Source organism: Sinorhizobium sp. RAC02 (assembly GCF_001713395.1).
Classification (GTDB): Bacteria; Pseudomonadota; Alphaproteobacteria; order Rhizobiales; family Rhizobiaceae; genus Shinella.
Genome location: NZ_CP016450.1, coordinates 2830851 through 2941481, shown reverse-complemented (window position 1 = coordinate 2941481; position 110631 = coordinate 2830851). Strand labels below are relative to the sequence as shown.

General features: G+C 63.6%; 111 protein-coding genes, 1 tRNA gene, 1 pseudogene and 1 riboswitch (1 of these 114 cut by a window edge). Of the genes and pseudogenes, 64 read left to right on the top strand and 49 right to left on the bottom strand.

Features of this window, described 5'->3' with window-relative positions:
- Nucleotides 1-73: 73 nt before the first annotated feature.
- A complete protein-coding gene (locus BSY16_RS32450; RefSeq protein WP_171902419.1) occupies nt 74-292 on the top strand; it encodes a hypothetical protein in 219 nt (72 codons plus the stop codon).
- 126 nt (nt 293-418) lie between these two features.
- Here BSY16_RS32450 and BSY16_RS14145 read toward each other — a convergent pair whose 3' ends face one another.
- The 6 genes from BSY16_RS14145 to dnaN all read right to left on the bottom strand — a co-directional run bounded on the left by BSY16_RS14145 (nt 419) and on the right by dnaN (nt 5216).
- The gene (locus BSY16_RS14145) at nt 419-1399 is read right to left on the bottom strand and encodes a complex I NDUFA9 subunit family protein (protein ID WP_069060251.1); all 981 of its coding nucleotides are present in this window, start codon (nt 1397-1399) and stop codon (nt 419-421) included.
- Nucleotides 1400-1519: 120 nt separating this feature from the next.
- The gene (locus tag BSY16_RS14140; protein WP_069060250.1) at nt 1520-1807 is read right to left on the bottom strand and encodes a DUF1330 domain-containing protein; all 288 of its coding nucleotides are present in this window, start codon (nt 1805-1807) and stop codon (nt 1520-1522) included.
- 177 nt (nt 1808-1984) lie between these two features.
- Nucleotides 1985-2683 (bottom strand): orotidine-5'-phosphate decarboxylase, encoded by a 699-nt coding sequence (gene pyrF, locus BSY16_RS14135; RefSeq protein ID WP_069060249.1) that lies wholly within the window; start codon nt 2681-2683, stop codon nt 1985-1987.
- A 2-nt stretch (nt 2684-2685) separates the two neighbouring features.
- Nucleotides 2686-3267: a histidine phosphatase family protein gene (locus BSY16_RS14130; protein ID WP_069060248.1), complete on the bottom strand. Its 582-nt coding sequence runs from the start codon at nt 3265-3267 to the stop codon at nt 2686-2688.
- A 9-nt stretch (nt 3268-3276) separates the two neighbouring features.
- Complete coding sequence (pmtA, locus tag BSY16_RS14125) at nt 3277-3879, bottom strand: phospholipid N-methyltransferase PmtA (RefSeq protein ID WP_069060247.1); 603 nt, start codon at nt 3877-3879, stop codon at nt 3277-3279.
- Nucleotides 3880-4097: 218 nt separating this feature from the next.
- The gene (dnaN, locus tag BSY16_RS14120) at nt 4098-5216 is read right to left on the bottom strand and encodes a DNA polymerase III subunit beta (RefSeq protein WP_069060246.1); all 1119 of its coding nucleotides are present in this window, start codon (nt 5214-5216) and stop codon (nt 4098-4100) included.
- A gap of 232 nt (nt 5217-5448) precedes the next feature.
- Between dnaN and rsmI the strand changes: the two genes are divergently transcribed.
- The 10 genes from rsmI to BSY16_RS14070 all read left to right on the top strand — a co-directional run bounded on the left by rsmI (nt 5449) and on the right by BSY16_RS14070 (nt 15542).
- The gene (gene rsmI / locus BSY16_RS14115) at nt 5449-6375 is read left to right on the top strand and encodes a 16S rRNA (cytidine(1402)-2'-O)-methyltransferase (RefSeq protein WP_069060245.1); all 927 of its coding nucleotides are present in this window, start codon (nt 5449-5451) and stop codon (nt 6373-6375) included.
- Nucleotides 6365-6733 carry a YraN family protein gene (locus tag BSY16_RS14110; RefSeq protein ID WP_069060244.1) on the top strand — a complete coding sequence of 123 codons (369 nt, stop codon included), beginning with the start codon at nt 6365-6367 and terminating at the stop codon, nt 6731-6733. The genes rsmI and BSY16_RS14110 overlap by 11 nt, the downstream gene beginning before the upstream one ends.
- 103 nt (nt 6734-6836) lie before the next feature.
- Nucleotides 6837-8135, top strand: a complete 1299-nt coding sequence (locus BSY16_RS14105) for an extracellular solute-binding protein (RefSeq protein WP_069060243.1) — start codon at nt 6837-6839, stop codon at nt 8133-8135.
- Between the two features lie 17 nt (nt 8136-8152).
- Complete coding sequence (locus BSY16_RS14100) at nt 8153-9085, top strand: ABC transporter permease subunit (protein ID WP_493102941.1); 933 nt, start codon at nt 8153-8155, stop codon at nt 9083-9085.
- Between the two features lie 13 nt (nt 9086-9098).
- Nucleotides 9099-9941, top strand: coding sequence for a sn-glycerol-3-phosphate ABC transporter permease UgpE (gene ugpE / locus BSY16_RS14095; protein ID WP_069060241.1), 843 nt, complete (start codon nt 9099-9101; stop codon nt 9939-9941).
- Between the two features lie 11 nt (nt 9942-9952).
- The gene (locus BSY16_RS14090) at nt 9953-11062 is read left to right on the top strand and encodes a sn-glycerol-3-phosphate import ATP-binding protein UgpC (RefSeq protein ID WP_069060240.1); all 1110 of its coding nucleotides are present in this window, start codon (nt 9953-9955) and stop codon (nt 11060-11062) included.
- Entirely contained in the window at nt 11059-12051 is a 993-nt protein-coding gene (locus tag BSY16_RS14085; RefSeq protein WP_069060239.1) for an endonuclease/exonuclease/phosphatase family protein, read from the top strand. The genes BSY16_RS14090 and BSY16_RS14085 overlap by 4 nt, the downstream gene beginning before the upstream one ends.
- 100 nt (nt 12052-12151) lie before the next feature.
- The gene (locus tag BSY16_RS14080) at nt 12152-12655 is read left to right on the top strand and encodes a cupin domain-containing protein (protein ID WP_069060238.1); all 504 of its coding nucleotides are present in this window, start codon (nt 12152-12154) and stop codon (nt 12653-12655) included.
- Nucleotides 12656-12762: 107 nt separating this feature from the next.
- Nucleotides 12763-13707 (top strand): glutathione synthase, encoded by a 945-nt coding sequence (gshB, locus tag BSY16_RS14075; protein ID WP_069060237.1) that lies wholly within the window; start codon nt 12763-12765, stop codon nt 13705-13707.
- Nucleotides 13708-14009: 302 nt separating this feature from the next.
- Complete coding sequence (locus BSY16_RS14070) at nt 14010-15542, top strand: YifB family Mg chelatase-like AAA ATPase (RefSeq protein WP_069060236.1); 1533 nt, start codon at nt 14010-14012, stop codon at nt 15540-15542.
- A 144-nt stretch (nt 15543-15686) separates the two neighbouring features.
- Here the strand turns inward: BSY16_RS14070 and BSY16_RS32745 are convergent.
- From BSY16_RS32745 to BSY16_RS14055, 3 genes and pseudogenes are all read right to left on the bottom strand, one after another.
- A pseudogene (locus BSY16_RS32745) lies at nt 15687-16085 on the bottom strand (VOC family protein).
- Nucleotides 16086-16244: 159 nt separating this feature from the next.
- Nucleotides 16245-17213, bottom strand: coding sequence for a cysteine synthase A (gene cysK, locus BSY16_RS14060; RefSeq protein ID WP_069060234.1), 969 nt, complete (start codon nt 17211-17213; stop codon nt 16245-16247).
- 188 nt (nt 17214-17401) lie between these two features.
- Nucleotides 17402-18019, bottom strand: a complete 618-nt coding sequence (locus tag BSY16_RS14055; protein WP_069060233.1) for a LysE family translocator — start codon at nt 18017-18019, stop codon at nt 17402-17404.
- 663 nt (nt 18020-18682) lie between these two features.
- Here BSY16_RS14055 and BSY16_RS14050 point away from each other — a divergent pair.
- Entirely contained in the window at nt 18683-19267 is a 585-nt protein-coding gene (locus tag BSY16_RS14050; protein ID WP_502696008.1) for a LysE family translocator, read from the top strand.
- Nucleotides 19268-19356: 89 nt separating this feature from the next.
- Here BSY16_RS14050 and BSY16_RS14045 read toward each other — a convergent pair whose 3' ends face one another.
- Both BSY16_RS14045 and dut read right to left on the bottom strand, forming a co-directional pair.
- Nucleotides 19357-20247, bottom strand: coding sequence for a GNAT family N-acetyltransferase (locus BSY16_RS14045; protein ID WP_069060231.1), 891 nt, complete (start codon nt 20245-20247; stop codon nt 19357-19359).
- 4 nt (nt 20248-20251) lie between these two features.
- Complete coding sequence (dut, locus tag BSY16_RS14040; protein WP_069061549.1) at nt 20252-20725, bottom strand: dUTP diphosphatase; 474 nt, start codon at nt 20723-20725, stop codon at nt 20252-20254.
- Between the two features lie 94 nt (nt 20726-20819).
- Here dut and BSY16_RS14035 point away from each other — a divergent pair, with 94 nt between their 5' ends.
- The gene (locus BSY16_RS14035; protein WP_069060230.1) at nt 20820-22400 is read left to right on the top strand and encodes a peptide chain release factor 3; all 1581 of its coding nucleotides are present in this window, start codon (nt 20820-20822) and stop codon (nt 22398-22400) included.
- Nucleotides 22401-22472: 72 nt separating this feature from the next.
- Nucleotides 22473-22569: riboswitch (TPP riboswitch) on the top strand.
- A gap of 30 nt (nt 22570-22599) precedes the next feature.
- On the top strand, nt 22600-23409 hold the full coding sequence (thiD, locus tag BSY16_RS14030; RefSeq protein ID WP_286157137.1) for a bifunctional hydroxymethylpyrimidine kinase/phosphomethylpyrimidine kinase: 810 nt from the start codon (nt 22600-22602) through the stop codon (nt 23407-23409).
- Between the two features lie 3 nt (nt 23410-23412).
- Here the strand turns inward: thiD and BSY16_RS14025 are convergent, their stop codons facing one another.
- The 3 genes from BSY16_RS14025 to BSY16_RS14015 form a co-directional block, all read right to left on the bottom strand.
- Complete coding sequence (locus BSY16_RS14025; protein WP_069060229.1) at nt 23413-24027, bottom strand: LysE family translocator; 615 nt, start codon at nt 24025-24027, stop codon at nt 23413-23415.
- Between the two features lie 75 nt (nt 24028-24102).
- The gene (locus BSY16_RS14020; protein ID WP_069060228.1) at nt 24103-24903 is read right to left on the bottom strand and encodes an AraC family transcriptional regulator; all 801 of its coding nucleotides are present in this window, start codon (nt 24901-24903) and stop codon (nt 24103-24105) included.
- Between the two features lie 3 nt (nt 24904-24906).
- A complete protein-coding gene (locus BSY16_RS14015; protein ID WP_069060227.1) occupies nt 24907-25311 on the bottom strand; it encodes a GFA family protein in 405 nt (134 codons plus the stop codon).
- A 246-nt stretch (nt 25312-25557) separates the two neighbouring features.
- Between BSY16_RS14015 and BSY16_RS14010 the strand changes: the two genes are divergently transcribed.
- Entirely contained in the window at nt 25558-26379 is an 822-nt protein-coding gene (locus tag BSY16_RS14010; protein WP_069060226.1) for a class II glutamine amidotransferase, read from the top strand.
- Here BSY16_RS14010 and coaBC read toward each other — a convergent pair.
- The 4 genes from coaBC to ubiE form a co-directional block, all read right to left on the bottom strand.
- Nucleotides 26372-27577: a bifunctional phosphopantothenoylcysteine decarboxylase/phosphopantothenate--cysteine ligase CoaBC gene (gene coaBC, locus BSY16_RS14005; protein ID WP_069060225.1), complete on the bottom strand. Its 1206-nt coding sequence runs from the start codon at nt 27575-27577 to the stop codon at nt 26372-26374. The two genes, BSY16_RS14010 and coaBC, sit on opposite strands and share 8 nt — an antisense overlap.
- Nucleotides 27578-28044: 467 nt before the next feature.
- A complete protein-coding gene (locus tag BSY16_RS14000; RefSeq protein WP_069060224.1) occupies nt 28045-28848 on the bottom strand; it encodes an ion channel in 804 nt (267 codons plus the stop codon).
- A 49-nt stretch (nt 28849-28897) separates the two neighbouring features.
- A complete protein-coding gene (gene ubiB / locus BSY16_RS13995; protein WP_069060223.1) occupies nt 28898-30472 on the bottom strand; it encodes a 2-polyprenylphenol 6-hydroxylase in 1575 nt (524 codons plus the stop codon).
- 37 nt (nt 30473-30509) lie between these two features.
- On the bottom strand, nt 30510-31286 hold the full coding sequence (gene ubiE / locus BSY16_RS13990) for a bifunctional demethylmenaquinone methyltransferase/2-methoxy-6-polyprenyl-1,4-benzoquinol methylase UbiE (RefSeq protein WP_069060222.1): 777 nt from the start codon (nt 31284-31286) through the stop codon (nt 30510-30512).
- A gap of 199 nt (nt 31287-31485) precedes the next feature.
- Between ubiE and mutM the strand changes: the two genes are divergently transcribed.
- The 5 genes from mutM to BSY16_RS13965 all read left to right on the top strand — a co-directional run bounded on the left by mutM (nt 31486) and on the right by BSY16_RS13965 (nt 36683).
- Entirely contained in the window at nt 31486-32379 is an 894-nt protein-coding gene (gene mutM, locus BSY16_RS13985) for a bifunctional DNA-formamidopyrimidine glycosylase/DNA-(apurinic or apyrimidinic site) lyase (protein ID WP_069060221.1), read from the top strand.
- Between the two features lie 48 nt (nt 32380-32427).
- Complete coding sequence (locus tag BSY16_RS13980; RefSeq protein ID WP_069060220.1) at nt 32428-33201, top strand: enoyl-CoA hydratase; 774 nt, start codon at nt 32428-32430, stop codon at nt 33199-33201.
- 201 nt (nt 33202-33402) lie between these two features.
- Nucleotides 33403-33669, top strand: a complete 267-nt coding sequence (rpsT, locus tag BSY16_RS13975; protein WP_069060219.1) for a 30S ribosomal protein S20 — start codon at nt 33403-33405, stop codon at nt 33667-33669.
- A gap of 973 nt (nt 33670-34642) precedes the next feature.
- Nucleotides 34643-36091, top strand: a complete 1449-nt coding sequence (gene dnaA, locus BSY16_RS13970; RefSeq protein ID WP_069061547.1) for a chromosomal replication initiator protein DnaA — start codon at nt 34643-34645, stop codon at nt 36089-36091.
- A 91-nt stretch (nt 36092-36182) separates the two neighbouring features.
- Nucleotides 36183-36683 (top strand): GNAT family N-acetyltransferase, encoded by a 501-nt coding sequence (locus tag BSY16_RS13965; RefSeq protein ID WP_069060218.1) that lies wholly within the window; start codon nt 36183-36185, stop codon nt 36681-36683.
- 19 nt (nt 36684-36702) lie between these two features.
- On the opposite strand, the gene gcvA is transcribed toward BSY16_RS13965, so the two are convergent.
- On the bottom strand, nt 36703-37596 hold the full coding sequence (gcvA, locus tag BSY16_RS13960; protein ID WP_069060217.1) for a transcriptional regulator GcvA: 894 nt from the start codon (nt 37594-37596) through the stop codon (nt 36703-36705).
- 137 nt (nt 37597-37733) lie between these two features.
- Between gcvA and BSY16_RS13955 the strand changes: the two genes are divergently transcribed.
- Nucleotides 37734-38675 carry a DMT family transporter gene (locus tag BSY16_RS13955; RefSeq protein WP_069060216.1) on the top strand — a complete coding sequence of 314 codons (942 nt, stop codon included), beginning with the start codon at nt 37734-37736 and terminating at the stop codon, nt 38673-38675.
- 6 nt (nt 38676-38681) lie between these two features.
- Here BSY16_RS13955 and hemW read toward each other — a convergent pair whose 3' ends face one another.
- From hemW to rph, 4 genes are read right to left on the bottom strand one after another with little or no spacing between them, the layout of a single operon-like run.
- The gene (gene hemW, locus BSY16_RS13950) at nt 38682-39875 is read right to left on the bottom strand and encodes a radical SAM family heme chaperone HemW (RefSeq protein ID WP_069060215.1); all 1194 of its coding nucleotides are present in this window, start codon (nt 39873-39875) and stop codon (nt 38682-38684) included.
- 6 nt (nt 39876-39881) lie between these two features.
- A complete protein-coding gene (gene rdgB / locus BSY16_RS13945; RefSeq protein WP_069060214.1) occupies nt 39882-40526 on the bottom strand; it encodes an RdgB/HAM1 family non-canonical purine NTP pyrophosphatase in 645 nt (214 codons plus the stop codon).
- An 8-nt stretch (nt 40527-40534) separates the two neighbouring features.
- Nucleotides 40535-40951 carry a VOC family protein gene (locus BSY16_RS13940; RefSeq protein WP_069060213.1) on the bottom strand — a complete coding sequence of 139 codons (417 nt, stop codon included), beginning with the start codon at nt 40949-40951 and terminating at the stop codon, nt 40535-40537.
- A gap of 11 nt (nt 40952-40962) precedes the next feature.
- Complete coding sequence (gene rph, locus BSY16_RS13935; protein WP_069060212.1) at nt 40963-41679, bottom strand: ribonuclease PH; 717 nt, start codon at nt 41677-41679, stop codon at nt 40963-40965.
- A gap of 175 nt (nt 41680-41854) precedes the next feature.
- Between rph and hrcA the strand changes: the two genes are divergently transcribed.
- Both hrcA and grpE read left to right on the top strand, forming a co-directional pair.
- Entirely contained in the window at nt 41855-42934 is a 1080-nt protein-coding gene (hrcA, locus tag BSY16_RS13930) for a heat-inducible transcriptional repressor HrcA (protein WP_069060211.1), read from the top strand.
- Nucleotides 42935-43025: 91 nt separating this feature from the next.
- Nucleotides 43026-43649 carry a nucleotide exchange factor GrpE gene (gene grpE, locus BSY16_RS13925; RefSeq protein ID WP_069060210.1) on the top strand — a complete coding sequence of 208 codons (624 nt, stop codon included), beginning with the start codon at nt 43026-43028 and terminating at the stop codon, nt 43647-43649.
- Nucleotides 43650-43720: 71 nt separating this feature from the next.
- On the opposite strand, the gene ptsN is transcribed toward grpE, so the two are convergent.
- From ptsN to lptC, 6 genes are all read right to left on the bottom strand, one after another.
- Complete coding sequence (gene ptsN / locus BSY16_RS13920) at nt 43721-44185, bottom strand: PTS IIA-like nitrogen regulatory protein PtsN (protein ID WP_069060209.1); 465 nt, start codon at nt 44183-44185, stop codon at nt 43721-43723.
- Between the two features lie 74 nt (nt 44186-44259).
- Nucleotides 44260-44835, bottom strand: a complete 576-nt coding sequence (gene hpf / locus BSY16_RS13915; RefSeq protein ID WP_069060208.1) for a ribosome hibernation-promoting factor, HPF/YfiA family — start codon at nt 44833-44835, stop codon at nt 44260-44262.
- A 250-nt stretch (nt 44836-45085) separates the two neighbouring features.
- Nucleotides 45086-46642, bottom strand: a complete 1557-nt coding sequence (gene rpoN, locus BSY16_RS13910; protein WP_069060207.1) for an RNA polymerase factor sigma-54 — start codon at nt 46640-46642, stop codon at nt 45086-45088.
- Nucleotides 46643-46793: 151 nt separating this feature from the next.
- Nucleotides 46794-47588, bottom strand: a complete 795-nt coding sequence (lptB, locus tag BSY16_RS13905; protein ID WP_493102934.1) for an LPS export ABC transporter ATP-binding protein — start codon at nt 47586-47588, stop codon at nt 46794-46796.
- A 30-nt stretch (nt 47589-47618) separates the two neighbouring features.
- The gene (locus tag BSY16_RS13900) at nt 47619-48182 is read right to left on the bottom strand and encodes an LptA/OstA family protein (RefSeq protein WP_069060206.1); all 564 of its coding nucleotides are present in this window, start codon (nt 48180-48182) and stop codon (nt 47619-47621) included.
- 7 nt (nt 48183-48189) lie between these two features.
- Entirely contained in the window at nt 48190-48861 is a 672-nt protein-coding gene (gene lptC, locus BSY16_RS13895; RefSeq protein ID WP_069060205.1) for an LPS export ABC transporter periplasmic protein LptC, read from the bottom strand.
- A 212-nt stretch (nt 48862-49073) separates the two neighbouring features.
- Here lptC and sppA point away from each other — a divergent pair, with 212 nt between their 5' ends.
- From sppA to BSY16_RS13880, 3 genes are read left to right on the top strand one after another with little or no spacing between them, the layout of a single operon-like run.
- A complete protein-coding gene (gene sppA, locus BSY16_RS13890) occupies nt 49074-50024 on the top strand; it encodes a signal peptide peptidase SppA (protein WP_069060204.1) in 951 nt (316 codons plus the stop codon).
- A 9-nt stretch (nt 50025-50033) separates the two neighbouring features.
- Nucleotides 50034-50351 (top strand): integration host factor subunit beta, encoded by a 318-nt coding sequence (locus BSY16_RS13885; protein ID WP_160858077.1) that lies wholly within the window; start codon nt 50034-50036, stop codon nt 50349-50351.
- Nucleotides 50352-50396: 45 nt separating this feature from the next.
- Nucleotides 50397-50741 carry a LapA family protein gene (locus BSY16_RS13880; protein ID WP_069060203.1) on the top strand — a complete coding sequence of 115 codons (345 nt, stop codon included), beginning with the start codon at nt 50397-50399 and terminating at the stop codon, nt 50739-50741.
- 1 nt (nt 50742) lies between these two features.
- On the opposite strand, the gene BSY16_RS13875 is transcribed toward BSY16_RS13880, so the two are convergent.
- Nucleotides 50743-51192 (bottom strand): SRPBCC family protein, encoded by a 450-nt coding sequence (locus BSY16_RS13875; protein ID WP_069060202.1) that lies wholly within the window; start codon nt 51190-51192, stop codon nt 50743-50745.
- Between the two features lie 134 nt (nt 51193-51326).
- Here BSY16_RS13875 and BSY16_RS13870 point away from each other — a divergent pair, with 134 nt between their 5' ends.
- From BSY16_RS13870 to olsB, 5 genes are all read left to right on the top strand, one after another.
- Complete coding sequence (locus tag BSY16_RS13870; RefSeq protein ID WP_150129964.1) at nt 51327-52394, top strand: class I SAM-dependent methyltransferase; 1068 nt, start codon at nt 51327-51329, stop codon at nt 52392-52394.
- Entirely contained in the window at nt 52391-53245 is an 855-nt protein-coding gene (locus BSY16_RS13865; RefSeq protein ID WP_069060200.1) for a TrmH family RNA methyltransferase, read from the top strand. The genes BSY16_RS13870 and BSY16_RS13865 overlap by 4 nt, the downstream gene beginning before the upstream one ends.
- Nucleotides 53242-53733 (top strand): signal peptidase II, encoded by a 492-nt coding sequence (gene lspA / locus BSY16_RS13860; protein ID WP_069060199.1) that lies wholly within the window; start codon nt 53242-53244, stop codon nt 53731-53733. Before BSY16_RS13865 ends, lspA begins: the two co-directional genes overlap by 4 nt.
- A 56-nt stretch (nt 53734-53789) precedes the next feature.
- Nucleotides 53790-56075 (top strand): hybrid sensor histidine kinase/response regulator, encoded by a 2286-nt coding sequence (locus BSY16_RS13855; RefSeq protein WP_069060198.1) that lies wholly within the window; start codon nt 53790-53792, stop codon nt 56073-56075.
- A 105-nt stretch (nt 56076-56180) separates the two neighbouring features.
- Nucleotides 56181-57059 (top strand): l-ornithine N(alpha)-acyltransferase, encoded by an 879-nt coding sequence (gene olsB / locus BSY16_RS13850; protein ID WP_069060197.1) that lies wholly within the window; start codon nt 56181-56183, stop codon nt 57057-57059.
- 132 nt (nt 57060-57191) lie between these two features.
- On the opposite strand, the gene BSY16_RS13845 is transcribed toward olsB, so the two are convergent.
- A complete protein-coding gene (locus BSY16_RS13845; RefSeq protein WP_069060196.1) occupies nt 57192-59474 on the bottom strand; it encodes an NADP-dependent malic enzyme in 2283 nt (760 codons plus the stop codon).
- Nucleotides 59475-59587: 113 nt separating this feature from the next.
- Between BSY16_RS13845 and mutS the strand changes: the two genes are divergently transcribed.
- The 3 genes from mutS to murJ all read left to right on the top strand — a co-directional run bounded on the left by mutS (nt 59588) and on the right by murJ (nt 66860).
- Nucleotides 59588-62326: a DNA mismatch repair protein MutS gene (mutS, locus tag BSY16_RS13840; protein ID WP_069060195.1), complete on the top strand. Its 2739-nt coding sequence runs from the start codon at nt 59588-59590 to the stop codon at nt 62324-62326.
- Between the two features lie 95 nt (nt 62327-62421).
- Nucleotides 62422-65265, top strand: coding sequence for a [protein-PII] uridylyltransferase (locus BSY16_RS13835; RefSeq protein WP_286157225.1), 2844 nt, complete (start codon nt 62422-62424; stop codon nt 65263-65265).
- Nucleotides 65262-66860 (top strand): murein biosynthesis integral membrane protein MurJ, encoded by a 1599-nt coding sequence (gene murJ, locus BSY16_RS13830; protein ID WP_069060193.1) that lies wholly within the window; start codon nt 65262-65264, stop codon nt 66858-66860. Before BSY16_RS13835 ends, murJ begins: the two co-directional genes overlap by 4 nt.
- Nucleotides 66861-66864: 4 nt before the next feature.
- On the opposite strand, the gene BSY16_RS13825 is transcribed toward murJ, so the two are convergent.
- Nucleotides 66865-67341, bottom strand: a complete 477-nt coding sequence (locus BSY16_RS13825; protein ID WP_069060192.1) for a YcbK family protein — start codon at nt 67339-67341, stop codon at nt 66865-66867.
- 289 nt (nt 67342-67630) lie between these two features.
- Between BSY16_RS13825 and trpS the strand changes: the two genes are divergently transcribed.
- From trpS to trmB, 15 genes are all read left to right on the top strand, one after another.
- Nucleotides 67631-68698, top strand: a complete 1068-nt coding sequence (gene trpS / locus BSY16_RS13820; protein ID WP_069060191.1) for a tryptophan--tRNA ligase — start codon at nt 67631-67633, stop codon at nt 68696-68698.
- Nucleotides 68699-68734: 36 nt separating this feature from the next.
- Nucleotides 68735-69226, top strand: a complete 492-nt coding sequence (locus BSY16_RS13815; RefSeq protein ID WP_069060190.1) for a universal stress protein — start codon at nt 68735-68737, stop codon at nt 69224-69226.
- 159 nt (nt 69227-69385) lie between these two features.
- Nucleotides 69386-69958: a NifU family protein gene (locus tag BSY16_RS13810; RefSeq protein ID WP_069060189.1), complete on the top strand. Its 573-nt coding sequence runs from the start codon at nt 69386-69388 to the stop codon at nt 69956-69958.
- 30 nt (nt 69959-69988) lie between these two features.
- Nucleotides 69989-70636 (top strand): tRNA (adenosine(37)-N6)-threonylcarbamoyltransferase complex dimerization subunit type 1 TsaB, encoded by a 648-nt coding sequence (gene tsaB / locus BSY16_RS13805; RefSeq protein ID WP_069060188.1) that lies wholly within the window; start codon nt 69989-69991, stop codon nt 70634-70636.
- A 4-nt stretch (nt 70637-70640) separates the two neighbouring features.
- Nucleotides 70641-71135 carry a GNAT family N-acetyltransferase gene (locus BSY16_RS13800; protein WP_069060187.1) on the top strand — a complete coding sequence of 165 codons (495 nt, stop codon included), beginning with the start codon at nt 70641-70643 and terminating at the stop codon, nt 71133-71135.
- Nucleotides 71136-71176: 41 nt separating this feature from the next.
- Nucleotides 71177-71602 (top strand): Fur family transcriptional regulator, encoded by a 426-nt coding sequence (locus BSY16_RS13795; protein WP_069060186.1) that lies wholly within the window; start codon nt 71177-71179, stop codon nt 71600-71602.
- A gap of 40 nt (nt 71603-71642) precedes the next feature.
- Entirely contained in the window at nt 71643-72431 is a 789-nt protein-coding gene (olsA, locus tag BSY16_RS13790) for a lyso-ornithine lipid O-acyltransferase (RefSeq protein WP_083242914.1), read from the top strand.
- Between the two features lie 54 nt (nt 72432-72485).
- Complete coding sequence (gene miaB, locus BSY16_RS13785) at nt 72486-73874, top strand: tRNA (N6-isopentenyl adenosine(37)-C2)-methylthiotransferase MiaB (protein WP_069060185.1); 1389 nt, start codon at nt 72486-72488, stop codon at nt 73872-73874.
- Between the two features lie 26 nt (nt 73875-73900).
- Nucleotides 73901-74953, top strand: coding sequence for a PhoH family protein (locus BSY16_RS13780; protein ID WP_069061544.1), 1053 nt, complete (start codon nt 73901-73903; stop codon nt 74951-74953).
- Nucleotides 74954-74971: 18 nt separating this feature from the next.
- The gene (gene ybeY / locus BSY16_RS13775) at nt 74972-75481 is read left to right on the top strand and encodes an rRNA maturation RNase YbeY (protein WP_069060184.1); all 510 of its coding nucleotides are present in this window, start codon (nt 74972-74974) and stop codon (nt 75479-75481) included.
- 9 nt (nt 75482-75490) lie between these two features.
- Complete coding sequence (locus BSY16_RS13770) at nt 75491-76657, top strand: hemolysin family protein (protein ID WP_069060183.1); 1167 nt, start codon at nt 75491-75493, stop codon at nt 76655-76657.
- A 210-nt stretch (nt 76658-76867) separates the two neighbouring features.
- On the top strand, nt 76868-78451 hold the full coding sequence (gene lnt / locus BSY16_RS13765; protein WP_069060182.1) for an apolipoprotein N-acyltransferase: 1584 nt from the start codon (nt 76868-76870) through the stop codon (nt 78449-78451).
- Nucleotides 78452-78600: 149 nt separating this feature from the next.
- Nucleotides 78601-79020, top strand: coding sequence for a helix-turn-helix domain-containing protein (locus tag BSY16_RS13760; RefSeq protein WP_069060181.1), 420 nt, complete (start codon nt 78601-78603; stop codon nt 79018-79020).
- 205 nt (nt 79021-79225) lie between these two features.
- On the top strand, nt 79226-80464 hold the full coding sequence (gene metK / locus BSY16_RS13755) for a methionine adenosyltransferase (RefSeq protein WP_069060180.1): 1239 nt from the start codon (nt 79226-79228) through the stop codon (nt 80462-80464).
- A 7-nt stretch (nt 80465-80471) separates the two neighbouring features.
- Complete coding sequence (gene trmB / locus BSY16_RS13750) at nt 80472-81173, top strand: tRNA (guanosine(46)-N7)-methyltransferase TrmB (RefSeq protein ID WP_069060179.1); 702 nt, start codon at nt 80472-80474, stop codon at nt 81171-81173.
- 20 nt (nt 81174-81193) lie between these two features.
- Here trmB and BSY16_RS13745 read toward each other — a convergent pair whose 3' ends face one another.
- Nucleotides 81194-81451: a BQ00720 family protein gene (locus BSY16_RS13745; RefSeq protein WP_069061543.1), complete on the bottom strand. Its 258-nt coding sequence runs from the start codon at nt 81449-81451 to the stop codon at nt 81194-81196.
- 132 nt (nt 81452-81583) lie between these two features.
- Nucleotides 81584-82015 carry an Hsp20 family protein gene (locus BSY16_RS13740; protein ID WP_069060178.1) on the bottom strand — a complete coding sequence of 144 codons (432 nt, stop codon included), beginning with the start codon at nt 82013-82015 and terminating at the stop codon, nt 81584-81586.
- Between the two features lie 181 nt (nt 82016-82196).
- Between BSY16_RS13740 and BSY16_RS13735 the strand changes: the two genes are divergently transcribed.
- Nucleotides 82197-83138, top strand: a complete 942-nt coding sequence (locus BSY16_RS13735; RefSeq protein WP_069060177.1) for a nucleoside hydrolase — start codon at nt 82197-82199, stop codon at nt 83136-83138.
- Nucleotides 83138-83497: a hypothetical protein gene (locus tag BSY16_RS13730; protein ID WP_069060176.1), complete on the top strand. Its 360-nt coding sequence runs from the start codon at nt 83138-83140 to the stop codon at nt 83495-83497. Before BSY16_RS13735 ends, BSY16_RS13730 begins: the two co-directional genes overlap by 1 nt.
- A 59-nt stretch (nt 83498-83556) precedes the next feature.
- Here BSY16_RS13730 and BSY16_RS13725 read toward each other — a convergent pair whose 3' ends face one another.
- The 3 genes from BSY16_RS13725 to BSY16_RS13715 form a co-directional block, all read right to left on the bottom strand.
- Nucleotides 83557-85887: a methyl-accepting chemotaxis protein gene (locus BSY16_RS13725; RefSeq protein WP_069060175.1), complete on the bottom strand. Its 2331-nt coding sequence runs from the start codon at nt 85885-85887 to the stop codon at nt 83557-83559.
- A 283-nt stretch (nt 85888-86170) separates the two neighbouring features.
- On the bottom strand, nt 86171-87070 hold the full coding sequence (locus tag BSY16_RS13720) for a ribokinase (protein ID WP_069060174.1): 900 nt from the start codon (nt 87068-87070) through the stop codon (nt 86171-86173).
- Nucleotides 87071-87113: 43 nt separating this feature from the next.
- Nucleotides 87114-88307, bottom strand: coding sequence for a DNA recombination protein RmuC (locus tag BSY16_RS13715; RefSeq protein WP_069060173.1), 1194 nt, complete (start codon nt 88305-88307; stop codon nt 87114-87116).
- Between the two features lie 123 nt (nt 88308-88430).
- Between BSY16_RS13715 and def the strand changes: the two genes are divergently transcribed.
- Genes def through truA form a run of 3 tightly spaced genes read left to right on the top strand, consistent with a single transcriptional unit; the run spans nt 88431 to nt 90685 of the window.
- Nucleotides 88431-88955, top strand: coding sequence for a peptide deformylase (gene def / locus BSY16_RS13710; protein ID WP_069060172.1), 525 nt, complete (start codon nt 88431-88433; stop codon nt 88953-88955).
- Nucleotides 88956-88997: 42 nt separating this feature from the next.
- Nucleotides 88998-89942 carry a methionyl-tRNA formyltransferase gene (gene fmt, locus BSY16_RS13705; protein WP_069060171.1) on the top strand — a complete coding sequence of 315 codons (945 nt, stop codon included), beginning with the start codon at nt 88998-89000 and terminating at the stop codon, nt 89940-89942.
- Nucleotides 89942-90685, top strand: a complete 744-nt coding sequence (gene truA / locus BSY16_RS13700; protein WP_069060170.1) for a tRNA pseudouridine(38-40) synthase TruA — start codon at nt 89942-89944, stop codon at nt 90683-90685. Before fmt ends, truA begins: the two co-directional genes overlap by 1 nt.
- 134 nt (nt 90686-90819) lie before the next feature.
- Here truA and BSY16_RS13695 read toward each other — a convergent pair whose 3' ends face one another.
- The 4 genes from BSY16_RS13695 to dapD all read right to left on the bottom strand — a co-directional run bounded on the left by BSY16_RS13695 (nt 90820) and on the right by dapD (nt 93936).
- On the bottom strand, nt 90820-91416 hold the full coding sequence (locus BSY16_RS13695; RefSeq protein WP_069060169.1) for a hypothetical protein: 597 nt from the start codon (nt 91414-91416) through the stop codon (nt 90820-90822).
- Nucleotides 91403-92596 carry a succinyl-diaminopimelate desuccinylase gene (dapE, locus tag BSY16_RS13690; protein WP_069061542.1) on the bottom strand — a complete coding sequence of 398 codons (1194 nt, stop codon included), beginning with the start codon at nt 92594-92596 and terminating at the stop codon, nt 91403-91405. The genes BSY16_RS13695 and dapE overlap by 14 nt, the downstream gene beginning before the upstream one ends.
- A 92-nt stretch (nt 92597-92688) precedes the next feature.
- Entirely contained in the window at nt 92689-93075 is a 387-nt protein-coding gene (locus BSY16_RS13685; protein WP_069060168.1) for a DUF805 domain-containing protein, read from the bottom strand.
- Nucleotides 93076-93078: 3 nt separating this feature from the next.
- Nucleotides 93079-93936, bottom strand: a complete 858-nt coding sequence (dapD, locus tag BSY16_RS13680; protein WP_069060167.1) for a 2,3,4,5-tetrahydropyridine-2,6-dicarboxylate N-succinyltransferase — start codon at nt 93934-93936, stop codon at nt 93079-93081.
- A gap of 174 nt (nt 93937-94110) precedes the next feature.
- Between dapD and BSY16_RS13675 the strand changes: the two genes are divergently transcribed.
- Nucleotides 94111-95010, top strand: coding sequence for an LOG family protein (locus BSY16_RS13675; protein ID WP_069060166.1), 900 nt, complete (start codon nt 94111-94113; stop codon nt 95008-95010).
- 85 nt (nt 95011-95095) lie between these two features.
- On the opposite strand, the gene BSY16_RS13670 is transcribed toward BSY16_RS13675, so the two are convergent.
- Nucleotides 95096-96049 carry an EF-hand domain-containing protein gene (locus BSY16_RS13670; protein ID WP_069060165.1) on the bottom strand — a complete coding sequence of 318 codons (954 nt, stop codon included), beginning with the start codon at nt 96047-96049 and terminating at the stop codon, nt 95096-95098.
- A gap of 128 nt (nt 96050-96177) precedes the next feature.
- Nucleotides 96178-96873, bottom strand: coding sequence for a pyrimidine 5'-nucleotidase (locus BSY16_RS13665; protein WP_069060164.1), 696 nt, complete (start codon nt 96871-96873; stop codon nt 96178-96180).
- A 102-nt stretch (nt 96874-96975) separates the two neighbouring features.
- Between BSY16_RS13665 and BSY16_RS13660 the strand changes: the two genes are divergently transcribed.
- On the top strand, nt 96976-97878 hold the full coding sequence (locus BSY16_RS13660; RefSeq protein ID WP_069060163.1) for a DMT family transporter: 903 nt from the start codon (nt 96976-96978) through the stop codon (nt 97876-97878).
- 33 nt (nt 97879-97911) lie between these two features.
- Here the strand turns inward: BSY16_RS13660 and argB are convergent, their stop codons facing one another.
- The gene (gene argB / locus BSY16_RS13655) at nt 97912-98799 is read right to left on the bottom strand and encodes an acetylglutamate kinase (RefSeq protein ID WP_069060162.1); all 888 of its coding nucleotides are present in this window, start codon (nt 98797-98799) and stop codon (nt 97912-97914) included.
- 131 nt (nt 98800-98930) lie between these two features.
- On the opposite strand from argB, the gene BSY16_RS13650 reads away from it, so the two are divergent.
- The 3 genes from BSY16_RS13650 to BSY16_RS13640 all read left to right on the top strand — a co-directional run bounded on the left by BSY16_RS13650 (nt 98931) and on the right by BSY16_RS13640 (nt 100947).
- Nucleotides 98931-99470, top strand: coding sequence for a sigma-70 family RNA polymerase sigma factor (locus tag BSY16_RS13650; RefSeq protein WP_069060161.1), 540 nt, complete (start codon nt 98931-98933; stop codon nt 99468-99470).
- Complete coding sequence (locus tag BSY16_RS13645) at nt 99467-100201, top strand: anti-sigma factor (RefSeq protein WP_069060160.1); 735 nt, start codon at nt 99467-99469, stop codon at nt 100199-100201. Before BSY16_RS13650 ends, BSY16_RS13645 begins: the two co-directional genes overlap by 4 nt.
- Before the next feature lie 188 nt (nt 100202-100389).
- Entirely contained in the window at nt 100390-100947 is a 558-nt protein-coding gene (locus BSY16_RS13640) for a fasciclin domain-containing protein (RefSeq protein WP_069060159.1), read from the top strand.
- A gap of 82 nt (nt 100948-101029) precedes the next feature.
- On the opposite strand, the gene yihA is transcribed toward BSY16_RS13640, so the two are convergent.
- The 5 genes from yihA to rpmH form a co-directional block, all read right to left on the bottom strand.
- Nucleotides 101030-101683 carry a ribosome biogenesis GTP-binding protein YihA/YsxC gene (gene yihA, locus BSY16_RS13635; protein WP_069060158.1) on the bottom strand — a complete coding sequence of 218 codons (654 nt, stop codon included), beginning with the start codon at nt 101681-101683 and terminating at the stop codon, nt 101030-101032.
- A 52-nt stretch (nt 101684-101735) separates the two neighbouring features.
- Nucleotides 101736-102647, bottom strand: coding sequence for a DMT family transporter (locus BSY16_RS13630; protein ID WP_069060157.1), 912 nt, complete (start codon nt 102645-102647; stop codon nt 101736-101738).
- A 219-nt stretch (nt 102648-102866) separates the two neighbouring features.
- Complete coding sequence (gene yidC, locus BSY16_RS13625) at nt 102867-104660, bottom strand: membrane protein insertase YidC (protein ID WP_069060156.1); 1794 nt, start codon at nt 104658-104660, stop codon at nt 102867-102869.
- Nucleotides 104660-105052 carry a ribonuclease P protein component gene (gene rnpA / locus BSY16_RS13620; RefSeq protein ID WP_069060155.1) on the bottom strand — a complete coding sequence of 131 codons (393 nt, stop codon included), beginning with the start codon at nt 105050-105052 and terminating at the stop codon, nt 104660-104662. Before rnpA ends, yidC begins: the two co-directional genes overlap by 1 nt.
- Nucleotides 105053-105085: 33 nt before the next feature.
- Complete coding sequence (rpmH, locus tag BSY16_RS31410) at nt 105086-105223, bottom strand: 50S ribosomal protein L34 (protein ID WP_083242913.1); 138 nt, start codon at nt 105221-105223, stop codon at nt 105086-105088.
- Nucleotides 105224-105644: 421 nt separating this feature from the next.
- Here rpmH and BSY16_RS13615 point away from each other — a divergent pair, with 421 nt between their 5' ends.
- The 5 genes from BSY16_RS13615 to BSY16_RS13595 all read left to right on the top strand — a co-directional run.
- The gene (locus tag BSY16_RS13615; RefSeq protein ID WP_069061541.1) at nt 105645-107651 is read left to right on the top strand and encodes a methyl-accepting chemotaxis protein; all 2007 of its coding nucleotides are present in this window, start codon (nt 105645-105647) and stop codon (nt 107649-107651) included.
- 187 nt (nt 107652-107838) lie between these two features.
- On the top strand, nt 107839-109308 hold the full coding sequence (locus tag BSY16_RS13610) for a sensor histidine kinase (protein ID WP_069060154.1): 1470 nt from the start codon (nt 107839-107841) through the stop codon (nt 109306-109308).
- A gap of 133 nt (nt 109309-109441) precedes the next feature.
- A tRNA-Arg gene (locus BSY16_RS13605) sits at nt 109442-109518 on the top strand.
- A gap of 86 nt (nt 109519-109604) precedes the next feature.
- A complete protein-coding gene (locus BSY16_RS13600; RefSeq protein WP_069060153.1) occupies nt 109605-110087 on the top strand; it encodes an SRPBCC family protein in 483 nt (160 codons plus the stop codon).
- Between the two features lie 164 nt (nt 110088-110251).
- Nucleotides 110252-110631: the start of an alpha/beta hydrolase gene (locus tag BSY16_RS13595; protein ID WP_069060152.1), read on the top strand. 868 nt of this gene lie beyond the right edge of the window; 380 of the gene's 1248 nt are visible here — the first part of the coding sequence; it begins with the start codon at nt 110252-110254; the stop codon falls past the right edge of the window.

Genomic DNA, 110631 nt, shown 5'->3' with positions numbered 1-110631 from the left:
AGGACCGGCCGGCGCTTACTTGACCGATGCGGTCGTGCACGGGTCGACGCCGTAGGCCGGCGAGCAGCCGTGCTTGCCGGCGGAGACCGTCGAGGGCGCGGCAAAGGATCCGGCCACGATGATCAGAGCCGAAAATCCGAAGAAGATTGCAATTGCCTTGCCCATGGGCGGGAAGCCTCTCAAAGTCCTGAAAATACGCCGCAGAACTGTCATTCAGTACAACGCGACGGGGGCGGTGTTTATTCGCTGGCCCGAAGACAAGCAATATCGCGACATGCTGAATCTCGGGTAAATGCCGCAACGCATTTTTTAACCGCTGCATAAGTGCAACAGAGCGCTTAAAGCGCTTTCAGAAAACAAAGCGGCCGCCGCGGGAAATACCCCTGCGGCGGCCGTTCCGATTCCCGAAAAACGCCTATTAGGCCGTCTTGTCGATGCGGGTGAACTGGCCCTGCTGGCGGTAGCGCACGAGGTAGCTCGGCAGGATCGCTTCAACGAGGATCGGTTCGATGCCGATGGCTTCGAGCGTGCGGCCTTCGCTGCGGGCAGCATCGGAAACCACATTGTCCGAGCGCAGCAGCGTCACCTGATCGGAGGTGAGCGGCGGCGCGATGAACGGCACCAGCGAGGCGATGGAGCCGATCAGCGAAGCAATGCCGAATGGCAGGGACACAAGCGGCTTCTTGCGGTCGACCACGCGCAGCATCAGCTCGAGACACTGGCGGAAGGTCAGCACTTCCGGGCCGCCGAGTTCGTAGATGCGGCCGCGTTCGATGGTGCCATCCACAGAACGGGCAACCGCTTCCGCGACGTCGGCGACATAGACCGGCTGGAACTTGGTGTGGCCGCCGCCGATCAGCGGCAAAGCCGGCGCATAGCGGGCCATGGTGGCGAACTTGTTGAAGAAGCCGTCCTCTGGACCGAAGACGATGGAGGGGCGCAGGATGACGGCGTCCGGCACCGTGCGCAGCACGGCGGCCTCACCGCGGCCCTTGGTGCGGGCGTAGGAGGACTGCGACTTTTCGTCGGCGCCGATCGCGGAAATGTGGGTCAGCTTGGCACCGGCCGCACGGGCAGCCTCGGCGACTGCGCGGGCGCCAAAATCCTGAACCGCATCAAAGCTGTTGCGACCGCTCTCGAAGAGCACGCCGACACAGTTGATGACATGGTCGGAGCCTTCGACGGCGCGGTCGACCGACTGGCGGTAGCGCAGGTTCGCCTGGACGAAGGAAATCTGGCCGACGCCGCCGATCGGCTGGAGGAAGCCGGCGAGATCCGGGCGCCGCACGGCAACGCGGATGCGATAGCCGCGGCGCGCCAGCGCGCGCACCACATGACGCCCGACGAAGCCCGAGCCGCCGAAGACGGTGACGAGCGGCGGAAGGTTGGACAAGGTCATGTGGCTGCTCCTGGAGAGTAGGAAAGGTAGGTAGGGCCTACATAGCCCAAAGTGCTGACAAGGTGAAGCGCGGCGAAGCGTCTCTCCGGCCGGGTTTTATGAAGGTTTTGAGCCCGGCGATCAGAGGCCTTCGACGACCACCATTTCCGCATCCGCCACTTCCTGGCGGATGGCGGCGGCGATCTGGTATTCCGGCGAGTTGTAACAGTCGACGGCGGCCTGCAAGGAGGGGAATTCGATGATCACGTTGCGGGCGCGCACGCGGCCTTCCAGCTGCGCATAGGCGCCGCCGCGGGCGACGAAGCTTGCGCCGAACTTCTCGAAGGCCGGCTTGGCGGCGGCGACATAGTCCTTATAGCGCTCGGGGTCGCGCACGTCGACCTGTGCAATCCAGTAGCCCTTCGGCATGTCTCTCTCCGTCTTTTGTTGTCAAAGCGCCGCCGGGATTCCCCCTCATCCGCCTGCCGGCCCCTTCTCCCCGCTGGGGAGAAGGGGACATCGCAGACGTCTCGTTTCCCTTCTCCCCAGCGGGGAGAAGGTGGCCCAAGGCCGGATGAGGGGGGTAACCCGTATCTCTCCGTTATTTCACGCCGTCAGCGCGCCGTCCATCTCGGCGAGGATGGCCTTGGTCGCCGCAAGCGGATCGGCGGCGTTCACGATGGGGCGGGCGACGACGAGGTGGCTGGAGCCGGCCTTCAAGGCGTCGGCCGGCGTCATCACGCGCTTCTGGTCGCCGAGTTCCGCGCCGGCGGGGCGGATGCCGGGGGTGACGATTGCCATGTCCGCACCGACGATCTTCCGCACGGCCTTGGCTTCTTCGGCGGAGCAGACGACGCCGCCCATGCCGGCGATGCGCGCCTGTTCGGCGCGGCGCAACACCAGTGTATGCGGGTCATATTCGTAGCCGGCGTCGATGACGTCCTTGGCATCCATGGAGGTGAGAACCGTCACGCCGAGCAGACAGAGGTCGGAGCCCTTGGCAGCGGACACGGCGGCGGCCATGGCCTTGGGGTAAGCGTGCAGGGTCAGCATGGACATGCCCATCTTGACGATGTTTTCCACGCCCTTCGCCACCGTGTTGTCGATGTCGAGCAGCTTCATGTCGAGGAAGACTTTCTTGCCGTCTTTGGCAAGGTCGCGGGCGAACTCCAGGCCGCCGGCGAAGACCAGCTGGTAGCCGATCTTGTAGAAAAGGGCGGTACTGCCGAGCGTCCGGACCACCTTTTCCGCCTCCGCGATGGTTGGAACATCGAGGCCAACGATCAGGCGGTCGCGCGCGGACATGGTCAAATCCCTTTCCAAAACTCCATTGGCGTCCAGTCGCATGTGACGGCACGGTCTGCAAGCCGGAAAGCGAAAAGATTACCGCCCCCCGCCGGCTGGTCGCCATCCCTGTGGATCGGTTTGCCCTTGAGGTGGCATTTCAGCAATGTGCCGACGCCGCCATGGCCGACAAAGGCGACGGGGATTTTGGGATCGTGGTCGGCCAATGCCCGCTCGACGGCCGAGATGATGCGCGCCTGCGCATCCACCGCCCGCTCCCAGCCGCGAAAACTCTGTTCCGGATGGGCGAAAAACCAGTCGGCCGCCTCCTCGAAGGCGTCGGGCCGCAGGAAGCCGGTGGCGGAGCGGTCGTTTTCGCCCATGGCATGGTCGGTTTCGATGGCGAGACGGCCGGCGGCCAGGATGTCCGCCGTCTCGATCGCCTTGCGCTCGGTGCTCGCCACGAAACGGCCGATCTGGCGGGACCAGTCGGATGAAGCGGCAAGCAGGGCGCGCTCGCGCCCGCGCTCTGACAGGCCCCAGTCGGGCACGGGAACGGCCGGGTCGATCAGCACCTGCGGATGGGTGATGTAGAGCGCGAACATGGCCGTGCCTCAGTGGGTGCGGCGGTAGGTCCAGAGCTGCGCCGGCGGAATGTTGCGCACGACGAAGTCGAGATGCGTGATCTGGTAGCGATCCGGCATGGCGACGACGGGGGAAAGCGGGCCGTAGGAGATTTGCACGACCGGGCGGCCGACGGGAATGCGCGACAGCAGGTCCTCGATCAGCGACACGCGCCTGTGCATCGGGAAATTGAGGAGCGGCACGGCGGAAACAACGCTGTCGAACGTCGCATCGCGCATCGCGCCAAGCGTCTTGTCGAGGTCGAAGGCATCGCCATTGATGAAGTTCACGCCATCGAAGCGCTCGACGAGGTGGTTATAAAAGTCCGTCGAGAATTCGATCGAGGTCAGTTTTTCCGGGGCAAGGCCGGTCGCGAGGATCGCCTTGGTGATGACGCCGGTGCCCGGGCCGAGTTCCAGCACCGGAAGGCCGGAGTTGGGGTTGACGACGCTCGCCATGCGGCGCGCGGTGATCGAGGACGTGGGAATGATCGAGCCGACGGCCCGCGTGTTGCTCATCCAGCCCTTGAAGAAGCGGATTTCGTCGTCGAACTTTTTGCCCAGCCGTTCCTTGACCTTCACACGCAACGTCATGCCATTCCCCTTCATGGTGCATTCGCTAGGTCGGCAGCGGGGTTCATTCCCGTCCAGTTCGTCCGGCCATGGGCAAATATGTGACGCGGTTTGCGTCAAAAGCAAGTCTGATTGCGCCGTCGCCCCAAGTTTCCTCGGGCGGCGGCGCTTACGCAAAAAAGAACCCGCCGGATGGCCGGCGGGTTCCACAACGGTTTCCCGATGTCGAGACCGCAGGCCTAGACGCGCATCGGCATGAGCACGTAGAGGGCGTCGTCGCCGGCGAGATCGCGCACCAGCGTCGGCGAACCCGGATCGGCCAGCATGAAGACGGCTTCCGTGCCGGAGAGCTGCGAGGTGATGTCGAGCAGGTATTTGGCGTTAAAGCCGATTTCCAGCGGATCGCTGTCGTAGCCGACGGCCAGTTCTTCCGTGGCGCTGCCCGAATCCGGGTTGTTGACGGTCAGCGTCAGCTGGCCTTCGCCCAGCGCCAGCTTCACGGCACGGCCGCGTTCGGAGGAAATGGTGGAAACGCGGTCGACGGCCTGTGCGAAGGACTGGCAATCGATCTTCAGTTCCTTGTCGTTGCCGGTCGGGATCACGCGCTGGTAATCCGGGAAGGTACCGTCGATCAGCTTGGAGGTCAGAACGATCGAGCCGATGGTGAAACGGATCTTGGCGTCCGACACTTCGACGGTGACGACGAGGTCCGGATTGTCGACCAGCTTCTGGAGCTCGCCGACCGTCTTGCGCGGAATGATGATGCCCGGCATGCCCTCGGAGCCCGACGGGGCCTCGACATCGGCGCGCGCGAGGCGGTGGCCATCGGTGGCGACGGCGCGCAGCTTGAGCTGGCCGTTGCTCTCGATCGTGTGGATGAAGATGCCGTTGAGGTAATAGCGGGTCTCTTCCGTCGAGATCGCGAACTGCGTGCGATCGATCAGCATTTTCAGATCCGTCGCCTTGAGGCGGAACGTGTGCGAAAAACTGCCGGCGGTGAGGTCCGGGAAGTCGGACTGCGGCAGGCATTGCAGCGAGAATTTCGAGCGGCCGGACGTCACCGTCATGGCCGAGCCGTCTGCATTGGTGGCCAGCGCCACCTCCGAGCCGTCGGAAAGCTTGCGGACGATGTCGTAGAGGAGATGCGCCGGAACGGTGGTCGCACCGGCCTGCTCGACCTGTGCGGGCGTCGCTTCCGTGATCTCGAGGTCGAGGTCGGTCGCCTTCATGTCGAGGCTCGCGCCATCCGAGCGCAGCAGCACGTTCGAGAGGATCGGGATCGTGTTGCGCCGTTCGACCACGCGATGAACGTGGTTCAGCGACTTCAGAAGATTGGACCGCTCGAGAGTAATGCGCATGAACTGTACCGCTTTCGACCGCTAGTGCGCCGGAGACCGGCGCGGCATTGCCTTGGAATTCCGGTTGTGCCGGAAGGATGTGGACGGGCAAAATGGCAGAAACTGGTCGAACATTGCAAGTGCTAACGGCGCTGGACACGCGATACTCACCGGTCGCACCTTGCGAGGGCATGCCTGCTCGCCCATAAGGAGAGAAAAGTGCTGCCCTTCAACGGCCGGAAAGGTGACGGATATGCGGGACGAGGCTGTGGCGAGCGGAGCGGGCGAAAACGCGAAAAGCTTTCGCCTGCACAATGCCGTGATCCCGGCCCGCCCGATGGAGCCGGCGCTCTATCTGGTCGCCACCCCCATCGGCAATCTCTCCGACATCACGCTGCGCGCGCTGGAAACGCTGGCCGGCGCCGATGTGCTTGCCTGCGAGGATACCCGCGTCACCCGCGTGCTGCTCGACCGCTACGGCATCGTCAACCGGCCCTATGCCTATCATGAGCACAATGCTGACGAGGCCGGTCCCCGCCTCATCGCGGCGCTCGAAGCGGGGAAATCCGTGGCGCTCGTGTCGGATGCCGGCACGCCGCTCGTCTCCGACCCCGGTTATCGCCTCGCGCTGCTCGCCATCGCGGCCGGCCACCGCGTGGTGCCGATCCCCGGCGCCTCCGCGCCGCTTGCCGCCCTCGTCGGCTCCGGCCTGCCGAACGACGCCTTCTTTTTCGCCGGCTTCCTGCCGACCAAGGACAAGGCGAAGCGCGACCGCCTCGCCGAACTTGCGAGTGTTCCGGCAACGCTGCTGTTCTTTGAATCGCCACATCGCATTGCGGCAACGGTCGCTGCGGCGGCCGATGTATTGGGCGAGGCGCGCGTCGCCTGCGTCTGCCGCGAACTGACCAAGACATTCGAGGAATTCCGCCGCGGCCCGCTCGGTGATCTCGCCGTCTTTTATGGTGACGGTCACACGGTGAAGGGCGAGATCGTCTTTGTCATCGCCCCGCCGGGCGAGGCGGCAGCCCCCGAGGCGGCGGATGTCGACCGGCTGCTTTCGGCGCTCGTCAAGGACATGTCGGCCGGCAAGGCCGCGACGGAAGCGGCGCGCCAGACCGGCCTGCCGCGTCGGGATCTCTACCAGCGCCTGATCGACCTGAAGGGCGGCGATGCGGGATAGGGCGGCGGATCCGAACCGGCTCAAGGCCTTCCGCCGCGGACACGTTTCCGAATACATCGCTGCACTGTATCTGATGGCCAAGGGCTACCGCATCCGCGCCATCCGCTATCGCACCAAGCTTGGCGAGATCGACATCATCGCCCGGCGCGGTGATCTCATCGTCTGCGTGGAAGTGAAAGCGCGCCGCGATGTCGACAGCGCCGTTTTCGCCGTTACCGGAACGACCCAGAACCGCATTCGCGCGGCGAGCGAACTCTGGCTTTCGCGCCAGCCGGACGGTCATCGCCTGTCGTTACGGTATGATATTGTCGCGGTGCGGCCCTGGCGGCTTCCAAAACACCTTGTGGATGCGTTTTGATCAAAAAGAAAATGTAACGAAACTGACATGAAAGCGTAACGCGCCCGTCATGGTCGCCCCTTAGTGCACCCCTCACACCAAATCCGGTGAAGAGGAGCAACCCATGTTCAAGCCGCTTTCCCTCGCAGGTTTCGCACTCGCCATCTCCGCCACGACGTCGATGGCCGCCACCAACATCACCTGGTGGCACGGCATGGCCGGCCGCAACGGCGAAGTGATCAACGAAGTCGCGCAGAAGTTCAACGCCGCCCAGTCGACCTGCGCCATCACGCCGGTTTCCAAGGGCACCTACGAGGAAGCGCTGGCTTCGGGCATCGCGGCTTTCCGTTCGGGCGAGCAGCCGAACATCCTGCAGGTGTTCGACGCCGGTGCGGCGACGATCATCAACGCGCCGGGCGCCGTCATCCCCGCTGAAGACCTGATCACCCAGGCCGGCTACACCTTCGACCGCGAAGCCTTCATCGAGGGCGTGCGCTACTTCTACGCCGCCCCGGATGGCAAGTTCGTCGGCATGCCGTTCAACTCCTCGGCCCCGATCATGTACGTGAACACCGAAGCCCTCGAAAAAGCCGGCGTCGAAGCCCCGAAGACCTGGGAAGAGTTCGAGGCTGTCGCGCCGAAGCTCAAGGAAGCCGGCTACCTGCCGCTCGTCCAGTCGCAGCTGACCTGGCAGTTCACCGAAAACTTCTTCTCGCGCCACAACATCCAGTTCGCGACGAACAACAACGGTTACGACTCGGTCGTCGACACCAAGATCAACATGACGGACCCGAACCTCGTCATGATGTTCACCAAGCTCAAGGCCTGGGCTGACGAAGGCTACTTCGGCTACTACGGCGCCGGCTGGAACGACAACCAGAAGCTCTTCGAAGAAGGCAAGGCCGCCTTCTGGATCGGCTCCTCGGGTTCGTTCGGCGGCCTCCAGAAGACCGCGCAGAAGCCGTTCTCGGCAACCTTCCTGCCCTACTGGAACAGCATCGAGGGTGCCGGCACCAACACCTTCATCGGCGGCGCTGCTCTCTTCGCCATGTCCGGCAAGCCGGAAGCTGAAAACAAGTGCACGGCCGACTTCTTCCAGTTCCTGACCTCGCCGGAAATCCAGAAGTTCTACCACCAGGCAACCGGCTACGTCGCCATCACCAAGGCTGCCTATGAACTCGCGAAGTCCGAAGGCTACTACAAGGAGAAGCCGGCAGCCGAAGTCGGCATCCAGCAGCTCATGCTGAAGTCGGGCGACTGGTCGAAGGGTTACCGCCTCGGCTTCTACCCGCAGATCCGCGAAATCATGGAACGCGAATACGGCCGCATCTTCGCCGGTGAAACGACTGTCGAAGAAGCCCTGAAGACGATCGAGACCGAAGCGAACGAACTGCTCGCCCGCTTTGCCAAGACCGCCGGCTGATACTGCCATCCGCTGAAATTCGTGCCGGGGGCGTCCTGCTCCCGGCACGCCGCTATGAAGGTGGCTCCATGAAGCGCGTGCAATTCTCCTCGCCCTATCTGCCCTATCTCTTTATCGCGCCGCAGATGGCGATCATCTTCGTGTTCTTCTACTGGCCCTCCGTGCAGGCGATCCAGTCGTCCTTCTATCTCGAAGACCCGTTCGGTTTCGGCTCCACCTTCGTGGGCCTTTCCAACTATGCCGATGCGCTGGGCTCCGTGCAGTACCAGGCAATCGCCCGTTTTACGGTGGTCTTCACGGTGCTGGTGACCTTCCTGTCGCTGGGCATCGGCATGCTGCTCGCCGTCAAGGCTGACGCGGTGCTGAAGGGAAGTTCGACCTACAAGACACTGCTGATCTGGGTCTACGCCATCGCCCCGCCGGTCGCCGGCTTGATGGGCATGATGTTCTTCGACCAGCATATCGGCCCGCTGGTGAAGCTCGCCGGCTTCTTCGGCTGGGACATGAAGGTCGGCCTCAACTACAACGACACCGCGATCGCCATGATCATCGTGTCGGTCTGGAAGCAGATCCCCTACAATTTCATTTTCATTCTCTCAGGGCTCCAGAGCATCCCCGTCTCCGTGCGCGAAGCCGCCGCCATCGACTGCCGCTCCGGCGTCCGCCGCTTCTGGACGATGACGCTGCCGCTGCTTGCCCCCACCGCCTTCTTCCTGCTCATCATCAACATGACCTATTCGCTGTTCGACACGTTCGGCGTCATCGACGTGATGGTGAAGGACAAGGCGGCCAACAACCCGATCACGCTCGTCTACAAGGTCTATATGGACGGCTTCCGCGGCAACGACCTCGGTGGCTCCTCGGCCCAGTCCGTCATCCTGATGATCGTCGTCTTCGTGCTCACCATCTTCCAGTTCCGCTTCATCGAGCGGCGCGTCCATTACAATTGAGAGGGCGCCCGCCATGAACCGCATCCGTTTCTTCGATCACTTCGTCCTCATGCTCGGCGTCTTCATCATGGTGGCGCCGGTCGTGGTCGCCTTCATGACCTCGACCCACGACGCGGTCGACATCCACCGCAACGGCGTCTTCCTCTCCTGGGGCGACCATTTCACCGAGACCTACAACACCGTGTTGACGCGCAAGGGTGGCTTCACCGGCGAAATCACTGGCACCCGCATGATCCTCAATTCGCTGATCCTTGGCATCGGTTTTGCCGCGGGCAAGATCGTGCTGTCGATGCTGGCGGCCTATGCGATCGTCTATTTCCGCTTCAAGTTCGGCACGCTGTTCTTCTGGATGATTTTTACGACGCTGCTCCTGCCGCTCGAAGTGCGCATCGTGCCGTCTTACGAGGTGATGACCAAGCTTGGGCTGACCAACACCTATACCGGTCTCATCGTCCCGCTGCTCGCATCCGCCACCGGCACCTTCTTCTTCCGCCAGTTCTTCAAGTCGGTACCCGAGGAACTGCTGGAGGCTGCGCGCATCGATGGCGCCGGGCCGATCAAGTTCTTCTTCGACATTCTGGTGCCGCTCTCGCGCACCATGATCGCGGCGATCTTCATCATCATGTTCGTCTATGGCTGGAACCAGTATCTCTGGCCGACGCTGATGACCACAGATGAGCGCTTCTTCACGCTGGTGCGCGGCATCAAGCAGATCCTGCTCGTCTGGGTCGGCTCCAACATCCCCGATTACAACGAGGCCTTTGCGCTGGCGATCCTCGCCATGCTGCCGCCCGTGATGATCGTGCTGATCTTCCAGCGCTGGTTCATCAAGGGCCTCACCGAAAGCGACAAGTAAGGAACCTCCCCATGGCATCGATCGGCATCAAGGACGTATCGAAGATCTACAATGGCGGGGTGACCGCGGTCAGCGCCGTCAACATCGACATCGCCGACGGCGAGTTCATCGTGCTCGTCGGCCCGTCGGGCTGCGGAAAGTCGACGCTGCTGCGCATGATCGCCGGGCTGGAGACGATCAGCGAGGGCAGCGTGACGATCGGCGACCGCGTGGTCAACGCCGTTGATCCGGCCGACCGCGATATCGCCATGGTCTTCCAGAACTACGCGCTCTACCCGCACATGTCGGTTTACGAAAACCTTGCCTATGGCCTGAAGAACCGTCGCACGCCGAAGGCGGAGATCGATGCACGCGTGGCGGAGGCCGCCCGCATGCTGGAACTCCAGCCCTATCTGGAACGCAAGCCCCGCGCGCTGTCCGGCGGCCAGCGGCAGCGTGTCGCCATGGGCCGTGCCATCGTGCGCAAGCCGTCGGCCTTCCTGTTCGATGAGCCGCTGTCCAATCTCGATGCGAAGCTACGCGTCTCCATGCGCGGCGAGATCAAGCGCCTGCAACGCCGCGTCGGCACCACGTCGATCTACGTCACCCACGACCAACTGGAAGCCATGACGCTCGCCGACCGGCTCGTCGTCCTGTCAGGCGGCAAGATCGAGCAGATCGGCCGTCCGTTGGAGGTCTATCACCGCCCGGCCACCACCTTCGTCGCAAGCTTCATCGGCTCGCCGGCCATGAACCTCGTCAGCGGTGAAGTGCATGGCACGAAGCTGGCGCTTGGCCCGGCGCTCATCGACCTCGGTTCGACGGTGCCGGCACAGGGCGCGGTCACCGTGGGTCTGCGCGCGGAGGACCTGCGCCTGCATCAGGGACTGGATGGCAGCATGCCGTTCCACATCGACTATGTCGAGGAACTGGGTGCCCAGCGCCTCGTGCACGGGCTCGTCGGCGACCAGCCGATGGTCGCGGCGCTCTCGGCGGAAATCCCGCTTCCGGAAACCGCCTCGCTGTCGATTTCGCCCTCCCGGCTACATTTCTTCGACACGGCCAGCGGTCGCCGCATCGACTGGGCGGGTGAAAGAACGGTTACGGCAAGCGCTTCCACGGTGGAGTTCGTGATATCATGATCCGCACGACCGTCGGCAGGCTGTCCGCCCCCTCCCCGGAGGAGCGCGCCGCCATTGCAGGTCTCGAAAAGTCCATCGCCGCGCACGACGCCCATATGGCGGACCTCGCCTGCATGAACGCGGTGGAGGCCGGTGGCCGGGCCGAACGCGCCGAGCCGCTGCCCTTTCCCTTCACCGTCGCCGCCTGGAACCTGGAGCGCTGCCTGTTTCCGCTGCAAAGCGCCGAACATCTGGGTGCCACCGGTGCCGAAATCGTGCTGCTCTCCGAGATGGACGACGGCATGGCCCGCACGCGCCAGCGCCATACCACGGCAGAGGTCGCCGACGAGCTCGGCATGGCCTATCTTTACGGTGTCGAATTCATCGAGCTCGGCCTCGGCTCGGAGACGGAACTCGAATTCTGCAAGGACAAATTCAACCGTCGCGGCCTGCATGGCAACGGCCTGATGTCGACCGTGCCATTGCACGAGCCCTTCCTGCTGCGCCTCGAAGGTGAACGCCTTTGGTTCATGGACGCGGTCGACCAGCCGCGTCTTGGCGAACGCATGGCGATCGGCGCCGTCATCAACACGGAATCCGGTCCCCTCGTGCTGGCCTCCACGCATTTCGAAAGCGCGACGACGGCGGTCTATCGCGAGCGCCAGATGGTCGGCCTGATGGATGCGCTGGATGCCGCCTTTCCGGGCCGCCCGCTCATCATCGGCGGCGATCTCAACACCGGCAACCATGCCGATGGTGATTTCGAAGCGGAGGGCCTTTTCGCCCGCGCTGCCGAGCGTGGCTTCACGCGCCACGGCGGCCCGCTCGACACGATGACGACACGTCCGAGCCTCATCACGCGCTGGCCCGAGCGGGCGATGAAGCTCGACTGGTTCCTGACCCGCGGCCTTGCCGTCTCGCAGACCCGCATCGTCTCGTCGCTCTGCCCCTCCGGCCGACCGCTGTCTGACCACGATCTCATCACCTGCCGGATCGACGGTTTCGCCTGAAGCGGGAATTGTTACGGATGTTTAAAATGCAACCGATTGTTTGAACGGCACCGTTACCGCTATCGCCTATTCTCCCGGCACGACTTCCAAGGGGGATGAAATGGTACTGAAACTGATGCTTGCCGCCATGGTCGGTGTCGCCGTGCGCAATCGGCAGGCTGAAATGAACGCGCCGAGGCCTTTGATCGCGTCTTCGCTCGACAAGCTCGAAATGGAGCCGAAGCCGATCGAGCCCTCCTGGGTGATCGCAGGCGACCCACAAGCGCGGCTTTCGCTGCATTCGCGCGCCTATGACGAGCAGGCGACGACGGCGATCTGGGATTGCACGGCCGGCACCTTCCGCTGGTATTTCGGCTGGGACGAGACCGTCATGATCCTCGACGGCGAAGTCCACATCACCGGCGAAGACGGCAGCGAACGCACGCTGAAGGCCGGCGACATCGCCTATTTCCCCGGCAAGAGCTGGGCGACCTGGCACATCGACACCTACGTGCGCAAGATCGCCTTCTGCCGCAAGGAATTCCCGGCTCCGATCAATCTCGCCCTGAAGCTGCGTGATCGCCTGCGCGGTGGCCGGCAGGCCTCCGGCGGACTGGCCGCTTAAAAAACACCCCGAATGATCGACGGGCGTCGTGCTGGGAAAGTGCTACGCCCGTTGCCATTGTGCCTGCCGCATCCTACATGTGTCGGGCATTCCTGAGGGGACTTTTCATGGCAAAGATCACGAACGTCGCGGTCCAGATGGACCACGTTTCGACCATCAACATCGCCGGCGATTCCACCTTCGCCATGAGCCTCGAGGCGCAAAGCCGCGGCTACAAGCTTTTCCACTACACACCGGATCGTCTCTCGCTGCGCGACGGCACGGTCTATGCCACCGTCGAGCCGATGGAGCTGCGCGACGTCAAGGGCGACCATTATACGCTGGGCACGCCCGAGCGCGTCGATCTCTCTACGATGGACGTGGTGCTGTTGCGCCAGGATCCGCCCTTCGACATGTCCTACATCACGTCCACGCACCTTCTGGAGCGCATCCACCCGAAGACGCTGGTCGTCAACGATCCAGCCTGGGTGCGCAATTCGCCGGAAAAGATTTTTGTCACCGAATTCGCCGACCTGATGCCGGCAACGCTGATCACCCGCGACGCCGGCGAAATCCGCCGCTTCCGGGACGAAATGGGCGACATGATCCTGAAGCCGCTCTACGGCAATGGCGGCGCCGGCGTCTTCCATTCGACCAAGGACGACCGCAACCTCTCGTCGCTGCTCGAAATGTTCGGCCAGATGTTCCGCGAGCCCTTCATCGCCCAGCAATACCTGCCGGACGTGCGCAAGGGCGACAAGCGCATCATCCTCGTCGACGGCGAGCCGGTCGGTGCGATCAACCGTGTGCCGGCCGAGCATGATGCCCGGTCCAACATGCATGCCGGTGGCCGCCCGGAGCCGACGGAACTGACGGCGCGCGAAAAGGAAATCTGCGCCCGCATCGGCTCGTCGCTGCGCGAACGCGGCTTCCTGCTCGTTGGCATCGACGTCATCGGTGACTATATGACCGAGATCAACGTGACGTCGCCCACCGGCATCCGCGAGGTCAAGAAATTCGGCGGCGCCGACATTGCAGCCCTGCTCTGGGATGCTATCGAGAAGAAGCGCTAAGGCCTCTTCCCCGCGGGAGCGCGGCGGGAAATCCGCCGCGTTTTCCGGGTAGAACGGCCTCTCCGGGACGGTCCGTTCGCGAACGTCCCGCCTTCGTTCCGCAAAGGCAACCGGCCACAACCGGCACGCGGAAAATCCTCCCGCAAGTTCTACGATTGTTCTTGTTTCATTCCGCATTTCATGTCAGATTTACACCTGCAACCCAGGGGCGGTTGCAGGGATCGTTTTCGGCAAAAACGTGTTGCGGTGCTCTTTGCGCGTCATGACCGGCGCGCAGCGCTGCGGGACGAGCGGGGGCAGTCATGGTCGCACGGGTCAGTACGATTGCGTTTCAGGGCATCGAGGGCGTGCCCGTCGATGTGCAGGTCATGGTGGCGCCCGGCAAGGTGGGCATGCAGATCGTCGGCTTGGCCGACAAGGCGGTCGCCGAAAGCCGCGAGCGGGTGCAGGCCGCCCTGCACGCCTCCGGTCTGTCGCTGCCGCCGAAGCGGGTGACTGTCAATCTCGCGCCCGCCGATCTTCCCAAGGAAGGCAGCCACTACGATCTCGCCATTGCGCTCGGCCTGATGATGGCGCTCGGCGCTGTGCCGGGCGATGCGGTGGAAGGCTATGTCGTCATCGGTGAACTCAATCTCGACGGCACGATCGCACCGGTTGCCGGTGCCTTGCCCGCTGCGATGGGGGCGAATGCGCTCGGCAAGGGGCTGATCTGCCCGGCGGAAAACGGTGCGGAAGCTGCCTGGGCCGGCGGTGGGCTCGACATCCTGGCGCCAAGGAGCCTCATTGCGCTCGCCAACCATTTCAAGGGCACCCAGGTCCTGTCGCGCCCCACGCCGGCGATCCGCGCGTCGGCGACGGACCTGCCTGATCTCGCGGATATCCGGGGCCAGGAAAGCGCCAAGCGGGCCTTGGAGGTCGCCGCGGCTGGCAGCCACAATCTCCTGATGGTCGGCCCGCCGGGCTCGGGAAAATCCATGCTGGCTTCTCGCCTTGCCGCCATCCTGCCGCCGCTCACGCCGACCGAGCTGCTTGAAGTTTCGATGATCCACTCCATTGCCGGCCAGCTGTCCGGCGGCCGGCTGTCGGATCGCCGCCCGTTCCGCACGCCGCACCATTCGGCCACCATGGCGGCGCTTGTCGGTGGTGGCGCGCGTGCCCGGCCCGGCGAGGTTTCCCTCGCCCACAATGGCGTGCTCTTCCTTGACGAACTGCCCGAATTCTCGCCGCAGGCGCTCGATGCGCTGCGCCAGCCGCTCGAGACCGGGGAATGCATCATCGCGCGCGCCAATCACCGGGTGAGCTACCCGGCTGCCGTCCAGCTCGTCGCGGCTATGAACCCGTGCCGCTGCGGCATGGCGGGCGAGCCGGGCCGCAGCTGTGTTCGCGGACCGCGCTGCATGAGCGATTATCAGGCGCGCGTCTCCGGCCCGCTGATGGACCGCATCGACATCCGCATCGACGTGCCGGCCGTCTCCGCCTCGGATCTCATCCGCCCGATGGCCGCCGAGCCCAGCGAGACCGTCGCCCGCCGCGTCGCCCATGCCCGGGCCTTGCAGGTCGATCGTTTCGCCCGTCTCGGCATGGCCTCGGTAACGAGCAATGCCCGCGCCTCGACGTCACTCGTCGAAAAGGTTGCGGAGCCCGATCCCGCCGGCCTCCAGCTGCTCCGCGACGCCGCGGAGAAAATGCGGTTTTCCGCCCGCGGCTACCATCGCGTTCTGAAGGTCGCCCGCACGCTTGCCGATCTCGACCAGGCGGCCATCGTCGGGCGCATCCATCTGGCGGAAGCGATTTCCTATCGCATCGCAGGCGAGCGGCTGGTGGCTGCGGCGTGAGCCTGCGATGCGGTGACGTTGGGGGCAACGGAAAGCGCCCGGATGGTCGTTGCGCGGGTGGCTGCCCAGGTTCGGCTGGTAGGGTTTGAGCGAGGCCTGCTCAGGGCCAACGAAGCATATCGGTCCCCCTATAGAGGCATGCGACTATGCCGGTGCCTTGAAAACCGCTTCGATCCGGTGTCCGTCCGGGTCGATGACGAAGGCGGCATAATAGGTCGGGCCATAGTGCAGCCGCAGGCCGGGCGCGCCGTTGTCGATCCCACCGGCGGCGAGGGCCGCTTGATGGAAGGCGTCGACGGCCGGCCGGTCCGGCGCGGCAAAGGCGATGTGGAAGCCGGGGCCGGGTGCGCGGGCGCCGTTGCCATGGTGCTTGAGCGCGAGCTTGTCACCGCCGCCGGGCAGCCCGTAGCCGACGGCCTAGTCCGGTTCGCCGGGCCGCATATCCGACCAGACACGGACATAGCCGAGCGGCGCCAGGGCCGCGTCATAGAAGGTCGCCGCTCGCGCTATGTCGGCCACGCCAAGGGAAAGGTGGTGCAGCATGGTTGAATACCGGAGCAATGGCAGCGGGCGTGCGAGGCGGATTGCAGCCCGATTGCTGCGAAGCAAAGCGTTGGAGTGTTTCCGCAAGTCGCGGAAAAACGAAAATGCGCCCAGCGAGGACGCCCGCCACATGATCTTTCATGCGACGGGCAATCTGTGTCAGCCGCCGAGGCCTTCGAAGAGCACCGTCGAAAGATAACGCTCGGCAAAGGAGGGGATGATGACGATGATGGTCTTGCCGGCATTTTCCGGGCGGCTGCCGACCTTGACGGCGGCGGCGAGCGCGGCACCCGAGGAGATGCCGACCGGAACGCCTTCGAGGCGTGCGACGAGGCGGGCATTTTCGAAGGCTTCGTCATTGCTGACCGTCACGACTTCGTCATAGATCGACTTGTCGAGGATCGCCGGTGCGAAACCGGCGCCGATGCCCTGGATCTTATGCGGGCCGGGATTGCCGCCGGAAAGCACCGGGCTGTCGGCCGGCTCGACCGCCACGACCTGCAGGCCGGGTTTCCTGGCCTTCAGTACTTGGCCGACGCCGGTGATCGTGCCGCCGGTGCCGATGCCCGAAACGAGGATGTCGACGGCACCTTCGGTGTCGTTCCAGATTTCTTCCGCGGTCGTCTTGCGGTGGATTTCCGGGTTGGCCGGGTTTTCGAACTGCTGGGGAATGACGGCGCCGGGAATGGTGGCAGCCAGTTCTTCCGCCATGGCGATCGCGCCCTTCATGCCCTTCGGGCCTTCGGTCAGCACCAGTTCCGCGCCGAGCAGCGCCAGCATCTTGCGCCGCTCGACCGACATGGTTTCCGGCATGGTGAGGATGAGGCGGTATCCCTTCGCGGCGGCGGCGAAGGCAAGCGCAATGCCGGTATTGCCCGAGGTGGGCTCGACCAGCGTCGACTGGCCGGGCGTGATCTTGCCCTGCGCTTCGAGCGCTTCGATCATCGCCACGCCGATACGGTCCTTGACCGAGGCGATCGGATTGAAGAATTCGAGCTTGGCGAGGAGATTGGCGACGACGCCCTTTTCCTTGGCGAACTTGTCGAGCCGCACGATCGGCGTATCGCCGATCGTCTCGGTGATGGAGGTGTAGATGCGGCCGCGGCCGGGCTTGCGGGTGTCGGTCATCGGGTACTCCCTCGGTTCTCGTTGGAGTGAAGATAGGGGCGAACGCGGCGAGAAACGAGTCTGAATTTCGCGACAAAAGGGCCGAAGACGGAATAATCGGGCGCCGATCCCGCAAAAGCCGGGTCGGGTCGCTCAACCCGCGCTCAACATGTCAGTTTGCGGGCACCGGCTTGCGGAGACAGGTCGCCTCAGGCGGCGCGGGTCGCGATATAGGCGGCGGTTCCGGCGAGAATGCCGGCCGCGACGCGATTGAGCCGTTGCAGCGCCTTCGGCTGTTTCAAGAGAAGCCGGGCGCGCGATGCGAGCGCAATATAGGGCACGAGCACGACGAGCAGCACGATGAAGGTCGCGGCGAGCAGCAGGCCGTAGTCCCGGAGGCCGATGGCTTCGAGATCGACAAGCGTCGGCACCAGCGCCACATAGAACAGCATGGTCTTGGGATTGCCGAGCGTCACGAACAGGCCGGACAGGAAGGATGCGGTCATGCTGGTCGAGCGCTGCGCTTCTATATTCTGCGGCAGCAGACCGCTCGTCCAGAGTTTCCAGGCGATATAGCCGAGATAGAGCGCGCCGGCGATCTTGATTAGCATGAAGGTCGTGGTGAAAGTCTGCGCGATGAAGGCAAGGCCGAGAATGACCGCCGTCAGATAGGCCATGTCGCCGAGGATCAGGCCGAGCCCCATGAAGAAGGTCGGCCGGAAGCCGGAGCCGAGCGCACGGGCGACGATCGCCGTGATGCCGGGACCGGGAATGATGGCGGCAATGAACAGTGCACCACTATAGGTGAGAAGGACGGCGAGGGTCATGGCAGGCTCCCTGGAACGGCTCCTTTTATGCGTATCGACGCGTCCCGGCAATGGTTGTGGCGGCGTGCCGGCTGGTTCGTTAGGCGATCCGCTGACTGATGAAAATGACGTGCGTTCGGCCGAAGCGAAAATGCCCGACAACGCTGGGGCATCCGCGCTGAGCGCCGAAGAACGGCCAGTGGGGAAAGAGAGCTGCAAAGCGGTTGCGGCGGGCTGGCCGTGCTGGTGGAATGCCGATCGGCCAATCCGGTGGCCCATCACAAGCCCTCGACGGGACTGTACCGCCGGGCAATCGCCGACGCGGATAGGCAGATTGCCAAGCGATTGGCGACGGTCGGTGTCAGGCGATGAACCACACCGCTCGGGACCGGGGATGGCAACAGGCGTCCGCTACAGCGGCGCGTCAAATAGATATGAAACGGGTTTGACGGATACGACCACAGCCTTCGCCACTTGCATGCCGGGTGGCAGACGTGGGCAAACGCAGCGAAACGATGGTGAAGATGAGCCGTGCGGGGATTGGGCGGACCGCTCCAAATGGCTTGCCGAACACGCACTTGCCGCGAGACGCACTGCCCGGTAATCCTATGCGGTATATCTTCCCGGAGAACCGTCGTGCCCGAACCGGCCAGCCTCGTTGCCTTTGCCCTCATTGCCCTCGGCATGGTGCTGACGCCAGGCCCGAACATGGTCTATCTCGTGTCCCGCTCGCTCTGCCAGGGGCCGGCGGCGGGCCTTGTCTCGCTCGGCGGCGTGGCGCTCGGCTTCGTCTTCTACATGTTCTCTGCGGCCCTCGGCATCACCGCACTCCTGATGGCGGTGCCCTATGCCTATGATGCCTTGCGCTTTGCCGGTGCACTTTATCTGGCGTGGCTTGCGTGGCAGGCGCTGCGTCCCGGCGGGCGCTCGGCGTTCGAGGTGCGGGCGCTGCCGCGCGACAGCAACCGCAAACTGTTCTTCATGGGGTTTTTGACCAACCTCCTGAATCCGAAGATCGCGGTGCTCTATCTCTCGCTGCTGCCGCAGTTCATCGATCCGTCGAAAGGCAGCGTCTTCCTGCAATCGCTCGTGCTCGGCGGCATTCAGGTCGTGATCAGTGTCAGCGTCAATCCGCTGATCGCCGTATCGGCCGGCTCTATCGCCCGGCTGCTCGCCGCTCGCCCGCGCTGGCTGCTGATACAGCGCTGGTTGATGGGCACGGTGCTGGCCGGCCTTGCCCTGCGCATGGCAACGGAAGCCCGGCGCTGATTCGAGCCATTCCAGCAAAAGCGGGCAGCGGCTTTGCACGTACCAAAGAGATGGAGCGTTTCCGCGATTCGAAGACGCGCGGAAAGCCTCTAAAATTCCGCCATCGGCGGCAGAGCGAAGGGTTTTTCCGGCCGCAGGTTTTCTGCACCACGCAGCATGAGCACCATGTCGCCCTCATCCTGCACGGCCGCACCGTCCCACGCCAACCGGTCGGGTGCGAAGCGGACGATCACGCGCGAGGGGGAAATCCCCAGGCTTGCGAGAATGTCCGCAAGGCTTGGAATGGACGCGCCGACGATGTCCAACAGCTCAAAGCGACCATGCTCGTCTAGTCGCCAGGCAACCACCACATCGCCCTCCTCGAGCAAGTCGAGCTTCACATCCGGCATCAGCAGGGCGTTGAAAAGGAACATTTCACGCTGGCGCATCGGTGAAAAACGGTCGGAAACCGGCTTGCGCCCGTCCAACAGGCGGCAAAGCAGCGTGACGTCGTCGTCACTTTGGATATGGAGCCGCCGGACGGGGCAAGCGTGTCCATCCTCCGGCGGCGGGCCGGAAAAGCGGTGCTGCGGCAGCGTTCGAAAACCGTGGCGTTCGTAAAGCCCCGGCGATTCCGTCAAGAGCGCGACGGCCTCAAAACCCTTGGCGTCGCAATGATCGAGCGCCGCCTGCATGACGTCGCGGTAGAGACCGCGGCCGCGATGGCTCGGCCGCACCGCGCCGGATTGCAGTCCGGCGGCGTGCAGGAAAACGCCGTCGACGACGAGGGGCAGGGCGAAGGCGCTGAGATTGGCGACGCAGGCACCGGCATCGTCGAACCAGGCAAAGGCCGTGCAGGTCGGATCCGGTCCTCCGAACCGGTCGAGCGCCGTCACGTCGATACCAAAAGTGTCGTCGAGCAGATCGGCGACCGCCTGCCAGGCGGCCGCATCATCCAAATAGTCCGTGCGGAAGGTAAGGCCCGGCCGGTCGACAGGCATGGTCTCAGCGAACGCCGGTCGAGCCGAAGCCGCCAGCGCCGCGGGTGGTTTCGCTCGTTTCCGCCGCCTCGCGGACAACAACCTGCGTGACAGGGGCGATCACCATCTGGGCAATGCGCATGCCGCGTTCGATGACGAACGGCTCCTCGCCAAGATTGGCCAGCAGCACCTTCACTTCGCCGCGATAGTCGCTGTCGACGGTGCCGGGTGTGTTAAGGCAGGTGATGCCGTTCTTGAAGGCGAGGCCGGAGCGGGGGCGGATCTGGCCCTCGTAGCCGAGCGGGATTTCGAACACGAAGCCGGTTGGCACGAGCGCGCGCTTTCCAGGCGCCAACGTCAGCGGCGCGTCGGTCTCGACAGCGGCGCGCAGGTCCATGCCGGCAGCACCTGCGGTCTCGTAGGCGGGGAGCTCGATTTCCGCGCCATGCGGCAGGCGGACGAGGGAAAGGGTGGGCTTCGAAGGGGCGTGCGCGTTCATGGCGCCCATAAGCCGTGCCGTCGCTTGCACCGTCAATTGCATCTTCCCGGCGGAGACTGTAAAGACCGCGGCAACTCACAGGATATTGCAGAAAATGGCCGAAACCCTTGCCGAGGCGGTCTCCCGCCGCCGCACCTTCGCGATCATCGCGCACCCGGATGCTGGTAAAACCACTCTCACCGAAAAGCTGCTTCTGTTCGGCGGCGCCATCCAGCTCGCCGGCGAAGTGAAGGCGAAGAAGGACCGCATCCAGACCCGTTCGGACTGGATGAAGATCGAGCGCGAGCGCGGCATCTCGGTCGTGACCTCGGTGATGACCTTCGAATATGACGGCAACGTCTTCAACATTCTCGATACGCCCGGCCACGAAGACTTCGCCGACGACACCTACCGCACGCTGACGGCGGTGGATGCAGCCGTCATGGTCATCGACGCGGCAAAAGGTATCGAGCCGCGCACGCTAAAACTGTTCGAGGTCTGCCGCCTGCGCGACATCCCGATCATTACGTTCGTCAACAAGATGGACCGCGAGAGCCGCGATCCCTTCGAGATCCTCGACGAGGTCGAGGAGAAGCTGGCGCTCGATACCGCGCCGATCACGTGGCCCGTCGGCCGCTCGAAGACCTTCTGCGGCTCCTTCCATCTCGCCGAAGGCACGTTCCGCGGCTCTGACAAGCAGGTGCAGCCGACGAAGATCGACGACCCCGCGATCGTCGCCAAGAACCTGCCGGAAAACGAGCGCGAGACCTTCATCGAGGAACTCGAGCTTGCCCAAGGGGTTTGCCGGCCGTTCGATCGCGAGGCCTTCCTCGAGGGCCACATGACGCCTGTCTTCTTTGGCTCGGCGCTGCGCAATTTCGGCGTGCGCGATCTGATCAACGCGCTCGGCGCCATCGCCCCGCCGCCGCGTGACCAGGTTGCCGACGTGCGCAAGGTGCATGCGGCCGAAAACAAGATGACCGCCTTCGTCTTCAAGATCCAGGCGAACATGGACCCGAACCACCGCGACCGCATCGCCTTTGCCCGCGTCTGCTCCGGCATGCTGGAACGCGGCATGAAGGTGCGCCTTGCCCGCACGGGCAAGCAGATCGGCCTGTCGGCGCCGCAGTTCTTCTTCGCTTCGCAGCGCCAGCTGGCCGACACGGCCTATGCCGGCGACGTGGTGGGTATTCCGAACCACGGCACCTTGCGCATCGGCGATACGCTGACCGAAGGCGAGGCGCTGGTCTTCGAAGGCGTGCCGAACTTCGCGCCGGAAATTCTCCGTCGCGTGCGGCTGGAAGACGCGATGAAGGCGAAGAAGCTGAAGGAAGCGCTCCAGCAGATGGCGGAAGAGGGCGTTGTGCAGCTCTTCTCGCCGGAAGACGGCTCGCCCGCCATTGTCGGCGTCGTCGGTGCACTGCAGCTCGACGTCTTGAAGGAGCGGCTTCAGGGGGAATACGGCCTGCCAGTCTCCTTCGAAATGTCGCGCTTCTCCGTCTGCCGCTGGATTTCGTCCGACAGTCCGGCCGAACTCGACAAATTCGTCACCCAGCGCCGCGGCGATATCGCCCGCGACCTCGATGGCGATCCGGTGTTCCTGGCGCAGGATGCCTTCTCGCTGCGCTACGAGGCAGAGCGCTATCCGGCGATCAAGATGGTGGCCATCAAGGAATATCACGTCACCAAGGCGTGATTGGCCAATGTGTGATCGAATAGCGCATCTGTCACTTTCGGCGTGACAGGTGCGGCGGCATTTGCGAAAACCCGTCCCTGACAGGGGCGTCCGCCGGAAGGCGGGCTGAGAAGCACCCTTTGAACCTGAACCGGATCATGCCGGCGGAGGGAGTCGACTGGGTGCTGCCCGTCTGCTGCCTTCGTCGCGAGGAGGCGCGTTGACTGAGGCGATTGCAAACATTCTCTCGATTGCGGGATCCGACCCGTCAGGCGGCGCCGGCATCCAGGCCGACCTCAAGACCTTCGCCGCCCGCGGCACCTATGGCATGGCCGTTCTGACCGCGTTGACGGCACAGAACACGCAGGGCGTCTCCGGCGTGCATCTCGTGCCCCCTACCTTCGTTGCGGCGCAGATTGCGGATATTTTTGGCGACATTCGCGTGCATGCGGTGAAGATCGGCATGATCGCCTCGGCGGAAATCGCCGAGGCTGTCGCCAGGGCACTTTCGTCGCGTCGCGGGCTGCCGATCGTGGTGGATCCGGTGATGGTTGCGAAGGGCGGGGCATCCCTGCTGGAGAGCCAGGCCGTCGAGGCGCTGACGCGGCGCCTGCTGCCGCTTGCGACCGTGCTGACGCCCAACCTGCCGGAAGCGGCCGCGTTGCTCGGTGAACCGGAGGCGATCGACCGCGCGGGAATGGAAGATCAGGCTATGCGCTTGCTGGCGCTCGGCCCGAAGGCCGTGCTTTTGAAGGGTGGCCACCTGCCGGGTGGGCAAAGCCCCGATGTGCTTGCGACGACCGACGGGCAACGCTGGTTCGAGGGTGTGCGCGTACTGACGCGCAACACCCACGGCACCGGTTGCTCGCTGTCGAGCGCGATCGCGGCGGAACTTGGCAAGGGCAAGCCGCTTGCGGATGCCGTTGCCGCAGCGAAGAGCTTCATCGCCGGCGCGGTGCGCACCTCGGATGCCCTTGCTGTTGGCTCCGGCCACGGACCGCTTCATCACTTCCACGCGCTCTGGACCTGATCGTCAGCGGTCTGCCAGTGCGAGCCGCAGGCCCATGAGGCCAAGGGCGGCGGCAAAGCTGCGCTGCGTCCAGACCATGATCCTTGGCCGGCTAAGGACCTGGTGTCGAAACCCTGCGGCAAGCGCGCCGTAGAGGGCGAAGACCAGGAAAGTGAGCAGCATGAAGACGCCGCCGAGAAAGAGCATCTGCGCCGTGGCGTCCGCCGCGTCCGCCGGCACGAATTGCGGCAGGAACGCCAGGAAGAACAGCGAAAGCTTCGGGTTGAAGATGTTGGTGAGAATGCCCTTTCGCACGATGCGAAGCGCGCGTTCGGCGGGTGCCTTTTCATCTCTGATATCCAGCGCATTGCTATCCTTCAGCAAGCTCCACGCGATGAACAGCAGATAGGCGACGCCGATATAGCGCAGCACCTCGAAGGCAAGCGCGCTGGCATGCAGAACCGCGGCAAGGCCGACGACGCTGGCGAGGATATGCGGAATGATGCCGAGCGTGCAGCCGAAGGCGGCGAGCAACCCGGCGCGAAATCCGCCGCTGATGCCGAGCGCCAGCGTGTAGATGACGCCGGTGCCCGGTAGCAGGATGACGACGAGCGAGGTGATGAGGAATTCGGTGGTCATGGCAGGTCCCGTGCAGAAGAGGAGGCTGCAGGGGACACCGGAAGGGTATGATTGGTCTTGAACGAAATTGCAGGTTCAGGCGCTGGCGGTGAGATAGGCGCCGGGCGTGTAGCCGTAGCGGCGCGTAAAGTTGCGCGTCATATGGCTCTGGTCGGCAAAACCCGCGGCAATCGCCACCTCGGCAAGCGCGGTGCCGCGTGAAATCATCCGCCGGGCGAGTTCGGTGCGGCGCTGGAGCAGATAGGCATGCGGCGTGAGGCCGGTGATGCGGGCGAAGTCGCGCACCAGCCGGAAGCGGCCGAGCCCGCTTTCTGCGGCAAGCTCTTCGAGGGTGATCACGGAGGCGGGGTCGCTATCGAGGCGGTCGCGGGCGCGGCTGACGCGCGATGCGGCAGCGCTGCTGCTCTTCGGCGCCCGTTCCCGCAACACGGCTGCGAGCAGCATTAACAGGCGTTCGTCACGGCCGATGGAGGTGGTGTGACGATCCAGCAGCGCGGTGAGGGCGGCGGCGGCGAGGCCCGCAATACGGCCATCCTCCAGCACGGGCGCATAAAACTCCTCGCGCGGCCGGCCTTCAAAAATGTCCTCTGCAGCGGCGGCAACGACAGCCGGCTGTATATAGAGCATGCGCCAGGCGCGTGAGGCGTCGCCAAGCGGCGCGCCGTCATGCACCTCGCCGGGATTGACGGTGATGGTGTTGCCGGCTTCGGCCTCCACAATGCCGCGCCCGCTTGCCGATTTCTGCGCGCCGCGCTCGATCATGCCGACGCCATAGGCGTCATGGCTATGGCGTGCAAAGACGTGACTGCTGTCTGCAATCACCGCCTCGATGCCGTCTATACCCGTCCGCAAGATCTGGAAGGACCCGGTCGCCATGGTTCAGTCCCGCTGCTCGGGCGGCAGGGCCGCCGTTTCGCCGAACCAGTCCATGGCGGACGCACACCAGCTCTGGCGTTTCGGCTTCAGGGCGGCCCGCTGATTGATGCTGCCCCAGCGGATGCCCCACATGTCAGCATCCTCGTCCGTGCCGGTGACGAAAAGCGGCGAGCCGCATTGGGCGCAGAAATATTGTAGGCGCTTGCGGCCGCTTTCCGCCGTCTTGACGTAGAGTTTCGGCGGGTTGCCGGTGAGGGCCACCGCCTCGCGCGGCGTGCTGACGGTCACGCGATAGGGCGAGCCGGTCAGCCGCTGGCAATCCGTGCAATGGCAGATCGAAACGGCGTCCGGGTCGATCTCGGCCGTATAGGTCACGTCGCCACAATGGCATTGCCCGTCGATGCGCATGGTGCGTCCTTCCCTTGTCGTGAGAGGATAGGCCCTCACGTCGCACCGTCAACAGGATGACCACGCTGTTCCGCCGGAAACTGCCGGCAGGCCGCATTGTCATCAGAATGACACGCATGGTTTCGGCCCGTTTACATTCGTTAACGCATTTTTACCCATTTGCGTTGAAAATCAGGCCAGTGCCATGGTTAATGCGTCTGGTCAAACACCGGTTCGTCGCCGGTCTTCGAAAGCGAGAATAGCGTCATGTGCCGTTGGGCAGCCTATCGCGGAGAGCCGCTTTATCTCGAGGAACTGGTGTCCTCGCCGGCTCACTCGCTGATCGAACAATCCCATTGCGCCACGCGCGCCAAGACGTCCACCAATGGCGACGGCTTCGGCATTGCCTGGTATGGCGAGCGCCCGGAGCCCGGCCGCTACCGCGATATCCTGCCGGCCTGGTCCGACTGCAATCTCAGAAGCATCGCGCGCCAGGTCCGCTCGCCGCTTTTCCTCGCCCATGTTCGCGCCGCAACAGGCGGCGGCACGCGGCGCGACAATTGCCATCCCTTCGTCAACGGCATCTGGTCCTTCATGCACAACGGCCAGATCGCCGATTTCGAGCACCTGCGCCGGCCGCTCGAAACCATGCTCGACAACGACCTCTACAATGCCCGCACCGGCTCGACGGATTCGGAACTGCTCTTCCTGCTGGCGCTGCAATTCGGCCTGGCTCGCGATCCGCTCGGCGCGATGGCGGAGACCATCGCTTTCGTCGAGCGCCTTGCCGCCCATCTGGAACGCCGCGTGCTCGTGCGTTTCACTGCTGCCTTCACCGATGGCGACCAGCTTTATGCCGTGCGCTATGCGACGGACTACGCCGCCCCGACGCTCTATGCGGCCCCGATGGGGGAGACCGGCGGCTACTGCCTCGTTTCCGAACCGCTGAACGACGACACGGAAGCCTGGGTGGAAATTCCCGATGGCAGCGCCGTGGTGCTTGGCGAAAACGGCGTCGACGTGCGCATCTTCACGCCCGCCGGCCGGCCGGCGAGCACGATGGACGCGAAGCTCGCCCTCGTCAAATAAGCCGCTCGGCGATCCAGCCGGCAAGGCGGCCGGCAACGTCTTCCTTCGACAGGTCCGGCCATTGCTCGACGCCGGCGGCGGTGATCAGCTTCACGCTGTTTCGCGTGCCACCCATGATGCCGGTTTCCGGCGAAACGTCGTTGGCGACGATAAGATCGGCACCTTTCTTCTGAAGCTTTACGCGCCCATTGTTTTCGACATCCTGCGTCTCGGCAGCAAAGCCGACGACGACCTTCGGGCGCTTCGCGTGGTGGCCGACGGTCTTCAGGATGTCAGGGTTTTCCGCCAGCATCAGCGGCGGCGGACCTTCGCCCGGCTGCTTCTTGATCTTTTCTGCGTTCGGCGTCGCGACGCGCCAGTCGGCGACGGCCGCGACCATCACCGCGATGTCCGCCGGCAATGCGCCAAGCACGGCCTGCAGCATCTCGTCCGCCCGTTCCACCTTGATGACGGTGACACCCGGCGGATCGGCGAGTGTGACAGGCCCGGAGACGAGCGTCACCTGCGCACCAAGCCGGGCAAGGGCGGCGGCGATGGCATGGCCCTGCCGGCCGGAAGAACGGTTGGCGATGTAGCGCACCGGGTCGATCGGCTCATGCGTCGGGCCTGAGGTGACGATGGCGGTGCGGCCGGTGAGCGGCTTGGCTCCACCGTCGAGAAGGCCTTCGGCGGCGGCAACGATTTCCAAGGGTTCGGCCATGCGGCCGAGGCCAGCCTCGCCGCCTTCCGCCATTTCGCCGGCATTGGGGCCGACGAAGGCGAGGCCATCCTTGCGCAGCGTCGCGACATTGCGGCGTGTCGCGGGGTGCGACCACATTTTCGGGTTCATGGCCGGCGCCAGCAGCACCGGGCGATCGGTGGCGAGCAGCAGGGTCGAGGCGAGGTCGTCGGCAAGGCCGTTCGCCATCTTGGCCATCAGGTCGGCGGTGGCGGGGGCGACGATGATGAGATCGCAGTCGCGTGCCAGCCTTATATGCCCGACATCCTGCTCGTCCTCGCGTGAAAAAAGGTCCGTATAGACATGGCCGGCGGAAAGCGCGCCGACGGCAAGCGGCGTGACGAACTGCTGCGCGCCTGCGGTCATGACGGGCCGCACCTCCGCGCCCCGTTCCCGTAGACGCCGGATCAGGTCGAGACTCTTATAGGCGGCGATGCCGCCGGAGATGACGAGGAGGATGCGTTTTCCTGCAAGCGGCATGGCGGGTCCTGAACGCGTGAGGCACATGGATGCCCTCCGGGAGGGCGGTCATTCCGTCCTACCCCGTTGCAATGGCATTTCCTAGTCTGCGCCGGCCGCGAACGCCTCAGTGGCAGACCTTGATCTTCTTGATGATGACATTGCCGTAGTAGTCGTACCTCTTGACCTTCTTCCAGAAACACGTCGGCTTATGGCCGTAGTAGTGGTGGCGAGGTCAACGAGGCCGGCTGGCCGGATCGTCGCGGCGTCCGGCATCCTGCCGGCAAAGGCCGGTGCGGCGAAGGCGACGAGGGACAAGGCTGCGATGGCGGCGGATATCATGGTCTTGCGCATGGACGGCTCCCCTTTGGCCCTTGGAGAATACGGTCTTGCAGTACAATGCGCCGGTTGTTCCGGCTTTTCTAAAATACCACGATCACGAGCCGACGGGAACCGCCGGCGCGGGCCAACAAGGGGGTGTTCTTCCGTCAGGCGCCTTCGTCGGGAATGTTCAGCACATGGCCGCAGGCCTTGCAGTGAACCGCGTCGGCATCATGGCGCGACAGGCCGCATTGCGGGCAGGGGAATGTCACCTTGTAGGGCCGCACGATCGCCTGGGCGAGCCGCACGAAAAGCGAAATGCCGACGATCATGGTGATGATGGAGGTGAGCTTGCCGAGCGTGCCCGGCAACACGATGTCGCCGAAGCCGGTGGTCGTGACCGTCGCGACGGAGAAATAGAGTGCATCGACGAAGCCTGCAAAACCGTCTTCGCCGTAGAAGAAGTTGCTGTAGACGAAGCCGGTAACGAGGAAGAGGAAGACCAGAAAATTCACGCAGGCCTGGATGACGTCTTCCTTGTCGCCATGCCCCAGCCGACGCAGCGTCAGCGTGACGAGCTTGCTCTGGCTGATCGCCCAGATCCGCAGCACGCGCAGGAACGCGAAATTGTGCAGCTGGTTGGGAAACAGCAGCGTGCCGAGCACGACGATGTCCACCCAGGTCATCGGCCGCATCGCCCAGTAGCGCAGGTTCGGCGCGATCAGCGCGCGTGCGCCGAGCTCGAAGGCGATGACGAGCGCAATGGCGTAGTCGACGATGATGTAGGCGGGACCTTTGCGCAGATACGGCCCCAGAATGAAGAAACAAAGGATCGCGATATCGACAAGGAGCATCGCGACCTGGAAACGAACAGCCTCGCGGTCCCGCCCGAAATAGAGCCCGCGCAATTGCCGGCGCAACCGTTCGATGAAGGGTGGCGGTTCGGTTATGCTGAGCGGTTCGTCGGTCATGCGGGAGAGACTAGCGCCCGCCCGGTGCCGGTCAAGCATCCGCTGTCCTTTAGCTGATCTGCCAGGCGATGTAGGCGAGTATCGCGGCGATCACCCAGAGCGCCAGCCGGCCGGAGCGGCTGTGGCGGGCTTCCGAGCGGCCGATGGCTTCGGCGGTCTCAGGGTCGAAACGCAGGCCTTTTTCGGCCATGGAGGAGAATTCCTGCGACAGCATCTCCGCCTTGGCGGCAATCTCCGGGGCGGCTTCGGCGAGCCGGAGTGCGGCATGCGCGCCGTCGCGCAGGTCCGTCAGAAGACGTTTCGGCCCGAGATTGTCACGGATCCAGTCGCCGACGACCCCTTCGGAAGCCTTCCACATGTTGAAGCGCGGGTTGAGCGTGCGCGACACGCCTTCGACCACCACCATCGTCTTCTGCAGCATGACGAGTTCGGTGCGGGTCTCCATGTCGAAGAGTTCCGTCACCTCGAACAGCAGCGTCAAAAGCTTCGCCATGGAGATGGTCTCGGCCGGCTGGCCGTGGATCGGTTCGCCGATGGCGCGGATCGCCTGGGCAAAGCTCGCCGTATTGTGGTGGGAGGGCACGTAGCCCGCCTCGAAATGCACATTGGCAACGCGCTGGTAGTCGCGGGTAATGAAGCCGAAGAGGATTTCGGCGAGGAAGCGGCGTTCCTTCTTGCCGAGCCGTCCGACGATGCCCATGTCGACGGCGACGATCACGCCTTGCGGATCGACGAAGAGATTACCCTGGTGCATGTCGGCATGGAAGAAGCCGTCGCGCAGCGTGTGACGCAGGAAGGACTGGATCAGCGTGTCGGCGAGCGTGTCGAGGTCGAAGCCCGCGGCGCGCAGGCCCTCGACATCCGACATCTTGATGCCGTCGATCCATTCCATGGTAACGACATCGCGACCCGTACGCTCCCAATCGACCTTTGGCACACGAAAGCCGGGGTCGTCCTTGGTGTTTTCGCCAAGCTCGGAAAGGGCTGCGGCTTCCAGGCGAAGATCCATTTCGATCTTCGTCGTCTGCTCCAGCGTGCGCGTCACCTCGACCGGCTTCAGCCGTCGCGTGTTGGGCAGGATCTTTTCCTGCAGCCGGGCGGCGGCATACATCGCCTCCAAGTCATGGCCGAAACGCTGGCGCACGCCGGGACGGATGACTTTGACGGCGACGCGGCGTTCGCCATTCGTGTCGCGCACGATTGCGGGATGGACCTGCGCGATGGAGGCGGCGGCGACAGGATCGCCGAATTCGACATAGAGGTCATCGAGCGTCCGGCCGAGCGAGCCCTCCACCGTGGCAACCGCCGCCTCGCGCGGAAAGGTCGCCATGCGGTCCTGAAGGGCGGACAGTTCCACGGCGATCTCGGCGCCGACAACGTCCGGCCGGGTCGCCAGGAACTGGCCCATCTTCACATAGGAGGGGCCGAGGCGCTCGATGGCGCGGGCGAGGCGATCGCCGCGGTCTTCACGCGAGGCCCTGCGACGGGCGAAGAGGCCGGCAACGCCGTGTGCCATGCGCGCAAGCGGCGGCATGCCTTCGGTCGGAAACGCCGAGACGACGCCTTCGCGCACGAGGACCCAGCCCACGCGGGCGAGGCGAAGATAGGCGCCGAAAACGCTCATGCGGGACGATTATCCATGCGAGGGGGAACGGCCATGCTCAGAGCTTCCAGCCCGAATGCAAGGCCGCGATGCCGCCTGTGTAATTGGTGAAGTTGACGCGCGAGAAGCCGGCCGTGCGGATCATCGCGGCAAAATCCTGCTGGTTCGGGAACTTGCGGATCGATTCCACGAGATACTGATAGGGCTCCGCTTCGCCGGTGATCATCTTGCCGAATTGCGGGATCGCCTTGAACGACCAGGTTTCGTAAAACTTGTCGAGCAGCGGCATCTCCACTTCGGAGAACTCCAGCACGAGCAGCCGGCCGCCGCGCTTCAGCACGCGGTAGGCTTCCGACAGGGCCACGTCAATGCGCGGCACGTTGCGGATGCCGAACGCGATCGTATAGGCGTCGAACGTGCCGTTTTCGAAGGGCAGTTCCTCCGCATTGGCCTCGACGAAATCGAGATTGGCCGTAAGGCCTTTCTTGGCGGCGCGGTCGGCGCCGACACCGAGCATCGAGCCATTGATGTCGAGCACGGTGGCGTGCGCCAGGCGGTCGGAGGCCTCCACGATGCGGAAGGCGATGTCGCCGGTGCCGCCGGCGACGTCCAGCACCTTGTAGGACGGATCCTTGCGCGGGTTGAGGCTGGCGATCATCGCGTCCTTCCAGGCCCGGTGCAGGCCGGCGGACATGACGTCGTTCATGATGTCGTAGCGCTTGGCGACCTTGTGGAAGACGTCGTTGACGAGCGCCTGCTTTTCGCCCTCGGCCACCTGGCGAAAGCCGTAGGAGGTTTCCATGCCGCCGTCCGCGGATGTGCGCTGTTCCGTCATCATCGTCTCCATGGGCCGGTCTGTCGCAGCCGAATTGCCGCAAAGACCATAGCGAATTGGCATTGGCCGCGCTATCTGAGCACCGAACCCGGCATTCGCGTGTCGATACGCTCGCGTATATAGGACATAGATTGCCGGGAGGGAAATGCCCGGCCGCGGCAAATGCGCCCAAGGTTAAAGCGACTTCAAGGAGTGGAACATGCCGGAATTGCCGGAAGTGGAAACGGTGAAGCGTGGCCTCGCCCCCGTCATGGAAGGGTCACGGATCCGTCGCGCGGAACTGCGCCGCCCGGATCTGCGCTTTCCCTTCCCGCCGGCCTTTTCCGAAGCGCTAGAAGGCCGCCATGTGGTCTCGCTCGGCCGGCGCGCCAAGTACTTGCTGATCGACCTCGAAGGCGGCGACGTGGTGATCGCCCATCTCGGCATGTCCGGTTCGTTCAGGGTCGAGGGGAACGAGGTTCCCGCCGAGACCCCCGGTGATTTCCAGATGCCGCGCAGCAAGGACCAGCGCCACGATCACGTCGTCTTCCATCTGGAGACACCGGACGGTGAGCGCCGCGTCGTCTACAACGATCCACGTCGTTTCGGTTTCATGGATCTCGCCCGCCGCGAGGATCTCGCCGGCCACGCCTTCTTCCGCGATCTCGGCGCCGAGCCAACCGGCAACACGCTCGATGCCGATTACATCGCGGCAAAGTTCCGCGGGCGCCAGACGCCGCTGAAGGCCGCGCTGCTCGACCAGAAGAACATTGCCGGCCTCGGCAATATCTATGTCTGCGAGGCGCTGTGGCGGTCGCACCTGTCGCCGGAGCGGCTGGCCGGCTCGCTGGTGACGGCGACGGGCAAGCCGAAGAAGGAGCTGGTGGCCCTGACGCAGTCGATCCGCGAGGTGATTGCCGATGCCATCGAGGCCGGCGGCTCGACCTTGCGCGACCATATCCGCGCCGACGGATCGCTCGGCTACTTCCAGCATTCCTTTTCCGCCTATGACCGCGAAAAGCAGCCTTGCCGCACGCCCGGCTGCACGGGCACGATCGGCCGCATCGTGCAGAGCGGCCGGTCGACCTTTTACTGTGCTGCCTGCCAGACGTAGAACGATGCCGGAAAGTGCGCATTGCCCGGCAAAACTGAGGAGAGAGACATGACCTATGAAACCCTGCTGGTGGAGACGCGCGGACGCGTCGGTCTCATCACGCTGAACCGGCCACAGGCGCTGAACGCGCTGAACCGCCAGCTGCTGGAAGAATTGAAGGGCGTGCTTGCCGGCTTCGAGGCCGACGCCGGCATCGGCGCCATCGTCATCACCGGTTCGGAAAAGGCGTTTGCCGCCGGGGCCGACATCAAGGAGATGCAGCCCTTCGGCTTTGCGCAGGCCATGCTGGAGGACCTCGCCGCCGGCTGGGACGACGTGGCGGGCTGCCGCAAGCCGATGATCGCCGCCGTCAGCGGTTTTGCGCTGGGTGGCGGCTGCGAACTCGCCATGATGTGCGATTTCATCATCGCGTCCGAGACTGCGAAATTCGGCCAGCCGGAAATCACGCTCGGCGTCATTCCCGGCATGGGCGGCACGCAGCGGCTGACGCGCGCGATCGGCAAGTCGAAGGCGATGGATCTTTGCCTGACGGGCCGGCTGATGGACGCGGCGGAAGCCGAGCGCTCCGGTCTCGTGGCCCGCGTGGTGGCGCCTGAGACGCTGCTCGACGAGACGCTGGCCGCCGCGGAGAAGATCGCCGGCTTCTCGCTCACCGCCGCCATGATGGCCAAGGAGGCCGTTGGGCGCGCGTATGAGACCGTGTTGTCGGAAGGCATGCGGGCCGAGCGCCGGCTGTTCCACGCCCTGTTTGCGACCGAGGACCAGAAGGAGGGCATGGCGGCCTTCATCGAGAAGCGCAAGCCCGCCTTCCGCCACCGCTGAGAGTCTTCGAGGCAGCCGGGCGGCGTTTCTTGCAGAATCCGCGTTGACGACCCCGCGGTTTCCAGCTATACGCCGCCCACAGTTTGGAAAGCCGAATTCTGAGGTTTTCCGATATTGCTCCCGAATTGCTTTGATGACAGGTCGCAGTGACCCGGCACGGCGAGGGTGGAGTTTGTGTCAGATTTCTGAAGAGAGGCATACATGGCCAATACAACCTCGGCAAAGAAGGCGACCCGCAAGATCGCCGCGCGTACCGCAGTCAACAAGTCGCGCCGCTCGCGCGTCCGCAACTTCATCCGCAAGGTCGAAGAGGCCATCGCCTCTGGCGACCAGACGCAGGCCGCGGCCGCTCTGAAGGCTGCCCAGCCGGAACTGATGCGCGCTGCCACCCGCGGTGTGCTCCATTCCAATACAGCGTCCCGCAAGGTCTCGCGCCTGGCGAACCGCGTTAAGACGATGACGGCCTGATCTGATCAGACCCATCGAGCTATGCAATATTAGAAAAAGCCCGGTGCTTGCACCGGGCTTTTCTTTGTTTTTTCGACCCTGCTATGGTTAATGTGCAAGGCTCGATCGTGTCAAAAGCGTGACGAGAAAAATCCTTTAAATTCAGTTAGTTGCCGGAGGTTATCCCGTTCTGGTGACCTTTCGTTACGGGAGTTTGACGGCAATTTGAGTCAAGCGAATTTTTATTTTTTTCGTTTTCCGGGCGTTCCGAAACCCACCCGAAAACAAAGCCATTGATTCCTAACAGATTCTCCTGCGGGGGCCTGATTCCGAGTCAGGAAGCACCTTGCGAGTCAACGCCCGGCCCTTAATTTTGCGTAAAATTCGCGATTGATCTTGGGGCATGATCCTGCCTAAATGCTTTCCACAGGGGGCGCGGACACAGCCTTAAAATGATCGCCGACAAGACTGTCTTTCGAGGCAGCGGTGATTGTTTTGTCCCTTGTAACGGAGCGGCTCCGCTTCGTAAAATCATCAAACCGGCAATGCTTGCCCCAGATGCCTTCTGGCATTCTGGCGAGAGCATTTGTGATTTTTGGTTGCGGCCGTGAGGACGGCCGGATGATTGAGGGCAAGACTTGCCGGGCGCTCGACGAGGGAGCGGACGGCAGGGATCACAGACGGGACTGTGCGACCGGGTATGACACCGGGCCGTGCTGCACCGAAATGTGTTTGGCAAACAGGATTGCGTTGGATGTAGGGGGCCAACGTGATCGGGGCACCAGATTCCGGACCGGGCGATGGCTCGGCACGGCCGGGAGATGGCAAACATGAAAGGCGCCGGCAGGAATGCCGACGTGGCGAAGGAAGCATGAAAGGCGGCAAGATGCAGATGAATACGGCCACAAAGGCTGGTGCATTCACGAACGGGGAAAATGCACTGAAGGCACTCCCGCCAGAAGGAGTGCAGATGGCGGCGGGGGTACCATCCGATATGAAACAAGACGCGATTTTCGAACGGGTCAGTGCGCGCCTGAAGGCGCAGGTCGGCCCAGACGTCTTCGCGAGCTGGTTCGGTCGGCTGAAGCTTCATTCGGTTTCCAAGAGCCTCGTGCGCCTTTCGGTGCCCACGACGTTCCTGAAGTCCTGGATCAACAACCGTTATCTCGATCTCATCACCAACCTGTTCCAGCAGGAGGATGCGGAAATCCTCAAGGTGGAAATCCTGGTGCGCACCGCGACCCGCGGCATTCGTCCGGGCTCTGTCGATGAGGCCATTGTCGAGCAGCCCGCTCCGCAGGCCCAGCCGCGCCGTTCGGCCGGTGGCCCGCAGCCGGTGGCAACCGCCATCGCATCGGTCACGGCCTCGGCCCAGCCGCGCGTCCAGCATTCCGGTCCGCTCTTCGGCTCGCCGCTCGACCAGCGTTACACGTTCGATGCCTTCGTCGAAGGCACGTCGAACCGCGTGGCCCTTGCCGCGGCCCGCACCATTGCGGAAGCCGGCGCCGGCGCCGTGCGCTTCAACCCGCTGTTCGTCCATTCAAATGTCGGCCTCGGCAAGACGCACCTTCTGCAAGCGATCGCGCTCGGGGCTCTTTCGAGCGCCCGCAACCCGCGCGTCGTCTATCTGACGGCCGAATATTTCATGTGGCGTTTCGCAACCGCGATCCGCGACAATGATGCGCTCTCCCTCAAGGAGACGCTGCGCAACATCGATCTCCTGATCATCGACGACATGCAGTTCCTGCAGGGCAACTCGATCCAGAACGAGTTCTGCCATCTGCTCAACATGCTGCTCGATTCCGCCAAGCAGGTCGTGGTCGCCGCCGACCGTGCGCCGTGGGAGCTGGAATCGCTTGATCCACGTGTGCGCTCCCGCCTCCAGGGCGGCGTCGCCATCGAGATGGAAGCGCCGGACTACGAGATGCGCCTGGAAATCCTCAAGCGCCGCCTCGCGGTTGCCCAGCAGGAAGACCATTCGCTCGATATCTCGCCCGAGATCCTGAGCCATGTTGCCCGCAACATCACGGCGAGCGGCCGCGAACTGGAAGGCGCCTTCAACCAGCTGCTCTTCCGTCGCTCCTTCGAGCCGAACCTGACGATCGAGCGCGTCGATGAACTGCTCGGCCATCTCGTCGCCGCCGGCGAGCCGCGCCGCGTGCGCATCGAGGACATCCAGCGCGTCGTTGCGAAACATTACAACGTGTCGCGCCAGGAGCTGGTCTCGAACCGCCGCACGCGCGTCATCGTCAAGCCGCGCCAGATCGCCATGTATCTGTCGAAGACGCTGACGCCGCGTTCCTTCCCGGAAATCGGCCGCCGCTTCGGCGGACGCGATCACACGACCGTGCTGCACGCCGTGCGCAAGATCGAGGACCTGATCTCGGGCGACACCAAGCTCAGCCACGAGATCGAGCTGCTGAAGCGCCTGATCAACGAATAGGCGCTTCGATCGCCATAGGATGCATGAACGCTGTGCACGGTCTTAGGACGGGCACAGCGTTCTGCTTTTGGCAGGCACATGAGGCCGCGGCATGAATCTCCTCGTCACCTACATGGAATTGTGTACGCAGCCGTCGAGTGCGGCGGTTCACCCGGCGCCCTCCGCCAATCTGGAAATCCGTGCCGAGCATCCGTCGGTGGAAGACTATCTGTCGCTCTATCGCACCATCGGCGAGCCGCTCACCTGGGACCTGCGTCTTCGCATGCCGGCGGAGGAGGTCGCGCAGTTCCTGTCAGCCCCATCCACGCGCACCTTCATCCTGAGAGAGGAGGGGCAGCCGGTCGGCCTTTGTGAATTCGACGCCGCCGAGGCCGAGGATATCGAGCTTACGCATTTCGGCCTGGTTCCGGCGGCCTATGGCCGACGGCTCGGGCCTTTCCTGCTCGCAAATGCCCTGAACGCGGTCTGGCGCGCGGGGACACGGCGCATCTGGCTTCACACCGACACGAATGATCATCCGAAGGCGCAGGCGGTTTATTCCCGGGCGGGGTTCCAGACCTACATGCAGCGGATGGAAGACTTTCCGGATTGAGCCGACTTCCTGTCCTCGGTCAGCTTCCGCGCACGGCGCGGGCCTCGTCCGTCAGCCATTGCCGCAGCGCCGTGACCGCCGGCCGGTCAAGCGCACCTGGCGGGTAGACGATGTAATAGGCAAGACCCGTCGAGACGCCGCGTGAAAATGGTGCCACGAGCCGGCGTTCCTGAATTTCACGCGCCACCAGCGACAGCCGTACCAGCCCGACCCCATCGCCCGCCTTCACCGCCTCGATTGCGCCGTTGCTGTCGTTGAACACAGGCCCGCGCATGGCGTCGATCTCGGTCACGCCCATCGCCTCCAGCCAGAGCCGCCAGTCCTGCCGGTGCACGTCGTGGATCAGGACATGGTTCACGAGATCGTCCGGCGTGTCGAGCGGCCTGGTCTCGCGCAATGCCGGCGCGATGACGGGCACGAGATCGTCGTCAAGCAGGCGCTCACTGACGAGGCCCTGGTAGCGGCCGAAGCCATGGCGGATCGCAATATCGACGCCGTCCCGCACGAAATCGACCAGGCGGTTCGAGGCACTGATCCGGATGTCGACGCCAGGCATGCGCTCCTCGAAATTCGGCAGTCGCGGCACGAGCCATTGCGCCGCGAAGGTCGGCGTGCAGCTGATCGAGAGCGGCGCCGGCCGGGCACGGGCCAGCAACTCGTCCGTCGCCTCCCGCATCAGCCGGAAGGCCGAACGCATGGCCTTGAAATAGCCCTCACCATCCTCCTTCAGCCTGAGCTGGCGCGGTAGCCGGTCGAACAGGCGCACGCCAAGCGCCTGCTCCAGGTCGCGGATCTGCAGGCTCACCGCACCGGGCGTGACGTTGAGTTCGCCGGCAGCGAGCGTGACGCTCAAATGGCGCGCCGTCGCCTCGAAGGCGCGCAGGCCGGACAGGGAAGGAAGGCGGTTGCTCATGATTTAGTTTTCCTCGCTGTTTCCCCGAAATATGATCGTTTGTGCGAAGCGAAAAGACGGCGAATTATAGCGCCAACGCCGGGTTTTGACACTCGGATATCCCGCTTGATTTAGAAAAAATCGCTTAGGAGGCCGTTATGGCGAACCGCTACATGACCACCACCGAATGGGGCCTGCTCATCGCCTTGTCGATCCTCTGGGGCGGCTCGTTCCTGTTCAACGGCATCCTCGTGCGTGAGCTGCCGACACTCACCATTGTCGCGGCGCGCGTGGCGCTGGCGGCCATCGCCCTCTGGACCATTGTTCGTCTCTCCGGCCACGCCATTCCGCGCAGCAAGGAGGTCTGGCTCGCTTTCCTCGGCATGGGGGTGCTCAACAACATCATCCCCTTTTCGCTGATCGTCTGGGGGCAGACGCATATTGCAAGCGGCCTCGCGTCGATCCTCAACGCGACCACGCCACTCTTCGCCGTGATCGCCGCCCATCTGCTGACGCAGGACGAGAAGATGACGGGAGGCAGGTTGGTCGGCGTGCTCGTCGGCTTTGCCGGTGTCGCGCTGATGATCGGTCCCTCGGTGCTCTCCGATCTTGGCACGAACGTGCTGGCGCAGCTCGCCGTGCTCGGCGGCGCCGTCTCCTATTCGATCGCCGGCATCTTCGGCCGTCGCTTCCGCAGCATGGGCCTGCCGCCGCTGCTGCCGGCCGCAGGGCAGGTGACGACGTCGGCGCTGCTGATGCTGCCTGTGGCCCTGGTGGTCGATCGGCCGTGGACACTCGCCATGCCGTCGGCGGAAGCCTGGGCGGCGCTCTTCGGCCTCGCCTTCCTCGCCACCGCACTCGCCTATGTCATCTTCTTCCGCATTCTTGCGACAGCGGGGGCAACGAACCTGATGCTCGTCACCTTCCTCATTCCGGTCAGCGCCATCCTGCTCGGCGCGCTGGTGCTGGGCGAGATGCTGGCGCCAAAACATTTTGCCGGCATGGCACTGATCGCCGTCGGGCTCGCAGCGATCGACGGGCGGCTCGTGCGGATGTTTCTGGAGAAGCGTCGGCCGATCGGCTCTGACGCCAAGAGCTGAGGCGGCTCAGCAGGCGAGATCGGCAACGACCGCGTCGAGGATCAGCATGCCGGCCGGTGTACAGCGCAGCCGCGAATTGCCGAGCCGCTCGATGAAGCCGTGATCGATAAGAAACTGTTCGCGATCCGGATCCAGGTCGCGACCAGACAGCATCTGCCAGCGGACGAGATCGATGCCCTCCTTGAGGCGCAGCCCCATCAGCAGCAACTCGTCCGACTGCGCCTCGCGCTCCAGCAGTTCTTGCTCGACCATGCCGTGGCCCTCTGCCTCAACCAGTTCAAGCCAGCCTTCCGGCCGCCGTTCCGTGGCGGTCGCGATCTTCGCGCCACCGGTCGTCAACCGGCCATGCGCGCCGGGGCCGATGCCGACATAGTCGCCATAGCGCCAGTAGGTGAGGTTGTGGCGGCTTTCGGAGCCAGGGCGGGCATGGTTGGAGACCTCGTAGGCCGGCATGCCCTCGCGCTCGGTAATCTCCTGCGTCGCCTCATAGAGCACGGCAGAGTGTTCGCCGTCCGGCACGATCAGCTTGCCCGCCTTGTGCAGGCCATAGAAGGGCGTGCCCTCCTCGATGGTGAGCTGGTAGAGCGAGAGATGGTCGACGGCGTAGGAGACGGCTTCTTTTAGCTCGCGATCCCACTCTTCGACCGTCTGGTTCGGGCGGGCATAGATCAGGTCGAAGGACATGCGTGGAAAGATGTCACGTGCCAGCCGTATCGCCTTCAAGGCATCGGCGACGTCATGCAGCCGGCCGAGGAATTTCAGGTCCCGGTCGTTCAGCGCCTGCACGCCGAGCGAGACGCGGTTGACGCCCGCCGCGCGATAACCGCGAAACCGCTCGGCCTCGACGCTCGACGGATTGGCCTCCATGGTGATCTCGATGCCGTCAGGCACGTGCCAGTGGCGCGCAATACCGTTCAGGATCGCATCGACCGTCTCCGGTGCCATCAGCGAGGGCGTGCCGCCGCCCATGAAGATGCTGGTGACGCTGCGCGAGCCGGTGAGGCGGCGCATCGTCGCCATTTCCTTCAGAAACGCCTGTACGAAGCGCGGCTGGTCCACCGGCTGATGGCGCACATGGCTGTTGAAGTCGCAATAGGGGCATTTGGCGGCACAGAACGGCCAGTGCACATAGATGCCGAAGCCCGGATCGGAAAGATCCACGGCGGAATTCGGCCGGATATCGAAGGGCGCCGCCGTCATTGAACCTCAAGCCTTCAGGCAGGTTTCGACGAAGAGCTTGAACGCGCGGGCGCGGTGCGACAGCGCTGCCGCGTCACCCGGCTTCCAGCCATGCTTCTGCTCCGCACTCATTTCGCCGAAGGCCGTCTCATACCCTTCGGGCTGGAAGACGGGGTCGTAACCAAAACCCTGGCTGCCGCGCGGCGGCCAGACGACGGTGCCCTCGACTTCGCCGCGGAACAGTTCCGTATGGCCATCCGGCCAGGCAAGGCAGAGCACGGAGACGAAGCGCGCGGTGCGATCCTTCGCGTCGGTCGCGCCCTTGTCGGCAAGCGCCTTCTCGACCTTTTCCATGGCCATCGCGAAGTCACGCGTGCCGTCTTCTTTCTCCGCCCAGTTTGCCGTGTAGACGCCCGGCGCACCGTCGAGCGCATCGATGACGAGGCCGGAATCGTCCGAAAGGGAAGGCAGGCCGGAGGCCTTGGCCGAGGCGAGCGCCTTGATTGCCGCATTCTCTTCGAAGGTCGTGCCCGTCTCGTCCGGCTCTTCGAACTTCAGCTCAGCGGCCGATTTGGCGGAGAAGCCGAAGGGGCCGATCAGGTCCTCGATCTCGCGGATTTTTCCGGCATTGTGGCTGGCGACGACGATCGTCTTGGTGTCGAGCTTGCGCATAAAAGTCCCTAAGCGATGTTCCAGAGGCTCGGCTCGGCACATTCAAGACTGTTGCCGGCAGGGTCGCGGAAATAGATGGAGCGGGCGCCGTTCGGCCAACAAAAATCCGCTTCAATGGTGATGCCGGCTTCTTCGAGCTTTTTCACCCAGAAATCAAGCTCTGGCCCCGGCACGCGGAAACAGGCATGGCCCGGTCCGATCGCGCCATGGACTGGCACGGGAAAGGCGTGGGGCGGCGGCGGAACGACGGTCTCCTTCGCATTGAAGATCAGGAGAACGCCGGGACCGCAGCGGAAGAAGACGTGGCGGTTCGCCTGCCGCGTGATCTTTTCAAGGCCGAGAACACCGCCATAGAAGGCTTCCGCCGCGTCGAGGTCGTCCGCATAGAGCGCGGTTTCGAGAATGCCTTCGATCGCGGCGGTCATGGGCGCCTTCCTTAGGCGATGGTCTGCTTCTGCAGGGTGACCAGTTCGGCAATGCCATTGCGGGCAAGGGCCATCAGGCTGGAGAACTCTTCTTCCGTGAACGGCTTGCCTTCGGCCGTGCCCTGGATTTCGACGATGCCGCCCGAGCCGGTCATGACGAAGTTGGCGTCCGTCTCGGCAGCGGAATCCTCGAGATAGTCGAGGTCGATGACCGACTGGCTCGCGAAGATGCCGCAGGAGATCGCGGCGACATGGTCCTTCAGGACCTTCTCGACCTTGATCATGCTGCGCGCTTCCATCCACTTCAGGCAGTCGTGAAGGGCGATGAAGGCGCCGGTGATCGAGGCGGTACGGGTGCCGCCATCGGCCTGGATGACGTCGCAGTCGACGGTGATCTGGCGTTCGCCGAGCGCTTCGAGATCGACGACGGCGCGCAGCGACCGGCCGATGAGGCGCTGGATTTCCTGCGTGCGGCCGCCCTGCTTGCCGGCAGCGGCTTCGCGGCGCATGCGGTCACCCGTGGCGCGCGGCAGCATGCCGTATTCGGCAGTCACCCAGCCCTTGCCGCTGTTGCGCAGCCATGGCGGCGTCTTCTCTTCGAGGCTTGCGGTAACGAGCACATGCGTGTCGCCGAACTTGACGAGACAGGAGCCTTCGGCATGCTTGGAGATGTTGCGCTCGAAGGAAACCTTGCGCATCTGATCGGTTTTTCTGCCGGACGGCCGCATTGCGAACTCCTGTCTCGTGATATCTGGAACGCTGCTTTAGACCAGTTCGCCGGGCGAGGGAATGGCGCGGCGTCACCCCGCGCGATTTCTCGGGATGTTGCGCCGCGAAAATCCGTTTTGCGCTTCCGCCCGAAATCACTATATTCCCTGGAAATAACGAGGTTGCAGCGGAAAGATGGTTTTGAAGTCTCCGGGTCCTGACAGTCAGGCGGCGCTCGACGAGCGTTCGGGCGAAGTCTTTCGCCGCATCGTGGAAAGCTATCTGGAAAGCGGAGAGCCTCTCGGCTCGCGCAACCTGTCGCGCATCCTGCCCATGTCGCTGTCGCCCGCTTCCGTGCGCAACGTGATGAGCGACCTGGAAGAACTCGGTCTCATCTATTCACCGCATACCAGCGCCGGGCGGCTGCCGACGCAGCTTGGCCTGCGCTTCTTTGTCGATGCCTTCATGCAGGTCGGCAACATTTCGGCGGAAGACCGCGCCTCGATCGAGCGGCATGTGCGCCCGCACGGCCAGAAACATACCGCCGTCGAGACGATGATGAACGAGGCGAGCCAGGCGCTGTCCGGTATGTCGCGCGGCGCTGGCCTCGTCATTACCTCGAAGAACGACGCCATTTTGAAACATGTCGAGTTCATCCGGTTGGAGCCGACCAAGGCGCTTGTCGTGCTGGTCGGCGATCATGACCAGATCGAAAACCGCATCATCGAACTGCCGGCCGGCGTCACCAGCTCGCAGTTGACGGAAGCGGCCAACTTCCTCAACGCCCATCTTGCCGGCAACACGCTGTTTGAAGCGCGCGCCCAACTGGAGCGCCTGCGCGGCGAAATCAGCGGCGAGCTCGACAAGCTGTCGCAGGATCTGGTCGAGCGCGGGCTTGCGGTCTGGTCCGGCGGCTTCGATGCGGCGAAGCCGACGCGGCTCATCGTGCGCGGCCGGGCAAATCTGCTCGAAGGCCTTGCCGGGGCGGAGGATATCGATCGGCTGCGCATGCTGTTCGACGACCTGGAGCGCAAGGACAGCCTGATCGAGCTCTTGAACCTCGCCGAGACCGGCCCTGGCGTGCGCATCTTCATCGGCTCGGAAAACAAGCTCTTTTCGCTTTCCGGTTCTTCGCTGATCGTGGCGCCCTACCGCGACAGCGACGAGAAGATCGTCGGCGCCGTCGGCGTCATCGGGCCGACCCGGCTCAACTATTCCCGTATCGTGCCCATGGTGGACTATACGGCCCAGCTCATGTCGCGGCTTTCGCGCTGAACTCTGGCAATCCAGCCATCAGCCCTTGATTTTTCGGGTTCAAAGCTCGATATCGGGCCCAACCCTTAAAAGATGCAATTCGGAGTACGTCATGACCGACGACAACAAGAAACATGGACCTGACGAAGGCGCGGAAAACGGCTTTGCAGCAGAAACGTCCGCACTGGACGACGTGGCTGCCGAGGTAGATGCCCCTGCCGAGCCGGATCCGATCGACGTTCTGCGCGCGGAAAACAGCGATCTCAGGGACCGGTATCTCCGCCTCGCCGCGGAAATGGACAACCTGCGTCGCCGCACCGAGCGTGATGTGAAGGACGCCAAGTCCTATTCCGTCGCCGGTTTTGCGCGCGACATGCTGGCCGTGTCCGACAACCTGCGCCGTGCACTGGACGCCATTCCGGCCGACGCCTTGGAAAGCGGCGATGCCGGCTTGAAGGCGCTGGCGGAAGGTGTCGAGATGACCGAGCGTTCCATGCTTGCCGCCCTCGAACGTCACGGCGTGCGCAAGCTCGATCCGGTTGGCGAAAAGTTCGACCCGAACTTCCACCAGGCGATGTTTGAAGTGCCGAATCCGGAAGTCGCCAACAACACGGTCGTGCAGGTCGTGCAGGCCGGATTCGTCATCGGCGAGCGCGTGCTGCGTCCCGCCATGGTCGGCGTGTCGAAGGGCGGCCCGAAGGCTCCCGCCGGCGAGGCAAGTGCTGCACAGGCCTGATCCTCAATCGAATGAAAAAGAAAAACCGGCGGTCGCAAAACCGCCGGTTTTTTCATGCGTATTCGAAATGGTCAGGCCGCGTTCGACGCCTGCTCCTCGCTGAGGCAGGCGTAGATCGCGCTCTCGCTGTCGGAGGCGCGCAGCTTCGCGACCATCGATGGATCGCGCAGCACGCGGGCGATGCGTGACAGAGCCTTCAAATGGTCCGCACCGGCGCCTTCCGGCGCCAGAAGCAGGAAGACGAGGTCGACCGGCTGGTCGTCCAATGCCTCGAAGTCCACAGGGGTCTCCAGTCTCGCGAAGAGGCCGGTGATCTGTGAAAGCTCCTTCAGCTTGCCGTGCGGGATGGCGATGCCATTGCCCACACCGGTCGAACCGAGCCGTTCGCGCTGAAGAATGACGTCAAAAATCTCGCGTTCCGGAATTCCGGTGAGCTTCGCCGCTTTTGCCGCCAGTTCCTGAAGCATCTGCTTCTTGGAATTGGCCTTCATCGCCGGAATAATCGCACTTTGCTGCAGCAAACCTGCCAATGCCATGCTTTTGTCCTCGTGAGGCGGGTGAAGGGATTGAAGAAACGTGGTGCCGGTTTCCGGCACCACGCTCCCGTCACTCAGCCTTTGATATTGGCTGCGTCGATCCAGCCAATATTGCCGTCGTTGCGTCGGTAGACGATATTGAGCTGCTCCGACCCGGCGCTGCGGAAGAGAAGAACCGGCTCGTCCGTCATGTCGAGCGCCATGACGGCGCTTGCGACGGACATCGTCCTCAGTTTCTTCGTGCTTTCCGCAACGATGGTCGGTGCGTAGTCCTCGGGAAGTTCATCCTCTTCGTCGGGGACCGAATCCATCACCGTGTAGGCCACTTCTGCAAAGGCATCGTGACCATTGCCGTTGTGGTGTGCCTTGAGTTTGCGCTTGTACCGGCGCAGGCGTTTCTCGATCCGTTCGGAGGCCGATTGGAAGGCCACCAAGGGGTCGTTTGCTTCGCCATTTGCCTGCAAGGCCATGCCCGTATCCAGGTGGATCTTGCAGTCCGCGCTGTACCGCGATCCCGCTTTTTCCACGGTGACCTGGCTCGAATATCCTCCGTCAAAATATTTGGTTACGGCCTCTCCGACCTGGTCTTCAATGCGCTGACGGAAAGTTTCGCCGATTTCCATATGTTTACCGGATACACGCACACTCATGGAGGTTTCCTCTCGTTCGTGATTTGCGTGCAACAGTCTATTCCAACCTTCTCCACGTTCCAAGCTTTTACGCATGCGATGGAATTTCCGTCACATGCGGCAAGAAAAGCGGGGATATGTCCGGAATTCCGGCCTGCCTTCTCTTCAGAAGAGGGGCGCGCAGTAGCCCGTCCCGGTGGCGAAGTCAATTAGTGGATTCAGGCATTGTTAATGTTTGGCGGTCTGAAACGCCGGTTCTCCCGGCTTTATTTCAGGAGGCGGCTGCCTTGGCGAGCGCCCGTTTTTCCCGCCGCCGCTGTACGGAGGAGGGGATGTTCATCGCTTCGCGGTACTTCGCGACCGTCCGGCGGGCGAGGTCGACGCCGCCCTTGCGCAGGATATCCACGATATCGTCGTCCGAGAGCACGGCATCCGGCTGCTCCTGCACGATCATCGCACGGATGCGGTGGCGGACGGATTCCGCCGAATGGGAATCGCCGCCCTCCGCCGAGCCGATCGAGACCGTGAAGAAATATTTGAGCTCGAACAGGCCGCGCGGTGTCAGCATGAACTTGTTGGAGGTGACGCGGCTCACCGTCGATTCATGCATCTTGATCGCCTCGGCGACCGTCTTCAGGTTCAGCGGCCGCAGGTGGTCGACACCGTGCATCAGGAAGGCATCCTGCTGGCGCACGATCTCGGTCGCCACCTTCATGATGGTGCGGGCACGCTGGTCGAGGCTGCGCGTCAGCCAGTTGGCCGTCTGCAGGCACTCGTTGAGAAAACCCTGGTCCTCGCTGTCGCGGCGCGTGCGGCTGGAGACAGAGGCATAGTAGTCACGGTTGACAAGCACGCGCGGCAAGGTGTCGGCATTGAGTTCGATATGCCAGCTGCCATCGGGCGCGGCGCGCACGAGGATATCCGGCACCACGGCTTCCGAGGCGCTGGTCTCGTAGCGCGTGCCGGGCTTGGGGTCGAGCTTGCGGATTTCCGCCAGCATGTCGAGAAGGTCTTCCTCGTTGACGCCGCAAAGCTTCTTCAGCGTCGCGAAATCGCGCCGCGCGAGAAGCTCGAGATTGTCGATGAGGGCCGCCATGGCCGGATCGAACCGATCGCGGGCTCTCAGCTGGATCGCCAGGCATTCGCTGAGCGAACGGGCGAAGACGCCGGGCGGATCGAGTTCCTGGAGCCGGTAGAGCACGCGGTCGACCTCCGCGACGGGTTTGCCGAGGCGGAGTGCCGTCTCGGCCGTGCTGCCCTGCAGGTAGCCGGCTTCGTCGAGCTGATCGACGAGATGCTGGGCGATCAGCCGGTCGATGGGGTCGGACAGCAGAAAGGGGATCTGCTCGCCCAGAACGTCCCGCAGCGTCTTGCGGCCCGCCACGAAGTCGTCGAGGTCGTAGCCCTCGCCGTCTCCACCGCCACCGGGCATGGACTTCCACTGGTCGGCGAGTTCCGGCGCATCGGCCGTCCGCGGCCCGGCATCGTCGGGGAACATGTTGTCGAGGCCGCCGTCGAGCGTTTCGGAGGCGCTTCCTGCATTGGCGGAATCGTAGAGGTCGGGTTGGAACCCATCGTCGCCGCCAATGTTTTCGGCGTGTGCACGATCTTCGCTGGGCGTCGAATAGTCTTCGGCGGCCCGTTCGGGGTCGCGTGCCCCCTCATCGCCGGAGACGACTTCCAGCAGCGGATTCTTCTCCACTTCCTGCTCGATGAACTGGTTCAGCTCGATATGCGTCATCTGCAGCAGCTGGATAGACTGCATGAGCTGGGGGGTCATCACCAGCGATTGGCTTTGGCGCAGGAAAAGGCTGGCTGCGAGTGCCATGCGGACGCTTTACTCCCTGGAAAAGCGGCCCACGGCCATCGTGGCGGGGCGACGAAATCCAACTGGCCCAAAAATTGCCTTTTTGAGAAGTTTGGTCAAGTCGCAGCCGCGAACTTGGTGAAGATCGCGGCGATCAGGTGCGTATTTCGCCCTACAGGCTGAAATTATCGCCAAGATAGAGGCGGCGCACATCCGGATTGGCGACGATGTCGTTCGCCCGGCCATGCGTCAGCACTTCGCCGGCATGGATGATGTAGGCCCGGTCGATCAGGCCAAGCGTCTCGCGCACATTGTGGTCGGTAATGAGCACGCCGATGCCGCGCGAGGTGAGGTGGCGTACCAGCGCCTGGATGTCGGCGACCGAAATGGGGTCGACGCCGGCAAAGGGCTCGTCGAGCAGCATGAAGGTCGGGTCGGTCGCGAGCGCGCGCGCGATTTCAAGACGGCGGCGTTCACCGCCCGACAGCGCTATGGCTGGCGACTTCCGCAGATGCGAGATCGAGAATTCGGCAAGCAGGCTGTCGAGCTTGTGCTCGCGCTCCGCCTTGTCCTTGTGATGCACTTCCAGCACGGCGCGAATGTTGTCTTCGACCGTCAGGCCGCGAAAGATCGAGGCTTCCTGCGGCAGGTAGCCGACGCCGAGGCGCGCGCGCCGGTACATCGGCATGGTCGTGACGTCGTTGCCGTTGATCTCGATCGAGCCTTCGTCCACCGGCACGAGACCGGTGATCATGTAGAAACAGGTCGTCTTGCCCGCACCGTTCGGCCCGAGCAGGCCGACGGCCTCGCCGCGGCGCACGACAAGCGAGACGCCGTTGACGACACGGCGGTCGCGATAGGTCTTGGTCAGCCCGCGGGCAATGAGTGTCCCGTCGTAGCGCGAAAGATCGGCGCTGCGCTGGGGTTCCGGCGCGGCTTTCTTCGGGCGGCGCGTCAGGCGGGTGATGAGGGAGGAAGTCACGGGCAGGGCGCTATATCAGTTCGTTTGCTTGCGGGACTTGGGGTCCAGCTGGATCATCACCCGGCCGCCGCAAGCGTCGAGCTTGGCTTCGCCGGTGCTCATGGTCAACAGCAGCTGGCAGCCGACAAAAACGTTCTTGCCCTCCGACAGCACGACCTTTTCGCCTTTCAGCAGCAGCGTCTCGTTGACGAGGTTGAACGTGCCGGTATCGGCCGTCGCTTCCTGCGTGCCCGACTTCAGGTAGACTTTTTCCGAAACGTCGATCTTCTCGATATCCGCGTTACCGCTCGCCACCGAACCGCTGCCGCCGGCGGCATAATAGACGATCATCTTGCCGGCCTGGAGCGTCGTCGTGCCCTGCACGACCTTCACATTGCCACTGAATTCAGCCTTGTTTTCCTGGTCGCGGATCTCGAGCTTGTCGCTCTGGATCTGGATCGGCTGATCGTTCGACAGCTGCATGCCCTTCATGCGGCTCGACGTCTGCTGGGCGCCCGCAGGAACCGAGATGAGCGCAAGGCTTGCTGCAAGAACGGTAATGCTGGCGGCCCGGATGGGGGCGGAAAGAGTGGCGAACATGGCGCTCTTACTTTTCTCGGTTGCGGATGGCGGCGGGATCGACGTCGACGACGACCTTGCCTTCGAAGACGACGACCCTGCCTTTATCTGTCATTCGCAGCGACTGCGCAACAATGGATGCTTCGCGCGAACGGATGGAAACGGGCTCCTCCGTCGACATGTTGCCGCCGTCGATATCGAGATGGGCCGAGCGGAAGGCGGCTTCGAGGCCGGTATTGAGGTTGATGGTGAAGGGGGCGATCATGTCGAGCAGGTTCTTGCCGCGATCATAGACGCCGGTCGCGGCGATCACCTCGGCGATCGTGCTTTCGTTGACCGGTACCTTCGCCCTGATATTTTCCAGCGTGAGCACATCCGGCTGCTTGATGTCCTGCAGCGCCCGCTCCGCCTTCATGGAATAGCTGATGCCGTCTTTGTTGCGGCCGGAAATCGCCGGGTTGCGCATGACGATCTTGCCGTCTTCGATGGAGGCGCTTTCCACCTGCAGGTTATCGGGCACATAGGTGCGCACGATCGAAACGATGACGAAGATGACGCCGATGATGATGGCGATGACCGGCAGGGCGACCTTTAAGACGCGCACGCGGGAGGAATGCCGCGTCGCGAGGCGGTAAGCCTCGGCGGATACGCCTATGCCCTGTGCACCGGTCATCGGTGCTTCTGTCACGGTGTCCAGCATTTTGCCTGCTAAAATCTCGCGGTACGGCCTTCGCTGCGAAACGGCGGGCCGCCTCGGATAACGGGACCCATATGGCGATTATTCATGAACAAACAATGCCTGTCCAAGAATGTTCAGCGACGAATTGCCATTTGCGTCTGGAATGCCATATCGATAGGGCCTTCGGCAAGCCACCTCATGAGATGGGCGGCCTTTAGCATCGAGGACTGGGAATGGATCACTCCGCCATCGCCGACCGCCGGCACCTGCGCCGCAAGCTCACCTTCTGGCGGGTCGTCGCCATCCTGATCGCGCTCATCGCCGTCTTTGCCGCGGCCGCCTGGCGCTGGCCGGGCAGTGGCGCACGCGATCATATCGCGCGGGTCAGCATTTCCGGCATCATCCAGGACGATACCGAGTTGCTGGAGCGCCTCGACCGCATTGCCCGCAACGACCGGGCGAAGGCGCTCGTCGTGACGATTTCCTCGCCCGGCGGCACGACCTATGGCGGCGAGGTGATCTTCAAGGCGCTGCGCAAGGTGGCGGAAAAGAAGCCCGTCGTCTCGGATGTGCGCACGCTGGCCGCGTCCGCCGGCTACATGATCGCGACGGCCGGCGACACGATCGTCGCGGGCGAAAGCTCGATCACCGGCTCGATCGGCGTGCTCTTCCAGTACCCGCAGATGAAGGAACTGATGGACAAGATCGGGGTCTCCCTCGAGGAAATCAAATCCGCGCCGCTGAAAGCCGAGCCCTCGCCGTTCCATCCGGCAAGCGAGGAGGCGAAGTCGATGATCCGCGCCATGGTGATGGACAGCTATGACTGGTTCGTCGATCTCGTCGTCGAGCGCCGCAAACTGGCGCGCGACGAGGTTCTGCGGCTTGCCGACGGCAGCATCTTCACCGGCCGCCAGGCGCTAGCCGCCAAGCTCGTCGACCGGCTCGGCGGACCGGAGGAAATCCGCGCCTATCTCGACGAGCGCAAGGTGGCGGCCGACTTGCCGTTCATCGACTATACGGCCCCGAATCGCTCAAGCTTCTCCTTCCTGGGAAGCAATGTGGCCGATCTTGCACGCTCCATTCTCGGCCTGCCGCTCGATCTTCAACCGACGATCGAAAAACTAGCCGGCCAAAAGTTGTTTCTTGACGGTCTGGTCTCGGTTTGGCAGGTTGCTCGTGATTGAAAAACAAGAATTTTTGAGGGGGACACAGTGATCAAGTCGGAATTGGTTCAGATTGTCGCCGCGCGCAATCCCCACCTCTACCACCGCGACGTCGAGAATATCGTCAACGCGGTGCTCGACGAAATCACGGATGCGCTCGCGGGCGGAAACCGGGTCGAGCTGCGTGGCTTCGGCGCCTTCTCCGTGAAGAACCGGCCGTCTCGCTCGGGCCGCAACCCGCGCACGGGCGATGCGGTCTTCGTCGAGGAGAAGTGGGTTCCGTTCTTCAAGACCGGCAAGGAGTTGCGCGAGCGGCTCAATCCTGGTCAAGCGGACCAGGACGACTAAAACCCGGGGCGCCTGATCGGCGCCTCGCGCCAAGCAGGTGATGCCATGATCAAGAGAGTCGTCAACATCCTCGTCCTCATCCCGATCGCCATCGTGCTGATCGTGCTGTCGGTGGCGAACCGCCAGTCGGTGACGCTGGCGCTCAATCCGTTCCGGCCCGAGGACAGCATGCTCTCCGTCACCGCGCCGTTCTTCGTCTATCTGTTCCTGGCGGTGATCTTCGGCCTCGTGCTCGGCGCGCTCATCACCTGGTTTACCCAGGGCAAATACCGCAAGCGTGCCCGCATCGAGGCGCACGAGGCGGTAAAATGGCACAGCGAGGCGGAAAAGCACCGCACGCGCGCCGAGACGATCGCCTCGCAGGCGGTCATTCCGGCCTCGGCAAAATAAGCTAGGCCGCTCCGCCGTTCAGTTTCGCGCCGAGATCGGCGAAGAACTGTGCTGCAAGTTTCTTCGATGACGAATCGATCAACCGCGATCCGAGCTGGGCGAGCTTGCCGCCGATCTGCGCCTTGACGTCATAGGCGAGGATCGTGCCGTCGCCGTCTTCGGTGAGGCGCACGTCGGCGCCGCCCTTGGCAAAACCGGCAATGCCGCCCTTGCCTTCGCCGGAGATCGTGTAGCCGAGCGGCGGGTTGAGGTTGGAAAGCGTCACTTCGCCGCTGAAGGTCGCCGAGACCGGGCCGATCTTGATCTTCACGGTCGCCTCCAGCTCGGTCGGCGATTTCATGGTGAGCGCCTGACAGCCCGGAATACAGGCCTTCAGGATGTCCGGATCGTTGAGCGCCGCCCAGACGGCGTCGCGTGGGGCGGCAATGCGTTCTTCGCCGGACATGTCCATGATCGGTCCTCCCTGGAACAACGCCGATTGTCGCAATCGGAAAGCGCTTTGCCAAGAGGGGGAGGAATGGTAAGGGGACCGCTCGTTTCCCGGCGCTGCCGGCCAAGTATTCAACCGACGACGGATGATCGATCGTGAAGGACAGACACCGCCGGCCGAAGGTCGGCTCCGCCGCTCCCGTTCGGGCGCAAGCCCAAAGGACCCCGGCCGCAAAGACGCCGGCGCCCAAGAAGGAGCCGCGCCCGGCGCCCGAGCTACCCGCCCGCCCGTTGATGCGTCGCGAAGGCGAAAAGCCGGCCGAGCGCTTGCCTGTCATCCTGGAGACTGCGGGCTCCGACCAGTATCGTCTCATCGACAGTGGTGCCGGCGAAAAGCTCGAACAATACGGCCCCTACCGCATCGTGCGGCCGGAAGCACAGGCGCTCTGGCAGCGCAGCCTCGCCGACGGCATCTGGGACAAGGCAGACGCCCTCTTCACCGGCGATACGGACGAAGACGGCATGGGGCGCTGGAAGTTCCCCAAGACGATGCTCGGTGAGACCTGGCCGATGCAGCTGCTCGGCGTCGATTTCCACGGCCGCTTCACCGCCTTCCGCCATGTCGGTGTCTTCCCGGAACAGCTCGCCCACTGGAGCTGGATGAAGGAGAAGGTCGAGACGGCTGGTCGGCCGGTCAAGGTGCTGAACCTTTTCGGCTATACCGGCGTCGCCTCGCTCATCGCCGCTGCAGCGGGTGCGGAAGTCACCCATGTCGATGCCTCCCGGAAGGCGATTGGCTGGGCGCGCGAAAACCAGGCGCTCGGCCGCATGGAAAAGCTGCCGATCCGCTGGATCTGCGAAGACGCGATGAAATTCATCCAGCGCGAGGAGCGCCGGGGCAGCACATACGACATCATCCTGACGGACCCGCCGAAGTTCGGCCGCGGCCCGAACGGCGAGGTCTGGCATCTCTTCGAGCACCTGCCGCTGATGCTCGATATCTGCCGCGAAATCCTGTCACCGAAGGCCATCGGCCTCGTGCTAACGGCCTATTCGATCCGCGCGAGCTTCTATTCCATCCACGAACTGATGCGCGAAACGATGCGCGGCGCCGGCGGCACGGTGGAATCGGGCGAACTCGTCATCCGCGAGAGCGGCAAGGACGGCAAGGACACCGGCCGCGCGCTCTCCACCTCCCTTTTCAGCCGATGGATCAGCGCATGAGCCAGGAACATCACGGAACGCGCCGCGTCGGTCAGGTGAAGGAGGTGACGAGCCTCGCAAACCCGATCATCAAGGACATCAAGGCGCTTGCCAACAAGAAGGACCGCGACGAGACGAAAAGTTTCATGGCCGAAGGCCTGAAGCTTGTCATCGACGCGCTGGAACTCGGCTTCGAGATCAAGACGCTCGTCTATGCCAAGAACGTCAAGGACAAGCCGCAGGTCGTGCAGGTCGCCACCAAGACGGTGGCGCGTGGCGGTCTGGTGCTGGAAGTCAGCGAGAAGGTGCTGTCCTCGATCACCCGGCGCGACAATCCGCAGATGGTCGTCGGCATTTTCACGCAGCGCTGGACAAGCCTTCGGGATATCAAGCCGAAGACCGGCGAAACTTATATCGCCCTCGACCGCGTGCGCGACCCCGGCAATCTCGGCACGATCATCCGCACCGCGGATGCAGCGGGCGCCAGTGGCGTCATCCTCGTTGGAGAGAGCACCGATCCGTTCTCGATGGAAACCGTGCGCGCCACCATGGGCTCGGTCTTCGCCGTGCCGCTGGTGAAAACGAGCGTCGGCGACTTCCTTGGCTGGAAGAAGACGGCGAGCGTTCAGGTCGTCGCGACCCATCTGGCCGGCGCCGTCGACTACCGCACCATCGACTACAAGAAAAAACCCGTCGTGCTCTTGATGGGCAATGAGCAGTCCGGCCTGCCGGAGGAGCTCGCCCGCGAGGCGGATGCGCTTGCCCGCATCCCGCAGACGGGCCGGGCGGATTCGTTGAACCTTGCGATTGCCACCGGCATCATGCTGTTCGAGGCGCGCCGCCACCTGCTGACGCTGGACGAGCGCGCATGAACGAACGCATTCCGCTCATGTCACGGCCGGTGCCGGTCATTGTCGTCATCCTGCTGGCGCTGCTGCTCGATCAGGCGGTGAAATTCGCCGTCGAAATGTGGCTTCCCTTCCAGGAAGCGGTGCATGTCATGCCCATGCTGGCGCTCTACCGCACCTACAATTACGGCGTCGCCTTTTCCATGCTGTCGGGCATGGAGGGCTGGTTCATCGTGACGCTGCGCCTCTTCGTCGTCGGCTTCGTCGTCTGGCTCTGGCGGCAGACACCCAAGGCGCGGGGTTTTGCCCATGCCGGCTATGCCTTCATCATCGCCGGAGCCTTTGGCAATCTCATCGACCGGGCGCTGTTCGGCTACGTCATCGACTATATCCTGTTCTACACGGAGACCTGGTCCTTCGCGGTGTTCAACCTCGCCGACACGTTCATCACCATCGGCGCTGGCCTCGTCATCCTCGATGAGTTTCTGCTCTTGCGTCGTGCGAAACGTTAAATTTTTAACGACTTGCTGAAGCCGATTTGAACGGTCCGTGTGTTAAGCGGATCGTCATGAGCGAACCCGTCAAGCTACAGAATCGGCTCAAGGCCGAATTTGCCGAAGCGCCGCAGCGTTCCGCGGGCGACCGTTTTGACGCCGCACACGATATCCACGATATCGATGCGGAGGGTGCCGCGCCCCGGCCCGAGCCGGAAAGCCACGCGATGATCCGCAGCGTGATTGCCGGGGTCGGCCTGCTCTGCGGCGCGCTTGTGCTGGCAACCGGCATGGCGACCGGGTTCTATATCGCGGCGATCGGCCTCGGTCTTGCCGGTATCGCGGGTGCCGCCTTCCTTTTCTGGTCGCGCCGTCCGGTGGCCGCCGTCGAAGCGGCCCATGACCGGTCCTGGGAACGCAGCGAAACCTCCGAAATCCTCTCCGCCATCCATGACGTGCTCGGCGATATCGTCGTCATGCGCACACTCGATGGCCGCATCCTGCGCGCCAATGCCGTGCTGGGCGAGCTGACCGGCACGGCCGCTGTCGAAGGCAAGACCTGCGAGGCGCTCGGTCTTGCCTTCCGCTCGCAGGCCATGGCGCACCGCTATGATGTCGACGTGAACGGTCCGGCCGGCAAGCGCATCTATTCCTGGCATGACGTCACGGTGCGTGATCCTGCCTCGGGTGACCTCGTGGTGCATTCCATCGCCCGCGACGTGACCGAGGAGCGCCGGGCCGAAGGCGAGCGTGAGCGCGCCCGCCAGCGCGCGGAGGAGGCGAGTGCTGCCAAGTCCCGCTTGCTCGCCACCGTCAGCCACGAAATCCGCACACCGCTCTCCGGCATTCTCGGCATGTCGCACCTCATCGGCCAGACGCGGCTGACCGCCGAGCAGAAGAACTATTTAGCCGGCATCCGCCAGTCTGGCCATGCGCTCGTGCAACTCGTCGACGACTTGCTCGATTTCTCGACCATCGAGGCGGGCCGCTTCCAGCTTCGTCCATCGGAAGAGCCGGTTCGGCCGCTGCTGGAAAGCGTCGTCGAAATGCTCTCGCACCGCGCCCATGAAAAGGGCATCGAGATCGGCTCCTTCGTGGCACCCGAGGTACCGGGCCTGCTGCTTTACGATGCGCCGCGCCTGCGCCAGGTGCTCTACAACGTCGTCGGCAATGCCGTGAAATTCACCCATACGGGTGGTGTGTCGCTGGAAACCACGCTCGATCGCGGCGCCGTCGTCATCCGCGTCACGGATACCGGCCCCGGCATGAATGCCGAGGAGCAGGCGCGCATCTTCCAGGAGTTCGAGCAGACGGGAAGCGCCTCGCAAAGGAGCGGTGGCACCGGCCTTGGCCTTGCCATTTCCGCCCGTATCCTCAATGAGGCCGGTGGCGCGTTGACGCTGGAAAGCACGCCCGGCAAGGGCAGCACCTTCACCATCCGCATGCCGGCTGATCGGCGCAAGACGGCGGGGGCAGCCGGCGCGCGCAAGGGCGTGCTGAAGGGCAGCCTGGTCTTCGTGCTGGCGCCGGCCGGCCCGGCATCGAAGGCGCTGGTGCGCACCATCGATGCGCTCGGCGGTGCCTGCCATCTGGCCACGTCCATCGACGAGGCGCTTGACCTCGTCCAGGAACTGGCCGGCCGCGGAGCCGAACTGACCGACATCATCGTCGACAACCGCCTCGCCGGTGCCTTCCGTCGTGAGCTTGCCGATCTCGGCTATCTGCGCGACAGCCGCGCGCGCCGCATCTATCTCGTCAATCCGGAAGAACGCAGCGGCCGGGCGATCGGCAATGGCGAGGGTTACGATTCCTGGCTCATCCGGCCGTTGCGCGAGCGCTCGCTGGTCGAGGTCTTGCGTGGCCGCATGAAGGGCATCGAGGTGCGCGATGCGATCAACGACAACCGCCCGATCCTGACGGAATTGCCGGAGATAGCCCCGGAACCCACACCGGCCGCGACCACGGGTGCCCGCATCCTGCTTGCGGAGGATGACCCGGTGAACGCCATGCTGGTGCGTTCGGTGCTGGAGCGCGCGGGTCATATCGTGCGCCATGTGCCGGACTATCCGGCGCTCGTTTCCGCGCTTGCCGGCGCCACGGATGCCGGCCCGTTCGCCGCCGACCTTCTCGTCACCGACCTAGGTATGCCGGGCGGCGACGGCAAGGAGATGATCGCGCGCATCGTGCAGCACGACTATGGCAATGCCCGCCTGCCGGTCGTGGTGCTGACCGCCGACAGCCGGCAGGGACTGAGCGAGGAACTGCTGGCGATCGGCGCCGATGCGGTGCTCTCAAAACCGGCGGATCCCGTTCATCTGATTGCGGAAATCGCCCGTCTGACCCGGCGTGCCACGGCCTGATCTCCGGCCGAGCCAGCTTTTCGCTGGCGCGGCCAGACTTGCGTCATTGTCCTGTTGCAGAATCGTGGTTAAAACCATGAAGTTTCGTTGGACGGATACACTGCCATGACGCTCGACCTCGCCCAGACCATCGCTCCTGTGGAGATCGCCCAGAAGACGGTTGCGGTCGCGGGCCGCTCGGGAACGGCCGTGCTCGGCCGCATCGGCAATCTCGAGACGCGCATCGCCCGCTCGGTGACGGAAATCGACGCCGCCCAGGCCGTGCGCTACCGCGTCTTCGCCGAAGAAATGAACGCAAAACTCTCGCCCGACGCGGTGCGCCGCAAGCGCGACATCGACGCCTGGGATATGGTCTGCGATCACCTGCTCGTGCTCGACACCTCGATCGAGGGCGACGCCGAGGAGCAGATCGTCGGCACCTATCGCCTGCTGCGCCAGGATGTCGCTGCGGTGTCCGGTGGCTTCTATTCCCAATCCGAATTCGACGTCGATGCGCTGATCGCGCGCCATCCGGAAAAGCGCTTCATGGAGCTTGGCCGCTCCTGCGTGCTGCCGGCCTACCGCACCAAGCGCACGGTGGAACTGCTCTGGCAGGGCAACTGGGCCTATTCCCTGAAGCACGGCATCGACGTGATGTTCGGCTGCGCCTCCTTCCACGGAACGGTGCCGGAGGAGCATGCGCTGGCTCTGTCCTTCCTGCATCACAATGTGCTGGCTAAGGACGAATGGACCGTCTCGGCCCGCCCGGAGCTTTTCCGCACCATGGACCTGATGCCGTCGGAGGGCATCGACGCGCGCAAGGCGCTCTCCGCCATGCCGCCGCTGATCAAGGGCTATCTGCGTCTGGGTGCGACAGTTGGCAACGGCGCCGTCGTCGATCACGGCTTCAACACGACGGACGTGCTGATCGTGCTGCCGATCGGCAAGATTTCCGGCCGCTATCTCAACTATTACGGCGCGGACGCCGGGCGTTTCGCCAGCTAAGCAATGCCGGGAGACTGCGACGCGGTTTTCCGTTCGGAATTGCATGCCGCTACAAGCATATTCGATGAAGGTCAGCATAGTTTGATTTGCCGCCCGCCCCGATCCCGGGGCGGGCGGCTTTTTATCGTGCCGTCAGCCGGCGTTGTAGGCGGCAAGCGCCGCCATGTTGACGATATCGGCGTCCTTCGCCCCCATCGAGACGATCTGCACGGATTTGTCGAGGCCGACGAGCATCGGGCCGATGACCATCGCGCCACCGAGTTCCTGCAGCATCTTGGTTGCGATCGAGGCCGAGTGGAACGCCGGCATGACGAGGACGTTGCCGGGGCCGGAAAGGCGGCAGAACGGGTACTGCTCCATGATGCGCGGGTTGAGCGCCACATCGGCCGCCATCTCGCCGTCATATTCGAAATCGACGCGGCGACGGTCGAGGATCTTCACCGCTTCCCGCACCCGTTCCGAGCGTTCCCCGGACGGATGGCCGAAGGTCGAGTAGGCAAGCATCGCCACACGCGGGTCGTAGCCAAGGCGGCGGGCAAGGCCGGCTGCTTCTTCCGCAATGTCGGCCAGCTCTTCCGACGACGGCATGTCGTGCACGGCCGTATCGGCAACCAGGACCGTGCGACCGCGGCAAAGCGCCAGCGACGCGCCGATGACGCGGTGACCGGGCTTGGCGTCGATGCAGCGGCGCACGTCTTCCAGCGCGGTGGAATAGTTGCGGGTCAGACCCGTCACCATCGCATCCGCATCGCCGAGCGCCACCATGCAGGCCGCAAAGTGGTTGCGGTCGTTGTGGATCAGGCGCTGGGCATCGCGGTAGAGGTAACCCTTGCGCTGGATGCGAGCGTAGAGATAGTCGATATAGGCATCGTTGCGCGTCGAGATGCGGGCGTTGAGCAGCTCGATGCCGGGCCGGTCGAGATCGATGCCGGCACGATCGGCCACTTCGCGCATGCGGTCGTCGCGGCCGACGAGGATCGCGGTGCCGAGCTGCTGGTTGGCATAGGACACGGCGGCGCGCATCATCTGCTCTTCCTCGCCCTCGGCGAAGACGACCCGCTTCGGGTGACGGCGAACGCGGGCATAAATCTGCTGCAGCGTCGAGGCAATCGGGTCGCGCCGTGCCTTCAGATCGCGGGCATAGGCGTCAAGGTCCGGGATGTCCTTGCGCGCGACACCCGTCTCCATCGCCGCCTTGGCCACGGCGACCGGGATCGCCGAAATCAGCCGCGGATCGAACGGCACGGGGATGATGTATTGCGCGCCGAAACGCGGGCGCACGCCCTGGTAGGCCGCGGCGACGTCGTCCGGCACATCCTCCTTGGCGAGATTGGCGAGCGCTTCGGCTGCCGCGATCTTCATCGCGTCGTTGATGGTGTACGCGCGCACGTCGAGCGCGCCGCGGAAGATGTAGGGGAAGCCGAGCACGTTGTTGACCTGGTTCGGATAGTCCGAACGGCCGGTCGCGACGATCGCGTCGTCACGGATGCGGGCAACCTCTTCCGGTGTGATTTCCGGGTCGGGATTGGCCATGGCGAAGATGATCGGCCGCGGCGCCATGGAGCGGATCATCTCTTCCGAGAAAGCGCCCTTGGCGGAGAGGCCGAAGACAACATCCGCGCCCTCCATGGCTTCGGTGAGCGTGCGGCGGTCGGTTTTCACCGCATGGGCCGATTTCCACTGGTTCATGCCGTCTTCGCGGCCCTGGTAGATGACGCCCTTGGTGTCGCAGAGGATGACGTTTTCCGGCGCAAAGCCCATCGATTTGATGAGCTCGATGCAGGCGATGGCGGCTGCACCTGCACCATTGCAGACGAGCTTGGTCGTCTTGAAGTCGCGGCCGGTCAGCGCCAGGGCGTTGATCAGGCCGGCGGCGGCGATGATCGCGGTGCCGTGCTGGTCGTCGTGGAAGACAGGGATGTCCATCAGTTCGCGCAGGCGCTGCTCGATGATGAAACAGTCGGGTGCCTTGATGTCCTCGAGATTGATGCCGCCGAAGGACGGACCGAGATAGCGCACGCAGTTGATGAACTCGTCGACATTTTCGGTGTCGACCTCGAGGTCGATCGAATCGACGTCGGCGAAGCGCTTGAAGAGGACCGACTTACCTTCCATCACGGGCTTGGAAGCGAGTGCGCCGAGATTGCCGAGGCCGAGGATGGCGGTGCCGTTCGAGATGACGGCGACCATGTTGCCGCGCGTCGTGTAGTCATAGGCAGTCGAGGGGTCTTCGGCGATGGCCTTCACCGGCACGGCGACGCCCGGCGAATAGGCAAGCGACAAGTCGCGCTGCGTCGCCATCGGCTTGGTCGGCGTGATTTCCAGCTTGCCGGGACGGCCGGACGAGTGGAAATCCAGCGCTTCCTTGTCCGTGACGGTTGCCCTTTGGCGATCGGTTTTGTCGGTACCCGGCATGTTCCCCCCTTACACTCCTGTGGGCGATAGACCCATAGCTACTCACAGCTGTTGTTTTCTATATCGCTGCATGGCTAGGGTGACACCTCTTTTTTGGGAAGAACAGTCAGTCCGTGAACGATCAGATCGCCCGCCAGAACGATATCCTGTCGACAGCCGAGCTTGCCAGCGACGAAAGCCGCGCATCGGCGACGCCGATGATGGAACAATATATCGAGATCAAGGCGAACAATCCCGACAGCGTGCTGTTCTACCGGATGGGCGATTTCTACGAGCTGTTCTTCCAGGACGCCGTGGAGACGTCGCGTGCGCTCGGCATCACCTTGACGAAGCGCGGCCAGCATATGGGTCTCGATATCCCGATGTGCGGCGTGCCCGTCCATGCGGCCGACGACTATCTGCAAAGGCTGATCGCGCTCGGCTTCCGCGTCGCCGTCTGCGAGCAGGTCGAGGATCCGGCGGAGGCGAAGAAACGCGGTTCGAAATCCGTGGTGCGCCGCGACGTTGTGCGCCTGGTGACGCCCGGCACGCTGACGGAAGAAAAGCTGCTCTCGCCGTCCGACGCCAATTACCTGATGGCCGTCGTTCGCATCCGCGGCGGCGGCGAGCCGGCGATGGCGCTTGCCTGGATCGACATCTCGACCGGCATTTTCCGCCTGTCGGAAACCGCGCAGGGCCAGTTGCTCGCCGATATCCTGCGCATCGACCCGCGCGAACTGATCGTGCCGGACACGCTGTTCCATGACCCGGAATTCCGCCCGGTGCTGGATGTCGTCGGTCGTGTGGCGGTGCCGCAGCCGGCGGTGCTGTTCGACAGCGCGACGGCGGAAGGCCGCATCGCGCGCTATTTCGGCGTTTCCACGCTGGACGGTTTCGGCACGTTCTCACGCGCCGAGCTGGCGGCGGCGTCCGCTGCCGTCGCCTATGTGGAAAAGACGCAGATCGCCGAGCGCCCGCCGCTTGGCCGGCCCGAGCGTGAAAGCTCGGCCTCCACGCTGTTCATCGATCCCGCCACGCGCGCCAATCTCGAACTGGTGCGCACGCTCTCCGGCGAGCGCAGCGGCACGCTTTTGAAAGCCATAGACCGCACCGTGACGAGCGGCGGTGCGCGGCTTCTGGCCGAGCGCTTGATGTCGCCGCTCACCGATCCGGACGCGATCAATGCGCGCCTCGATTCGATTTCGGCTCTCGCCGACCGTGCTTCCTTCTGCGAGGACTTGCGACGGGCTCTGAAGCGGCTTCCGGACATGCCGCGCGCCCTTTCCCGCATCGCGCTCGGCCGCGGCGGCCCGCGGGATATCGGCGCGATCTTTCAGGGCCTTTCCACCTCTGCGGAAATCGCGCAGCTGATGGCCGTAGAAGATCTTGATGGCGAGCTTTCCGCCGCCCGCAAGGCCGTTGCCGCGCTGCCGATCGACCTTTCGCATCGGCTCGCGTTCATGCTCGCCGACGAACTGCCGCTTCTCAAGCGCGACGGCGGTTTCATCCGCGAAGGCGCGGATGGCGAACTCGACGAGATGCGGGCGCTGCGCGACCAGTCGCGCCGGGTCATCGCCGGCCTCCAGCTGCAATATGCCGAGGAGACGGGCGTCAAGTCGCTGAAGATCAAACACAACAATGTGCTCGGCTATTTCATCGAGGTTTCCGCCGGCAACGCTTCGGCACTGACCGATGGTGACGAGGCGAAGGCGCGCTTCATCCACCGCCAGACCATGGCTGGCGCCATGCGGTTCACGACGACCGTGCTCTCCGAACTGGAAACGAAGATCGCCAACGCTGCCGACCGGGCGCTCGCCATCGAATTGAAAGCCTTCGACGGCCTTGTCGAAGCGGTCGTGGCCGAAGCCGAGCCCATCAAGGCGGCGGCCCGCGCACTTGCTGTCATCGATGTGTCCGTCGGGCTTGCGGCACTGGCCGAGGAGCAGGCCTATTGCCGGCCGATCGTCGATCATTCCACCATGTTCGCCATCGTCGGCGGACGGCATCCCGTCGTCGAACAGGCATTGCGCCGCCAGCAGGGTGCCGCTTTCGTCGCGAATTCCTGCGACCTCTCGCCTGCGGACGGCAAGGGGCACGGCGCGATCTGGTTGCTCACCGGTCCGAACATGGGGGGTAAGTCGACCTTCCTGCGCCAGAACGCCCTTATTGCCATCCTTGCCCAGATGGGGTCTTACGTCCCGGCCGAAAGCGCCCATATCGGCATCGTCGACCGGCTGTTTTCGCGCGTTGGCGCCTCGGACGATCTGGCCCGTGGTCGCTCGACCTTCATGGTCGAGATGGTCGAGACGGCGGCGATCCTCAACCAGGCGACCGACCGTTCGCTCGTCATCCTCGACGAAATCGGCCGCGGCACCGCAACTTTCGACGGCCTGTCCATCGCCTGGGCCGCTGTCGAGCACCTGCACGAGGCCAATCGCTGCCGCGGGCTTTTCGCCACGCATTTCCACGAGTTGACGGTGCTGTCCGAAAAACTCGCGCGCCTTTCCAACGCCACAATGCGCGTCAAGGAGTGGGACGGCGACGTGATCTTCCTGCACGAGGTCGGGCCGGGTGCCGCGGACCGGTCCTACGGCATCCAGGTCGCGCGGCTTGCGGGTCTGCCGGCCTCCGTGGTGGCGCGTGCAAAAGACGTGCTGGCCAAGCTGGAGGATGCGGACCGCAAGAATCCGGCAAGCCAGCTCATCGATGATCTGCCGCTGTTCCAGGTTGCGGTGCGTCGCGAGGAGGCCAGACGGGATTCTGCACCCTCCAAGGTCGAGGCACTGGTCAAGGATATCAACCCGGACGACATGACGCCGCGCGAGGCGCTTGATGCGCTTTACGCGCTGAAGAAAGAACTTGGCAATCGCTAGCGCCTAGGATGGCTGTTTTCCGGCGCTGAAAGGGTCTATAGCGCATGCGAACCGAACGGGCGGTGGAAGACAAGCGGGACGCAGGCCGGCATCCGATGGAACATAAGCTTTTGGCACCGGCCGATTCCGGCCTTCTCGACGTGCCGGCGTTGCGCGCCAGATGTGAATTCATCGCCAGCACAAATGCCGATTACCGCGACCGCATGCGCAGCGCACTTCTGGCCGAATTCAAGAAGGTCAATGCGGCCGGGCGCGAACGGGCGCGCGAACTGCTCTTTGCCGATGGCAGCGGCCTGCAATGCGCCGCCCGCATTTCCTGGCTGCAGGACCAGTTGATCGCCGTCCTGCACGATTTTGCCTTGAACCATGTCTTTAGCGCCGGCCAGGCCTCGCCTGCCAGCCGCATCACCGTCACGGCAGTCGGTGGCTATGGCCGCGGCACGCTGGCGCCGGGCTCGGATATCGATCTGCTGTTCCTGTTGCCGGCAAAACCCGCCGCCTGGAGCGAACCGGCCATCGAGTTCATGCTCTATATCCTGTGGGATCTCGGCTTCAAGGTCGGCCACGCTACGCGCAATCTGGAAGAGTGCATCCAGCTCTCCAAGGGCGACATGACGATCCGCACTGCGATCCTCGAAGCCCGCTATATCTGCGGTTCGGTGGCGCTGTTCGAGGAACTGGCCGTTCGCTTCGACCGCGAGATCGTGCGCAATACCGGCCCGGAATTCATCGCGGCGAAACTCGCAGAGCGCGACGAGCGCCACCGCAAGGCCGGCGACACGCGTTATCTCGTCGAGCCGAACGTCAAGGAAGGCAAGGGCGGGCTTCGCGATCTGCACACGCTGTTCTGGATCGCCAAGTACTTCTATCACATCCGCGATCCGGCCGAGCTGGTGAAGCTCGGCGTGCTGTCGCGGCAGGAATACAAGCTCTTCCAGAAGGCGGACGATTTTCTCTGGGCGGTGCGCTGCCACATGCATTTCCTGACGGGCAAGGCAGAGGAGCGGCTGTCCTTCGACATCCAGCGCGAGATCGCCGAATGCCTTGGCTACCAGCCGCATCCGGGTCTCTCCGCCGTCGAACGCTTCATGAAGCACTATTTCCTCGTTGCGAAGGACATCGGCGACCTGACGCGCATCTTCTGCGCCACGCTGGAGGACCAGCAGGCGAAGGAAGCTCCCGGCATTTCGGCCGCCATCAGCCGCTTTACCCGCCGCACGCGGAAAATCGCCGGTACGCTGGATTTCCTCGAAGACCGCGGCCGCATCACGATTGCCGATCCTGACGTCTTCAAGCGCGATCCGGTCAATCTCATCCGGCTGTTCCATATCGCCGACATCAACGGGCTGGAGTTCCATCCCGATGCGCTGAAACAGGTGACGCGTTCGCTGAAACTCATCAACGGGGGACTGCGCGAAAACGAGGAGGCAAACCGCCTCTTCCTGTCGATCCTGACCTCGCCGCGCGACCCGGCGCTCATTCTGCGTCGCATGAACGAGGCCGGCGTGCTCGGCAAGTTCATCCCGGAATTCGGCAAGATCGTCGCGATGATGCAGTTCAACATGTATCACCACTATACGGTCGACGAGCATCTGATCCGTGCCGTTGGCGTGTTGGCGAACATCGACCAGGGCCGCGAGAAGGAAGCGCATCCGCTGAGCTATCAGGTGATGCCTGGCATCGAGGACCGCATATCGCTTTATGTCGCGGTCCTGTTGCACGACATCGCCAAGGGCCGGCCGGAGGACCATTCCGAGGCGGGCGCCAAGGTCGCGCGCAAACTCTGCCCACGCTTCGGCCTTTCGCCGAAGCAGACGGAGCTGGTCGTCTGGCTGATCGAGGAACACCTCACCATGTCGATGGTCGCCCAGACGCGTGACCTCAACGACCGCAAGACCATCGTCGACTTCGCCGAAAAGGTGCAGTCGATGGAGCGGTTGAAGATGCTCCTGGTGCTGACGGTCTGCGATATCCGCGCGGTCGGCCCCGGCGTGTGGAACGGCTGGAAGGGCCAGCTGCTGCGCACGCTCTACTACGAAACCGAGCTGCTGATTTCCGGTGGTTTTTCCGAACTGTCACGCAAGGAGCGTGCCCAGGCGGCGCGCGAAGTCCTGTCCAATGCGCTTCCGGCCGACTGGAGCCAGAAGGACCGCAAGGCCTGCACCAAGCTGCACTACGATCCCTACCTGCTGACGGTGTCGCTGGAGGATCAGGTGCGCCATGCCGCGTTCATCCGCGAGGCGGACAAGGCCGGCAAGCCGCTCGCCACCATGGTGCGCACGCATTCCTTCCACGCCATCACCGAAATCACGGTGCTGTCGCCCGACCATCCGCGTCTCTTGACGGTAATTGCCGGAGCCTGTGCGGCAGCGGGCGCCAACATCGTCGACGCGCAGATCTTCACGACTTCCGACGGGCGGGCGCTCGACACGATCCTGGTCAACCGCGAGTTCCCCAACGATGCCGACGAGACGCGTCGCGCCGCCACGATCGGCCGGATGATCGAGGACGTGCTGTCCGGCCGCAAGCGCCTGCCGGAGGTGATTGCGACCCGCACAAGGAGCCGCAAGCGCAACCGCACCTTCACCGTGCCGCCGGCCGTTACCATCTCGAATACCTTGTCGAACAAGTTCACGGTCATCGAGATCGAATGCCTCGACCGGCCCGGCCTGCTGTCCGAGGTGACGGCCGTGCTGTCGGATCTGTCGCTCGATATTGCCTCGGCGCATATCACCACCTTCGGCGAAAAGGTCATCGATACGTTCTACGTCACCGATCTCGTCGGCCAGAAGGTCACCAATGACAACAGGCACACCAACATCATCGCCCGGTTGAAGGCCGTGATGGCGGACGAGGCGGATGAAGTGCGCGACCGCATGCCGCCGGGCATGATCGCGCCGGCCGCCCCTGCGCCGAGAAGGGTCAAGGCACAACAATGAGTCTGGTCAAGAAATTCGCGACCGTCGGCGGCGCGACGCTCGGCAGCCGCGTGCTCGGTTTTGCGCGCGAAACGCTGATGGCGGCGGCACTCGGCACCGGGCCGATGGCCGACGCTTTCTACGCGGCGTTCCGTTTCCCCAACCTCTTCCGCCGCCTGTTTGCCGAGGGCGCCTTTAACGCCGCCTTCGTACCGCTTTTCGCCAAGGAGATCGAGGCCGGCGGCATCGATGGCGCCAAGCGTTTCTCCGAAGAGGTTTTCGGCGTCCTCTTCAGCGTGCTTCTGTTGCTGACCATCGCGATGGAGCTATTGATGCCGCTCCTTGTGGCCTGGGTCATCGCGCCGGGCTTCGTGGGCGACGCGGAAAAGTTCGACGTAACGGTCAAGCTCGCCGTCGTCATGTTCCCCTACCTGATGTGCATGTCGCTGACGGCGATGCTGTCGGGCATGCTGAACTCGCTGCACCACTATTTTGCGGCTGCGATTGCGCCTGTCTTCCTGAATGTCGTGCTGATCGCAGCACTCGGTTATGGGCTCTGGCAGGGCGCCTCGCCGCTTGAGACAGCGTGGTATCTTTCCTGGGGCGTGCTCGTTGCCGGCCTGTTGCAGATGGCGGTGCTCTATGCCGGCGTGCGCCATGCAGGCATGAAGATCGGCTTTCGACGCCCGCGCATCACGCCGAACGTCAAGCGCCTGCTGTGGCTGGCTTTTCCTGCAGCCGTCACCGGCGGGATCACCCAGATCAACCAGATCATCGGCCAGATGATTGCCTCCACCAAGGACGGCGCGATCTCCGTGCTGCAATATGCCGACCGCGTCTACCAGTTGCCGCTCGGCGTCGTTGGCATCGCCGTCGGGGTCGTGCTGCTGCCGGAGCTGGCGCGGGCGCTGAAGGGCGGGCAGGAGCGGGAAGCCGGCAACCTGCAGAACCGCTCGCTGGAATTCGTGCTCTTCCTGACTTTGCCGGCCGCCGGCGCGCTGTGGGTGATTTCCGACGAGATCGTGCGCGTGCTCTACGAGCGCGGTGCCTTCAGTCCGGAAACCACCTCGATCGTGGCGGGCACGCTCGCCATCTACGGTCTTGGCCTGCCGGGCTTCGTGATGATCAAGGCACTGAACCCCGGTTTCTTCGCCCGCGAGGACACCAAGACGCCGATGCGCATCACGCTCATGTCTGTCGTCATCAACTGTGTGCTCGCGGTGTCGCTCTTCCCGTTGTTCTACGAGCGCGGCATTGCCACGGCGGAAGCCGTGTCCGGTTGGCTGACGGCAATCCTGCTTTTCGTAACCCTGGTGCGCCGTGGCCATTGGCCACTGGAGAAGGCGCTGCTCTGGCGTGTCGCACGGCTGCTGATCGCGACTGTTGTCATGGCCGTGGCGCTCGACTATGCCTCCGACTATCTCGCCGATCGACTTGCGCCTGCATCGCCGCTCTACGAGCAGCTTCTGGCGCTCGGCCTGCTCATCGGCCTTGCCATGGTCGTCTATTTCTCCGTCGCTTTTCTCATCGGCGGCGCAAACCTTGGCATGATCCGCCGCAACATCAAGCGCAAGCCGAAGCCTGCGGCTGCACCCACGGACGAGCCGTCGGAATAAGCTCTCAGCGCGCGGCAAGCGCCGTGCGCCGTCCAAGCCGGGCGAGCCCACCGCAATGGTGCCAGCGCCGTTTCGGCCCGACATCGACATGGACGATGCCGTTGCAATAGGTGCCGATGCCGCCGATCGACGGCGCGGACCGTGCGGCGGCAATGATCCGCTTCACGGAAATGCCCGGCACCCGGATATCGGCGGCAAGGCATTTTCGGTGCAACGATCCGCGCCGGCCACCCGAACGGTGGCCGGATGTGACAAGCGGGCGGCGCCCGACCTGGCGCGCAATGTGGGAGAGGATGACGCGCAGTTTGCCCGGAAAACATCGGTGCCGCACGCGCGTCGTCTGGACGGTGTAGACTTTCGCGACGCCGTCTTTTTCGCTTTTGGCGACATGTTTGTGATTGCCGCCAGCCGTGGCTTCGGCCGCGAAAATCGATGTCAGTGCGATCACACAGGCAAGCAGGGTCGAGCAATTGTTGCGCATGGCACACTCCGGTTTGCGACACCGCGTCGAAACGCGGCCGATCAAAATCCGACTGCCCCTTTCCCCGCCGGGAACAGAGGCCCTGAAAGTGTCATTTATGAGGAGATGCTGATGAGAGGCCGGTTGAGGCCCCGGCGCGCAGACCCTGCCGCGCTGGCCCTCTTGATCGACATCCCTGTGCCGTGCATAAGCGCCCACATATTTTTTCGTGCAGTTCCGGACGGAAAACCGCCCTGGAATGGCTTCATCAACAGGATCAGGCCCTCCACCCGCCTGAAGGATAACCGTCATGAGCGCATTCAAGCCTCTCGTCTTCTCCGGCGTCCAACCGACCGGCAACCTCCATCTCGGCAACTATCTGGGTGCGATCCGCAAGTTCGTCGCCCTTCAGGCCGATAACGACTGCATCTACTGCGTCGTCGACCTGCATGCGCTGACCGCGCAGCTGGTGCACGAGGACATGCGGGGCCAGATCCGCTCGATTGCGGCGGCGTTCATCGCATCGGGCATCGACCCGACGAAACACATCGTTTTCAACCAGTCCGCCGTGCCGCAGCATGCCGAGCTTGCCTGGATCTTCAACTGCGTGGCGCGCATCGGCTGGATGGAGCGCATGACCCAGTTCAAGGACAAGACCGGCGGCAAGAATGCCGAGCAGGTCTCGCTCGGCCTGCTCGCCTATCCGAGCCTGATGGCGGCCGACATCCTTGTCTACCGCGCCACCCATGTGCCGGTCGGCGACGACCAGAAGCAGCACCTCGAGCTGACCCGCGACATCGCCCAGAAATTCAACATCGACTTCGGCAGCCACATCCGCAACGCCGGTACCGGCGTTGATATCGTTGTCGGCGAGGAGCCGGTGCACGCCTATTTCCCGATGGTGGAACCGCTGATCGGTGGCCCGGCGCCGCGTGTCATGTCGCTGCGCGACGGCACGAAGAAGATGTCGAAATCGGATGCGTCCGATCTTTCGCGCATCAACCTCACCGACGATGCCGACACGATCTCCAAGAAGATCCGCAAGGCGAAGACCGATCCGGACGCGTTGCCGAGTGAGGTCGACGGCCTGAAGGGCCGCCCCGAGGCGGATAACCTCGTCGGCATCTACGCGGCACTCTCCGACAAGAGCAAGGCCGAGATTCTGTCCCAGTTCGGCGGTCAGCAGTTCTCCGCCTTCAAGCCGGCGCTGGTCGACCTTGCCGTCACCGTGCTGTCGCCGATCACCGACGAGATGCGTCGCCTGATGGACGACACGACCCACATCGACGCGATCCTGCGGGATGGCGGCGAAAGAGCGCGGGCGCGGGCCGAAAAAACCATGAAGGAAGTTCGCGACATCGTCGGTTTTGTGCAGTAAGGTCGCCGCGAAACGTCCTTGAGAGAAGGGGGCCGTATGGTTTCTCGACGACTTTCCCGCCTTGAAGGCCACCGCCGGAAATTTCTGGCGGTCATCGACGACACGCCGGAATGCCAGCGCGCCGTCCACTATGCGGGAAGCCGGGCGAAGAATTCCAATGGCGGCGTCGTGCTGCTCTATGTGATCGCCAACGCCGATTTCCAGCAATGGCTGGGCGTCGAGGAGATCATGCGGGCGGAAGCGCGCGAAGAGGCGGAAGCCGTGCTCGCCAAGGCGGCGCAGGCGCTGCGCGAAGCGGTCGGCATCGAGGCGGAAATGGTCATCCGCGAAGGTGTCGCGAGCGAAGCCATCAACGGGCTGATCGAGGAGGACCGCGATATCGCGATCCTCGTTCTGGCGGCCGGGTCCGCCAAGGAAGGGCCGGGGCCGCTGGTCTCGTCGCTCGCAAGCCGCGCGCAGGCCTTCCCGATCCCGGTCACCGTCATTCCCGACCAGCTCAGCGACGAGGAGTTGGACGCGCTGAGCTAAAGCAATTCCAGCAAACGTGCGCAGCAGTTTTGCGTGCCGCGAATTGCGAAGGTGAAGCACTGACTGGTCTTGAAGACGGGCGCGGAAAAGCCTATCTTCTTTTGAATTATTCTAAATGTCTTGGCCGGCCGGCAAGCGCCGTGCCGCACGGAGAGAAAGATGTTCATCCAGACCGAAGCGACGCCGAACCCGGCGACCCTGAAGTTCCTGCCGGGCAAGATCGTGCTGGAGACCGGCACGGCCGAATTCCGCGACGAGACGGAGGCGCGCGCCGCTTCGCCGTTGGCTGCGCGCCTGTTCGGCGTACCGGGCGTCACCGGCGTGTTCCTCGGTTATGATTTCATCACGGTCACCAAGGACAGCGCCGACTGGCAGCACATGAAGCCGGCGATCCTCGGCAACATCATGGAACATTTCATGTCCGGCCAGCCGGTCGTGGCGAGCGGTGCGCTTGCCGGCAGCGACCAGCCGGAAGAGGGCGAGTTCTTCAACGAAGGCGACGAGACGATCGTCGCGACCATCAAGGAACTGCTCGACACCCGCGTCCGCCCGGCCGTGGCGCAGGATGGCGGCGACATCACCTTCAAGGGTTTCCGCGATGGCGTCGTCTATCTCAACATGAAGGGTGCCTGCTCGGGCTGCCCGTCTTCGACGGCGACGCTGAAGCACGGCGTGCAGAACCTTCTTCGCCATTTCGTACCGGAAGTGCAGGAAGTTGAAGCCGTCATGTAATGCCTGCCCCGCGAACCTCGGGTCTCCGTCATGATCCTCCTTGCGATCGATACGGCAGGCGCGGGCTGTTACGCGGCGCTCTATGACACCGATCAGGACACCATCCTCGGCGCTGCCGGCGCCGATATCGGCCGCGGCCATGCCGAGCGGCTGATGGACTTCGTCGATGCGGCACTCGATGCCGCCGGCATGACCTTGCAGGACATCGGCCGCATCGCGGTCACCATCGGCCCCGGCTCCTTCACCGGCATCCGTGTCGGCGTGGCGGCCGCACGGGGCCTGGCGCTCGCGCTCGGTGTGCCGGCCGTCGGCGTCTCGACGCTTGCGGCGATCGCTGCCGACCACCGGACGGGAACGCCCCTTATGGTCGCGATGGATGCCAAGCGCGATGAGGTCTACTGGCAGCGCTTTGCAGCCGATGGCGCGGAAGTATCGCCGGCTGCGATCGGCTCCCTCGACGACGTGCGCGGCATCGCCGCGGGCCATGATGGTGTGCTCGCCGGCTCTGCCGCCGCATTGCTGCGTGATGGCGCCCCGCAGGCGGGCGACGGCGTCTCCATCGCCACCGTGGCGCGCCTCGGTGCAAGCCTCGATCCGCAAGCTCACTTGCCGAAACCGCTCTATCTGCGCGGCCCCGATGCCAAGCCGCAGGCGGGATTCGCGATCCGGAGGGCGTGATCTGATGGCGCTCACCGACTATTTCACCCGCAAGCCGGCTTTCGATATCTTTCCGCTCGAAACTGCCGATGCCGGCATTGCCGCGATGCTGCATCGCGCGCGGTTTCCCCAGCCGTGGAACGATGGCGAATTCCATTCCCTGCTGTCGCAGCAGCCGGTCTACGGCTTCGTCGCGCTGCGGGAAGGCGTACTCGGCCGTACTGCCGGCGGCTTCGTGCTCGGGCGTGCGGTGGCCGGTGAAGCGGAAATCCTGACGATCGGTGTCGATCTTCGCTTCGAGCGCGCCGGCCTCGGCTGGCGGCTGATGCAGGCCGCGATTCGCGAGGCGAAGATGCGCGGCGCGGAAGATATTTTCCTCGAAGTCGACGACGGCAATGTCGCGGCTTGCGGGCTTTACGCCAAGCTCGGCTTCCTCAAGGTGGGCGAGCGCAAGGCCTATTATGCCGCGGCCGATGGTCGCCGGTCCACGGCGCTTGTCATGCGACGTGATCTTCGCTAGTTCCCCTGTATTGGGAGGCTGAACGAACAAGGGCGGGTCGCATGACGGAAGTGGAGAAATCGCTGGAAGAGCTTTGTGTCGAGCGCGGTATGCGCATGACGGAGCAGCGCCGAATCATTGCGCGCGTGCTGGAAGGTTCTGCCGATCATCCGGACGTCGAAGAGCTTTACCGCCGTTCGTCCGCCGTCGATGCGCGCATTTCCATCTCGACCGTCTATCGCACCGTCAAACTCTTCGAGGATGCCGGCATCATCGAGCGGCACGATTTTCGCGATGGCCGCTCGCGCTATGAGACGGTGCCGGACGAGCACCACGATCACCTGATCGACCTCAAAACCGGCAACGTCATCGAGTTCCATTCGCCGGAGATCGAGGCCCTGCAGGAGCGCATCGCGCGCGAGCACGGTTTTCGGCTCGTCGACCACCGTCTGGAACTCTACGGCGTCCCCCTCAAGGAGGGCGAGTGAGGCAAACCCTTGCTCCCTTTGAGTACCTGCCGGTGATCTTTTGATCACCTGGCTGCGCCTTGCCATTGCCCTGATCGTCCTTGTCACGGTGACGCTGGTCCTGCTGCCGATCCAGCTTGTCGGCCTGCGCTTCAACCTGAAATTCCGCCGCCGCCTGCCGCGTCTCTGGCACCGCGTCGCCTGCCGTGTGCTCGGCCTGAAGGTGCGCGTGCATGGCACATTGGAACCCAGCCGCCCGCTGCTGATCGCCGCCAACCATGCCTCCTGGAAGGACATCATGGTGCTCGGCTCGGTGGCCGATGTTGTTTACATCGCCAAGGCCGAGGTGCGCGGCTGGCCGGTCTTCGGCCTGCTTGCCCGCTTGCAGGCGACGATCTTCGTGGAGCGCGAGCAGCGCCAGAAGACCGGCGACCAGGTGGACGAGATCGCGCGCCGTCTGACCGATGGCGAAATCGTCGTGCTCTTCCCGGAAGGGACGACCTCGGACGGCAACCGGTTGCTGGAGATGAAGACCTCGTTGTTTGGCGCCGCCGCGTCCGCCGTGCCGCATGCGCCGGGCGGCGTGGTGCATATCCAGCCGGTGTCGATTGCCTATACCGGCGTGCACGGCATGGCGATGGGACGGTTCCACCGGCCGATCGCCGCCTGGCCGGGTGATATTGAGCTCCTGCCGCATCTTCTCGGCGTGGCGCGCGAAGGCGCGGTCGATGTCGACGTCGATTTCGGCGAGCGCGTGGATTACACGCGGGCAAGCAATCGCAAGCAGGTGAGCCGCGACGTCGAGGCACGCATTCGCGCCATGCTGGGCGCGCGGCTGCGCGGCCGGTAGATCCACGGCAGACAGGGCTTCATTTTTCGGGGTTTTTCCACTATGGAAGCGGCCATGAGCGAACAATCCCTCTCCATGCCCGTCGCAACCGCCACGCCGAACACCCGCAAGGTCTTCGTGAAGACCTATGGCTGTCAGATGAATGTCTATGACAGCGAGCGCATGACGGATGCGCTGGCGAAGGACGGCTATCAGGCGACGGACGTGCTGGAGGACGCCGATCTCGTTCTCCTCAATACCTGTCATATCCGCGAGAAGGCGGCGGAAAAGGTCTATTCCGAACTCGGCCGCCTGCGCGACATGAAGAAGGCCCGCGCCAAGGACGGCCGCGAAATGGTGATCGGCGTCACCGGCTGCGTTGCCCAGGCGGAAGGCAAGGAAATCCTGCGCCGCGCGCCAGCGGTCGATCTGGTGATCGGCCCGCAGACCTATCATCGCCTGCCCGACGCACTGCGCCGCGCCAAGGGTGGTGAACGCGTCGTCGAGACGGATTATGCGATCGAGGACAAGTTCGAGCACCTGCCGGCACCGGAAAAGGCCAGGACCCGCGCCCGCGGCGTTACCGCCTTCCTCACTGTGCAGGAAGGCTGCGACAAGTTCTGTACGTTCTGCGTGGTGCCTTACACGCGCGGATCCGAAGTTTCCCGCCCTGTTTCGCAGATCGTCTCCGAGGCTGAACGCCTTGTCGATGGCGGCGTGCGTGAAATCACGCTGCTCGGTCAGAACGTCAATGCCTGGCATGGCCTCGGCCCGGACGGCACCGAATGGGGCCTCGGCGATCTTCTCTACCGGCTTGCCGAAATCGAAGGGCTCGCGCGGCTCCGCTATACGACGAGCCATCCGCGCGACATGGACGACCGTTTGGTCGAGGCGCACCGCGACCTGCCGGCGCTGATGCCTTACCTGCATCTGCCGGTCCAGTCGGGCTCGGACCGCATCCTGAAAGCCATGAACCGTCGGCACACTGCGGCAGAATACATCGCCCTCATCGAACGCATCCGCGCCATCCAGCCGGAGCTGGCGATCTCAGGTGATTTCATCGTCGGTTTCCCCGGCGAGACCGATCAGGACTTCGAGGACACGATGCGTCTCATCGAGACGGTCGGTTATGCACAGGCATTTTCGTTCAAATATTCCATCCGCCCCGGCACGCCAGGCGCCGAGATGGACGGCCATGTCGACGAGGCCGTGAAGTCGGAACGCCTTGAAAGATTGCAGGCTTTGCTGTTTCGCCAGCAGCGCGAATTCGCCCGCACCTGTATTGGCAAGGAGATCGATCTGCTTCTGGAGAAGCCCGGCCGCATGCCGGGACAGCTCGTTGGCCGCTCGCCCTGGCTGCAGCCTGTGAATGTTGATGCAAAAACGTCGGAAATCGGTGACATTATCAGGGTACGAATCACCGATGCCGGGCCCAACAGCCTCTTCGCAGAAGCGATCAGGTGACGGGCGGACCCAAGGAGCTTGACCGCTTGAACGGACACGAACTGATGACGTCATCGCCGCGCCAGTCGAAAACCCAGACCGACGCAAATCACTTCGTGCTCACTTTCGAGAACAATCGATACGCAAGCGAGCTTTTCGGTCAGTTCGACCAGCACCTCAAGCTTATCGAACAGCGCCTCGGCATTGATGCGCGAGCGCGGGGCAATTCCGTCTCGATCTCCGGTGAAATCGTCGCCACCAACCAGGCCCGGCGTGCACTCGACTATCTCTACGGACGCCTGCAAAGCGGCGGCTCGATCGAACTGTCAGACGTCGAGGGCGCGATCCGCATGGCGATCGCCGCGGACGACCAGCTTTCGCTGCCGACCATGGAGCGCAAGGCCAAGCTCTCCATGTCGCAGATATCCACCCGCAAGAAGACCATCGTCGCCCGCACGCCGATGCAGGATACCTATATCCGCGCGCTGGAGCGGTCCGAACTCGTCTTCGGCGTCGGCCCGGCCGGTACCGGTAAGACCTATCTTGCTGTCGCCCATGCCGCCCAGCTTCTGGAGCGTGGCGCCGTCGATCGCATCATCCTGTCGCGTCCGGCCGTCGAAGCCGGCGAGCGCCTCGGCTTCCTGCCGGGCGACATGAAGGAGAAGGTCGATCCCTATCTGCGGCCGCTCTATGACGCGCTCTACGACATGATGCCGGGCGACAAGGTGGAACGCGCCATCGCCGCCGGCGTCATCGAAATCGCGCCGCTCGCCTTCATGCGTGGCCGGACGCTCGCCAATGCCGCGGTCATCCTCGACGAGGCGCAGAATACGACCTCGATGCAGATGAAGATGTTCCTGACGCGCCTTGGCGAAAACGGCCGCATGATCGTCACCGGCGACCCGAGCCAGGTCGACCTGCCGCGTGGCGTCAAGTCGGGTCTCGTCGAAGCGCTGCAGATCCTCAAGGGTGTCGAAGGCGTCGCCGTCGCGCGCTTCAAGGATGTCGACGTCGTGCGCCATCCGATGGTCGCCCGCATCGTCCGGGCCTACGAAGCCCAGACGGCCGTGCAGGACGAAAGCGAGCAGGTCGATCGCTGAGGCGGTCCTCATAATCTCATGAGCGAACTCGACATACAGATTTCCGTGGAGGAGGGCGCATGGCCCTCCGAAGAGCGCCTGCGCGCGACGAGCGAACGCGTTCTGGGCGTGGCGGTGGGGTTCCTCGCAAGAGAGGAAAAACAACCGTTCCCCAAGACGGGTGCGCCCGAAGTCTCGCTGGTCTTCACCAATGACGCAGAGATCCGCGGTATCAATGCGGAATGGCGCAGCCAGGACAAGCCGACCAACGTGCTGTCCTTTCCGGCCTTCCCGCTGACGCCCGGAAAAATGCCGGGGCCGATGCTCGGCGACATCATCTTTGCCGAGGAAACGCTGACCCGCGAGGCGGGTGAACTCGGCAAGTCTTTCGACGATCACCTCACGCATCTGCTGGTGCATGGATTTCTGCATCTCTTCGGCTATGATCACATGGACGATGAAGAAGCAGAAAAAATGGAAGGGCTGGAGACTCGCATTCTTGCCGAGCTTGGCCTATCTGACCCCTACGGGGATGACCCCGATGAATAGTTTGGACCAATGAGCGACTTCAGAAACCAGTCGGTAGCGACGGAAAAGAGCGAGGCGGACGCCTCAAGTCAGGACGAGGCGGGCAGTAGTAGCAGCGCGCCGAAGCAGGAAAGCACGGGCCGGTCATCCCTCTGGTCCCGCGCGACACGGCTTTGGCGCATGACGGGCGCCTCGACCCTTCGCAAGGACCTCACCGAGGCCTTGATGACCGAGGACACCGGCGGCGAGCCGGCCTTCCTGCCCGAAGAGCGGGCGATGCTGCACAATATTCTTCGTTTCCGCGAAGTGCGGGTCGAAGACGTCATGGTGCCGCGGGCCGATATCGAGGCCGTCGACCAGGACATCACGATTGCCGAACTGATGGTGATCTTCGAAGATTCCGGCCGCTCGCGCATGCCGGTCTACAACGAGAGCCTCGATGACCCGCGCGGCATGGTCCATATCCGCGACCTTCTCGCCTATGTCACCAAGCAGGCCCGCAACAAGCGCCGCACCAGGGCGAAGAACGGCACCGCCGCCCCTACTGTTGCAGTCGCCGAGAAGCCGGCACGCACGCCCAAGCCCGAATTCGACCTTGGACGCGTCGATCTCTCCAAAACGGTCGCCGAGGCCGGCATCATCCGTCAGGTTCTCTTCGTGCCGCCTTCCATGCTCGCCGCCGACCTGATGGCGCGCATGCAGGCGGATCGCACGCAGATGGCGCTGGTTATCGACGAATATGGCGGTACAGACGGTCTCGCCTCGCTGGAAGATATCGTCGAGATGGTCGTCGGCGACATCGAGGACGAACACGACGATGACGAAGTGATGATCCAGCGCGTCAGCGACGATGTGTTTATCGCCGATGCGCGCGTCGAACTCGAGGAATTGGCCGAAGCGATCGGCCGGGATTTCGATATTCGTGACCAGCTGGAAGATGCCGATACGCTTGGCGGCCTGATCTTCGCCTCGCTCGGCCGCATTCCGGTGCGTGGCGAGGTCGTGCAGGCGGTGCCGGGCTTCGAATTCCATGTGCTCGATGCCGATCCGCGCCGCGTCAAGCGCGTGCGTGTCACGCGCAAGCGCGCCAGCTCGGTCCGTCGCCGCGAGCGCCGGCCGGAAGGCGAGGGGACGGCGACACCCGCCGACCATGCAAAGCTGCCTGAACAGCAGAATGACGGGGCGAGCGCCGAATAGTCAGCGTCCGCCATTCTTCTAAAATGATCTGCGCCTTGTGCCGCCGTGACGCGGGACAAGGCGTTGGTTTTTTGGAAGACTGGCGCGGGCTGATTCGGGCAGCAATTCCAGCACGGCGCGCAGGGGTTTTCGTCCGGAACTGCGACAAACAAGGGGACGGAGCGTTTGCGCGTTTTTGAGAAGCGCGCAGGCTCGAGCAAAGGGGACGGCATGGAGCGGCTTGCGAGCACGGTCATGCTCCTGTCTGGAACGAGACGGGCGCTTGTGGCATTTCTTGCGGGCTTGATCGGCGTGCTGGCCCTGCCGCCCTTCGGTTTCTTCGCAGCCTTCTTCGTTTCCTTCACCGTGCTTGTCTGGCTGCTCGACGGCGCGAGCGCGGCACCGGAGGCCGGTTTCCTGCGGCGCCTCGCCCCGGCCTTCCGTATCGGCTGGTTCTTCGGCTTCGGTTACTTCGTCGGCGGGCTCTGGTGGCTCGGCAATGCGCTGCTCGTGGAGGCCGACGCCTTTGCCTGGGCGCTGCCGCTCGCCGTCTTCGGCCTGCCTGCCTTTCTCGCCTTGTTTTACGGTTTCGCGACAGCGCTCGCACGCCTCCTGTGGTCGGATGGCATGGGCCGCATTGCCGCCCTCGCCCTCGCCTTCGGTATCGGGGAGTGGCTGCGCAGCACGCTCTTCACCGGTTTTCCGTGGAACGCCATCGGTTATGGGGCGATGCCCGTACCGCTACTCATGCAATCGTCGGGCCTTGTCGGCATCGCGAGCATGAATGCGCTCGCTGTCTTCGTCTTCGCCGCGCCGGCCCTGCTCGGCACCCGGCGTGGCAGGTTTCCCGGTCTCACGCTCGCCACGCTGCTCTTTGCCGCCCATGTCGGCTACGGCCATTATGCCTTGAACCTAGTGCCGACGCCGGAAAGCCAGACGACGGTCATCCGCCTCGTCCAGCCGGTCATCGACCAGGCGACGAAACTCGATGATTCCGCCCGCGCGGAGATTTTCGAGCGCCACCTTTCCCTGAGTGCGGCAAAGCCGGAAGGGGACGGCAAGCGGCCCGATATCGTTGTCTGGCCGGAAACCTCCATTCCCTTCATACTCACGGACAATCCGGATGCCCTCGTGCGCATTGCCGATGTGCTGGAGGACGATCAAGTGCTGATCGCCGGCGCGGTGCGCACGGAGAGTGCCGGTTCCGGCAAGGCGCCGCGCTACTACAACTCCATCTACGCGATCGACGGCAAGGGCCAGATCATCGGCGCGGCCGACAAGGTTCATCTGGTGCCGTTCGGCGAATACATGCCCTTTGCCGAGGTCTTTGAAAGCTTTGGTGTGAGTGCTGTCGCCATGCCGGGCGGTTTTTCCGCCGCCCGTGACCATCAGCTCCTTAATGCACTCGGCAAGGGTCTTTATCCGCTGGTCTGCTACGAGGCGATCTTCCCGCACGAGATCAACGGATCGGCCGACGACGCGGCGGCGTTGCTGAACGTGACCAATGACGCCTGGTTCGGCACGACGCCCGGCCCCTTCCAGCACTTCCAGCAGGCGCGTCTGCGGGCCGTCGAGCGCGGTCTGCCACTGATTCGCGCCGCCAATAATGGCATTTCTGCCATCGTCGATGCGAAGGGGCAGGTCGTGGCGGGCCTCGCACATGACGTACCGGGCTTCGTGGATGCAACTCTTCCGGGAAGGTTTACGTTGGGTGAGGGGGAAAAGTGGCGGAACTGGTCATTTCCGATCGTTCTCGGCCTTCTCTTTGCCATGGCGGGCATTTCTCGCATTGGTTTTAGAAACAGGGTGAATTGACCAAAAACCCCTAAAATAGCATAGTGCACGCCGCCGGCTGTTCTCCTGTATTGTGATGACCTTCAGTGGTTGCGCATACAACGTGACGTTAAGTCATCGTTAAGGCTGCCGGATGGGTGGGGCCAATTCCGCGCGTTAGGACGAAAGTGATGATGGAAAACAAAAAGAAGCCGAATCCGATCGATATTCATGTCGGCAGCCGGATTCGGCTTCGCAGGACCATGCTCGGCATGAGCCAGGAAAAGTTGGGGGAAAGCCTCGGCATCACCTTCCAGCAGATCCAGAAATACGAAAAGGGTACGAACCGCGTCGGCGCCAGCCGGTTGCAGAACATTTCGAGCATCCTGAACGTCCCCGTCTCCTTTTTCTTCGAGGACGCGCCGGGCGACCAGACAAACACGCAGGCCGGGTTCGCGGAAGCATCGAGCTCCAACTATGTGGTCGATTTCCTGTCGTCCTCCGAGGGTCTCCAGCTCAACCGCGCCTTCGTCCGGATCGGTGATCCGAAGGTGCGCCGCAAGCTCGTCGACCTCGTCAAGGCGCTGGCGGCCGAAGCCGAGCTTGAGTGATTAATCGTTCTGGCAACGGATGAAAGGGCGGTCCCATGGGGCCGCCTTTCCTGTTTCTGGCGGCCCGTATCGCGCCGCCGGCAGGTGCGAAACAACGCCCGAAATCGCAGGACATAAACATATTCTTATGTCCTTCTGTGCTTGTCTTTCCCCCGCGAACTGAATAACAACGTCGAAGTCTATTTTCTTTGAGGGGAATTCCCGCATGCGCAGCAGTTATCTCTTCACCAGCGAGTCCGTCGCCGAGGGCCACCCGGACAAGGTTTGCGACCGCATCTCCGACGAAATCGTCGATCTGGTCTATCGCGAAGCCGTGAAGTCGAAGGTCGATCCCTGGTCGGTCCGTATTGCCTGCGAGACGCTTGCGACGACCAACCGCGTCGTGATTGCCGGTGAGGTCCGCCTGCCGCCGAGCCTGCTCAAGAAAGACAAGGACGGTAACGACGTCATCAATCCCTCGAAGTTCAAGTCGGCCGCCCGCAAGGCGATCCGCGACATCGGCTACGAGCAGGACGGTTTTCACTGGAAGACGGCGAAGATCGACGTGCTGTTGCACTCCCAGTCCGCCGATATTGCCCAGGGTGTCGATAACGCTGCCGACCGGCAGGGCGACGAGGGTGCCGGCGACCAGGGCATCATGTTCGGCTACGCCTGCCGCGAAACCGCCGAACTCATGCCGGCGCCGCTCTATTATTCGCACCGCATTCTCCAGCTGCTCGCCGATGCCCGCAAGAAGGGTGAGGGCGATGCCGGCAAGCTCGGCCCCGACGCCAAGAGCCAGGTGACTGTGCGCTACGTCGACGGCAAGCCGGCTGACGTCGCCTCCATCGTTCTCTCCACGCAGCATCTCGATGCAAGCTGGGATTCGGACAAGGTCCGCGAAGTCGTCGAGCCCTATATCCGCGAAGCGCTGCACGACCTGAAGATCGCCGACGATTGCGTCTGGTACATCAACCCGACCGGAAAATTCGTCATTGGCGGCCCGGATGGTGACGCCGGACTCACCGGCCGCAAGATCATCGTCGACACCTACGGCGGCGCTGCCCCGCATGGCGGTGGTGCCTTCTCCGGCAAGGACACGACCAAGGTCGACCGTTCGGCCGCCTATGCCGCGCGTTATCTCGCCAAGAACGTCGTTGCCGCCGGCTTTGCCGATCGCTGCACGATCCAGCTGTCCTATGCCATCGGCGTCGCCCAGCCGCTCTCGGTCTATGTCGATCTGCATGGCACCGGCAAGGTCAGCGAAGATGCCCTCGAAGCCGCTCTGCGCAAGGTCATGGACCTTTCGCCGTCGGGCATCCGTCGTCATCTCGACCTCAACAAGCCGATCTATGCCAAGACCGCCGCTTACGGCCATTTTGGCCGCAAGGCCGGCCGTGACGGTTCCTTCGCCTGGGAGCGCCTCGACCTCGTCAAGGCCCTCAAGGACGCCCTGAAGAACTGAGGCCGACATGACTGATGCAGAGCGCCGCAGCCGGGCGACCGAAGCCTTTTTCGGTCGCCGCAAGGGAAAGCCGTTGCGCGAGCGGCAGGCGCAGCATCTCGAAACGTTGCTGCCGGAGCTGAAGGTCGATCTCTCGACCCCGGCCCCGGCGGATATTTCGGCGCTCTATGACGTGAAGCCCGCGCGCCTGCGCCTCGAAATCGGCTTTGGCGGCGGCGAACATCTCATTCATCGCGCCGTCGAGCAGCCGGAGACCGGCTTCATCGGCGTGGAACCCTTCGTCAATTCCATGGCAAAGCTGGTGGGCAGCGTCGAGGAAAAGGGCGCGAAAAATATCCGGCTCTATGATGATGATGCGACGGAGCTTCTGGACTGGCTGCCGGCGGCGTCGCTCGATCAGATCGATCTGCTCTATCCGGATCCATGGCCGAAGAAGAAGCATTGGAAGAGGCGGTTTGTCTCCAAGGTGAACCTGGACCGCTTTGCCCGGGTGCTGAAGCCGGGCGGGCTCTTCTGCTTTGCGTCCGACATCGACACCTATGTCAACTGGACGCTGATGCACTGCGGGTCTCATCCCGCTTTCGTGTGGACCGCGGAAAATGCGGCCGATTGGCTGACGCCGTTTTCCGGCTGGCCGGGCACGCGCTACGAGGCCAAGGCCAAGCGCGAAGGCCGTAGCTCGGCCTATCTCACCTTCCGCCGTCTCTGACGGAAGGTCTCAATCCGGTATCAGTGCAGGCTGACAGTGCGCAGCTCGTCTTCGGCGGCCTTGTAGAAGGTGCTCGAACGGTTGTCGGTGAGCAGGATCGGCGTGCCGTCTGCGCCAAACAGCGCCCAGAGGTCGAGGCTCGGATCGATTTCAGGCGCTTCCGGGAAGACGCGTGACACTTCGTCCGCCTTCATCTTGCGGATATAGCCGACCTCGCCTGCGCCGAGATGCGCAAGATCTGCCTTCGAGACGGTGTGGATTGCAGTTTTCAGTCCCATCTTTGCCTCCATGGCAATGCCGGCAGGTGCCGGCCGCTGGACGCCAATGGCCACAATGGCCCATCGGTGCGTCAGCGATCAGGTTACGCTTGAGACGATCCGGCGGGTGTTCCCGCAGGAACGGCTCATGATCTAGTCTGATACGGAAATGTTAATTTTCTTTACCATTCGTTGAGGCTCCGGCCGGACGAGGTCGACCGCCAGCAGGCCGTTCTTCAATTCGGCGCCCTGAACGCGCATGCCATCGGCAAGCACGAAGGTGCGCTGGAACTGACGGGCTGCAATGCCGCGATAAAGATAATCCCGCTCGCCGCTGTCGACTTGGCGGCCGCGAATGACGAGCTGGTTTTCCTCCGTCGTCACGTCGAGCTCCTCCTCGGAGAAACCAGCGACGGCAAGAGTGATACGCAGGCGCTCGGGCGCACCCGTGTCGCCATCCGGCCGCAGCCGCTCGATGTTGTACGGAGGGTAGCCATCGTTGCCCTTGGCAATGCGCTCAAGGGTCTTTTCCATGGCGTCGAAACCCAGGAGCAATGGGCTCGTGAAAGGGGTCATGCGTGACATCGTCTAGTCCTTGGCTTCAAGCGACTGTAAGGGGACCCGACATCGGCATCCCTTTGACTGCAATATGGTGATTGCCGGCGCATGACGCAAGACGCTTGCGAAAGGCGATTTCGCAAATATAGTCGCCGCTTCGCCCGCGCGGCGCGGGTAGAATCATAAGAAACAAGGGACGGAAGCGGGCATGTCTGAGCCACGGAAAATCATCATCGACACGGATCCCGGCCAGGACGATGCCGCAGCGATCATGCTGGCGCTCGGCAGCCCGGAACTCGATATCCTCGGCATCACTACGGTTGCCGGCAACGCGCCGCTGGCTCTGACCTCCCGCAATGCCCGCATCATCCTGGAGTTCTGCGCCCGGCCCGACGTGAAGGTTTTCGCCGGCGCCGACAAGCCGGTCGCACGACCGCTCATCACTGCGGAACATGTCCACGGCAAGACCGGCCTCGACGGCCCGGAATTGCACGACCCGCAAATGCCGCTGCAGGACCAGCATGCCGTCGATTTTATCATCGAGACGTTGAAGCGCGAGCCGGCCGGCACGGTGACGCTGTGCACGCTTGGCCCGCTGACCAACATTGCCACCGCGCTGGAGAAGGCGCCGGAGATTGCCGGCCGCGTGCGCGAGTTGGTGATGATGGGCGGCGGCTTCTTCGAGGGCGGCAACATCACGCCGGCCGCCGAATTCAACATCTATGTCGACCCGGAAGCGGCCGCCGCCGTCTTCAACTCCGGGATCCCGATCGTCATGATGCCGCTCGACGTGACCCACAAGGTGCTGACGCTGAAGAGCCGTGTGGCGAAACTGCGTGAAATCGGCAGTCGCCCGGCCATCGCGCTGGTCGAGATGCTCGACTTCTTCGAGCGCTTCGACATCGAGAAATACGGCTCCGACGGTGGCCCGCTGCACGATCCGACGGTCGTCGCCTATCTGTTGAAGCCGGAGTTGTTTGCCGGCCGCGACTGCAATGTCGAGGTGGAAACGGCCTCCCCGCTCACCGTCGGCATGACGGTCGTCGATTGGTGGCAGGTCACCGGGCGCAAGCACAATGCCCGCGTCATGAAGGACGTCGATGCCGACGGCTTCTTCGCGCTGCTCGCCGAGCGCGTCGGTCGCCTCTGATGCGCGGGCCGCGCCATGCCGCCCCGGGCACGGAGGGCCGTTTCCACAAGGAGATGATGGGCCTCTATGATCGCTTTGCCGAGCTCGGCTTCCGCCCGGTCCTGCTGCGCCGTTTCGTGCTGCTGAACGGTGGCGTGGCGGCTGCGAAGGACCTTGTCTTCAAGCCCGGCACGACGGGCCTGGAGCGACTGCTTGATGCCGGCAAGGCCGAGCTTTCCATGGAGGCGATGATGCTTCGGCCCGAATACCAGGGCCTGTTTTCCGAACTGGAGCTGAAGGAAGCCACGCAGCGGCTGGCGAACGCAAGTCGGTCTCGCTCCCGCGGCAGGCTTCAGGCACAACCGACGGAGCCAAAGTAGGCTCCCCAAACAAAAAGGCCGGCGAAAACGCCGGCCTTTTCTTTGCCTGGTATCTTGGCTCAGAACTCTTCCCAGTCGTCCCGGGCGAGTGCCGTGTTGCCGGCGACCTGCGGCATGGCGCGGGCCGTGCTGCGCGGTGCCTGGTAGCTTGAGCGCGGCGCCGCCTGGGTGCGAGCCGCGTGCTGCACCGGCTGGGCGGCCATGCCGGCCGCACCGGCGCGGAAGCGGGCGACGAGCGCCTTCAGCGTCTGGGCCTCGTCATTCAGCGCCACCGAGGCAGCGGTGGTTTCCTCCACCATCGCGGCGTTCTGCTGGGTCACCTGGTCCATCTGGTTGACGGCCGAATTGATCTCCTTGAGGCCGACGGCCTGTTCGGTGGCCGAGCCGGAGATCTGGCGGATGAGTCCGTTGATCTGGATAACCTGTTCGGCGATGTTTTCCAGCGCGCCACCGGCCTTGCCGACGAGATCGACCCCTTCGCGGACCTGCACCTCGGAGGTGTTGATTAGCGTCTTGATCTCCTTGGCCGCATTGGCCGAGCGCTGGGCGAGTTCGCGAACTTCCTGGGCGACGACCGCAAAGCCCTTGCCGGCGTCACCGGCACGCGCGGCTTCCACGCCGGCATTCAGCGCCAAGAGGTTGGTCTGGAAGGCTATGTCGTCGATCACGCCGATGATGTTGGAGATTTCGCGCGACGAATGTTCGATGCCATGCATGGCAGCGATCGCCTTGTGCACCACTTCGCCGGACTTGCTGGCATCCTGGCTCGCCGTATCCACCGACTTGGCGGCGACGCGGGCATTTTCCGCGCTGGAATTGACCTGCGAGGTGAGCTGGTCGAGGGCAGCGGCGGTCTCTTCCAGGCTTGCTGCCTGTTGTTCGGTGCGATGCGAAAGATCGGCCGCGCCCTTGGAGATTTCGCCGGTGCCGCCGCCGATATTGCCGATCGACGTATTGACCGTCTGGATCGTCTCTTCGAGGCTGGCAATCGCCGAGTTGAAGTCGGTCTTGAGTTTGCCGTACTCGCCGGGGAAGTCACCGGAGAGACGGAAGGTCAGGTTGCCGGAGGAAAGCTGGGCCAGGCCATCGCCGAGGCGGGCAACGATATCGCGCTGGAGGGCGTTCGATTCCGCGCGCTCGGCTTCCGAACGATTGCGCTCGGCCTCGGTCATCTGGCGCTGGCTGCTGGCTTCGGCTTCCAGGCGTTTCGTGTCGGCGAGCTGGTGGCGGAAACCCTCGAGCGCCTTGGCGACCGAGCCGGTTTCGTCCGAGCGCTGCTGGCCGGCGATCGGCTGGGTATAGACGCCGTTGCTGAGCGTCGCCACGTCGCTGACCAGGCCGGCAAGCGGCTTCTGCACGAAGAAGCGTACGGCGAGGTAAAGGCCGGCCAGCACGGCGCCGAGCACGATCAGGCCGCCGATGATCATCACATAGGTCTGGTCGTTGACCGGCGCATTGATCGCGCTGTGCGGCACGTCGACGAGAACCGCCCAGGTCGTGTTGATGTCCGGCAGGGCGAACGGATAGACGACCCGGTCAAAGGAGGCGAGTTCGTCGAATGAAAGATCCTTGATGTGGCCGACCTTGCCGGTGGCAAGTGCATCCTTGACGATCTCATGGCCCTGGCCGTCATAGTCTTTCATGAGGAGTTCGACTGTCGGTGCGACGATCCACTTGCCGGTCTGCGAGACCAGCATGACGCGGCCTTCGCCGAAGGGCTTCAGCTGGCTGAGTTTCTCGTAGAGCGTCTTCAGCGAGACGTCGACGCCGGTGACGCCGATCATCTTGCCGCCCACACTGACCGGATAGGCGATGGAGGCCATGGTCAGGCCTTCGCCGGTCGAGGTTTCGGCATAGGGTGAGCTCATGGCACCCTTGCCGCTCTTGGCAGCCAGTGCGTACCATTCCGCCTTGTAGTCGGATTCGAAGGTCGACAGCGTGATCGAGCCGTCCTTGCGCTTCGTCCAGTAGGGGTTGAACGAGCCGTCCTTGAAGGTGCCGCTTTCCAGCTGCTCCGGCGTCTCGCGCGACTTGCCGTCGAAGGCGTTCGGCTCTTCCGCAAACCAGCTGCCGAGGGCAAAACTGTTCTTGTCGGTGTTCGCCTTGATGATGTTGACCACAGCCTTGCGGTCCAGCAGGCCGTTGGCATGTCCCTGTTCGATCACGCCGCCCATGGCGCGGGCGGCGCCTGCAAGCGCGCCGATATCGGCGGCGATATCGGATGCAATCGCCTTCGCCTCCGTGTCGGCAGCGGTATAGACGAGATCGGAGACGCGGGTCTGGGTCTCGGAGATCAGAACGGTGTTGGACGCGAGCATCACCAGGGCGATCGTGCCGCCGGTTACAGCGATGAGCTTCGTCGCGAGTGACTTGGCCTGGAACTTGAACATGAAATCCTCACGATGAGAAACGTCCGCGGCGACCGGCCGCGATAGGGCAGATTCATTTGCGGGATCTCCATCATGGAGGGCGGGGCGCGCGACCAGCGCCAGAGACGGCCCGGCCCTGAACAGGCCGGTGTCTGAGATTTCAGTAACCGATAAAATATTAATAAAGAACCAAGTTTTGCGGCGACATATCAGTCTCAACAGACTGAATTATCAGGCATCGCAAGCAAAGCGACGCCTGATATGCCATTTGCGAAACGGCGGCTGGTCGCTGCTGTGTCGCGTTCTAGACCTTGGCGTCGACAGCGGCAGCGAAGGGGATGGAGGGCTGGGCGCCCGGCTTGAGGCAGGCGAGGGAGCCCGCGACCGCCGCACGGCGCAACGCCTCCTTGAAACCGAGCCCGGCATCGAGCGAGGCGGCAAGGTAGCCGCAGAACGTGTCACCGGCACCGACCGTATCGACCGGTTCGATGGCAAGGCCCGCCGCGCGAAAAATATCATTCTTGCGGATGGCGATCACGCCGTCGGCGCCGAGCGTCACGATGATCGTCTGGCCGCTTTCGGCATGCAGCGCGCGCATGGTCGCCTCGCGCGCCTCATCGGAGAGTTCCCCCTTGCCGACGAAAAGGTCGAATTCCGTCTCGTTGGCAACAAGGATATCCGCCATCGCGCCGAGGCGCTTCGCATCGGCGCCGAAGGGCGCGATGTTGATGATCGAGGTGACGCCCTTCTGCTTTGCGCTGACAAGGGCCGCCTCGATGGCGGCGTTGGGGATTTCGAACTGCAGCATCAGGTAGTCGCCGCGCGACATAGCGCCAACGGTGCGCTTTGCGTCCTCATCCGTGACCGTGCCATTGGCGCCGGGCACGACGACGATGACATTTTCGCCATCGTCGGCAACGAGGATATGCGCGGTGCCGGTCGCTTCGGCTGCGGAGCGCACGGAGTTGAGGTCGACGGCGGCATCGGCAAGCAGCGCCAGCGCCTGGCTCGCCAGCCGGTCATCGCCGACGGCACCCGCCATGCGAACCATGGAGCCTGCGCGCCGCGCCGCGAGCGCCTGGTTGGCGCCCTTGCCGCCGGCGGCCGTGGTGAAGCTGCTGCCGACCACGGTTTCACCCGGCTTCGGCAGGCGGTCTGGCGTGGCGATGAGGTCCATGTTGATGGAGCCGAAGACGGTGATCATGAGAGTGCCCCTTGTCGTTTCCGCCGGACACTGCCCGAGGCGGTCAGTCTTCGTCAACTACTCTCAGGCGTAACGGCCCACTTCGGCTCTCGACTGCCTTCTCCAATGGCTCGGAAGGGGCTGTAACCGTCTCGAATTCCATGTCGCCGATGCGCACGCCGCGCCGTGTCAGCTTCTCCGTAGAGGTGAGAATCAGGTCAACATCCTTCTGCGCGGACGTGAAGTGACCATGCAGCTTTCGCACCCGGTCGTCGAGCCGCGTCAAATCGTCCATCAGGCGCGCGACCTCGCCCTGGATGACATGGGCCTGCTCACGCATGCGCTGGTCTTTTAGTAGCGCCTGCAGCACCTGCACGGAAAGCATCAGCAGCGAAGGCGAGACGATGACGATGCGCGCCCGGTGTGCCCGCTGCACGACGGCCTCGAAATGTTCGTGGATGCTGGCGAAGATCGATTCCGACGGTACGAAGAGGAAGGCGGTGTCCTGCGTCTCGCCGGCAACCAGGTATTTTTCGGCGATATCGCGGATATGGGTTTCCATGTCGCGGCGGAATTGCTGGGCGGCAACCTTGGCGGCCTCCGGCGGTCGCCCGTCCGACATGGCGTTCCAGGCCTCCAGCGGGAACTTGGCGTCGACCACCAGCGGCGGCTGGCCGTTCGGCATGCGGATGGTGCAGTCGGGGCGCACGCCGTTGGAAAGCTGCGCCTGGAACTGATAGGCACCGTGCGGCAGCGCGTCGGCGATGATCGTCTCCATGCGCGATTGCCCGAAGGCACCGCGCGTCTGCTTGTTGGACAGGATCGCCTGAAGCCCGACGACGTCCTTCGCCAGCGACTGGATATTGGTCTGCGCCGTATCGATGACGGCGAGCCGCTCCTGCAGGCGGCGCAGGTTCTCATGCGTCGAGCGCGTCTGCTCGGAAATCGACTGGCCGAGCCGCTGCGTCAGTCCGTCGAGACGCGTATTGAGCGCCTGGTTCGTTTCAGACTGTTTGGCACCAAAAACCTCCGCCATGGCGCCGACGCGCCCCTGCATCTCGGTCTGCGCCCTGATAAGTTCGGCAAAGCGCAGCTCCGCCATCATCGCCGCTTCTCGCTGACGCGCCTGGCTGCGGCGGGCAGAGAGGAGGCCAAAACCGCCCAGAAGAACCGCGGCGAGCAGCACGAGAGCGGGGCCTGGGCCGCCGAGCCGGGCGAGGAGCGAGGACAGCAACATGTCAAAGGTCGGGTCGATCATGCCGCGACCATATCACGGTTTGCAGCGGAAACCAGATCATAACGTGAACAAATCGCCAGGCGGGGCGGCATGTGCCCAGCCAAATCCGATTGAAAGCGCAAAAAAACCGCGCTAAGGAGGCGCATGACCATCAAGCCGCTGATTATCCTTCCCGATCCGATCCTCCGCGAGGTCTCGAAGCCTATCGAGACCATCGACAGCGAGGTGAAGAAGCTCGCCGACGACATGCTGGAAACCATGTACGATGCGCCAGGCATCGGGCTTGCCGCCATCCAGATCGGCGTCGCGCGCCGCATGCTCGTGCTCGATGTCTCGAAGGACGGCGAAGACAAGACGCCGCTCGTCTTCATCAATCCGGAAGTCGTCTCCGCGTCGGATGCGCGCTCGGTCTATGAGGAAGGCTGCCTGTCGATCCCGGATTATTATGCCGAAGTCGAGCGCCCCGCCATCATCACGGTTAAGCACCTCGACCGTGACGGCAAGGAACAGCTGACGCAGGCCGAAGGCCTGCTCGCGACCTGCCTACAGCACGAGATCGACCACCTCAACGGCGTGCTGTTCATCGACCATATTTCCAAGCTGAAGCGCGAGATGGTGATCCGCAAGTTCACTAAGGCGGCCAAGATGCGCGGCAGCAAGGCGCTCTGAGCGGGCAACGTCCGCTTCCATTCCTCTTACGGAGGCTGACCGATGGCCCTTCGCATCATCTTCATGGGCACGCCGGATTTCTCCGTCCCGACGCTGGCGGCGCTTGCCGAGGCCGGTTACGAGATCGTCGCGGTCTATTCGCAACCGCCGCGCCCGGCCGGCCGCCGCGGCCTCGAACTGGTGAAATCACCGGTGCACCAGAAAGCCGAGCAACTCGGCATTCCCGTCTTCACGCCGGTCAATTTTCGCGAAGAGGCCGATCGTGACGCCTTCCGTGCGCTGAAGGCGGATGTGGCGGTCGTCGTCGCCTATGGCCTGCTTCTGCCGGAGGCCATCCTCGCCGGCACGCGGCTCGGTTGCTACAATGGCCATGCGTCGCTTTTGCCGCGCTGGCGTGGTGCGGCCCCCATCCAGCGGGCGATCATGGCGGGCGACACGGAAACCGGCATGATGGTCATGAAGATGGACAAGGGCCTCGATACAGGCCCCGTCGCCCTGACCGCCCGCGTGGTGATCGGCGAGACCATGACTGCCGGCGAGTTGCATGATGCATTGATGCAGGCCGGCGGCGCGCTGATGGTGGAGGCCATGGCGAAGCTCGAATCCGGCGACCTGCCGTTGACGGAGCAGGTGCAAGAGGGCGTGCTTTATGCCGCGAAGATCGACAAGGCAGAGACGCGCATCGATTTTTCCCGCCCGGCGACGGACGTGCACAACCATGTCCGCGGCCTCTCGCCATTTCCCGGCGCCTGGTTCGAGCTTTCGATCGCCGGCAAGCCGGAGCGGGTGAAGGTGCTGGCAAGCGAGCGGGCGGACGAGGCCTTGGCCAAGCCCGCCGGTACGGTTCTCGACGATCGGCTGGCGATCGCCTGCGGTAGTAGCGGCGCGGTGCGGTTCACGCGGCTGCAGAAGGCCGGCGGCAAGCCGCTTGATGCGGCCGACTTCCTGCGCGGCACGCCGGTCGCGGTCGGCCAGGTCATCGCCTGATGCCACGCTACCGCCTCCTGATCGAATATGACGGTACGCCCTATGTCGGCTGGCAGCGGCAGACGAACGGTCATTCCGTACAGGGCGCCATCGAAGCGGCGATCTTCTCGCTCACCGGCGAGACGGTCTCCGTCAATGGCGCGGGACGCACGGATTCGGGTGTCCATGCCATGGGGCAGGTCGCCCATACCGACCTTTCACGTGCATGGCCGGAGCATACGCTGAGGAACGCCCTCAACGCGTATCTGGGCACGGCCCGCGAGCGGGTGGTGATCCTCGATGCTGCGATAGTGCCGGATGATTTCAGCGCCCGCTTCTCGGCCGTCAAGCGGCACTATCTCTACCGCATCATCTCGCGGCGCGCACCGTTGGCGCTTGAGGCGAACCGCGCGTGGTTCGTTACCAGGGAGCTCGACCATGCGGCCATGCATGCGGCCGGGCAGATGCTGGTCGGACGGCACGACTTCACCACTTTCCGCGCCGTCAAATGTCAGGCGAACAGCCCGGTGCGTACCATCGATCGGCTGGAGGTGACGCGCAGCGGCGACCTCATCGAGATGCGCGTTTCGGCGCAGAGTTTCCTGCACAACCAGATCCGCTCCTTTGCCGGCACGCTGAAGCTGGTGGGGGAAGGCAAGTGGACGGTTGAAGACGTACAAGCCGCGCTCGAAGCACGCGACCGCAAGGCCTGTGGCCCCGTGGCGCCGCCGGACGGGCTTTATTTCATGGCGGTCGACTACTAGAGCAATTCCGGTGAAATCCGGTTCACCGGGATTGCTCTCGATTCTTGTTTTTCCCGCATTTTCCGACGCCGAAGCGATGCCGCTTCGGCTGGAAATGCTTTAGGCGTCCAGAACCGCGACATGCAAAAAGAGCATCAAGCCGGCAGCGTGCCGAGGATGCGCTGCAATTCCTGCCCGACGATCATCGGCGGCAGCACGAAGATCGCCGTCATGGCTGCGGCCAGGAGCGTCTGCTTGCCGACGCACATCCAGACGAGGCGGAACTGCAGGACGACGCTCGCGCCGAACACGGCATAGAGCAGAAGACCGGCAAACGGCGCGCTTGTCGGCAAGACGAGCGTCAGCGCGAAGGGAACCGCCGCTGCATAGGAGAACGGCACGGCAACCCAGTTGCTCGCCGTCACCACGGTCGCGAGATACTTGCCATAGCCGAGCGGACGCGCCAGCGCGACAAGCAGCACCAGCGGCAGCAGCCAGCCGGCCACGTCGATCACCAGGAGCTTGACGAAGAAGGCGACGCCGGCCGGCGTATCCGCCGGCATGCTGCCAAGATAATAGAGCCGCCAGGACGCCCAGATGACGGCGAAGGCCGGCAGGCACCAGACGAAGGCCCAGAACGAGCGGACAAGCCCGCGCAGCGTCAAATCCAGCCAGCCGAACCCTTCCTGCTTTTGCCGGAGCAGCAGGAAGACACCGGTCAGGTAGTAGAGGACCTCATCAAGCCTGGGCATCGCCGAACCAGCGTTCGATGAAGGTCTGGTAGATCACCGTGAGCGTTTCGAGGTCGGCGACCGCCACCCGCTCGTCCACCATGTGCATGGTCTGGCCGACAAGGCCGAATTCCACCACCGGGCAATAATCCTTGATGAAACGTGCGTCCGACGTGCCGCCGGTCGTCGACATTTTTGGCGCCCGGCCGGTGACGGCCTCGATGGCGCCCGACAGCGAGGCGATCAGGTTGTTGTTGCGCGTCAGGAAGACATGGCTCGGCCGCTCGGCCCATTTGATGTCGTAGCGGAGGGCGTCGCGGCCGGGCCGCAGCTTCTCGTCGGCAGCGGCCTCATCGAGCCGGCGCACGATCTCGGCCATCACGGTCTCGGCCGTCCAGGTATCGTTGAAGCGGATGTTGAAGGCGGCGCGGGCTTCGGCGGGCACGACATTGGTGGCAGGATTGCCGACGTCGATCGTCGTCACTTCAAGGTTCGACGGTTGGAAGCTTTCGGTGCCGGCATCGAAGGGCGGGTACATCAGCGCATCGGTGAGCGCGATCACGCCGCGCACGGCATTGTCGGCAAGGTGCGGATAGGCCGCATGCCCCTGCACGCCGTGCACCGTGATGGCGCCGGAAACGGAGCCGCGCCGGCCGATCTTGATCATGTCGCCGAGCTTGTCCGGGTTGGTCGGCTCGCCGACGAGGCAGGCATCCCAGCGTTCGCCGCGCTCGGCTGCCCATTGCAGCAGCTTGATCGTGCCGTTGACGGCCGGGCCTTCCTCGTCGCCGGTGATCAGGAAGGAGATGGAGCCCTTCGGCGGACCGTTCTTTGCGATCTGGCGCGCAACGGCGGCGACGAAGCAGGCGATGCCGCCCTTCATGTCCACCGCGCCGCGGCCGAACATCTCGCCATTGGCAATCTCGGCGCCGAAGGGCGCATGCGTCCAGGCAGCCTCGTTGCCGACGGGCACGACATCCGTATGGCCGGCAAACATCAGGTGGGGACCCTCCGTGCCGATGCGGGCATAGAGGTTTTCGATATCCGGCATGCCGGGCTCGCTGGCCGTCACGCGTTCCACGGTGAACCCGAGGGGTTCCAGCATGGCGACAAGTGCGGTCAGCGCGCCACCTTCGGCCGGCGTCACGGAGGGGCAGCGGATGAGCGTTGCGAGATTTTCGATCGGATCGGCAGAGGTCATGGGCATGCGGTCACTGCGACGAGAGGGAGGTATGGAATCGAGGTTTAGCCGATCGCCCGGGGCCTGTCACGAGCGGCGCGTGGCCGCGGCGCTCAGTCCTTCGGGCGATTGGGCAACTCGCCATATTGGTTCGGGCCGTTCGTTCCCGGCCAGACCAGGAAGACGATCAGCGCGAAGAAGGAAATGGCCGGTACGAAGAGGCAGATGATCAGCGGCACAGGCAGGTTCATGTCGTGCAGCCGCTTGACCGTCAGCAGGACGGAGGAAACGGTGGAGACGATGGCCACGCCGACGAAAACGAAGGACCAGAGGAGGAAGGACGGATCCTCCTTCGGCACGATGAGGATGCGGGTGAGCGCCGCCGAAAGCAGCATCAGCCAGAAGGCCCAACCGAGCGCGAAGGGCACGCGGCTCAGCCGGCCGGACCAGCCGAAGAAGAACCATGTGAGGTTTGGCCTCTGCTCTTCCACGGCTGTCATGGCTTAGTCTCGCAACAGTTCGTTGATGCCGGTCTTGGAGCGCGTCTGCGCATCGACGCGCTTGACGATGACGGCGCAGTAGAGGCCGGGGGCCGGCAGGCCGTTCGGCATGGTCTTGTCGGAAGGCATGGAGCCGGCGACGACGACGGAATAGGGCGGCACTTCGCCATAGGTCACGTCACCGGTCGCGCGGTCGACGATCTTGGTCGACTTGCCGATGAAGACGCCCATGCCGAGCACGGAGCCTTCACGCACGATGCAGCCTTCAACGACTTCCGAGCGGGCGCCGATGAAGCAATTGTCCTCGATGATCGTCGGACCGGCCTGCATCGGCTCCAGCACGCCGCCAATGCCGACGCCGCCGGAGAGATGCACATGCTTGCCGATCTGCGCACAGGAGCCGACCGTCGCCCAGGTATCGACCATCGTGCCTTCGCCGACATAGGCGCCGAGGTTGACGAAGGAGGGCATCAGGATGGCGTTCGGCGCGATATAGGCCGAACGGCGCACGATGCAGTTCGGCACGGCGCGGAAGCCGGCCTTTTCGAATTCGTTGACGCTCCAGCCATCGAACTTGGAGGGCACCTTGTCCCACCAGGCGGATTCGCCCGGGCCACCCTTGATGATTTCCATCGGGTTGAGGCGGAAGGAGAGCAGCACGGCCTTCTTCAGCCACTGGTTCACCGTCCAGTTGCCGTCTTCGCCGCGTTCGGCGACGCGCACCTTGCCGGTGTCGAGCAGGTTCAGCGATGTCTCGACCGCATCGCGGATTTCGCCGCGCGTGGAGGTCGAGATGCTGTCCCGTTCCTCGAAGGCGCGGTCGATGGTTGCGGAAAGGGCGGACAGGTTGGACGTGTTCATCGGAATTCCTTAAACTTCGACGCTTATTTTCGATGGTCGGGATGCCGGAAGGTCGATTTCATCAATCAGCAAAATGCTCTAGAGCAAGTGCCGGGAAAGATGAAGCCCCTTTCCGGCAGATACTGTCGCACGGGCGAAATGGTAATCCCGTGAGACCTGAAAGCAGGACGTGACATGGCAAGACTGAAGAAGAAGAGCCTGCGCCGCAAGGATGGCGTATGGGACCCGTTGGCCGACAGCGCGCAGGACAAGCACCGTGCCGCCGTGGTGCCGCAGACGCCGCAATCGGCACACCCCGCCTATCGCCTGGCCTATGTCGACGACGATTTCCTCTGCCGTGAAGAGCTGCGCCCGGTGCGCCTCCAGCTCGAACTCTTGAAGGTCGAGATGATGCTCGCCGAGCGCGGCATCAAGTCGACTGTCGTGATGTTTGGCGGCGCGCGCATTCCAGCTCCCGGCATGGACGCCTGGGCGGCGCGCAACGAGACGCAGCGCGCCAATCTCGAGGCGGCCTCGGTCTATTACGAGGAAGCGCGGAAATTCGCGCGCATGTGCTCGGAGCGGTCGGCCGAACTCGACTACAAGGAATATGTCGTCGTCACCGGTGGTGGGCCGGGCGTGATGGAAGCGGGCAACCGCGGTGCGGCCGATGTCGGCGCGCCGTCGATCGGCCTCAACATCGTGCTGCCGCACGAGCAGGCGCCGAACCCCTATGTCACGCCGGAGCTGAGCTTCAACTTCCACTATTTCGCGATCCGCAAGATGCACTTCCTGCTGCGCGCCAAGGCCGTCACGGTGTTTCCGGGCGGCTTCGGCACGCTGGACGAGCTGTTCGAGACGGTGACGCTGATGCAGACCGGGCGCATGGCGCTGGTGCCGCTCATTCTGTTCGGCAGGGCCTTCTGGCACAAGATCATCGATTTCGACGCCCTCGCCGCCTTCGGCACGATCGCGCCGGGCGATGTCGAGCTGATGCAGTTCGTCGAGACCGCGGACGAGGCCTGGGACATCATCGTGAAGTTTTACGAGACGATGGAAGCGGAAAACGCCGCCGCCGCGGTGGCGCACGGCTGAGGCGGCACGGCACGGCGTAAACCCATAACAAAAAAAACGCCCCGGCGAACCGGGGCGTTTCAGTCGGACGTGCTGCTAGGAATACTTACTTCTTGTGGCGCTTGCCGACCTCGTCGGTGGTGATGAAGCCATCGCCGTTGCTGTCGCGCTGTTTGAACATCGCGGCGGCGGCGGTTTCCATCTCCGCCTTGGTCAGCGTGCCGTTCTTGTCGGCGTCTGCCCGCTCGAACATGCGCGTGCCCATGCGGTCCATGCGCGCATCGCGCAGCGCCTCACGGGCGGCCTCCCTGGCTTCGCCATCAGTCGCCTTCACCTCGCGGAACGCCTTGCGGGCGTCACGGAAGGCATCGCGCTTGGCATCGACTTCCGCCTTCGTCACCTCCCCGTTCTTGTCCACGTCGAAGCGCTGGAAGGTTGCGGAGGCCTGAGCCAGCATTTCGTCCTGCGAGACCTTGCCATCCTTGTTGGTGTCGAGGCGCTCCAGCATGCGTTCGGCGCGCTCTTCACCGCCCTTGCCGTGGTGGCCCTTGCCCTTCATCGGGCGGGCATCCGCCGTGTCTATGGCGCCGTCCTTGTTGCTGTCGTGGCGCGCAAAAATCGTCTCCGCCGAGGCGAGCACTTCGGCTTCCGAAAGCGTGCCGTTCTTGTCCGTATCGGCACGGTCGAACATCTTGCCGGCACCCGGCAGCATGAAGGGGCCGGCCGCCTGGAGTGCTTCGCGCGCGGCGTCCTTGTCGGCATCGGCCGCATTGCGAACGGCCTTGCGGGCATCCTTAAAGGCGTCGCGGCGCGCCTTGATCTCGTCCTTCGTCACCTGGCCGTTGCCATCGGCGTCGAAGGTCTTGAAGGTGGCGGAGATGTTGGTCTTGAACTCGTCGAGCGAGACCTTGCCGTCCTTGTTGGCATCGAGGCGCTCGATCATCGCAGCACCACGCTCGCCATGTTTGCCCTCGCCCTTGGCGGCGAAAGCGGGGGCGGCAATACCCGAAAGAAGAAGGCTGGCTGCTACGGCGCCGAGAAGAAGGTCTTTTCTAGCCATGGTCGTTTCCTTGTATCCATCTTGTCCCTGAGGGCAGGATAGGGAGAACGCCGGCTTTCACCAGTTACAAATTGGTAATTTAACCTTTTGACAAGAAACGGTTTTTTCCGTGTCAGGATTGTGTTCGGCTAGAGCAGGGCGTTGAGGAAGCCGACAAGATCCGACGTCATGTAGTCGATATGTTTGTCATCGTCCGTCCGCTTTTCCCAGGCGTCGACGAATTCGTGGCCCTCGTCGCGGGGAACAAGCAGCACCGTCTTCATGCCGAGTGTTTTGGGCACGAGAAGATTGCGCGGCAGGTCCTCGAACATCACGGCATGGCCCGTATCCACCCGGTGCAGCGCCATGAACTTGTCATAGGTCGCGCCCGCCGGCTTCGGTACATATTCCGCCGCGACGATATCGAAGACGTCGTCGAAATGGTGGAAGATACCGAGCGCCTTGGCGGCCATCTCGGCATGTTTCACGCTGCCATTGGTGAAGATGAACTTGCGGCCGGGCAAAGCCTGGATCGCATCGCCGAGCGAGAGGTCGGGCGACAGCACGTCGTAATTGATGGCGTGCGCTTTTTCGAGGAAATCGGCCGGATCGATCTTGTGGTGGATCATCAGCCCGTTCAGCGTCGTGCCGTGATCGTAATAATACTGCTTCTGCAAGGTCCGCGCGTCCTCGCGCGAGAGACCCAGCAGCGCCGAGACATAAGCCGTCATGTTCTTGTCGATCTGGGCGAAGAGATCGATGTGATGCGGATAGAGCGTGTTGTCGAGGTCGAAGACCCAGTCACGCACATTTGCGAAATCGGCTTTGTTCGGAAGATCGGTCATGGAGCGTCTTATGACATGGCCGATTGCCGAGGGAAACGGAATTTTCAGCGCAGGTCTTTGCGGGCGATGGATTTGACCTGGTCCGCATGCTAGCGGCAGGACATGGAACTCTGGATCCCCATCACCATTGCCGCCGCCTTCATGCAAAACCTGCGCTCGGCCCTGCAAAAGCATCTGCAGGGCAAGCTCGGCACGCGCGGTGCGAGCTTCGTGCGCTTCGGCTACGGCTTTCCGCTGGCGATCCTCTATGTGGTGGTCCTGCACTGGCTCGTCGGCCTTCCCTTTCCGACGTTTAACGGCGCCTTTGCCTTCTGGGCGGTGATCGGCGGTCTCGCGCAGATCTATGCGACCATGCTGCTGGTCTACCTGTTCTCGCTTCGGAATTTCGCGGTCGGCACCGCCTATTCCAAGACGGAACCGGTGCAGGCGGCGATCTTCGGCTTCGTGCTGCTCGGCGAACGCATCACTTTCGGCGCCGTCATCGCCATCATCGTCGGCGTCATCGGGGTGATGCTGATTTCGGTCGCCCGCGCACCGCTCTCGTGGCGCAACACGTTCGCTGCGCTGACCAGCCGCACCGCCCTGATCGGCATCGCGTCGGGTGCCGTCTTCGGCGTTTCGGCAGTCGCCTATCGCAGTGCGTCGCTGTCGCTCGATGGCCCCGGCCCGATCATGAACGCCGCCGTCACACTGGCCTGCGTCACCACCTTCCAGACGGCTTTCATGCTGGTCTGGATGTTTTGGAAGGACAAGAACGAAATCGTGCAGGTGCTGAAAAGCTGGCGGTCGTCATCGCTGGTGGGCATTGCTGGTGTGCTGGGCTCGGCCTGCTGGTTCACCGCCATGAGCCTCCAGCAGGTCGCCTATGTGCGCGCGCTCGGCCAGATCGAACTGATCTTCACCTTCATGGCCTCCTACTTCCTCTTCCACGAGCGGGTAAACCGCACGGAAGTAGCGGGATGCCTGCTCATCGTCTGCGGAATTCTCGGCCTGCTGTTCTGGTAGCGGAGCCGGCGGCCGAGACCGCCGGCGAGAGCATCAGGGCACGATCAGCGTGCCCGCGCCGTGCTCCGTAAAGATTTCGAGCAGGACGGAGTGGGCGGTCTTGCCGTTGAGGATGACGACGCCCTGCACGCCGGCCTTGATGGCGTCGATGCAGGTCTCGACCTTGGGGATCATGCCACCGGAGATCGTGCCGTCCTTGATGAGTTCGCGGGCCTGCGCGACCGAAAGCTCCTTGATGAGCTGACCGTCCTTGTCGAGCACGCCCGGCACGTCGGTGAGGAACAGCAGGCGCGTGGCGTTCAGGGCGCCGGCGATGGCACCCGCAAAGGTGTCGGCATTGATGTTGTAGGTATGGCCATCACGACCCGGTGCCACCGGCGCGATAACCGGGATCATCTCGGATTTGGCGAGCAGGTCGATCAGTGTGCGGTCGACCTCGACCACTTCGCCGACGAAGCCGAGATCGAGGATACGCTCGATATTGCTGTCCGGGTCGACGACGGTCTTCTTGGCCTTTTCGGCAAAGACCATGTTGCCGTCCTTGCCGCACAGCCCGATCGCCCATTCACCGGTCTGGTTGATGAGTGCGACGATTTCCTTGTTGATCGAGCCGGCCAGCACCATCTCGACGATCTCGACCGTCTTCTGGTCGGTGACGCGAAGGCCGCCTTCGAATTTCGATTCGATGCCCATCTTGGTCAGCATGGCGCCGATCTGCGGGCCGCCGCCGTGCACGACGATCGGATTGACGCCCGACTGCTTGAGCAGCGCGACGTCGCTTGCGAAGGCCTTGCCGAGTTCCGCATTGCCCATGGCGTGGCCGCCATATTTCACCACGATGGTCTTGTTCTCGTAGCGCTGCATGTAGGGCAGGGCCTGGGCGAGAAGGCGGGCTTGGGTTTCGCTTTCGGATAGGGACATGGCGGCCTCTTGGGACTTTGGTGGCGGCCTGTTTAACGCATGTTTTGTGACGATGGAATGATTCGCATACGAGATTGCGCATGGCCGGGCAAAAAGACTAGGTTGCGGGCGCGACAGGCAAGGAGCGGCGCGTGACCGGCAATGACATCTCCTACCTCATCGGCCGCGTGTCCCTGAAGGACCGCAAGGCCTTCGCCGCGCTGTACGATGCGAGCGCCGCGAAACTTTTCGGCGTCTGCTTGCGTATCCTCAGAGACAGAAGCGAAGCTGAAGAGGCGCTGCAGGAGGTCTACGTCAAGATCTGGCAGCGCGCCGATCGCTACGTGGCTGGAAATGTGCACCCGATGGCCTGGCTCGCCGCGGTCGCGCGCAACCACGCGATCGACGTCATTCGCGCACGAAGACCGGTGGCAACGGACATCGATGAAGCTTATGATATCGCCGACCCGCTCATGTCGCCGGAGGAGGCGGTCGTGCTCAGGTCGGAGGGCCGACGAATCGATATTTGTATGGAAGAGCTGGAGCCCGACCGGGCATCGGCCGTCCGGCATGCCTATATAGAGGGCCTGAGTTATGAGGAACTCGCCGAAATCCACGGCGTGCCGCTGAACACGATGAGAACCTGGCTTCGCCGAAGCCTTTTGAAACTGAGAGAGTGCATGAGCCGATGACGGCGTCAGACAAAGACATGAGAGACCCCCGCCGCGACGAGGTGATCGCCGGCGAATATGTGCTCGGGGTGCTTTCCGCCGAAGACCGCCGCAAGGTGGAGGCGCGGCTTGCGCAGGATCGCCAGTTCGCCGCCATGGTGAACCGCTGGGAGGAAAACCTCTCGACCTTCAACGACGACTACGAGGCGATGCAACCGCCGCCGCGCGCCTATTCTGCCATCGAGCAGCGTATTCTCGGCACGACGCCGCCCGACGCGGCTTTTTCCGGCAAGGTTTCCGGCGGTTTCTGGAATTCGCTGGCGCTCTGGCGCTCGCTCGCCTTTGCTTCGCTCGCGGTCGCCGCTGGCCTTGCCTTCTCGATGAGTGCGCTGCTGGCGCCGCGCCCGATGAGCGGCGGAAGGCTGGTCGCCGATCTTTCCGGCGAGGGCGCCACGATCAATCTGGTGGCCCGTTACGACGAGGCGAACGGTGCGCTGCGTGTCACCCCCGTCGCAGCCGGCAAGGAAAAGGAAAAGTCGCTCGAACTCTGGCTCGTCGAGGAGGGCAAGGCGCCGGTCTCGCTCGGCGTGTTGCCGCAGACGGGTGAGGGGGAACTGGCGGTGCCGGCGGTCATGCGCGGCCGCCTCGTGCAGGGCGCGGTGCTGGCGGTCAGCGTCGAGCCTTTCGGCGGCTCGCCGACCGGCAGCGCGACCGGCCCGGTCATCGCATCCGGTGCCGCGCGCTTCGATTGATCCAGATCGGTCAATGCCACAAGCCGCGCTTTGCGCGGCTTTTTTATTTTCCGATCAAGGATTTATAAAAAAGATCGGCCGTCCTGAAACTCTTTTTCCAAAGCTCCCGTTGCTCACAATGATCGCCCGTTGGGCATCGCAAACGGGAGGACCCGCATAATGCGGGCCGAAAAGGAAGGATCCACCCCATGAGCCGTTTCACCCTTCGCACCGCCGCCCTCGCCTCCGTCTTCGCGCTCGGCGCCTTTGCTGCCCATGCCGAAAATCCGAAGGTCGGTGGCGCAGCGATGTTCGAAGACAAGAACATCGTCGAAAACGCCGTCAATTCGAAGGACCATACGACGCTGGTCGCCGCGGTGAAGGCCGCCGGCCTGGTGGAGACCCTTTCGGGCGCCGGCCCGTTCACCGTCTTCGCGCCGACGAATGCCGCCTTCGAGGCGCTGCCGGCCGGCACGGTCGATACGCTGCTGAAGCCGGAAAACAAGGACCAGCTCACCAAGGTGCTGACCTGCCATGTGGTGGCGGCAAACGCGCTTTCGGAAGCAATCGGCAAGATGATCGCCGATGACGGCGGTAATCATCCGGTCAAGACCGTTGGTGGCTGCATGCTGTCGGCCAAGATGGATGGCGACAAGATCACGTTGACGGACGAGACGGGCGGTGTGGCGACCGTGACGATCGCCGACGTCAAGCAGTCGAATGGCGTCATTCACGTCATCGACAAGGTTCTGCTGCCGAAGGCCTGACCTCTAAACCCGCGCCCGCCTCGAAACCCAGCGCGGGTCAGCCTTCGTCAGCCTTGGGCCGCCGGTTCTGCCGGCGGCCTTTTTAGCGTGTAATCGCGGTGATGATGGCGTTGCGCACGTCGTCGAGCCCACGGCCCTTTTCCGACGAGGTGGACAGCACTTCAGGATAGGCCGCCGGACGCTTGATGATCTTCAGCCGGGTTTCCTCGACGAGCCGCGGCACCGCGACGTCCTTGATCTTGTCGGTCTTGGTCAGAACGACCTGATAGGAGACGGCCGCCTTGTCGAGCAGCGCAAACACCTCGTCGTCATTGGGCTTGATGCCGTGGCGGCTGTCGATCAGCACATAGACGCGTTTCAGCGTGGAACGGCCGCGCAGGTAATCGAAGACGAGCTTGGTCCAGGCATCGACCTGTTCCTTCGGCGCCTGGGCATAGCCGTAGCCGGGCATGTCGACGAGCGCCATCGGCGGCAGGTCGTCCTCGGCGCCGGTGTATCCGTCGGGAACGAAGTAGTTCAGTTCCTGCGTGCGACCCGGCGTATTCGAAGTGCGCGCCAGGCCCTTGTGACCGACGAGCGCGTTGATCAGCGACGACTTTCCGACATTCGAGCGCCCGGCGAAGGCAACCTCCGGCGGGCCTTCCGGCGGCAGGAATTTCATGGCCGGCACGCCGCGGATGAAGATCCACGGCCTGCCAAACAGCGGCTTGTCGCCCGGTGACGTCGTCTCGGTCATAAGTCTGGCCTTTGTTGTCTGGCCCCCGGCTTCCCGGTTTTGGCCGCGAAAGTCAAGCGCGCCGCTGCCGCCAGAGCTCTACGCCGAGATAACAGAGCAGTGCCGCAAGCACAATGAAGCCGCCGATGACCGTGCGGGCGCCCGGTACCTCGCCGTGGATGACGGCGACCCAAAGCGGCGCGAGCACCGTCTCCGCGGTGCCGAGCAGCGCGGCGAGCGCCGACGGGATGAGGCGCGCGCCGGTGACGAAGAGCGCGAGGCCAAGGCCGAAATTGAGCGCGCCGAAGACGATGAGGACGCCAAGCTCCTGCCCGGTGATGGCGAAGCCGGAGGCCTGGCTTGCCGCCGTGGCGCAGGCGATCACGGTGCCGAGGAAGACGGCCGGCGTCATGCGCACATGGGCGAAGCGGCGGGTGATGATCGTCGCCGTGGCAAAGGCGAAGGCAATCAGGATGGCGAGCGCATCGCCCATCATCGAGACGCTGCCGCCGAGCGATTCCGAGACCATGATGGCGACGCCGCCGATGACGGCCGCGATGGCGAGCCAGGTATGGGCCGCGATCCGCTCGCGGAAGAGCAGCCAGGCCATCAGCGCGGCAATGAGCGGCACGCCGGCCTGGATCAACACGACATTGGCGACGGTCGTGTAGGCGAGCGCGAGAATGAAGGAGGTGGAGGCCGTCGCGAAACACACGCCGACGGCGACACCGGCAAGGCCCATGCCCTTGAAGAGCTGCACCGTGCCGCGCGGCCCATCCCGCACCAGCATGAAGCCGAGGAGGAAGAGGGCGGCAAAGAGCGAACGCCAGAAAACGACCGTCCAGCCGTCCTCGATATGGAGAAAGCGTGCCAGCGTGCCGCCAAAGCTCCAGACGACGGCGGAGCCGAGCACGAGCGCCGCGCCATACCCTTGCCCCCGGCTGTCCGGGAGGGTGGGGGTAACCGGAAGCGATGAAGCGGACATGGGGCGCTCGCTAGAGCAATTCCAGCAAAAGTTTAAAGCGGTTTTGCGTCCGGAATTGCGTGAAAAACAAAGACATTGTCGCGAACATGCCAGCAGCCTGTTCGCCATGCTTCCATGCCAGCGACGGGGGCATGTCGCAAGCGGGCCGTGCTGAAAAATCAGGCAAAAGAAAACCCGGCGCGAAGGCCGGGGTTTGCTTGGAGTTCGCTGAAAGCGTCGTCAGGATGATCCGGCCTTCTTTCCGAACAATCCCTTGAGATTGTCGAAGAGTTCGATCTTCACGCCCTGGCGCTTCATGATGATCGCCTGCTGGATGATCGACAGCGTGTTGTTCCAGGCCCAGTAGATCACGAGACCGGCCGGGAAGGTTGCCAGCATGAAGGTGAAGATCAGCGGCATCCAGGTGAAGATCATCGCCTGGGTCGGATCCGGCGGCGTCGGGTTCATGCGCATCTGCAGGAACATGGTGACACCCATGATGAGCGGCCAGACGCCGATCATCAGGAAGTGCGGCACGTCGTAGGGCAGCAGGCCGAACAGGTTGAACAGCGACGTCGGATCAGGCGCGGAGAGGTCCTGGATCCAGCCGAAGAACGGCGCATGGCGCATTTCGATCGTGACGTAGATCACCTTGTAGAGCGCGAAGAAGACCGGAATCTGCAGGAGGATCGGCCAGCAACCCGCCAGCGGATTGATCTTCTCCTCCTTGTAGAGCTGCATCATCGCCTGCTGCAACGCCATGCGGTCGTCGCCGTGCTTGGCCTTCAGCTCTTCCATCTTCGGCTGCATCTTCTTCATGTTCGCCATGGAAGCGTACTGCTTGTTGGCGAGCGGGAAGAACAGGGCCTTGACGATGATCGTGGTGATCAGGATCGCCACGCCGAAATTGCCGAAGTAGCGGTAGATGAAGTCCATCAGCTGGAACATTGGCTTGGTGAAGAACCAGAACCAGCCCCAGTCGATCATCAGGTCGAACTGCGGGATCGAGTAGAACGTCTCGTACTGATCGATGATCGGCACTTCCTTGGCGCCGCCGAAGAACAGGTTCTTGACGTCGACCTTCTGGCCGGGCGCGATGGTGATGTCGTCCTGGCGGTAATCCGCCTGGTAACGCGGGCGGCCGTCCGTGAAGTAGGAGAAGCGCGTCTCGTAAGGCGTCGCCTGCGGCGGCACGAGCGCGGTCGCCCAGTACTTGTCGGTGATGCCGAGCCAGCCGCCAGTCGCCTTGCCGGGCGCGACCGTCGTGTCTTCCTCGGCCGCGGTGTACTTCACTTCGTGCAGGCCGAGCGCGCCGAGCACGCCGATGAAGCCTTCGTGCAGCACGTAGACGGACGGATCCTTCGGCTTGAAGAAGCGTGTCGTGCGGCCGTAGGGCGAAAGGGCGATCGCGGTGTCCGTACGGTTCTCGATGCTGTCGGCGACGGTGAACATGTAATGCTCATCGACCGAGATGGTGCGGGTGAAGGTGACGCCCTTGTCGTTGGTGAAAGTCAGCTTCACCGGGGTCGTCTGCGTCAGCTTGCCGGTGCCGTCCTGTGTCCAGACGGTCTGCGGGCTCGGAACCTGGCCGGTCGCATCGCTGCCGACATAGCCGATTTCGGCGAAATAGCCGTGTTCGGTCTCGGCCGGGCTGAGCAGCGTGATGATCGGGCTCGTCTTGTCGACGGTCTCGTGGAAGTCCTTGAGCTTCAAGTCGTCGAAGCGCGCGCCCGTCAGGTTGATCGAACCGGAAAGCGAAGGCGTGTCGATCTCGACGCGGGCGGACCTAGCAAGGGCAGCCTCGCGCGTCTCGGTCGTCGTGCCGGTTGCCGCGCCGCCCGGCAGCGTGCCGCTGGTTCCCGTGGCGGTGGTCGTGGTGCCGCCGGCCGTCGTCGTCTGCTGGATCTGGGCCTGCTGTGCCTCGAGTGCGACGCGGTCCTTCTCCAGCTTGGGGTTCACATAGAGGAACTGCCAGGCAATGAGGATCACGACGGACAGCGCGATCGCCACGAAATAATTGCGGTTGTTTTCCATCACTCTTTCCCGGGAGCAGCAGGGCGCTGCTGCTGCTTCTGTTTCTGCCTTGTCGCGATCCTCTCCTTGAGACCGGCTTCAAGGGTTTTGAAGGGCGCGTTCAACACGTCCCGTCTGGCGACAACCACATAGTCGTGTCCGGGCTCCATTGCAAACCCGGCGGATAGCCGCACCGCCTCTTTCAGGCGCCGCCGCATGCGATTGCGTTCCACGGCATTGCCGTGTTTCTTGGTAACGGTGAAGCCGACGCGGGGCTGTTCGTCCGGCGCTTGCCGGTCGCGCACTTCGAGAAGGAACAAGGGTCCCCTGCGTTTCTCGCCCTCGCGCACAAAAAGAAACTGCGGACGGCTTTTCAGCCGTCCGACAGCAGATTGTCTAACAGTCTTCGTCATTGCCCGTCGCCTCTGTTCCGGGCAGGCACGGCCTTAGGCCGAGAGGCTTGCGCGGCCACGTGCACGGCGTGCGGACAGGACCTTGCGGCCGCCCTTGGTAGCCATGCGGGCACGGAAGCCGTGACGACGCTTGCGAACAAGCTTGGAGGGTTGGTAGGTACGCTTTGTCATTTATTTAATACCGCGGTGTGCGGCCCTTCTTGGTTTGCATTATGCAAGCAGTGTTGAAAGTCCGGCATAGCCAGTCCCTCGCGGGAAGGCATCTTTCCAGACGTGCGCGGCTTATAAAGGCAAAACCGGCGGAAAGTCAATTGCGGCTCTGTCGCCTGCCGGATTGTCATAATCGTTAAGATGATTGCAACTCAAGATTGCATTCCCTTAATGAAATTCAGGCTTCCCTTACGTTAAGTGTGGCGAGGTATTTGATTTTCTTCAAGAAATATTTGCATCGCAATATTAGGGGTCGATTAATCGTGGCCGGTCCGGGCGGTTGCATCAAAGTCTAGTTAACTTTTAGCGTTTATCGTCCCTATCAAAGGGCGAGGCGGCTGTGCGGTCTTGTCAGTTCTCAAGCACGGCTTTGGAGTTTGACGTGAAGATACGCGGCAGGATTTACCTCATCGTGGGTTTGATGGGGCTCATCTCGGTCCTCATCGGTGGCATAGCCGTCCATGTGGTTTCGGAATACAGCGACAAGCTCCATCAGTATGAGAACGCCGCCGACCGCGCCTTCCTCGGGGAGCACCTGAACCGACAGGTCACGGCCGTCGTCATGGAAGCCCGCGGCGTCTACGCGTCCAAGGATACGGATGGTGCGAAGAAGTTCGCCGATGGTATCACCAAGGAACTCGACGGTATCGACGAGACGCTGAGCAAGTGGCGCCCGAGCGTGCCGGATGCGCAGAAGGCCGCCTTCGACGCCGTCGTGGCGCGTGCGGCGGAATTCCGCACCTTCCGCACGGAAACCGCCCGCCTCGGCACGACCGTCTCGATTGCCGCGGCCAACGAGCAGGGCAACAACGAGCTCAACCGCGCCAACCGCAAGGCTTTCCAGAAGGAAATCGATGCCGTCGTCCAGACGGACAGCGAGAACCTGACAGCGATCAAGGCCGAGATTTCGGCCTTCGAAACCCTCATGCTGACGCTCGTGCTCGGCACGGTCGGTGCCGGCCTCGTGCTCGGCGGCGGCGTCGCCTTCTACATCGCGACCAACCAGCTTAGCCGCCCGATTCAGAATGTCACCGAGACGATGAAGCGCCTCGCCGGCGGCGACCTCGACACCGAGGTGCCCTATGCCGGCCGCCAGGACGAGATCGGTGAAATGGCCGGTGCGGTTGCGATCTTCCGGCAGAATGCCATCACCGTGCGTGATCTCAATGCCCAGGAGCAGATCCTGCGCGAGAAGAGCGCCGACCTCCAGTCCTCCATCGCGACCGTCGTGCATGCTGCCGCAGCTGGCGATTTCAGCTCGCGCATCAGCAAGGACTACCAGAACGAGGACCTCAACCGCTTCGCCCGCAGCGTCAACGAACTCGTCTCCGGCGTGGAGGAGGGCATTGCTGAAACCCGCCGCGTCATTGGCGCACTCGCCGATGGCGACCTGACGCAGACCATGGACGGCTCGTTCCGCGGCGCCTTCGCCGAGTTGCAGCAGAACGTCAACGCGACGCTCGCCACCCTCCAGCGCACCATGCGCGAGGTGCGCGGTTCGACCGATGCGATCAACGCCAATTCCGGCGAATTGCGCACGGCCTCCGACGACCTGTCCAAGCGCACCGAGCAGCAGGCCGCAGCGCTTGAGCAAACCTCCGCCGCGCTCGAGGAAATCACCGCAGCCGTCAAGAATTCGACGGAACGGGCAAACGAAGCAAGCACGATGGTCGGCGAGGCGACGCAGAGCGCCAAGCAGTCCGGCGCCATTGTGCGCAACGCCATCGACGCCATGGGCCGCATCGAGCAGGCCTCAAGCGAGATCAGCCAGATCATTTCGGTGATCGACGAGATTGCCTTCCAGACCAACCTGCTGGCGCTGAATGCCGGCGTCGAGGCGGCACGCGCCGGTGAAGCCGGCAAGGGCTTTGCCGTCGTCGCCCAGGAAGTGCGCGAACTCGCCCAGCGTGCGGCAAGTGCCGCCAAGGACATCAAGGGCCTCATCACCAAGTCGGGTTCCGAAGTGTCGGTCGGCGTGAAATATGTGCAGGAGACCGGCTCCGCCCTCTCCGACATCGAGACCCGCGTCGTCACCATCAACGAGCGCATCCATGCGATCGCCACCGCCGCCCGCGAACAGGCGACGGGTCTCCAGGAGATCAGCACCGCCATCAACCAGATGGATCAGGTCACCCAGCACAATGCCGCGATGGTCGAGGAAACCTCGGCCGCCACGCACAAGCTGAAAGGCGAGGCGGACAGCCTGGCCGATCTCGTCGCGCGCTTCCGCACCGGCGATGTCGTTCAGCGGGTGGCCGCCGTGCGGGCCGAAACCCGCCCGGTCGAATCGCCGGCCCGCCGCATGATGGGCAATGTCGCCCGCGCCTTCGGTGGCAACCGTTCGACCGCGACGGCGGCCGTTGCCCAGGAGAACTGGGAAGAGTTCTGATCGGTAGCCGGATTCCCGCAAAACGGGCGCGGCGGTCGCAAGATCGCCGCGCTTTTGCTTTTGCGGCCACTGCGTTGGAAAAATTGCCGCAATCTCCTATAATTGGCTGTCGGACGTGAACTGAAGGTGCGTCGATCCTTCGTCACGATCTGTGAGCCGCGCTGCGGCCTGTCCTGGAGTTTTGCAGATGGTGGACAGAGACGGGGTACCGTCCTTGACCGAGAAGCCGGTACCGGCGGTCAGCTTCCTGTCCGGCCTGTCGGGCAGGCTTCTCCTGCTGACCGCCGTGTTCGTGCTGATCGCCGAGGTGCTGATCTTCGTTCCCTCGGTTGCCAACATGCGCCTGCAATGGCTGCGTGACCGGCTGAACACGGCCGCTGCCGCCAGCGTCGTCATCGAAGGCCTGCCGGACCAGGAATTGCCGCGCGCGGTGCAGGCAGAGACCCTGATGGCAACCGGCGCCAAGGCGATCGTGCTGAAGAAGCAGGATGCCTCGCGCATCGTCGCCGCTGTCGACATGCCGCCGAGCATCGATGCGCAATACGACCTCTCCGACGTTTCGACGCTCACCTCGATCTACGACGCCTTCGACACGCTGGTCTTCGGCGGCGACCGCATCATCCGCGTCTTTGGGCCGGTCGGCGAATCGAGTACGCGCATCGAACTGCTGCTCGACGAGTACAAATTGCGCCGCGCCATGCTCGGCTATGCGCGCAACGTCTTCATCCTGTCGATGATCATCTCGCTGGTCACGGCGAGCCCCATTTTCTTCGCGCTCAATCGCCTGCTGATCCGCCCCATCCGCCGCATGACGGCGAACATCCAGGAATTCACCGCCGACCCGTCCAATCCGAGCCGCGTGCTGGAGCCTTCCGGCGGGCGCGACGAGATTGCCGTCGCCGGCGTCCATCTCGCCGCCATGCAGCAGACGCTGCAACGCACGCTGAAGGAACAGAAGAACCTCGCCGATCTCGGCCTCGCCGTGTCGAAGATCAACCACGACATGCGCAACATCCTGTCTTCCGCCCAACTCATGTCCGACCGCCTGTCGGATGTCGACGACCCGGTGGTCAAGCGCGTCGCGCCAAAACTGCTGCGCAGCATCGACCGGGCCGTCGGCTATACCAACGAGGTGCTTTCCTATGGCCGCATGCGCGAGCCGGAGCCGCGTCGTCGCTTCGTCGCGCTGCGCCCGCTGGTGCAGGAGGTCTCGGAGGTGCTGGCGCTCGATTCGCGCGGCGATATCGAATTTATGCTTCAGGTCGAGCCCGGCCTTCAGGTCGACGCCGACAGCGAGCAGCTCTTTCGCGTCATCCACAATCTCTGCCGCAACGCCGTCGAGGCGCTGTCGCAGGCCAACAGCGTCGAGCGGCGCACCGTGCTCGTCACGGGCCTGCGCACCGGCAGCGTGGTGTCGATCGCCATCGACGACAACGGCCCCGGCATGCCGGCCAAGGCCCGCGAAAACCTGTTTGCCGCCTTCCGTGGCTCCGCGCGCTCCGGCGGCACCGGGCTTGGCCTCGCCATCGCCCGCGAACTCGTGCTCGCCCATGGCGGCACGATCGCGCTGGTCGAGAAGGTAACGCCCGGCACGCTCTTCCGCATCGAACTGCCGGACCGCCCCGTCCCCCTCGACGCCTTCCGCCACCGCGCATAAAGCCCGGTGTTCCGGGCGGGATGTGACGGCACGATGAAAAAAGTACATTTTTTCTCAGAAAGGCGCTTGCAATAAGCCGGCGCACCCTTTAGGAACCGCCTCGCAGCCGGGCAATACACACCCCGTTGCCAGCGCACCCGTAGCTCAGCTGGATAGAGCACCAGACTACGAATCTGGGGGTCAGGAGTTCGAATCTCTTCGGGTGCGCCATTTCTTTTCCAGTCATGTCCTTCATTTGTTAGCATGCGCCGATCGTGCGCTTGGTTTGTTGCTGCGCCGTCCATGTGGAGAGCGAATTGGCTTCGACTGCGCAAACACGGGTTGATCGTGCCTCGCGGGTCATCGCCGCGCCGGCGCTTGCTCTCTATGAAGCCCTCGTCGATCCCGTCACCCTTGCCGTCTGGCTGCCGCCGGAGGGCATGACGGCGCGGGTTGAGGCGTTTGACGCGCGTGAAGGCGGGCGCTTTCATCTGGTGCTCTTCTATTCCGAGCCGGGTGCGGGCAAAAGCTCGGCCGACAGCGACATCGTCGAGGGGCGGTTTGTCACGCTCGTGCCTAGTGAGCGTGTGGTTCAGGAGATCGATTTCATTTCAGACGATCCGGCTTTCGCCGGGACCATGCGCATGACCTGGTCTTTCGAGCCGCATCCGGACGGTACGCTTGTCGCTGTTGCCTGCGAAAACGTGCCTTCGGGCGTCCGGCCGGAGGATCATGACGTCGGTTTGCGTTCCAGCCTCGACAATCTCGCAGCTTACATGCTTGGTCGCGCCGAGGCCTGAGTAGGGCGGGCGTGGCCGATATGACACGCGCTGCCGCCTCTGATCCTGGCCTTAAGGCTCCCGCCGCCTCGGGTCCCTTCAAAACCATCCCTCACTCGGCTAAGCAGGCAACAACGGTGTCTGCTTAGCGTCGGCCAAACAGGAATAGCGGAAGGAAGCGGGACATGACGAACCGTGAAATACCGCGCGTATTGCGTTGCGTGATACTCGCCGGATTGCTGGTGCTGGCGGGCTGCGCCGGCCGGCCGGAAGGCGTACTGGTGCCGAGCGGTGAAACACCGGCGGGCGTGTCGACGGTCAATCTGCTGGTTGCCACGACGCGCGCGCGGTCCAGCCAGCCGGGCGTGCTGTTTTCCGGTGAACGCGGCTCCGATCTCCTGATGAACGACATCGTCGTCTCCATCCCACCGGAAGACAAACGCGAGGTCGGACAGGTGCAGTGGCCGGAAAAGCTGCCGGCCGACCCCATGAAGAGCTTTTCGACGGTCGGCGTGACGCCGGTCGATGGCGCGAAGGCCGGTGGTGCCTGGCTTGACCAGAACCT

Coding starts and splice junctions, on each gene's coding strand:
- BSY16_RS13865 (WP_069060200.1), top strand. CDS start 52,391: ATGAGCCAGGAACATCACGGAACGCGCCGCGTCGGTCAGGTGAAGGAG.
- BSY16_RS13670 (WP_069060165.1), bottom strand. CDS start 96,049: ATGGCTAGAAAAGACCTTCTTCTCGGCGCCGTAGCAGCCAGCCTTCTT.
- dapD (WP_069060167.1), bottom strand. CDS start 93,936: ATGAACACGTCCAACCTGTCCGCCCTTTCCGCAACCATCGACCGCGCC.
- ugpE (WP_069060241.1), top strand. CDS start 9,099: ATGAACCGCATCCGTTTCTTCGATCACTTCGTCCTCATGCTCGGCGTC.
- BSY16_RS14110 (WP_069060244.1), top strand. CDS start 6,365: ATGCGGGATAGGGCGGCGGATCCGAACCGGCTCAAGGCCTTCCGCCGC.
- dut (WP_069061549.1), bottom strand. CDS start 20,725: ATGAACGCGCACGCCCCTTCGAAGCCCACCCTTTCCCTCGTCCGCCTG.
- coaBC (WP_069060225.1), bottom strand. CDS start 27,577: ATGCCGCTTGCAGGAAAACGCATCCTCCTCGTCATCTCCGGCGGCATC.
- BSY16_RS13855 (WP_069060198.1), top strand. CDS start 53,790: ATGAGCGAACCCGTCAAGCTACAGAATCGGCTCAAGGCCGAATTTGCC.
- BSY16_RS13770 (WP_069060183.1), top strand. CDS start 75,491: ATGAGCGACTTCAGAAACCAGTCGGTAGCGACGGAAAAGAGCGAGGCG.
- pmtA (WP_069060247.1), bottom strand. CDS start 3,879: ATGACGTTGCGTGTGAAGGTCAAGGAACGGCTGGGCAAAAAGTTCGAC.
- gshB (WP_069060237.1), top strand. CDS start 12,763: ATGGCAAAGATCACGAACGTCGCGGTCCAGATGGACCACGTTTCGACC.
- BSY16_RS13740 (WP_069060178.1), bottom strand. CDS start 82,015: ATGTCACGCATGACCCCTTTCACGAGCCCATTGCTCCTGGGTTTCGAC.
- rdgB (WP_069060214.1), bottom strand. CDS start 40,526: ATGCGCAAGCTCGACACCAAGACGATCGTCGTCGCCAGCCACAATGCC.
- cysK (WP_069060234.1), bottom strand. CDS start 17,213: ATGACCGACACCCGCAAGCCCGGCCGCGGCCGCATCTACACCTCCATC.
- BSY16_RS14140 (WP_069060250.1), bottom strand. CDS start 1,807: ATGCCGAAGGGCTACTGGATTGCACAGGTCGACGTGCGCGACCCCGAG.
- fmt (WP_069060171.1), top strand. CDS start 88,998: ATGGCCCTTCGCATCATCTTCATGGGCACGCCGGATTTCTCCGTCCCG.
- BSY16_RS14010 (WP_069060226.1), top strand. CDS start 25,558: ATGTGCCGTTGGGCAGCCTATCGCGGAGAGCCGCTTTATCTCGAGGAA.
- BSY16_RS13760 (WP_069060181.1), top strand. CDS start 78,601: ATGATGGAAAACAAAAAGAAGCCGAATCCGATCGATATTCATGTCGGC.
- BSY16_RS13745 (WP_069061543.1), bottom strand. CDS start 81,451: ATGGGACTGAAAACTGCAATCCACACCGTCTCGAAGGCAGATCTTGCG.
- grpE (WP_069060210.1), top strand. CDS start 43,026: ATGACCGACGACAACAAGAAACATGGACCTGACGAAGGCGCGGAAAAC.
- BSY16_RS13795 (WP_069060186.1), top strand. CDS start 71,177: ATGACGGAAGTGGAGAAATCGCTGGAAGAGCTTTGTGTCGAGCGCGGT.
- BSY16_RS13645 (WP_069060160.1), top strand. CDS start 99,467: ATGACGGCGTCAGACAAAGACATGAGAGACCCCCGCCGCGACGAGGTG.
- trmB (WP_069060179.1), top strand. CDS start 80,472: ATGACTGATGCAGAGCGCCGCAGCCGGGCGACCGAAGCCTTTTTCGGT.
- BSY16_RS13730 (WP_069060176.1), top strand. CDS start 83,138: ATGCGCGGGCCGCGCCATGCCGCCCCGGGCACGGAGGGCCGTTTCCAC.
- rpsT (WP_069060219.1), top strand. CDS start 33,403: ATGGCCAATACAACCTCGGCAAAGAAGGCGACCCGCAAGATCGCCGCG.
- BSY16_RS13810 (WP_069060189.1), top strand. CDS start 69,386: ATGTTCATCCAGACCGAAGCGACGCCGAACCCGGCGACCCTGAAGTTC.
- BSY16_RS13880 (WP_069060203.1), top strand. CDS start 50,397: ATGATCAAGAGAGTCGTCAACATCCTCGTCCTCATCCCGATCGCCATC.
- rpoN (WP_069060207.1), bottom strand. CDS start 46,642: ATGGCACTCGCAGCCAGCCTTTTCCTGCGCCAAAGCCAATCGCTGGTG.
- BSY16_RS13630 (WP_069060157.1), bottom strand. CDS start 102,647: ATGTCCGCTTCATCGCTTCCGGTTACCCCCACCCTCCCGGACAGCCGG.
- BSY16_RS14105 (WP_069060243.1), top strand. CDS start 6,837: ATGTTCAAGCCGCTTTCCCTCGCAGGTTTCGCACTCGCCATCTCCGCC.
- argB (WP_069060162.1), bottom strand. CDS start 98,799: ATGTCCCTATCCGAAAGCGAAACCCAAGCCCGCCTTCTCGCCCAGGCC.
- BSY16_RS13640 (WP_069060159.1), top strand. CDS start 100,390: ATGAGCCGTTTCACCCTTCGCACCGCCGCCCTCGCCTCCGTCTTCGCG.
- lspA (WP_069060199.1), top strand. CDS start 53,242: ATGAACGAACGCATTCCGCTCATGTCACGGCCGGTGCCGGTCATTGTC.
- BSY16_RS13725 (WP_069060175.1), bottom strand. CDS start 85,887: ATGTTCAAGTTCCAGGCCAAGTCACTCGCGACGAAGCTCATCGCTGTA.
- sppA (WP_069060204.1), top strand. CDS start 49,074: ATGGATCACTCCGCCATCGCCGACCGCCGGCACCTGCGCCGCAAGCTC.
- ptsN (WP_069060209.1), bottom strand. CDS start 44,185: ATGGCATTGGCAGGTTTGCTGCAGCAAAGTGCGATTATTCCGGCGATG.
- murJ (WP_069060193.1), top strand. CDS start 65,262: ATGAGTCTGGTCAAGAAATTCGCGACCGTCGGCGGCGCGACGCTCGGC.
- BSY16_RS14055 (WP_069060233.1), bottom strand. CDS start 18,019: ATGACCCTCGCCGTCCTTCTCACCTATAGTGGTGCACTGTTCATTGCC.
- BSY16_RS14130 (WP_069060248.1), bottom strand. CDS start 3,267: ATGTTCGCGCTCTACATCACCCATCCGCAGGTGCTGATCGACCCGGCC.
- rnpA (WP_069060155.1), bottom strand. CDS start 105,052: ATGACGAAGACTGTTAGACAATCTGCTGTCGGACGGCTGAAAAGCCGT.
- gcvA (WP_069060217.1), bottom strand. CDS start 37,596: ATGAGCAACCGCCTTCCTTCCCTGTCCGGCCTGCGCGCCTTCGAGGCG.
- truA (WP_069060170.1), top strand. CDS start 89,942: ATGCCACGCTACCGCCTCCTGATCGAATATGACGGTACGCCCTATGTC.
- dnaN (WP_069060246.1), bottom strand. CDS start 5,216: ATGCGCATTACTCTCGAGCGGTCCAATCTTCTGAAGTCGCTGAACCAC.
- rsmI (WP_069060245.1), top strand. CDS start 5,449: ATGCGGGACGAGGCTGTGGCGAGCGGAGCGGGCGAAAACGCGAAAAGC.
- BSY16_RS13815 (WP_069060190.1), top strand. CDS start 68,735: ATGGTTTCTCGACGACTTTCCCGCCTTGAAGGCCACCGCCGGAAATTT.
- BSY16_RS13965 (WP_069060218.1), top strand. CDS start 36,183: ATGAATCTCCTCGTCACCTACATGGAATTGTGTACGCAGCCGTCGAGT.
- BSY16_RS13980 (WP_069060220.1), top strand. CDS start 32,428: ATGACCTATGAAACCCTGCTGGTGGAGACGCGCGGACGCGTCGGTCTC.
- BSY16_RS14015 (WP_069060227.1), bottom strand. CDS start 25,311: ATGCGCATCGACGGGCAATGCCATTGTGGCGACGTGACCTATACGGCC.
- BSY16_RS14080 (WP_069060238.1), top strand. CDS start 12,152: ATGGTACTGAAACTGATGCTTGCCGCCATGGTCGGTGTCGCCGTGCGC.
- BSY16_RS14090 (WP_069060240.1), top strand. CDS start 9,953: ATGGCATCGATCGGCATCAAGGACGTATCGAAGATCTACAATGGCGGG.
- ybeY (WP_069060184.1), top strand. CDS start 74,972: ATGAGCGAACTCGACATACAGATTTCCGTGGAGGAGGGCGCATGGCCC.
- BSY16_RS13900 (WP_069060206.1), bottom strand. CDS start 48,182: ATGTTCGCCACTCTTTCCGCCCCCATCCGGGCCGCCAGCATTACCGTT.
- BSY16_RS13685 (WP_069060168.1), bottom strand. CDS start 93,075: ATGACAGCCGTGGAAGAGCAGAGGCCAAACCTCACATGGTTCTTCTTC.
- pyrF (WP_069060249.1), bottom strand. CDS start 2,683: ATGTCCGCGCGCGACCGCCTGATCGTTGGCCTCGATGTTCCAACCATC.
- BSY16_RS13825 (WP_069060192.1), bottom strand. CDS start 67,341: ATGCGCAACAATTGCTCGACCCTGCTTGCCTGTGTGATCGCACTGACA.
- hpf (WP_069060208.1), bottom strand. CDS start 44,835: ATGAGTGTGCGTGTATCCGGTAAACATATGGAAATCGGCGAAACTTTC.
- rpmH (WP_083242913.1), bottom strand. CDS start 105,223: ATGACAAAGCGTACCTACCAACCCTCCAAGCTTGTTCGCAAGCGTCGT.
- dnaA (WP_069061547.1), top strand. CDS start 34,643: ATGAAACAAGACGCGATTTTCGAACGGGTCAGTGCGCGCCTGAAGGCG.
- yihA (WP_069060158.1), bottom strand. CDS start 101,683: ATGACCGAGACGACGTCACCGGGCGACAAGCCGCTGTTTGGCAGGCCG.
- BSY16_RS14145 (WP_069060251.1), bottom strand. CDS start 1,399: ATGACCTTGTCCAACCTTCCGCCGCTCGTCACCGTCTTCGGCGGCTCG.
- BSY16_RS14085 (WP_069060239.1), top strand. CDS start 11,059: ATGATCCGCACGACCGTCGGCAGGCTGTCCGCCCCCTCCCCGGAGGAG.
- BSY16_RS13835 (WP_286157225.1), top strand. CDS start 62,422: ATGGAACATAAGCTTTTGGCACCGGCCGATTCCGGCCTTCTCGACGTG.
- BSY16_RS14035 (WP_069060230.1), top strand. CDS start 20,820: ATGGCCGAAACCCTTGCCGAGGCGGTCTCCCGCCGCCGCACCTTCGCG.
- BSY16_RS13735 (WP_069060177.1), top strand. CDS start 82,197: ATGTCTGAGCCACGGAAAATCATCATCGACACGGATCCCGGCCAGGAC.
- BSY16_RS14025 (WP_069060229.1), bottom strand. CDS start 24,027: ATGACCACCGAATTCCTCATCACCTCGCTCGTCGTCATCCTGCTACCG.
- metK (WP_069060180.1), top strand. CDS start 79,226: ATGCGCAGCAGTTATCTCTTCACCAGCGAGTCCGTCGCCGAGGGCCAC.
- dapE (WP_069061542.1), bottom strand. CDS start 92,596: ATGACCTCTGCCGATCCGATCGAAAATCTCGCAACGCTCATCCGCTGC.
- BSY16_RS14070 (WP_069060236.1), top strand. CDS start 14,010: ATGGTCGCACGGGTCAGTACGATTGCGTTTCAGGGCATCGAGGGCGTG.
- BSY16_RS13610 (WP_069060154.1), top strand. CDS start 107,839: ATGGTGGACAGAGACGGGGTACCGTCCTTGACCGAGAAGCCGGTACCG.
- BSY16_RS14000 (WP_069060224.1), bottom strand. CDS start 28,848: ATGACCGACGAACCGCTCAGCATAACCGAACCGCCACCCTTCATCGAA.
- BSY16_RS13695 (WP_069060169.1), bottom strand. CDS start 91,416: ATGCCCAGGCTTGATGAGGTCCTCTACTACCTGACCGGTGTCTTCCTG.
- BSY16_RS13665 (WP_069060164.1), bottom strand. CDS start 96,873: ATGACCGATCTTCCGAACAAAGCCGATTTCGCAAATGTGCGTGACTGG.
- lptC (WP_069060205.1), bottom strand. CDS start 48,861: ATGCTGGACACCGTGACAGAAGCACCGATGACCGGTGCACAGGGCATA.
- def (WP_069060172.1), top strand. CDS start 88,431: ATGACCATCAAGCCGCTGATTATCCTTCCCGATCCGATCCTCCGCGAG.
- trpS (WP_069060191.1), top strand. CDS start 67,631: ATGAGCGCATTCAAGCCTCTCGTCTTCTCCGGCGTCCAACCGACCGGC.
- ubiB (WP_069060223.1), bottom strand. CDS start 30,472: ATGAGCGTTTTCGGCGCCTATCTTCGCCTCGCCCGCGTGGGCTGGGTC.
- hemW (WP_069060215.1), bottom strand. CDS start 39,875: ATGACGGCGGCGCCCTTCGATATCCGGCCGAATTCCGCCGTGGATCTT.
- BSY16_RS13800 (WP_069060187.1), top strand. CDS start 70,641: ATGGCGCTCACCGACTATTTCACCCGCAAGCCGGCTTTCGATATCTTT.
- mutM (WP_069060221.1), top strand. CDS start 31,486: ATGCCGGAATTGCCGGAAGTGGAAACGGTGAAGCGTGGCCTCGCCCCC.
- miaB (WP_069060185.1), top strand. CDS start 72,486: ATGAGCGAACAATCCCTCTCCATGCCCGTCGCAACCGCCACGCCGAAC.
- BSY16_RS14020 (WP_069060228.1), bottom strand. CDS start 24,903: ATGGCGACCGGGTCCTTCCAGATCTTGCGGACGGGTATAGACGGCATC.
- BSY16_RS13955 (WP_069060216.1), top strand. CDS start 37,734: ATGGCGAACCGCTACATGACCACCACCGAATGGGGCCTGCTCATCGCC.
- BSY16_RS13845 (WP_069060196.1), bottom strand. CDS start 59,474: ATGCCGGGTACCGACAAAACCGATCGCCAAAGGGCAACCGTCACGGAC.
- BSY16_RS13660 (WP_069060163.1), top strand. CDS start 96,976: ATGGAACTCTGGATCCCCATCACCATTGCCGCCGCCTTCATGCAAAAC.
- BSY16_RS14045 (WP_069060231.1), bottom strand. CDS start 20,247: ATGCCTGTCGACCGGCCGGGCCTTACCTTCCGCACGGACTATTTGGAT.
- ubiE (WP_069060222.1), bottom strand. CDS start 31,286: ATGACGGAACAGCGCACATCCGCGGACGGCGGCATGGAAACCTCCTAC.
- hrcA (WP_069060211.1), top strand. CDS start 41,855: ATGGTTTTGAAGTCTCCGGGTCCTGACAGTCAGGCGGCGCTCGACGAG.
- tsaB (WP_069060188.1), top strand. CDS start 69,989: ATGATCCTCCTTGCGATCGATACGGCAGGCGCGGGCTGTTACGCGGCG.
- rph (WP_069060212.1), bottom strand. CDS start 41,679: ATGCGGCCGTCCGGCAGAAAAACCGATCAGATGCGCAAGGTTTCCTTC.
- BSY16_RS13875 (WP_069060202.1), bottom strand. CDS start 51,192: ATGGACATGTCCGGCGAAGAACGCATTGCCGCCCCACGCGACGCCGTC.
- yidC (WP_069060156.1), bottom strand. CDS start 104,660: ATGGAAAACAACCGCAATTATTTCGTGGCGATCGCGCTGTCCGTCGTG.
- lnt (WP_069060182.1), top strand. CDS start 76,868: ATGGAGCGGCTTGCGAGCACGGTCATGCTCCTGTCTGGAACGAGACGG.
- BSY16_RS13720 (WP_069060174.1), bottom strand. CDS start 87,070: ATGATCACCGTCTTCGGCTCCATCAACATGGACCTCATCGCCACGCCA.
- olsB (WP_069060197.1), top strand. CDS start 56,181: ATGACGCTCGACCTCGCCCAGACCATCGCTCCTGTGGAGATCGCCCAG.
- BSY16_RS14050 (WP_502696008.1), top strand. CDS start 18,683: ATGGTGCTGACGCCAGGCCCGAACATGGTCTATCTCGTGTCCCGCTCG.
- BSY16_RS13675 (WP_069060166.1), top strand. CDS start 94,111: ATGGCAAGACTGAAGAAGAAGAGCCTGCGCCGCAAGGATGGCGTATGG.
- BSY16_RS13940 (WP_069060213.1), bottom strand. CDS start 40,951: ATGACCGCCGCGATCGAAGGCATTCTCGAAACCGCGCTCTATGCGGAC.
- BSY16_RS13715 (WP_069060173.1), bottom strand. CDS start 88,307: ATGATCGACCCGACCTTTGACATGTTGCTGTCCTCGCTCCTCGCCCGG.